Source organism: Carnobacterium sp., assembly GCF_040274945.1.
Lineage (GTDB): Bacteria > Bacillota > Bacilli > Lactobacillales > Carnobacteriaceae > Carnobacterium_B.
The window spans coordinates 57672-173014 of record NZ_JBEMAR010000003.1 but is presented as its reverse complement, the minus strand read 5'-3'; the positions used below and the strand labels follow the sequence as shown (position 1 = coordinate 173014).

Below are 115343 nucleotides of genomic sequence, written 5' to 3'. Positions count from 1 at the left end.
GATGTTGCTTTTGGGGTACCAGATGTAGATGCTGAAACACAAAAATCAATTGATGAGATCATCAAAGCTGGTCAAGAAAAAGAAAAAGCTCTCTTAGAAGCTGATACAGCAAAAACAAAAGCGGATAGCTTAGCCTATCAAAAAGTAAAAGCAGCAGAAGCTGAGGCTGAAGCCAACAAAAAATTATCAGAATCCATTTCAGAAGAATTGATCAAGTTAAAAGAAGTAGAAGCACGTTTAGAACATGGTTGGGTTGAAGTACAAACAGGTGAAGCAATTGTTGATACTAATAAGTAGGTGATAAAATGATTTTCTTCTTAGGTAAACTTATTTTTATAACGATATTAGTAACTTTAGTAGTTTGTTTAGCACGTTGGCTGTTTAAAGCAGAGAATAAAAATGAAGATGATGATTTCAATTTTTAAGCATCTTCTTTAAACTATATTATTGAACATTTTAAGAAAGAGATTCTTGTGGTTACAAGAGTCTCTTTTCTGTTGCTTATCTTAAATTCCATTCTAATATAAATTACTGACATTTATTGGACAAATTATCTGCTCAATAAACAAAAATTTGTTTGTTACTTCGCGGTTTATCCTGTATTATTTAATGAAGAATGTAAAACCAGATATTGTTATGGTGGGTAAAGGATATAGGGAAAATAATGGATTTAGAAAATAGTGTTGTCTTGAGAACGTATCAATCATTTCTAAGAACTCACTAGTATGGAGAAAGAATCATCCCATTAATGTAGTCATTATTCCTCTTATCTCACTGAAAGTATTTAGTGTTACACTAACAAGGTGGTGTGATAAGTGAATTCAAAAGAGAAAATGTTAGAGATAATTAAAAAGAAACAAGCAGGTGGCGGAAAGTCTAAACAAACAACTGATCCAAAGAATGATATGAAAAACATGCGCAAAGGTCCGAAGATTTTTAATAAGTAATCTTTGGCATAGCAAAAGAGCAGCAGCTGAAATCAGCTACTGCTCTTTTTTGATAAGTCGAATTTTAAATTAAAATAGTTAAGAGATCAAGTCAACACCCTTATGATTACCTTTATTCCCAATATCATTCTTGTCCAGCTTCCAAATAACGATATAAATTCACATCAATTGGTTCTGAAAACTTCAAAAACATTTCCACAACTTTTTTCTTTTCGCCATTTTGAAGTGGTTTTTCTAACTCTATAATAGATTCTTTGACTGGTTTTACTTCTCCTAGATAATAAAATTCAGTTCCTTCGTTATCCGATTTCTTAGCAAATACACGGACATGCCATTTCTCAGCCTCCATTAATTTCTGTACTTCAGGAGAGGACATTGTTCTTGGAGATTTCGTGAACCACTTCATTGTGGAGTAATCGATTAACTCATCTTCATAAGCCATTTATACTCCTAAGAAGTTTTCGCCCTTTTTTAGAGTTACGAAATTGATAAATTAGTCTTTGCTTGATGTATAGCTACTAACGTTCTGGTCTACCATTTGTTTGTCCTATCCTTTATTTTATCCTATCTCTTAAGTGATTCGCCATTTGACTCAATCAAATCCTTATACCAGTAAAAGGATTTTTTTCGAGTACGTTCGAGACTGCCGCTACCGTCTGGTTGACGATCTACATAAATCATACCATAACGTTTATCAATTTGTGCAGAAGCTGCACTTACTAAATCGATACATCCCCAAGCAGTGTATCCAAAGACATCCACTCCATCCTCGATGGCTTTTTCAATTTGTACAATGTGGTCATTGAAGAAATCAATTCTATAGTCATCATTAATCGTAAGCGTACCATCTTCATTAACTACAGGGTTATCGTAACTACCCAATCCATTCTCAGCTACAAACAATGGTAGCTGATAGCGCTCATAATAGAAGTTTAATATATAGCGTAAACCTTGAGGATCGATTGGATATTTCCAGTCACTATACTGCACATATGGATTTTCCAAACCTCTATAGATATTACCTGCTGCTGTGTTATAAGGTGACGGATCTTTCGCCATAGTACGGCTATTATAGTAACTGAAAGTGATGTAATCAACCGTGTGACTTAAATATTCTCTATCTTGATCCGTAATACTGAGTTCAATATTATTTTCTGCGAATAAACGTTTTGTATAGTAGGGATATTCACCTGTAGCATGAACGTGAACAAAGAACGTAGACTCCTGTTGTTTTTCCATTGCGTACAATACATCGTCCGGATTACATGTCATAGCGTAACTCGGATGTGAAGCAACCATACAACCAATTTTAAACTCTGGATTAATCTCTTTAGCAATTTTAGTAACTAATCCACTTGCGACCAATTGATGGTGAGCTGCTTGATATCTTTGACTCATTGACAGATTTTCTTTAGGCGTTAAAATTCCAGCGCCTAGTAATGGTGAAAAGACCGTTACATTAATTTCATTAAAAGTAATCCAATGTGTTACTTTATTCTTGTATCGATTTAATACGACTTCAGCATACTTTGCAAATAAAACAATCATTTTTCTGTCTAACCAAGATCCATATTTTTTAGATAAATGTAGTGGGGACTCGTAGTGAGATAATGTTACTAAAGGTTTGATATTATACTTTTTACAGGTATCGAATACTTTATCATAAAAAGCCAGACCTGCTTCGTTAGGTTCTGTTTCTTCACCTGTTGGAAAAATTCTTGTCCAAGCAATCGACATTCTGTAAACTTTGAACCCTATTTCTGCGAAAAGCTTGATATCCTCTTCATAACGATGATAGAAATCGATTCCTTTCAGCTTGAGGTTATTTTCTGTGGGTTCATCTGCTATAGAACCTAATACTCCGTTAGGCATGATATCCTGAACGGATAGTCCTTTACCATCCTCGTTGTATGCACCTTCTAATTGGTTAGCGGCAGTTGCGCCGCCCCAAAGAAAATCATTTGGAAATTGACTCATTTGTTTTCCTCCTTATTTAACTACTGTCATGATTGTATTTTGATTAGTAACATCACTTTCTTGAGATTCGATTACGTCTAGATACTCATTGGTATTTGTAACGATGATTGGTGTCGTTAGGTCGAAACCTGCACTCAAAATAGCGGCTCTATCGAACTTCATCAGAAGATCTCCCTTTACAAATGAATCCCCAGTTTTTACATTTGCAAGGAAATGTTTTCCTTCTAATTTTACTGTATCTATTCCAATATGAATTAGTAACTCTACACCAGAATTACTTACTAAACCGATAGCATGTTTTGTTTTAAATATCATGGCTACTAATCCATCAAATGGTGCATAAACATTTCCTGATTCAGGTACAACTGCTACTCCTTTACCCATAGCTTCTGTAGCAAAAGCATCATCCTCTACTTCTGTTAGAGAAATCATCTTGCCTTCTATAGGACTACTAACTTCATTTTTTTCACTTAGACCAGTACCTAAAGAGACTGAATCAGTAGTATAACTTCTTGTTCCTTCTTGTTTTTTATCATCTACTGAAACGGAATCAGATTTTGTCGTTTCTTTGTAAAGAATTAAAGATGCTATGAATCCGACAGCTGAACCAATAACGACTGTAATAATCGCGTGATAGAAGTTCCACATAGAGTCTCCACCCATATAAATTGGAGTAGAAAATATATTAGAAGTTCCTGCAGACCAAGCTTTCAATCCCACAATCCCAGCATATAAACCTGCACTTGCTCCACCTATAACCGTAGATGCTAACACACGTTTATTTTGTAATGTTACGCCATACAATGCTGGCTCAGTAACGCCCATAAAACATGAAATCCCTGTAGATGTTGCTAATGATTTCATTTTTTTATTTTTAGTTCTAAAAGCTACCGCCAATACTGCTCCACCTTGTGCCATGTTTGCAGCAAGCATCCCAGGAGTCAAAATACTTCCATATCCCGTAATTGACCTTTGAACCGTTTGTGCTGCTCCAAGACTGTAGTGCATTCCTGTCATAACTAAGAATGGAGCAAGTCCACCAACTAATACGGGAACAATAAAACTTGCCTCTGAATCTAAGAATGTAAAGAACATCGCTAGGTATTCACCAACGATTGCTCCTAAGGGGCCTAAGATAATTAGCCCTATTGGTGCAACAATTAATAGCGTAACCATAGGTACTACAAATACTTTAACTACATCGGGTGTATATTTCCTTGCATATTTTTCAATGTAAGACTGCAGTAATACAATTAAAATAATTGGAATAACAGATGAAGAATAGGTAGCCAATCTAATGGGTATTCCAAGAAAAGCTGCTTCAATACCTTCAGTTCTCATCAAAGTTAACTCGGGATGAAGTAAAATACCTGCGAATACCAAGGCTAAAAATGGGCTTGTTTTAAATTTCTTAGCAGCAGTAGTCGCAATTAAGAAGGGTAAGAAATAAAATACTGCATCTCCCATAATATTTAATATCGCATACGTTTGTGACTCCGGCGTTAACCAGCCCATCGCAGTTGATAAAGCCAATATTGCTTTAATCATACCTGAACCAGCAAGTGCTCCGACTATTGGCGTGAAAATACCAGCGATGGTATCAAAAAATACTGCAACACCTTTCGGTTTTTCTTCTGGTTCAGAGGGACCATCGGTCGATTCTCCTCCTACCAAACCTATAGCTTCATCATAAACATTTTGTACGTGAGGACCTATAATAACCTGATATTGTCCCCCTTTATAAACTGCTCCTACTACGCCATCCATTTCTTTAATAGCTTCTGTATCCGCCAAATCAACATTTCTAAGGTTAAATCTTAATCTTGTAATACAATGCGTTAAATTTGTGACGTTGTCTGCGCCACCTACTTTATTTACAATTTGTTCTGCTAATTGCTTGTTATCCATCTTGATTCCTCCAATGTTTAAGTACAAAAAAACACCTAAAACTCTACGCAAATAATACTTACTTATTTGTGTAGATCGTCTCAGGTGTTGCCTGCCTATACAGTTACAATCCTTAGTTTGATCTTATTTGATTTTCTCTATCTGTTAGACGATTGATGTGTAATATAAAATATAATTGCTCTTCTTTTGTCATTTTAATATCTATCTTTTTGATAAGATAATTGTTAATCTTTAATACACACTTGTACGCTTGTACGTATTTAGTACTCACTTGATCGAAAAGTTGATTCTCATCTGAATCATATCGTTCCTGACGCGTAATCCTTTGTAAAAAATACCTAAGATGTGTTACAAATCGGCTATAGTTCAAGGTATTCTCTTCTATATCTATCGAATAATGAAACTTGATAATATTAAAAGTATCCTGAATGATGATGGTTTCTTTGATACCATTCAAATTCAGATCATAATTTGAATTTTGACCATTTACGAAATGAAGAGCAATGAAACTTGCTTCATCATCTGAAAGTTTCACCTTTTCATAATAGAAAATTGTTTCAAGCATATCTAAGGCTACTTTAAATTCATTTGGATAAAATTTCTTGATTTCCCAAAGAAAAGCATTCTGGATTTGCTCACCGTTCTTGAAACGGAATAATGCATAATTAATGTGATCTGCAAGACCGATATAAATACTATCATTAAATTTAACGTGAAGCCGATTCTCAGCTTCTTTTACAATCTTATCGGTTAGCTCTAGATGATTTGTCGGTATCTCGCCAACAAGATGTACAAATTTATCTATCAGTTCCTGAGACTCCAAAATAAAAATCTTATCGATTTTTGTCTCATCTACTTTATCATTTTCTTTTTTTCCGAATGCAATACCTCTACCTAGTAATATACGTTCAACCATTTTCTCATCATGAGCAAGAATAATATTGTTGTTAAAAATTTTTTTAATCCACACAGAAAACCTCCTCACAACCAAAAAAATACACCTTAACAACTTTTCTATAACAGAAATAAAGCCATCCGTTAAAAAGTAGTTAGGTGTTGCCTGCCTATGCAGTTACAATCCCTTTGGTATTTAATTATCTATACAGTTACATTGTAAGCACTAACAATGTAACTGTCAATAGTTTTTAAAAGTAATTGAAAACGGTATTCTAAAAAATAGTCACTCTAACAAGTGTGAGGAGTTCATTCTTGAAATTTTTATTTTGTGGTAGGTTACTATACCTGCAGTTTTTAAATTGAAACTTAGAAGTACGACTATATCTTTTTATAGCAAAAATTAAAGACCCATAAAAATTAAAGCGAAGGTCATTAAAATTAATGAAAGAATGATACTGATAGAAGACAAAAAGCCAGAAAGGGAGGTTTTATTTCCATAAACAACCATGTTAATAGTGGAAACCGTACCAATAGGTGAAAGTGCCACTAAAACTAAAGACAACCGAACAATTTTTGGTAAAGGCAGTAGAAAATAAAAAATCACTGCAAGTGAAATGCCTAAAGTGTAACGAGTAAAAAGAATTTTGACCACTTTTGTTAAATCCACTTTAGAAATATTGAATTCTAAATAAAGGCCAATCATAAACATTGACAGAAAAGCGTTCCCGCTGGCAAAAATCTCCACTACTGAAAGAACACTTTCTGGAATTGTAATATTTACGAGTGCTAAAATAATCATAGCAATGTAAGTAGAAAAAGACGGAGAACGAAACAGAGTGAAAATGACATCTGTTACTCCTCGTGTGCCACGATTTTGACCCGTCATTTTATCCGCTAAAAGTGGAGTGCCACCAAACAACATTAATGCATTTCCTGTATCAAAGCTTCCAATAAAAGGAATGGCCTGAGGAAAGAAACCTTGCAAAAAAGGAATGGTGAAATTCCCAATATTGTACCCTGCTTGACTGAACATCATAAGAGCTTGATTCGCTGTGCTCTTTTTTCGCCATATGAATCCCCCGATAGTAATCAGTAAAAAATTTGCAAATAAACCTAGCAACACCAAGATGATTAAAGTACTATTAATTTCAACTGAATTAAATCCGATGATAATAGTGGCTGGTAAAGTTAAGTTGAGAACGATTTTTGAAACGGTATATCCATCTTTTGCTTCTAATAGCTTAAGGACTTTAAATAAATAGGCCACTAGAATGATTAATAAAAAGCTAGTGGCTTGTGTAAATACAGCACCCATTAATAATTCACTCCCTCTTTCAAATATAAATTTCCAATAGGGATAGCCATGTTTTTTCTCTCTTTTAGAAGTCTGATTGTAAAAATTATAGCATATAACTAATTGTATTAAAGAGATTATGTGGATTAATGGGTACTTTTTCCAAATAGACTTTATTTTATAATGGTGGTGTGATAAGTGAATTCAAAAGAGAAAATGTTAGAGATAATTAAAAAGAAACAAGTAGGAGGCGGAAAATCTAAACAAACGAGCACACCAAAAAAATGATTTTAAAAACATGCGAAAAGGACCAAAGATTTTTAATAAATAATTTTTGCTATATTGCATGCTAAATTAAAACAGCAAAGAGACCAAAGCAACAGCCAGTTCAATTGCGGAAGCAGTCAATCAAATAAGCCATACAACATCATAGGAGGACTTTTTTCATAATGTCACAAAACTTGACCTCAAGTCCTATTGCTCAGTCAAAGTAATAATTACCAATTGATTGTTAATGAAATTGGTACTGTGAATTAATAAGGAAGACAAAGGTAGAAAGTTTCTAAGCATGAATAGAATCAAAAACCCGTTAATAAACCAAGGAACAGCCATCATACTTGAATTTTGTTTAACTTCAGTTGTTAAACTACTAGTCATTTGAGAAAATAGTGTTTCATCATCTTGGGTGTCCAATTTGCTGAACTATAAAAATATTCCAGCGATGAAGTAAGATTTCATAAATTTGAAGACAATAGATGAATTAGTTACGCTTAGCTGAATAAACAACTTATTCTATAGATTGATCTGTTCATTCAATTAGAGGTGACAGTTGTATGTCTTCATAGTGATATAAAATAGAAGTGAGAACGGGTAAGAAGACCATCGTTCTTGTTGCAAAAGAGTTTTTATAAAATGGAGCAAAATCCCAATGAGTTATTATCTGCTAATGCGTGAAGAGGACTCTGACTCATGCTATATCTTTGAAACAACCTTAAAAAATAATTAAACCCTCTAAATAGCTTTTCAAAAAGTCTAATGATTGGGAGGATATATACGATAAAAAAACTGGTTGAAAAAATTTAGATATTAATTTTATTTGGAAATAATTCATTCAAGAGGAACCAGGACAAAGAAGAAATTTTTGAGGTTGATAATAGTAGTAATTATAGATTGCAGTTTTTGTGAGAACTAAAAACAGTAAAGAAATTATTTTAAGTTTAAAAGCGCTGTAAAGAAGTTTGAATATTTCTTAATATAAAGTGTGAAATACGGAAAATATCATTGGATTCTGAGTAAATTCTATTGAGAATTGGTATACTTAATATAAGGAAGATAACTTTGAGTTTGAATCAGTATAAAAGTAGTATCATTTATGATAGAAAATGAGAGTTATCTGAAGATTATTCAAAGATGTAAATGACAGACACTAGTATCCCAATTTCATTTGAATATAAGTATTATGGCTTATATGTCAAGAAATACTATGTTAGAAAAATAGAGTTTCCATATTTGATACATATCATAAAAATTCTACTGTTAACCTATATATTAATGTTTGTTGGAGTATCTTACAGATAGATATATTTTAAAACACATTTCTATATATTATTAATTTTAAAAAAATGGAGGGAAATATGGCGACGATTATATTTGAAATTCTTCAAGAAATAAGCAAAAAAATTGAAGAATTAGAAAAAAAATTCTCAAAATATCAATGTAATCAAATTACAGCATTTAGAGGTGAGTCGAGAGACTGGAAAGAAACTGCATTGACACCTAGCTTATTTAGGACAGATTTAAGCTCTGTACAAGAAAATGAATTATTTGAATTACTACAAGACTTTGATATTGCAAAAGGTAAAGATTTATCAAATTTAGAAAAAGCGATAGAAGCGCAACATTATATAGCTTATAGTAGATTACTTGATATTACGTTCAATGTATTACCGGCACTATATTTTGCGTGTGAAAATGATTTTGAATATGAAGCTAAGCTGTATATTCTTTCTTTTCCCGACCATTATTCTCCTAACTCTAAATATTTGCGTGAGTATTTTGATGCTGTTTTAAATGAAGAAAACTCAGTTTTTTATAAGAACTTCAAAGTAATATCTCATAGCTTTTCTAATGAACGAATAAGATCTCAAAGTGGTGGCTTTATTCTTTTTCCTTCAAGGGAATATTATACTATACCTGAAACTTATTATAAAACAGTGACTATACCAGGTAATAAAAAAAAACAAATCTTAAATGACTTGGAGAAATTTTTTAATATTTCAAACGCAACTATTTATCCAGAAAAAGATAAACGCAGAGAGTATATAACTAGTAGAATAAAGAAAAATACTTCTTTCAGCAAAAAAAATGATGTACCTTCAGAAGTGGGTTCTTTTATTCAAAGAGTGAGGTTAGAAGCACAAATAACAATAGCTGAATGTGATTTGTTAACTAAAGATAAAACAAGGCAAATAATCGATAATAAGTTAAGAGAACTTAGAAAAAATGAAGAAGATTTAATTGTTTTTATAAAGAATAGTAATTTAAGTGATAAAGATTCAGATGAACTGATTACGAACTGTAGAAAAAAGTATAGTTTAATAAAGTACAATCTTTTGGGGGTTATTTAATGGAAGGAATAGATTTATTTAGTATTTTAGACGAAATGAAGGAAAAATTTAATGTTGAATATGAAGATGAGATTCAGAGTTACCTCAGTAATCCAGGAAATAAGAACATTTATGTTGTAAAAGGAATAAAAAACGAAGAATTTGTTACTTTTATTATATACGATTGCTTTAGTGATACTAAATTTAATTATGAAAAATTTTTCTCAGTTTATGAGTCTATCGAAGAGGCCGCTATAGAAATTATTATGATTTTTGATGATTGGAAACATGAATACGATTTGTATGAAGAGTGTTATAAGCAAGAAGCTACTAATCGAGAAAAGAAAATTAAACTATCAGGAATATTTGAGCAAAAAAAAACATACTATGCTAAAGCCAAGGAGACAGTTAAGCTATTAATAAAAAATGAAGGAATAAATTATTTGGAATATAACTTTGAGGGATTGAGCACTCCTGTATCTAAAGATGAAGATTATTTAGAGGATAAGCATGATCGTATTAATGGACGTATTTACAATCTACAAATGAGTGAAATCAAAAAGTTATATTACGTTACAGGAAAAGATTTATTTATAAAAAACGTTAGATTAGGAATTGAATCAAAAAATATATTTGCAAAGGGAATAAAAGATTCTTTTAAAAAATATTTTCAAGTGTATTGCTATTTAAATTCAAAAACTAATATTCAACAGACTATAGCTAAAAATATTTGGAAATTAACGCATGAAATTGTTCAAGAGAATTTGCCTAGAAAATTTTGGTATTATCATAATGGAATAACTTTTTTAATCGAGAATGGTAAAGATATCACATCTAAAGATTTTGAAATAATAGGTTCAGTTATCAATATTAGTCCTGAAAAAGTTAGCGTTATCAATGGAGCCCAGACATTAACAAATATATTTTATGGGATACAAGAAGTTTTAGGAGAACTAAATGGGCTGATAGATAATATTGATGAATCAATTTCTGATAAAGAAAAAAATGCTACAAAGTTATTGTTTACTGGACTAATTGAAGAATCTTTAAAAGAAATATATGTAAAATCAATTTTTATCAAAGCAGATTCTACATTGTCTGAATCAATAACCAATGGGTTGAATACGCAAATTCCAATTTTAGAAGAGGATAGCTTAGCAGCTTCTAAAGATATACTCGAAATTAATGAAGCATTATACGAAAGAAATATTAAAGTTTTGAAAGTTGGAGAAAAACAAGGTACCAAGAGAGGAATAGATGTTTTAGATTTATGTAAATTGTATTTAACAACTATTGGGCAACCTGGTAAGAGTAAAAACTTTCTTAAAAGCGGTATGAAAAACGTTATTGATGATATTCTAGATTTAATAGACAAAGAAAAACAAGTGTTTTTAGATGATATCGAAACAAGTTTAAATATATCTGACTGGTGGCCTCTTAGGAAAAAAATTAATACTGACAAAAATGAACAAGAAGTAAATACAAAAAAGGGAATGGATAATGAAGAAAAAAAATATATTATCGAGCTATATGGAAAAAATTATTTTCAAAGTTATTTTTTATCAACAAGCACTGAAAGAGGAGTAGTAGATGAGGAAGTTATTATTCAATCCTATACGAAATTTTTAAATGAGTTTAGTAAGTTTGACGTTAATTTAGGAGAATTTAAAAAAGACGATTTATTTAAACTTTTTAAGAGTAATAAAGAAACAGCTATGACTGTAAATCAAGAAATTATTATAGATAGCTCAACTATAACGGCCCTGAAAAAATATTTAAATGAGATGATACCAAACAATTCAAATCAAAAAAGTTCAATAAATTATTTAATCACTAAATATTTTATTGATACAGAAGAAAAAAATGATTTAAAAGCTTTTAGAACAATACCAATGATTCAAAAAAAGAATGAAAAATATGTTGCTAAAGAAGCATTCCCTTTTTCTAGTAATACTTTCAAAGTACTGTACCAAGGTAAGGATTTTTTGTCTGTGGGAGAATCTAAACCATATAATAATTATGAGGATTCTGCCTTTAAAAAAGCAATAAATGAAACTTTTATTCTCTTTGTAATTTACTGGGATAGGGACAAAAAACAAATTAATAATATTGAATATTATCCAGAATTTTCTTTTAAAGATTTTGATAATGAAGCTGAAACTGTTTATAAGAAAACTATTGAAGCTTTTGAAAAAGGTGACTATGATTTATTTCCTAAAACTAGCGAAGATTTAAGTTTTCATATACGTACAAAAGCTATTGATGCCAATGATCAATTTATGTTTTCAAATGGAGAATTCATAACAAAAAGAACTTTTTGGGCCAATAAAGATACTATCCAGAAAATTTTATCCAAACAATCTGATATATTATTTGATTAGTTATATAGTGATGATTATATAACTAAAAATAAATATTTTAGTGTATAGAAAAACGTTTCTCCTGACATTCGATTATTTTACCGAATTTTTCAATGAATTTCAATCAAGTAAATTAATGGTTTATTTCAATGATTTTTCAAAAAGAAATCGAGTTATAAGAAATTCTTTAACTATCAACCCCCTTGGGAAGTAATTCTGAGCTATATTAATGAATAATATTTGTTTAGATTAAAATTAATTCTAAGCAATAGTTTGGTTTTATTTAGAATTTCTTTCTCCCAAAGATGTATAGGAATTCAATCTTAACCATGGCAAAATTCTCCATTTACAAATGTAATTACTTTTTATTGCTATATTCGGTGAATCAGGAATCTGTTTCTAATTTTCTATTCTCCACTCTGTTCATTCCTAAAATTATTATAAAGTTTATTTAAAAGTATATAAAATATAAAGGTTTCAATGTATGGTGAAAATAGAAAACTAAAACCACCTAGTACTGTCACTTAAAGAGATCAGTGCTAGGTGGTATTTCATATTTTTCTAGTTTATTTAATCGATACCGTTGATTATATTTTGTAACTCATCAGCAATTCTCTTAACAATACCTGTTACCAAAGCATTTCCCATAAAGAACATACGCATACGATCGGGTACTTCTACTATTTCACCAATAGAAGTTTTTTTATATTTTGTCCAATCATCAGGGAATTCTTGTAATCTTTCTGCTTCAATAGGTGTTATTAATCTATATTTACCATTTACATTTAAAAAATGAGTTGAGCGGTTAACTGTTCCTTCAGAAGTTAACATAGTTCTTCCAGGTAATGATAAATCATCTGTTGGGGCCATACTTCCTTCTGAATAAATATAAGAATGTCCATCTACAGAAATACGTTCAATTTTTTTAGAACCTCTTAAGTATTTAAACTTCTCTAATTTATTTTGGTCAGTAACATAATATTTTTCTGGAACATTCTCTTCATCTACCAAGATTTCTCCTAAAGTAATAGGTTGTTCTTCCTTTGTAGGTACTGTGTCAATAGTAAAATAACGTCCATGTCTCATGACTCCTGTGTTCCAAACAGTACCTATAAAATTGTCAGATATGTCTACAATATCATTTGATAATGTATAAGTGGCATGACGGTTTTTTACTGGTGTTGGTAAAACCGGAAATTGACGTGCAAATAGACCTTTATTAAAGATGTAATCATCATACAATTGGCTGTCAAAAAATAAATCTAATTCTTCATTCTCAAATTCTTTATCTATTTTTTTTGCAAAGTGAGTATCGTTCCGATATACGAAAAAGAAAACACGACGACGACGTTGACTGCCTCCATATTCTGCGGCGTTTATCACACGCCATTCTACAGAATAGTTTAGATCGTTAAACGCAGCTAGCATGATTGCGAAATCTCTTCCTCGTTGTTTAGAAGGAGCTTTTAACAAACGATCTACATTTTCTAAAACAAGATATTTTGGTTTTATTTGAGTAACTGCTCGAATGATTTCCCAAAATAATACGCCTTTTTTTCCTTGTATACCAAGTTCGTTCTTTTTGCTTCTAGCAACGGAGTAATCTTGGCAAGGAAAACCTCCAACTATTATATCTGCATTCATACTTTGAAAAGTTTCATCTGAAATTTCTTCTATATTTTCGTTTATATTCATACTCTCAGGATAATGGTAATCATATACTTCGAAGGCGTCTTGACTCTTTTTAGCAGGCTCCCATTGATTTGCCCATTTTGTTTTAAACATGCTTTCATTGGAATTTTCAAAACCAACGCGAAATCCACCAACTCCAGCAAATAGTTCTAAAATATTAAACTGTGTACTCATTATACGAACACCCTTTCGGTAAGCTAAGATTTATTATACAACAATTCACCGAAAAGATCCAGTGTTTTGTACAAAATAATGGTACTATTAGACCATGAAATAATTAATTTAATATTTGTATAAATTTTTTGGAGGGTAAAATATGAGGGAACATGGACATGTTTTTGCTAAAGATGAACTAGAAGATATTCTAGATAGTACTATTGGTAAAACTTTAGGTGATGTTGATAGGAATAATGTTTTTTATAAAACAGTTAAACACCCTAAAATCACTGGTATAGCAGGAAGTGTTGTAGAGGAATCTATATTGGGGTATCCAGCTGATTCTTATCAAAAACCAGATTTGTATGTCGATGGGAAAGATGTGGAAGTAAAAACAACTGGTTTAAGAAAAGTGAAAAAATCTGTAAGCGGAGAACTTGAAGCTAAAGAACCAATGTCTGTAACAGCAGTTTCTCCAGAAAGAATAGTGGATGAAAGTTTTGAGAATTCCAGTTTTTGGCATAAACTGGAAAGACTTCTTTTAGTTTACTATCTTTATGATTCGGAAGTTACTGTTCCTGCATCAGAGTACGCAAAATTCCCAATTGTTGGTTATGATTTCTTTGAATTTGATTCTTTAGATAGAGAAAAGTTGAAAAATGACTGGGAGATAGTCAGAAGTTTCATACATAACTTGCAGCTTGTTCATCAAGACCCTACAGATTATTATCCAAGAATATCATCTGAGTTACGACCACAATTGATGTTGATTGACACTGCACCTAAGTGGCCCAACCGCCCTAGATTTAGATTGAAAAGGTCTACTGTAACTACTATGGTCCAAAAGTACTTTGGGAAAAAATTCGAACAGTTAGAACAAGAATATAATACATATGAAGAACTAGATGAACAGTTGAACCGTTTCACTAAACAATACAAGAATAAGACTATTCAAGAACTTCTTCAGATTTTAAATATTCCTATAAAATTAAATCAAACTGGAGATGTATCAAAATCAGTGACTGAACAAATCGTTACTCGAATGTTTGGAGCAAAATCGAAAAAAATCGGTAAAATAGAGTTGTTCAGTGAGATTGGTTTGATTGCAAAAACAATCACTCAAACTAAGCAAGGAACGCGTACTGAAGACACTAAATTATTCAAAGTTGATTTTGATGAATGGTTGGATGAGAAGATAAATTTTGAAGATTCGTCACTTTATAGTGATTTTAGTGAAAGACAATTTCTATTCATTATTTTTGAAGAACAAGATAAGTCAGAAAAGCTCTTAACAAATAAGTTGTTAGGCTTTAAACGTGTAATCTTTAGTGAAGATTTCATAGAGAAACAAGTAAAGTTTATTTGGGATGATGTTAGAAATAAAGTCTTTAATAATAAACTTCGTGAGGAAGTTATGCTTAATAAAGACGGGGAACCTGTCATAAATAAGAATGGAACAATAAAAGCGTCTGTCAATTTTCCAAAATCTAAAGACTATGATGTTTTTTTCCGAGGTACTGGAAGAGATTCCAGTGATAAAACTATAACGATAAATGGAATCGACATGTACAGACAGAATGTTTGGATAAAAGGGAGCGTTATAAACCATATGCTCAATTCAGTTGATTTCATTTAGTGGAGCCTAACAATTGGGTTACCTCACTAGGAATTTAATTTCTTTGTTACTGTAGTTGATTTAGATGTAGTAGGGTTTGAGATAGTTTATGAAAATGAAATTCTAATACACAAAACATTTAGTAAAATTAGCCTAGTAAAAAGAGACAGGGGAATGTTCAATGGAAAATAAAGAGTTATCTAATGTTGTTGCTAATATGGAACTATTTAAGAAAGAAAACACACAGATTCTTAGAAAGAATATCAATAATGAAATCTCAAGTTATCGAAAAACTTTACCTTTTGAAAATTTATCTGATGATTTAGAGTTCCAAATTGAAAACGAGGTCAGCAATAAATTATTAGAATTCAATAACGGCATCGATTTAAAACCTGCAGCTTTGTATTATTCGTTAAAATCTGAAGTAGAACTTAATGAAAATATTTCCGAAAAAGAACTGACCTATTCAGCTTATGACTTTTTAGAAAAAACTACAAAAAGTAAATTCCTGAAGAAAATTCTGAAAGAGTTGAAAAGGGAGACTAAAAAATGAAAAAGGCAGTTTCAGAATTAGTAGTTAAAACTGGAAAAGCAATTATACTGATGATTACAACACAAATAGTTAATTATCTTTCCAGTGAAGAGTTTAGCAACAGAGTAAAAAAATTCATACAAGAAATGGTTAATAAAATAGTGAAATTAGTAATGTCAGAAAAGATATCTGATACACCTAAATAACAACAATATAAAAACTAAAAATGACCTCTATAAAGTAGACTCTTAATAAAAACTACTTTATAGGGGCCATTTATATAGTCAAAAATCAAAGGCTATGGCTGTTATTTACACTGCAAGTAATGATTCAATAGATAGTCAATAACTAATTGAATAGGATCTATTTGACTTTTCATGTTTTCTAAAGCTTATTGTATAACATTTCCATATGTGGAATACCATCTTCCAAATACACCTGCGAAACCTTCACAAACCCTAAACTCAAATAAAATTTTAGCAAATACTCCTGTGCAGATATTCTTATTACTTTTTCATTTAAATTGTCCTCAATAAATTCTAGTGCACGTGACATCATTTCTTTTGCAAGACCCTTGCTACGATATTTTTTAGTAACTAATACTCTTCCTATAGATATCTCATTAAATGAAATACCCTTCTCGAGTATCCGTAAATATGCAAGAATTTCTCCATCTTTTTCCCCAAATAAATGATAGGCTTTTTTGTCTTTGCCATCATATTCTTCATAAATACACTGTTGCTCTATTACAAACACTTCACTTCTAAGTTTTGTAATTTCATACAACTCGTCGTTACTCAATTCGTTAAATGTTTTTATTCTCCACTCCACAGTTTCTTTTCTCCTTTTTTAATCTTTTATTTCTTGATTCATATATTTTTAGTCAAAAAAGATAGAAACTTAAAGTATTTTTTTTATAAAGTAGTGTATTTTAATAGTTCTTCAAGAAATATTTTTAAGGTGTTTTTATTTTTAAATATCCTTTTAGGTATTATATAAGCTGAAATGGAGGAATTATAGATATATACATACTCACTTGTTTCGTCTACTTTATTTACTTCATTCCATTTTGTGTTTGTTTCACCAGTAGCGCTGCTTTCGGTTATTCCCTTATCTGTTACTACCATTTTTCTTTTTTTAAATAAATGTTCATTATTTCCTTCTTGAAGCATCTTTACTATTCTTCTTCTCATTTCCCAATCAAAGTATCTTGGGTAAAAAATAAGCCAAATTAAGCTAGTAATACTAAACACAGTCATCCAATACCCTATAGATATTGCTGAAAACCTTATAACTATAAATGGAGTTATTAAGAATACTATAGGTCCTACTAGTCTTTGGGCGATTAAACTTCTTTTTAGAGAAGGTGATTGTTTAGCATGATTAATATTAAAGTTTATGTAATCTTCTTCCAATAACTCAAATTCAATTTCCATTTGTTGTCCTCCTAAGGATATTTATTAAAATATATCTTCTGTATTTAGAACCTTTTTAATACAAGGTTCTTTTCATTGAAAAGTTCTTTATCTGTTTTTAAAATAAGGTAGTACCATAGCAATAGAGTAAAACGAAGTCTGATAATACTGGCTATCAAATAATTATAAATAGTTTTACCAGGATAAAAAAAGTAAAAAACAATAAACTATGATTTATTTTATCATTTTATGGGTTCTAAAAATATAACCTAATCATTTATTTAAATATATTTCCTATGTATTAATAAATACATGAAATTCGATAAAATCCTGTGTCCAAGATTCTGCTAAGTAAAGGTTTCTTTCTTGAAAATATGTAGCTATAAACGTAATAGTTTACTTTTTATTTAAAAAATTGATAAATACAATTTAAATAAAAGTATAGAAATGTAAAATTTAAAATGATACCATTAATATGTAATCGATTTCAAAAACACTAAAGAAACCTATTTTTAGTTTTCTTTAATAAGTACTACCTGTTAAACATGCTTAGAATTAAAAATGAAAAGAGGAATGCTAGTGAATGGATTTATTGATAAATTAGGTGAAAAATTACTTCCTATTGCCGGAATACTTGGTGAAAATCGTTACCTTAAAGTTTTACGTGATGCATTTATGCTTGCTTTTCCAATTACCATGTTTGGATCAATTGTAGTTGTATTAAATAACTTGCCATTTTTTAGCGATACACTACAAGATAACTTAGGAAACTTATTTGGAAATGGACAAAATGCGACAATGTCGATCTTGACCATTTTTGTAACGTTCGGTATCGGTTATTATTTAAGCAAGTCCTATGATGTTGAAGGCGTCTTTGGTGGTGCTGTATCATTAGCTTCTTACTTAATATTAACACCATTTACAATGGTAACAGAATCCGGAGAAGCAGTAACTGGAGTGTTGTCATTAGATCGTTTAGGTGCAAAAGGTATGTTCATCGGTATGATTGCAGCCTTTCTTGCTGCTGAAATATACACACGTATCGTTAAAAAAGGTATTGTCATCAAAATGCCTGATGGTGTGCCGCCAGCAGTTGCAAATTCATTTGCTGCTTTATTACCAGCTATTATTACTTTAACAACATTCTTATTACTTAATGCAGCCATTTCTGGGTTCTTTGACGCAAATTTGCATGATATTGTTTATACAGCGATACAACAACCGCTTACAGCTCTTGGTAGTGGATTACCAGCTACATTGATTGCCGTATTCTTTATTCAATTCCTATGGTTCTTCGGATTACATGGACAAATTATTGTGAACTCTGTAATGGACCCAATCTGGAACACTTTAGGTTTGGAAAATCTTGCTGCTTATCAAGCTGGAGAGCCTTTACCTCATATCGTAACGAACCCTTTTATGGATGTCTACAATGTTGGTTTGGGCGGATCTGGAGGCACATTAGTCGTTGTCTTATTACTAGCATTTGTTATGAAAAGCAGCCAAAACAAAGAAATTGGTCGTTTAGCTTTATTACCTGCAATTTTTAATGTAAATGAACCGTTGATTTTCGGTTTCCCTTTAGTATTAAATACTTCAATCTTTATTCCTTGGGTGATTGCTCCAATGGTAACAACAGCATTCAACTATGCGGTGATGGCTGCTGGAATATTCCCAATTCCAACAGGGGTTGCAGTACCTTGGACAATACCTGTTATTATTAGTGGATTTATGGCTACCAACTCATTTATGGGTGGATTACTACAAATCATAGATATGGCGATTATCGGATTGATCTGGTTCCCATTCCTTAAACTAGTTGATAAAGTAAATCTAAACACTGTTTCTATGGCTGATGAATAATAAATATGAAACCATAAAACATTAAATGTAAAATGAACTTGCCTCTTTTTAAAATGGACCCTATAGAGTGGACACTAAAAAATGTGCCTTCTATAGGGTTTATTTTTGTATACTTATATTGAAAAAAAGTCCTTTCTATTGACTTAAATCACTGATAATAAAAGTAAGTGGTAATAAGAAAAGTCTATACTTTTATGTGTAATCAAAACTCAAGAGTATTGACTATGAGTATTAGTTCCTTTAAAACTAAAAATATGAGGGTCTTATAAGTACTGGTTAAAGTAAATGAAAATTGATTGAAAAATATGAACTATAGTTATTTTAGAGTGGTTACTTTTTTGAAACTTTATTATATTTTTTAAAATGTGAATATTATCTTAAAAAACCAATCACTATAGCTTTTCTATTGATAATCTTGTGTTTCGAATATAAACAACTATTGTTTTAAATACAGCAAAAGCGGGAACACCAAAAATAATTCCAACAATTCCAAGCATCTTTCCTGCAACTAATAAAATGATAATAATTGTTAATGGGTGAATAGCTAATGATTTTCCAACAAATTTTGGTGTCAATAAATTAGCATCTAGTTGTTGAACAATTAGTATGACCAGGATGACCAATAAAGCTGCTGTCGGTGAAATAGTTAGTCCAACAATGACTGCGGGTACAGCGCCAATAAAGGGACCAATATAAGGAATAAGATTGGTGAACCCATTAACAATCGCTAATAATAAAGTGTAAGGAAGTCCAATCATTAAAAGTCCAAAATAAATTAAGACAGCGACTACAATACTTGCTAAGCCTTTTCCGCTGATATAAGCAGTAATAACTTCATTTGTTTGATGTAACAATTCAAATATATGTTTTTTATATTTATCAGGAAATAAATGTGTAATAGATAGTTGTAATTTTTCACCGTCATGGAACATATAGAACAGTATAATAGGTACCGTGAACAAAACAACTGTTAAGTTTGCAACTCCGGCAATTATTGAACTAAAGCTAGTTGTGAAGCTACTTAAAATTGTTTTTGCAAAAGTATCAAGAGAAATATTTAATTGCTTCAAAGTTTCTTCTAAATTAATATTATCTAATGCAGGAAATAAGGCAAAATCTTTAGTTTGAATATCAATATCCGAGAGAATATTAGGAATGTTAGCCACTAAATCGGATAGCTGATCCATTAGGAGTGGAAAAGTTTTAATAGCAAAAATAGTGGATACACCAAGAAAAAAAACCATGACTAAGATAATAGCGTAACTACGTTGGATTTTTAATTTTTGCATGACACTGATTAATGGATTTAGTAAGTAAAATAAAAATCCTGCACTTAGAATTGGAATGAAAAGTGTCGAAAATAAAACAATTATTGGCTGAAAAACAAAGCTGATTTGAGTTGAAAAGTAAATAATGAGGACTAAGGCTAAAAGCCAAATGGTCCATAAAAATAGTTTAGAATGTTTAAAATAATACATGGAAATCTCCTTCTTAAGTCAGTTTGTTTAATATATTTGTATAGCTGTATTCAAATAAAATTGAGTTTTATAAATAATTAGAAGCAACAAAGAATGAACATTAATAGCATAAATATTTCTTTGTTTACATATCTTATATAAGGCAACAGCTAACTTCATAATAACATAGATGCTAAAAGCTAAACCTACATTTAGCTATTAAGATAACTGAAATGGTACAAATTAGTTTGAATAATTCATAGTTCATTCACTATCATTGTAGGTGTCTTCAGTGAGATACTTCTTTATTTTTATTGCTTTTGATTCTTTTTTTATTCTGTATTTCTTGTGGGAATACTTGATTATTCAAATTACAGACACCGTAACTGACGCTGGTAACAATTTGCACCATATAAATGTTTTCAGGTATACTGCTAAAAGGACATAAATCTAACATTAGATTAGTTCAAAATATACAAGGGGTTATTTTTATTATGGGCAGTTTGCCAAACGAAAAATTAAAAGGTTTAAGTCGCCAAGAGGTAGAAATACGCGGTAGTCAGGGACAAACGAATCAATATACAACAAAAGTTACTAAGACAAATACTCAAATTATTAAGGATAACTTATTTACGTTGTTTAATATGCTCAATTTTAGTATTGCGATTTCTTTATCTTTAGTTGGTGCTTTCTCTAATATGTTCTTTATTCTTATTATTATTATGAACGTTCTTATTGGGATTACAATTGAGATACGGGCAAGAAATACGGTGGAACAGCTGTCAATTGTTACGAAAGCTCAAGTAACAGTAGTTAGAGATGGCGTAAACAAGCTGATTGATTCTGAAGACATTGTATTAGATGATATTTTAATACTGAGTGCCGGCGAACAGATTCCAGCTGATGCTATAGTTATAAAGGATAAGGTAGAGGCCAATGAGTCCCTTTTAACAGGGGAATCAGATTTAGTTGAGAAAGAAGTAGGTGATGAATTACTGTCAGGTAGTTTCATTTCAAGTGGGAAATGCTACGCACAAGTTCATCATGTTGGAAAAGATAATTATGGGAATCAATTGGTTAATGAAGTGAAAACACACAAACCAGTGAAATCTGAATTATTAGGTGCTATTCGAAAAATTGCTAAGTTTACAAGTTATATCATTATTCCTATCGGTATTATTCTATTTATTGAAGCCTATGCTGTACGTGGGGATAGCATGTCTATTGCGGTCATTTCATCTACTGCAGCTCTACTTGGAATGTTGCCTAAAGGTCTAGCATTGTTGATTGTATTATCGTTAGCTACAGCTGTAATTACCCTCGGTAAGAAAAAAATACTGGTCCAAGAAATGCATTCTGTAGAAATGCTGGCACATGTTGACGTGCTTTGCTTGGACAAAACTGGAACCATCACTGAAGGAAAAATGAAAGTTCAGCAAGTAAGTCCATTGAATGGAATGGACCTAACTGAATTAAATCATTTGATTGGTAATTATATTTCTGCAAGTGAAGATAACAACAACACCATGCAAGCACTCCGCAAGCATTTCAATAAGGGACAAATTTATGATATAAAAAAGGTTTTTCCTTTTTCATCTGAAAAAAAGTGGGGAGCTATCACATTTGAAAATCAAGGAACGTTTGTAATAGGAGCTCCCGAAAGAATTATTACAGTTGATGAAGATATGCCGGAGGCTGTTCTTCGTGCTCAAGAGAGAGGCAATCGTGTTTTAATGTTTGGTAAAACAGAAATGGAGTCAGACAAATACCCTGCCTTAAAAAATCCTTCTCCAATGGCTATTATTGAGCTAAGGGATCCAATTAGAAAAAATGCCAATCAAACACTCGACTATTTAAAAAAACAAGGTATTGATTTGAAAATTATTTCTGGTGATAATCCACTGACAGTTTCAACAGTTGCTAAGCAGGCTGGGCTTGAAAATTATGATAAATATATAGATTTGTCTAAACTAACTGAAGAAGCAGAAGTACGCAGAGCTGTTCACCAATATAGTGTATTTGGACGAGTGTCTCCTCAACAAAAGCGACTATTGGTTAAAGAATTAAAAGATAATGGACACACAGTAGCTATGACCGGTGATGGTGTGAACGATATCTTAGCTTTGAGAGAAGCAGACTGTAGCATTGCAATGGCTGAAGGAGACAGTGCAACAAGACAAATTGCTAATCTTGTACTACTAGAATCTGACTTTACCTCCTTGCCAGCTGTTTTATTTGAAGGCCGTCGAGTAGTGAATAATTTGACGAAGGTAGCTTCCATATTCTTTATTAAAACAATTTATTCTTTTATAATGGCTGTTATTTGTGCAATCAGTTTATTAGCATTTCCATTTATACCCATACAAATTACCTTAATCGATTTAGTGATTGAAGGGTATTCATCTTTCTTCTTATCTTTTGAAGCCAATAAAGAACGAGTCACGCACAACTTTTTATATACAGTATTAAACAATGCTTTACCCAATGCACTATTAGTCGTATTAAATACAATCGTAATTTATTTTATAAGCCAGTCTCAAGGGTGGTCTCAATTGGAAACTACTACATTGATGTACTATGTTCTTGCAGGAATCAGCATTTTTGCTGTAATCAAAGCGTGTATGCCGTTCAATTGGTATAGAGTATTTATCGCTGTTACAACTTCTGTAGGTTTCTATGTAGCAGCTTATTTATTTAAATCAATTTTAGAAATTGGGACGTTAACAGCGAACACCTTCTCACCATTTATATATTTGATCGTTATTTCATTAATTCTTCGTATCATTTATGAAAAAATGATTCTTAATCACCTCATTTCTCCTTCTGAAAAGATAAATGAGGTTACACCGTTTATAAAATCTTAAACAATATTAAGTACACTAAGAATGAGTCAGTACTCTCACTAGCTATTAAGGTCTAAATAAGGTGAAGTTTATAAAAAAGAATCTTTAGAATTAAGGGATGTGTTTGTTTGGTACGCTTATTGAGTTATGCTAAAAATTATCGGAAACAAATTATATTGGGGCCATTTTTTAAGTTTTTAGAAGCATTTTTTGAATTAATTTTGCCGTTAATGATGGCAAAATTGATTGATGAAGGAATTAAGGTTGGGAATAGTACACGCATATGGCAAATAGCAGGATGGATGGTATTGTTGACGGTAGCTGGGGGAGTTTGCGCTATAATCTGTCAATATTTTTCATCCATTGCATCACAAGGTTTTGGAACGGAGTTGCGGAATCGATTGATGAGAAAAATCAATCAGTTTTCCCATGAGGATTTAAATCTTTTTGGAACAGATACGTTAGTGACTAGAATGACTAACGATGTTAATCAATTACAACTGGCATTGGCTATGTTGATTCGCCTTGTTGTGCGTGCACCCTTTTTAAGTGTAGGATCAGTTGTAATGGCCTTTATTATTGATAAGCGTTTAGGGCTGATTTTTCTTTTATTGTTGCCCATTTTCTGCGTCATTCTATATTTAATCATTCGATATGCGGTTCCTTTGTATCAAAAGGTACAACAACGTTTAGATAGATTAAATAAACTAGTTGCTCAGAACTTGAGTGGAGTGCGTGTGATTCGTGCGTATGCGAGAAAAGAAACAGATACCAAAGTATTTTCTGAAACAACAGATGAATTAGCAACAATAAACGAAAAAGTATCTAATATTTCGGCATTAATGTCTCCAAGCACGACATTGATTATGAACATAGGCGTGATTACTTTATTATACTTAGGTGGTTTTTCAGTTAATGATGGGACACTACAACAAGGTCAAATATTGGCATTAATTAGCTATATGAATCAAATGTTGCTTGCTTTGATTGTCGTATCAAACCTCATAGTTGTTTTTACTCGTGCGTATGCTTCGGGGCAGCGAGTGAACGAGGTATTGGACACTGATCCAAGCTTAACTTCTCCACAAAACAGTAAAAATGTGAACCAAATCAATCAGCCATTAATTGAATTTAATCAGGTTGATTTTCGGTATAGTAGAGATGCTGGACTTTCGTTAACGGATATTAATTTCTCCGTAGCGGATAACACAGTTATTGGGATCACTGGGGGAACCGGAAGTGGAAAAACGACTTTGACACAGTTGATTCCGCGCTTTTATGATGCTAGTGCTGGTAATGTTAACTTTCTTGGATTAAATGTCAAAGAATGGGATTTAGAAGAATTGCGTAATCAGATTAAAATGGTGCCTCAAATAGCAGTGTTGTTTCACGGAACAATTCGAGAGAATTTACAGTGGGGTAAAGCAGATGCAACGGATGACGAGTGTTGGGAAGCATTAAAAATAGCACAGTGTTTAGATTTTGTTCAAAAACTACCCAATAAGTTGGATACTCTTATAATGGAAAATGGGAAGAATTTTTCTGGTGGTCAACGCCAAAGGTTAACGATTGCTCGTGCAATTGTTAATAAGCCAAAAGTATTGATATTGGATGATTCATTATCTGCTTTAGATTATCAAACTGATTTGGATTTGCGAGAAGCTTTGAAAAACAATTTAAACGGTACCGTCATCATTATTTCGCAACGAATCCGGTCATTACAACAAGCTAATCAAATTTTACTAATGGACAGTGGACGAATTGTCGCTAGCGGAACACATGACGAATTGATGAAACATTCTACAGCTTATCAAGAATTAGTTACTTCACAGGAGGAGGTCTAAAATGAAAAAAATATCTTCCAAAGGATTTAATTTATTTTGGCCATACCTTACTAAATATCGAAAAGAATTAATATTCGCCAGTATATTTGGCTTGTTTAGTGGTGCATCGGTTGTTTTGATGACTTACTATATAGGAGTCGGAGTAGACTTGCTGATTGGAGCAGGTGAAGTTAATTTTTATGTGTTGTATCGAATACTAATTTTATTAGCAGGTATTTTAGTTGTTACAGTAATCAGCCAATGGCTAATTCAAATTTTAGCCAATCGTATTGCTTACAAGTCGATTGCAGAACTACGTAAGGATGCGTTTATCCATTTAAATAAACTTCCGCTAAACTACTATGATCAAACAGCTCATGGTAATATTGTCAGTCGATTTACAAATGATATGGATAATGTATCGGTAGCTGTTGCTTCTTTATTGATGCAGTTATTTTCGGGTATACCGACATTGGTTGCGGCCTTTATTTTTATGATCGTGTTAAGTCCGATACTGACAATGGTTGTATTGGTTGCAGCACCGATTATCTTTTTTGTTATGTGGTTTGTAGCTAAAACTTCTCAGTATCGTTTTAAAAGCCAACAAAAGATAACGGGAGAATTGTCTGGGTTTATTAATGAACGGATTTTAAATCAAAAAATTGTCAAAGCTTTTCAACAAGAAAGCTCTACTCAAGAAAAATTTGAAGCTATCAATCAACAGTTATATACAGAAGGGCAAAAAGCTCAATTTGCGTCTTCTTTAACCAATCCTCTTTCAAGGGTTGTGGACCATTTAGCGTATATTGCAGTTGGTTTAGTAGGTGGACTGTTGATTTTATATGGCAATACTGATGTTACGATTGGAATTATTACTAGTTTTACGATTTACTCGACACAATTCACCAAACCATTCATTGAGATTTCTGGAATTACCACAGAAATTCAATTGGCAATAGCTGGACTTGATCGAACGTATGATATCATGAAACAAACTATTGAAAAACCGGATGAAACCGATGCGAAAGTTCTAACAAACGCTAAAGGAGTAGTAGAATTTAAGCAGGTTGATTTTGCCTACATGAAAGATGAACCTTTAATTACTGATTTTAGTTTAAAAGTTTATGCGGGAGAAACAGTTGCAATTGTAGGGAAAACGGGTGCTGGGAAATCCACGTTGATCAATTTGCTCATGCGTTTTTATGACGTTGACTCAGGAAGCATATCTATTGATGGAACTGATATTCGTACTATAACTAAAGATAGTTTACGGCAGAGTTTTGGTATGGTTTTACAGGATACTTGGCTTTTTGATGGATCTTTACGAGCAAATCTTCAATATGGAAATAAAGATGCAACAGATGAGATAATTTATGATGCATTGAAGAAAACATACATGTATGACTATGTAGTTCGATTACCTGAAAAACTAGATACAAATATTGGATCAAGTGGGATAAAGATTTCAGAAGGACAAAGACAATTATTGACAATTGCGCGTACCATGATTTCTAATCCAGACATGTTGATTTTAGACGAAGCAACGAGTTCTGTAGATACATTAACGGAACAAAAAATTCAATCTGCTTTCTTACAAATGATGGAAGGGCACACCAGTTTTGTCATTGCTCACCGATTGTCGACGATTAAGAATGCTGATCAAATTATTGTTTTAGATCAAGGACATATCCTAGAAGTTGGTACACACGAAGAGTTGTTAGAAAAAGGTGGAAGTTATGCTAGCCTTCACAAAGCTCAGTTTATGGTAGAAGAGTAGTAAATCGCTTATAAGTAAATGATTGTAATTATGAATTGCATACTAGTTACTTTTTGAATAGAACATAATAGTTAAGTATTCGAGTGCTAACAATTGAAGCAATGATAAGGAGATGTGTATAGAAGTTTTGGATATTATATTGATAATAAAAATGATAATTATTGGGTTGGTTCAAGGATTTACAGAACCAATTCCTGTGTCATCTAGTGGACATGTAATGATTGCTAGCGAAATATTAGGACTAGGTGAACAGGGATTTACATTTGCTATACTAACCAATACAGCTTCGTTAGTTGCTATTGTTTTTATTTATAGGAAGGACATTTTAAGACTTGCAACAAATTCAATTCATTATTTGAAAACGAAAAATGCTCGCTATAAGAGTGACTTTTTCTTTGTTTTATTTATTATTATTGGGAGCATTCCGGCAGGTGTTCTCGGATTATTATTAAAGGACTATATAGCAGACAATGTTAGTATGATAGTAATAGCTTTAATGCTATTTGCGACAGGTACTGCTTTATGGTTGATTCGAAATATAAAGGGTAATAAAAGCGAGAGTGATATTACTATAAAGGATGCTTTAATAGTAGGATTAGGACAAGCTGTAGCCTTGACTCCGGGAATTAGTCGTTCTGGAGCAACCATTATTTCAGCTATTGCTGTAGGAATGAAACAAGATACCGCACTTCGATTTTCATTTATGCTATATATTCCTGTAAGTCTCGGAGGAGTGATATTAGGTTTTTCTGATTTTTTAAATGAACCAAATAAAACCGACTTAGCCATTCCGTATTTAGCTGCATTTATTGCAGCTCTTGTAATGTCCTATTTTGCTATGAAGTGGTTTATGGGAATTATGAAAAAAGGGAAATTAGTTTATTTTTCCTATTATTGTTTTATTTTAGGTATCTTACTTCTAATTTTCTTTTAAGACAATAATGCTTTAAACGATATTGATATTTCCTATTAAATATTAAATAAGAGGAAATATAAGAATCAACGTTATCTGTAAAGAAGTACATTCAATAAGTCTATTGAATGTACTTCTTTACTTTATAAGATACGTAAAAATATTTTTTATGGAAAACCATAGGAAAATTTAAGGAAATTTTGATATTCTATTAAAGCAACAGAATATCATTAGATATCTACAATAAGTAGATTTTTATGAATGCCGTTTTTGACTTTAGTGAAGTATTTAAGAATTTGGATAGAGCTCGTTGAGAAAGTGTTCAAGGAATTGGAGGAGTAAGTTAAGATAATAAAAAATTTGTACCATTTGCTCAGTAAAAATTAGCTTTATAGATCTTTCTTTAGCCGAAAGTACATTTTAAGTAGAAACTATTATAAACAAAAGGGAGAAGTTCTATGCCAAATAAACGTTCTGAAAAACAAACAAACAAACGGAGTCATAAAGTAAGAGTGCTTCTAATTTTAGCACTTGTACTACTAGTTACAGGTGGATTATTTGGTTGGAAAGTGTACATAGATGTTCGTAATGCTTCGGATACTGTTTTTAAAAATATTGAAACAGAAAATAAACGTTCTAAACCTATTGACGTCAAAGTAGAGGATCACCCTTTTTCTATGCTGCTGTTAGGAACAGATAGTGGGGATTTAGGTCGAACTGAAAAGGGCCGTTCGGATACTGTCATGTTATTAACAGTTAATAAACGAAAAGAAAAAATGACTATTTTAAGTATCCCTCGTGATACATACACTGAAATTATTGGACATGGAACAAAAGATAAAATTAATCATGCCTATGCTTTTGGCGGAGTACAGATGTCAATCAATACAGTACAAAACTTATTAAATATTCCAATTGATTACTATGTTGAAATTAATATGAAAGGATTGCAGGAATTAGCAGACGCACTTGGAGGAGTTACTATCACCCCACCATTAACTTTTATACAAGATGGACATGAATTTAGTAATGGAGAACCAACTAAAATGAGTGGTGAAAAAACTTTAGCATATACACGTATGCGTTATGAAGATCCTCAAGGAGACTATGGTAGACAAGCTAGGCAGAGGCAAGTACTTGACGCATCCATTAAGAAAGCTAGTTCCTTTTCTTCTATCTTAAAGTACCGTGAGTTATTAAATACGTTAGAAAACAATATGAAGACAAATTTAACGTTTGAAAACATGGTAGATATCTTTAATGACTATAGTTCAGCTGCCGCAAATATTGAGCAAATACAATTAAGCGGTACAGGAGAAAAGATGAATGATATTTATTATGAAATGGTAACTGATGAAGAAGTAAATCGAGTTTCTAATTTGCTTCGTGAGCAATTGGAATTAGATAATAATGATGAAGAAAATAACTCAGAGGTTATAGAGAGTTCTATTAATTAGGTTTTGACTAAAATGTTTTCTTGAAAAGTATTAGGTTTGTGGAAACTTATTTACACTTTATAATAAGAAAGATACAATGTCATGTATTCAATTACAAATAATAAAAAAAGTCTTCAATACACTAAAACGCGTATTGAAGACTTTTTTCTATTAGAAAATATAGTCAACAAATAAATCAGAGAATTAAATTTATTCTTTTACTTTATTTGTTGTGATCCGTTAAACGATCGACGTACAAGTTTAGTAAACGAGTACCCTCAACCTTATGGGCAGTCAAACGATAATCACCATATTCAATAGTAGCTTGCTCATTAGGACGTGGAATATTACCATGTTGTGTAATAAAATACCCAGCAATTGAATCGACATCATTTGATTGAATCGTTGTATTAAAATATTCGTTAAATTTTGATAATTGAGTGGCTCCATCTACTAAATAACGGTTATCAGGTAACTCTTCTATTAAGTTATAGGTTTCATCATACTCATCGTCGATATCTCCAACGATTTCTTCAAGTAAGTCCTCTAAGGTGACGATACCTACAACACCTCCGTATTCATCACTCAGTATAGCTATTTGATTATGTGTTTTCTTTAAATTATACAACAAGTCATCCATGAAGATCGTTTCCGGAACATAAAGTGGTTCATTCAAGATTGTTTTTAAATCAATTTCATCTAAACTTGTTTCTCTAGAAGCTTTTAACAAACTTTTCACGTGTAAAATACCGATAATAGTATCTTTCTCAGCCTCATATAACGGGACACGTGAATGGTTACAATTTAATAATAAAGGAATGTTTAGTTCATTACCGTCTTCATAATCGATCATAAAAACATCTGTACGAGGAACCATGATCTCTCTGGCCATTTTAGTATCCATTGATAAAACACCGCGTAGCATTGAAAACTCCGTCAGGTCAATTGCACCTTCTTTTTGGCTATTCACTAAGTAGGCACGAAATTCATCGCGAGTCATTTTTTCTTCGCTTTCAGTGAAATCAATGGGTGTTATCTTTTTAAGTAAACTAGTTGAAAAAGATAATAAGGCTACAAAGGGTTTCGTCACCTTTTGAACAATAAGAATTGTACCAGCTGTGAAACCAGCTACGGCTTCTGATCGTTGCAAAGCAACTTGTTTCGGGTAAAGTTCACCAAATACTAGTGTGAAATACGATAGAATAATCGTTACTATTATTGTAGCAATCTGTTGCCCACCCGGAACGTTACTGAGAATTGGTTCCAAACGTGTAGCAAAACTAGTAGCAGCAGAGGCACTAGCAAAAAAACCTGCTAAAGTTATAGCTACTTGAATAGTGGCTAAGAAATTATCTGAGTGAGCTAATAACTTTAGAATATTTAATGCTTTTTTATCACCAGTTGCAGCTTTCTCTTTTACTTTGTTTTGATCTAAAGATACAAATGCGATTTCTGAAGCTGCAAAAAAAGCATTTATAGCAGTCAACACAACTATAATCATAATCTGTGCTAGTAATGACTGACTATCGGGGTCTGAATTCATTTTTATCATTATCTCCTTTATTTCTTTTTTTTATGAAACATAATATACCATATTCGAAGTAGGTAAACAACAGACTCTTTTGCACTTAATTTATTTAGTGAAATCTATCTAAATAAATAGCAGTCCACGTATATATGATATCGTCAAACTGAAAAACAGGTATTTTATATTTATAAATTTTGTAAAATCTTTTTATGAGTATATAAAAGTAAGAAATAAGTTAAGATAATAGATTATTTCATTAGACCAAAGGCGATTATTTAGAAGGTAACATGATTAAACAGAGTAAATAATTATTTGAAAAATTTTATAATATAATTAAACGGATGCTATTTACTGCTCTGTATGGAGTAATTGACAATGGAGAACTAGTGTGTTAGCTTTGGTATAATAAATAAAAAAAGGGGGTGTTTTTTTAATGTCAGATGATGACGAGGGTGATTTGTACAGTTTTTTTTTATACTTCTTATATTCAAATAGAGTAGCTAAGTACGTCATCAAAAGATGAGGTGCTATTTTTGCGTACACTTAATGAGAATAAGGGAGAGAATATAAAAAATGAAAACAGATATAAAAAATTATCAAAAAACAGTTGAAAATTTATCTAAAAATTATACACAAGAGGACTTTGAAAATGGACTAAGCCACACAGAAGCAAAGAATCGTTTTGAGTTAGATGGACCAAATCAATTGGCCACTGAAACAACACCTAAATGGAAACTTTTTGTTCGACAATTCAATAATATGATTATATATATTTTAATTTTTGCTGCTTTGTTAACGATATTAATGGGACACTTGTCAGATGCGTTTATAATTGGCCTGGTAGTCATCATTAACGCCTTGATTGGTTACTATCAAGAAGTAAATGCCTCAGATGCATTAGAAAAAATAAAAAGTATGCTATCGACCCAAGCGACCGTTTACCGTGAAGGGCAAAGATTAGACATTCCTGCAGAAGAGTTAGTAGTAGGCGATGTTGTCTTTTTAGAAGCAGGGGACAGCGTACCAGCAGATTTACGGATTGTAGATACAGATAACTTACGCATTCAAGAATCTGCTCTTACAGGAGAAGCAGATTCAGTAGAGAAGACAATCCAGGCACTAACAGCTACTGATGTTGCATTAGCAGAACAAACAAACACAGCCTTTGCTTCAACATCTGTGACAAACGGAAGTGGGTTAGGTGTTGTAGTCGCAACGGCTGAACAAACAGAAATTGGAAAAATATCAATAGAAGTTAAAGGAGTAAAAGAAAGAAAAACCCCTTTAATGCGAGAAATAGATGGGCTAGGAAAAGGGGTATCTTATGTTGTGATTGGTGCAGCAATCATCCTTTTTATCATTGGTATTCTTTTAGAAACCCATGCTTTGTCAGTTCTTTCTTTAGCAGTGGTAACAATGATTGTAGGTTCAATACCTGAAGGACTTCCAGCGACTACTTCTGTAATTTTAGCCATGGGTGTGAGTGACATGGCTAAAAAGAAACATACTATTGTAAAATCGCTACCTGCGGTAGAAACGTTAGGGTCGGTTGATATTATTGCAACAGACAAAACTGGAACTTTAACAAAAAATGAAATGACGGTTAAAGATATTTACATTGATACCCATCATTATGAAGTAACGGGTGATGGGTATAATCCTAAAGGAGAAATAACAGAATTTAGAAAACACGTTGAGCTAAATAAAAAATTAACACTTTTTTTAGATGCAGGATATGAAGCTAATGATACAACACTTATAAAAGAAGGGAATAATTGGTCATTGAATGGGGAGCCGACAGATGGGTCATTCTTGACGTTGTATCATAAAGTATATGAATATGAGAAGAAAAATAAGTATGAAGAACTAGATATGATTCCTTTTGACTCCGATTATCGTTATATGGCAAAGTTGGTTCTAGATACAGAGACTGCACAAAAGATACTTTTTATTAAAGGATCACCTGATAAGTTGTTTCCAATGGCAACTACCTATGATTCGCTATTCAATCAAGTTGAATGGAATTCAAGAGTTGAAGAACTTTCTCTTCAAGGAAAACGAGTAGTCGCTGTTGGGTACCGATTGATTCCAGATGGGGTAGATGAGATTACTCATGATTCGTTATCTTCGGGTATAACTTTCCTAGGCTTAGCTGGTATTATTGATCCGCCACGTGAAGAAGTTATTGGCTCTTTAAGAGAGATGCGAAAAGCAGGTGTTGAAGTCAAGATGATTACTGGAGACCATCCGCTTACTGCTAAAACAATTGGTGAAAAGTTAGGATTGGCCGATAACATTAGCGTCATTACGGGTCCAAAATGGGATAAGATGTCAGAAGAGGAACAAAAGAAAGCTGCTCTAAAATATCAAGTTTTTGCTAGAACTACTCCTAAAAATAAGTTAGAGATTATTTCTGCGCTTCAAGCAAATGATAAGATAACTGCCATGACAGGGGATGGTGTAAACGATGCTCCAGCCTTGAAAAAGGCTGATATTGGTGTTGCGATGGGAATCAAAGGTACTGACGTAGCCAAAGATTCTGCTGACATGATTTTAGCAGACGATAACTTTGCAACTATGTCTGTTGCTATTAAAGAAGGGCGTCGTATTTATGATAATATCAAAAAGAGTATACTCTTTTTGCTGCCAACTTCATTTGCTGAAGGGTTGATCATTGCGATTACGATTTTAATGCAACGAGATATGCCACTTCAAGCTACGCAACTACTTTGGATCAATATGGTATCTGCAATTACGATTCAATTTGCGTTTATTTTTGAACCTGCTGAAGAGGGTATTATGAATAGACCACCTAGAAAAACGGGTAGAGGACTTATGAACAAACAAGATATTTTCCAAATGACATATGTTTCTATTTTAATGGCGATCGTGAGTATTATTTCTTATGAATGGTTGATGTATATGGGAGCTGATCAAGTAACCGCCAGTACGATGATGGTTAACATTATCGTATTTAGTAAAATTTTCTATCTTTTTAGTATCCGAACTTCAAAACTTGCTTTTTCTCGTTCGTTTTTCACGAATCCTAAAGCATTCCTAATTATTGGAATCATGCTAGTCCTACAATTAATTTTAACTTACGTACCTTTTATGCAGGAAGCATTCCATACTTCAGCTATGACGAGTAAAGAGTGGGGATTATCATTATTATGTGGGATTACGGTATTGATTGTAGTGGAATTCAATAAATTTATTCGACTGTCCATTCAAAAGGGTTACAATCAAAAAGTAAGCATGCAAAAATAAATAAAGTTATAGTTAATAAGAATACTATTCTAAAATTATTGTTAATAATGTAAAAAAAACTTTGAGATACTATAGTATCTCAAAGTTTTTTTGATGTTTACTTACTGTATTTTGATAGTACAATATAGTTTTCCTGACATAAGAGATACAATTATGGAAGTTTTCCTAAAGCACAATTAACTTTTTTCTTCAGCATGATCTTAAGAGGCTATAATCGATATCTTTATTTGCTTGTATAGTTATACCTGATGTTTAACTCTTGCTAATTCAATATAATTCATAGGGTATTTTTCGGTTCCAAACTGTATATATATATATTCCAAATCAACTAGAATAAAATTAAGTCTATTTATTTTTGTTCAGTCTCTTCAATTATAGAAGTTAAAATTTGTTTGGAGTCTCTTTCTTTTAACTTTCGATATAATAATCCTTGAGAATATCAGTGATTCGTATAATGTTTTTAATCGAATAATGTCCCGAATCATATAAACGTAAAGCATCTTTCACCTTTTGTTTGTCCATTATCGGTCTGCCAAGCTTCACTCCACGTGCTTTAGCGGATACTAAGCCTTCATTCACTCACTGTACCACCTTTAAGTCACACTCCAACTGAGCAAATCACAGCCATCATCTGAAACATGGCCTGATTGGTTGGAGTAGAGGTATCTAAATTCTCTTTTAACGAAATGACTTCTATACCTGCTCTTTTAGTTCTTTAACTGTAGATAAAATATCTAGAATTTTTCTCCCCAGCCGATTAATGGATCCAATGATGACCGTATATCTTGATCGAAGGGTATTAAATAAGCTATCTAGACCCGCTCTTTTTTCTGTGTACATGTAAGTTTCTCTGGTATGAGTTTATCATATCTAACTTTTTCCAATGCGTCTAATTGACGATAGAGTTCTTGGTTATCTGTCGATACTCGAGCATAACCAATCCGCATAATTCAACCTCTTTAAAAAATTCTTTCTATTCTATCTTGATTGTAAATCAAGCATTTAACGAAAGGTTCTTCATTGAGATTGTTTTTGGAACCCCTTTGATCTAATTAAAATACACGAGGTGGAATCGAACCACCATAAGGCTCCAGCCGTGCATTGATGCAGGTGTTTAAATGATTTTTTGTGCATCGTCTGTGGTGATGGGTTCTTCAGCCACGACTGCTGTTTGAGCGAATGTTTCGTTCAAATTGCTGATTTGACGACCCACATTCTTTGTTCCCGCAAATGAACTGATTAAATTATTGATGTCTAATCCTGTTGCATCTTTAAATGCTTCTTGAGAAGCTGCCAGTGTGTTTAAGGCTGTTTTGGTAATGGCTGATGTGCCATTTCCGTTTCCGCTGTCTACAACCGTAATTTTGTCAATGTTACTCAATGGTTCAGCAGCAGCACGAACAATTGCAGGGTAAGCTTCGATCAGTAAGGTTGCAATAGCTTCATCACCGTATTCTTTCAAGGCTTCCGCCCATGCTGTCTTACTGTCTGCTTCAGCTTGACCGATTAAACGAATACTTTCGGCTTGAGCCATACCGTTTAATTCGATTTCTTTGGCTCTCGCTTCAGATTCAGCAATGGCTTTGTTTTTATCGGCTTCCGCACGTTGTTCAACAGAGTAACGTTCAGCATCAGCTTTCTTACGGACAGTTGCATCGTATTCGCGTTCTTGCTTAATGGTTTCTTTTTCTTGCAATTCGATTTGTTTTTCACGTTCAATAATTTGAGCGTTACCCTCTTCAATGATAACTTGTTTTCTTAATTCAGCTTTCTTTAAGTCATACGCACTTTCAGCTTCGGCTTTAGCGATATTTTGTTCTCTTCCGTATTCAGATACACGTAGACTTTTTACTTTTTCAGCTTGCGCAATCTCTGTTTGGCGTTGCAATTCCGCTTCTTGAGACAGTTGTTCAGCTAATGCTCGTTGAATGCGTGTTTCTTTATCTGCATTTGCTGTTTTAATATCCGCATCTCGTTTCACTTCAGCAATACGACCTTGGCCCAATGAGTCTAGGTAACCGTTTCTGTCCGTTACTTCTTTTACTGTAAAAGATAAAATAACCAATCCCATTTTAGCTAAATCGCCAGATGCTTCATCTTGAACGTTTTGGTTGAATTTATCACGATTTTGATAAATATCTTCAACAGTCATGCGACCTAAAATTGAACGCAAATGTCCTTCTAGAACTTCTTTCGCTTCGCTTTCTAATTGTTCCGTTGATTTACCAAGGTATTGTTCAGCGGCTGTTGCGATATCTTCTGATGTAGATCCAATTTTAATAATAACGGTTCCGTCAACTGCGACTGGAACACCTTCCTCGGTATACACTTCTGGTGTACGAACGTCTAGTTTAGATGACAGCAATGACAACTTATGAACGGATTGAATGATTGGCCAAACGAATGTCCCGCCTCCGCTAACGATTTTCATTTTATTGCCCGTATTTGGGTCTACATACACGTTCTTACTGCCTAATGCTGTACCACTGATAATTAACGCTTCTGCTGGAGAAGCTGTACGGTAACGACTAACTAATGCGACTAATAAAATGACTGCGATGACAACTGCGCCAACGGTTCCAAATAATGCTGAATCCATGTGTACATTCCTACTTTCTCGTATCTATTTTGATGGTGGGATTATTTTTTTGGTTTCTTATTCCATGTCGGCGTTGGTTTGCCAATGGCTTTAATGCTGTTTGTATAGGGAAGGACATAAAGAATGTTGTTGCTAACATCCATGATCAATACATTTTCATTTTTTGGAATTACGGTTATGTTGTCAGTATTGTCATAGATTTTAGCCATTTTATTCACTCGTGTAAAACCAGTAGAGACGATGACTTCGCCTGTTCCATTGAGTGTGATTGGAATAGATACTGTCGCTTCTTTGCCTTCTAACTCATGGATGGACGTAATAGTTGAATTTTCTGCACGGCTCTTAAAGGGCAGGATAACGAGAATATTCATGAGCATAATGACAACCATTACGGCAAGAAAGACACCCACAAACAACCAAATAGACACTGTTGCAAGGTTGGTCACTAGAACCCCATATGTAATGAAAAAAGCAATCATTCCTGTGACAAAGAAATCGCTGATGTCGTAAAAACCGACACTGATGATATCTTTTAGTGGTAATGTCAAAATAGCTAATGCGATGCAGCCTGCAAAAGCAAATTGTAAGTACAGTGGGTCTTCTAAGATTGTAGTGAGCACTTCATTTTCACCTCCTTTCAGTGATGAGTTATCGTATGATACCTATTGAAGAAAACTCGAAAATAGGAATCGATAGCCGTTTTTTAACTTTTACCGTAACCAGATAACCGACCTACTAATATAAATAATACCATACTGTATTTGGAGTGTACGGAATACTTTATAATAAAGACAAGCTTTTATCTGTTTTTAGTTATTAAATTAAGTTAGACAATTCCTACAAGTTGGTATACCTCAAAAAGACTTTGAGTCCCGCTCAAGAAACTGAACGGTTTAGTTTGATCTTTATCGCTTTTTAAAATAAAACAACATACGGTGTGATACCATGTGTCATGTGTACATCGTTGTCTTTTGTGATAACAAGAGCTTCTATGCCAGGGATGGTGTCGATATATTGGATGGCCAAAGTGGGACTGAACATAAATAAAAGGGTAGTCCATATTTCTCCGTCAATAGATTCATCCGAAATGATGGTTACGCTGGCCACGTCATTTTCAATTGGATAACCTGTTGTGGAATCAAGAACGTGGTGGTAGTCTTTTCCTTTTACCTTAAGCGACCGTTCATAAATGCCAGATGTTACCACTGACTTGTTTTTTACCAATACAGCGCCCACTAAATCTCCACGAACCAGTGAAGGCTTTTGAATCCCTACACGCCAATAGCCATCTTCGTATTTTGGATTTTCCCCAATCGTCAGCACATTTCCACCCAAATCCACTAAACCACTTTGTACGCCTTCATGTTGAAAAAACTTTTTGAGTTTATCGGCAAAATATCCCTTTGCTAAGGCGCCAAGATCGATTTCCATGCCTTTTTTTGTTAAGTATACCGTTCTTTTATCCGTATCCAATTCAATGTCAGTTGGGTCAATTAGCTTTAACCGTTCGTCAATTTCTTTTGGTTTAGGCAAACGCGCTTCTGTAAAACCAATTTTCCATAGTTTAACGAGTGGTCCTATTGTGATGTTTAGAGCAAGATTAGAGGACAAACTATAGTTCTTGCCGATTTGAATTAATTCATATAAATCTGAATCGACATGAACAGGCTGTAATCCTGCTTGTTGGTTCACGGTCATTAAATCACTGTTAAAATTGTTTGCGCTGAATCGTGCTTCGTAATCTGCCAGTATGTGGCTAGCTTTTTCTAATAGTTTTTCTGCTTCCGGATGCACAATGGAAAGGCTGATTTGTGTCCCCATTCGATTAATAATCTTCTGTTTCATTTTTTTCACCCACCTAACGATATAGTTGAGAAGTCCATACGATGTATATGTTTGCATTTTAACATACTCTAAAAATTATGTGAGATTTTTTCTAAAACAATTAAAAAAATTGATTTAAATCAATTTTTTTAATTATTTTTCTACTTATACTAACAATGTAAAAACAAATTGTGAAATGAATAACAATATTGAGGAGGTTCATTATGAATAATCTTAAACCAGGAACGTACAAAGGAAGAGCAACGGGGTACCATGATTATATTACGGTGGATGTAAAAGTAGATGAGGGAAAAATAGTAGAAATCGATTACTCTGAAAATGAGACACCTAATAAAGGCGGGATAGCCGTAGCGAAAATGGTAGAAGAAATCATTAAACGACAATCAGTAGAAGTTGATACAATTTCTGGCGCGACATATGCTTCAGAAGGAACTTTGCGGGCTGTGGACTATGCGTTAGGAGTTGCACGGGGCGAACGTGCTCCAATTGATGGTGAATTTAATGAAGAGACAGGAAAGATTGAACACCATTTCACATCTGGAACTTACAGTGGAAACGGAGATGGGTATAAAGGTGACATTAATCTGAATGTAACAGTAAGTGAAAATAAGATTGAAAAAATTGACTACCAAGGAAAAGAGACTCCTGATATCGGTGGTAAAGCGATGGAAGACATTATTGCAAAGATTTTACGCAGTCAATCTTCTCAAGTTGATACAATCTCGGGTGCAACTTTTTCTTCACGCGGAGCACAAGAAGCATTGGATTATGCTTTAGGTGTAGCTAGAGGTGAGATTGATCCGGAAGCTGAACCAAAGTTAGAAGACTTAGAACCGCGTATCCAGTTTAAAGGAGGATCCCTAACCATTGAACAAATTGAAGCTGTTTTGAATGCGCTACCAGTTGAAATTACGTTTGTTGGGCCGGATTTACGCTTTCAATATTTCAATGAAGATCATCATGAGTTTCACCGTTCCCAAGCGAGTTTAGGAAGCCACTTTATTGATTGTCATCCGCCTCATGTGCGCGAATTTGTTGGGAAATTAGCTGGAGAACTGGCAGATGGGACACGCAAGAGCGAAACGCATTGGTTCACACGAAAAGATGACGGTCGTAAAATTTTCATTTCTTATGTTCCTGTTTTTAATCGCAGAGGTGAAAGTATTGGGTTCATGGAATACGTCCAAAATGGAACGCCCTTTATTGAGACAATCGATGAACCGACCCGCCGTGGTGAATTTAGTAATCCAGCTGAACCGAATCCGTTTGCCCGCGAAAAATGGAATTGAAATAATCGGGATAAATTCACATATAGCTTAGTTGAAGAAAAGGAATGATGCAGATGAAACGCCATTTTTTAATTAGTGTTGGGATTCTTTCTTTTCTTTTGGGTTCAGCAGGTGCAATTTTACCCGTGCTGCCAACCACACCTTTTTTATTGTTATCTGGCTACTGTTTTGCACACAGTTCCAACAAGTTTAATGATTGGCTAAAAAAGACTAAATTGTATCATCTATACGTATCAGATTACGCTGAAACGAAATCTATTCCTAAAAATAAAAAATGGAAAATACTCGTTAATAGTTATATTCTGATGGGCATTTCAATATATTTTGCGCCGTTTCAACTAGTTAAAGTCATGCTAGTGTTTTTGACCATTGGTTTAACGATAGCACTAGTATTCGTTATTCCAAATCGTAAAGATCAACTTAAAAATGAATGAAGAAAAAATACATACATTAAATTGCTGGAAAGGACTACCAACATGTTAAAAAAACTATTTGAGGAAATGGAACTTAAATCGGGAGTACTATTAAAAAATCGTATCATGATGGCACCAATGACGATTCAAGCAGCCTATTTTGATGGAACGGTCACACAAGAAATGATTGATTATTATGCCCATCGTTCTGGAGAAGCTGGCGCAATTATTGTGGAGAGTTCATTTGTGGAAGATAAAGGTCGAGGATTTGCCGGGGCTTTAGGGAACAATAAAGATTCTCAAGTGAAAGAATTGCGTAAACTAGCTCGTGCGATTAAAGAAAAAGGATCTAAAGCTATTTTACAAATTTATCATGCCGGACGGATGGCTGCTCCAGAACTCAATGGTGGAGCTGCGCCAATCTCAGCTAGTCCTGTGGCAGCATTGAGACCGGAAGCTGTTACACCGCGACAAATGATGCCAGTGGATATTGATAGAATGATTCAAAGTTTTGCAGATGCTACCAGACGCGCGATTGAAGCTGGATTTGATGGAGTTGAAATTCATGGTGCCAATACATACTTGATTCAACAATTTTTCTCTCCTCATTCTAACCGCCGTGAAGACAAATGGGGCGGCAGCCGAGAAGCACGCGCTAAATTTCCGGAAGCCGTGATGAAAGCTGTGCAAGAAGAAGTCAAGAAACAGCAAGCAGAACATTTCATTGTAGGTTACCGATTCTCTCCGGAAGAAATTGAAGAACCAGGGATTCGATTTGAAGATACGATGTACTTATTGAACCGCTTAGCTAAATTAAAGCCGGATTACTTCCATGTTTCAATGGGCAGTTGGAACCGAACATCAATCATAGATAAAGAAGACAGTCAGCCACTACTAGAGAAGTATATCGAGCAACAATCGGAAGAGTTAGCTCAAATTGCTCTTATCGGTGTAGGGGGAATTGGTCAACGCAGCGATGCGGAAGCTGCACTTGAAGCGGGCTATGATCTAGTTGCGGTCGGGAAAGCCTTTTTGGTCGAACCGAATTGGGTTGAAAAAACAAAATCTGATGAAGAAATCAAAGACTTTGCAGACATCAACGAACAAGATCGGTTACAGATCCCTGAACCTTTATGGGACGTGATGGATTTCATGATTAAAGATGTGAAAGCAGAAGAAGAAAAATATGAATATTTGAAAGAATTGCAAAATACAAAAATTACTTTCAATCCTGGAACCTATGAAGCTTCTGTTGAAGGTCATGATGGGAGTGGTATCCTGATGAAAGTAACCTTCTCGGATACTAAAATTTTGGCAATAGAATTGGACGGCCAAGAGCAGCCAGATGCCGTTGCAACTTCCGTTTTCAAGCGGTTACCGGAGGAAATAATCAGCGGGCAAACGTTGCAAGTGGATGTTATCTCAGGAGCAACGATGACCTCAAAAAGCCTAATTGATGGAGTGGCAGATGCAGTGGAAAAAGCAAATGGGAATTCTGAAGCTTTACGTGTCCGTTCAAAAGATGCCGTTCAGTGGGAAAGCACAGTAGTGGGATAAAGATACTCATTGAGTTAACCAAAAAAGTTAAGGGATGCTGTAAGCAGACCTTAACTTTTTTCATATTCTGATAGAACTAAAAATGTGAACGCTAAAAAAATACGTATAATCTAGCAAAAGTAACTATAAAAGCCGTTTCAATGAACGTTAACAGCTTTAATAACGAACGAAAAACGATTATATTTATTAAATGTTTGTAAAATAATGGTGGGTTATGCTATATTGAACGTGAGAAAATAGAGTGGAGGAAAATGAATGAATGCCATTGTCTCCGTTGTTATGGGAAGCACTTCGGATTGGGAAACGATGAAAGACTGCTGTGCGATTTTGGATGAATTTGATGTAGCGTATGAAAAAAAGGTGGTATCAGCCCATCGGACACCCGATTTGATGTTTAGTTTTGCGGAACAAGCAAGGGAATTGGGAATAAAAATAATCATTGCAGGAGCTGGAGGTGCAGCTCATTTACCGGGCATGATTGCAGCGAAAACCACGTTGCCAGTCATAGGCGTACCGATACAAACTCGAGCACTTAATGGAATGGATTCATTATTGTCTATTGTACAAATGCCGGCGGGTGTACCTGTTGCTACTGTGGCGATTGGAAAAGCAGGAGCTGCGAATGCAGGACTGCTTGCGGTTCAGATTCTTTCTATTGAAGATGAAAAATTGGCAAAAAAATTGGAAGTAAGACGTGATCGGCTTAAAAAAAGTGTAATAGAAAGTAGTGAAAATCTTGTATAAAACACTTAAACCAAGAGATACTATTGGAATTATTGGAGGCGGACAATTAGGAAAGATGATGGCTCAATCAGCAAAAAAGATGGGGTTTACTGTTGGAATCTTGGATCCTAATCAAAATTGTCCAGCAGCTCAAGTGTCTGATTGGAACATCTGTGCCGATTATGCAGACAAAAAAGCTTTGCGTGAGTTTGCGAGAAGAGCAACTGTCTTAACGTTTGAATTTGAGAATATTGATGCAGAAGCATTACAAGAGATGGAAGAGTTGGTAGCTATCCCGCAAGGTAGCGAAGTAGTAGCTATTACGCAAGACCGAATCAAAGAAAAACGGTTTTTAGAGTCTAGTGGGGTTTCGATTGCACCCTTTGAGGTTGTGGAAACAATAGACCAACTGAATACTGCCGTTGAAAAAATTGGCTATCCTTGCGTCTTGAAAACCACACGTTTTGGATACGATGGCAAAGGGCAAGTTGTCTTGAAATCAGAAGCGGATAAAGGAGCAACAGAAGCGCTGATTGCTGCTAATAGCTGTATTCTCGAAGCTTGGGTACCTTTTTCGAAAGAATTATCGGTCATGATTGTTCGCAACCAAAAAGGAGAAACGACCATTTTTCCTGTTTCTGAGAATATCCATATCGCTAATATTTTACATGAATCCATTGTACCCGCTCGGATTTCTCCAGAAGTGAGCGAAAAAGCGGTAGAAGCCGCTCAACAGATTGCTGATGCGTTGCAATTGATTGGAACGTTAGGAATCGAATTGTTTTTGACAAAAGACGATGTCATCTTCGTCAATGAACTGGCACCTCGTCCGCATAATTCAGGACATTACACGATTGAAGCAATGTCTCTTTCGCAGTTTGATGCACATATCCGAGCGGTAGCTGGGCTGACGATGCCAAAAGCACGCTTGCTTTCGAGTGTCGTTATGGTCAATATTCTTGGGCAACATATGGAAGGGAGTTTAGCGTTCCGTGATAAAAAAGCGGAATGGTCGTTTCATTACTATGGGAAAGAAGACTTACATACAAACAGAAAAGTCGGACACGTCACGATCTTGACAAACGATGTAGAAGAAACCTTGATAGAAATAGAGAATACCGGGATTTGGAATGAATCATACAGAAAATTAAATCTGAATTAACCTAGAAAGACTGGAGCTATTGTTCCGGTCTTTTTTCGATGAAATAAGATAGGTTTCGTTCGTTTATCATTTGAAAAAATAGTGGATATTCCATTGACAATCAAAAGTTGAGTGCTACAATTAAAACGAATGATTAAACGGTATGGTAAATTAATGTTCGTAAATAGAAAGGAAGAGATAATGGAAAGGAAAGAATTGCTCTATACTGGGAAAGCTAAAAAGATGTATGCGACAAATCAAAAAAACGTTCTTTTAGCAGAGTATTTAAACCAAGTAACTTCGTTAAATGGTGCTAAAAAAGAAAATGTTGAAGGGAAAGGAGAACTGAACAACCAAATAACGGGCTTGATATTCACGTACTTAGCTGAAAAAGGCTTTTCAAGTCATTATATCCAAGAAGTGTCAAAAACCGAACAATTAATAAGTAAAGTTGAAATGATTCCTTTAGAAGTCGTTGTCCGTAACACGTCGGCCGGCAGTTTTACAAAACGATTTGGTATGGAGGAAGGAATCGATTTGCCTTTTCCGATTCTTGAGTTTTATTACAAAAATGATAAGCTGGATGATCCATTTATCAATGACTCGCACGTTAAAATGCTAAATGTTGCGAAAGACGAAGAACTGAGCGAAATAAAAAAACAAGCCTTAGAGATCAATGCTGCCTTAGTGGAAATGTTCAAAAAAATCGCTATTCGCTTAATTGATTTTAAAATTGAATTTGGAAAAACGGCGGATGGGAAAATCATCCTCGCTGATGAAATCTCTCCAGATACTTGTCGTTTGTGGGATATAAATACGAAAGAACATTTGGACAAAGATCTTTATCGCCGTGATATAGGAGATATCATTCCTGTTTACGCAGAAGTATTGAAGCGGCTGAACAACATCTGAATAAACGAATTATCCTTTCATCTAGATACAGACTAATGAAAAATCAACCACTATAAATCAAAAGAGAAAAGTGAGGCGTTTCAATCGTGTATAAGGTAACCGTTTATGTCACTTATAAAGACTCCGTTCTAGATCCGCAAGGGGAAGCAGTCAAGGGTGCGGTTCATCGCATGGGATATGAGTCAATCGAAAATATTCGTATTGGAAAATATTTTGAAATCCAAGTTTCTAAAGATGAAAAGGATATCGAGCACGTAATTGAAGAAATCTGTGACAAACTTTTAGCAAATGTAGTAATGGAAACATACCGGTATGATATTCAGGAGGTTGGAATGTAATGAAATTTGCCATCATTGTTTTTCCTGGATCCAATTGCGACTTAGACATGTATACAGCTGTAAAAGATAGTCTTGGGGAAGACGCGGAATATGTTCAGCACTATGAAAACAGCTTGCAAGGGTTCGATGCAGTATTACTCCCAGGAGGATTCTCTTACGGCGATTACTTACGTACGGGGTCTATTGCCCGATTTTCCACTATTATGGCTGAAGTGATTCGATTTGCTGAAGAGGGAAAACCTGTTTTTGGAGCGTGTAATGGATTTCAAATTTTGACAGAAGCGGGTTTATTACCGGGAGCATTACGGCGCAATGAATCACTGAAATTCATCTCTAAGCAGCAAAATCTAAAAGTAGAAAACGTACATACATCATTTACATCAGGCTACGGACATGGAGAAATCATTACTGTACCTGTCGCACACGGTGAGGGGAATTACTATTGTGATAAAGAAACGTTACAGCAATTGAAGGACAACAATCAAATTGTTTTTACGTATGCGAATGATAATCCAAACGGAAGCATCGAAAATATAGCGGGCATTATCAATAAGCAAGGAAATGTATTGGGTATGATGCCTCATCCTGAACGAGCTGTTGAAGCATTACTGGGTTCAGATGATGGATTAAAATTATTCCAGTCTATGTATAAAAATTATCAGAAGGAGCTGTGCCAATGATGGTTTTTTTGGAACCAACACCCGAACAAGTAAAAGAGTTGGAAGTCTATCGTGAATGGGGGTTGACTGACGAAGAGTACGCAATCATCAGTGAAGATATCTTGCACCGTTTACCAAACTACACCGAGACGGGTCTGTTCTCTGTTATGTGGAGTGAACATTGCTCTTATAAAAACTCAAAATCGATTCTGCGGAAATTTCCTACTTCAGGGACACAAGTGTTGCAAGGACCGGGTGAAGGTGCGGGTATTGTTGACATTGGTGATGGTCAAGCGGTGGTTTTTAAGGTGGAAAGCCATAATCACCCATCTGCGGTTGAGCCATACGAAGGAGCAGCGACTGGTGTTGGAGGTATTATTCGCGATATTTTTAGTATGGGAGCTCGTCCAATCGCGATTCTTGACTCTTTGCGTTTCGGTGAGCTAGACAACGAACGCACAAAATATATTTTCGAAGAAGTTGTAGCTGGAGTTAGTGGTTACGGTAATTGTATCGGTATTCCAACGGTTGGTGGGGAAACTGTTTTTGATCCTTGTTACAAAGGCAATCCTTTGGTGAATGTCATGTGTGTCGGCTTGATCGACCAAAAAGATATTCAAAAAGGGCAAGCTAAAGGGACAGGGAACACAATCATGTATGTAGGCGCAAAAACGGGGCGTGATGGTATTCATGGAGCGACGTTTGCTTCTGTTGAATTCAAAGAGGAAGAAGAAGCGCAACGTTCTGCTGTCCAAGTAGGAGATCCGTTTATGGAAAAACTATTGATGGAAGCTTGTCTAGAATGTATTTATGATTATTCTGATGCATTGATTGGAATCCAGGATATGGGAGCGGCAGGGCTTGTTTCATCAAGTGCTGAAATGGCTTCAAAAGCGGGTAGTGGATTGATTTTAAATTTGGATGATGTCCCACAACGCGAAACACATATGACCCCTTATGAAATCATGCTTTCTGAATCGCAAGAGCGGATGTTGTTGTGTATCAAGAAAGGTGAAGAACAACGGATTATTGAGTTATTTGAAAAATATGAATTAGAGGCTGTTACTATCGGGAAAGTCACAGATGATGGGTTGTATCGTCTCTTTCATGATGGAAAAGAAGTTGCTAATGTACCAGTTGATGCTTTAGCAGAGGATGCACCAGAATACCTTAAACCGATGCAAGAGCCTGAGCGCATCGCGCTATTTGCTGCAATGGCTGACTATCAGCCAACCTTTACGTCTGCTGCAGAAACACTGGTTAAGTTGTTGCAACAACCAACGCTTGCTTCAAAGAAAAACATTTACCAAACCTATGATTCGATGGTCCGTACGAGCACAGTTGTGGGACCAGGAAGTGATGCCGCCGTTATTCGCATACGTGGAACTGAAAAAGCAATCGCGATGACGACGGATTGTAATAGTCGTTACATCTATTTAAATCCTGAGATTGGTGGACAGATGGCAGTATCAGAGGCTGCTCGTAATATTGTGGCTAGTGGAGGAAGACCATTGGCGATCACAGATTGTCTGAACTACGGAAATCCTGACAAACCTGAAATTTTCTGGGAATTGAGCACTTCTGCAGATGGCATATCAGAAGCCTGTCGTTTATTGAATACCCCAGTGATCTCGGGTAATGTATCGCTCTACAATGAAATGGATGGCGAAGCTATTTATCCGACACCGTTGATTGGCATGGTCGGTCTGATCGAAGATAGCAAACACATCACAACCCAAGCATTCAAAAATGCCAATGATCGAATTTTCATCATTGGCGACACAAAAGCGGATTTTAATGGTTCCGAATTACAAAAATTAGAATTGGGAAAAATCGAAGGGAAACTAATGGACTTCGACTTGACGACCGAAAAAGAGAACCAAGACATTGTTTTGAAAGCCATCCAAGCTGGACTGATTGAAAGTGCACACGATTTATCAGAAGGTGGATTGGCTGTCGGTTTGATGGAGAGCGTATTCGATACGGCATTGGGATTCGATGTAACAGTTGCGATGGATAAAACATGGTTATTTAGTGAAACGCAATCGCGATTTATTTTAACAGTGAAACCTGAAAATGTCCTTGCATTCAAAGCGCTAGTCAAGTCGACTGCAACAGAGATTGGGACAGTGGAAAATAATGGATTCGCAAAAATAGCTACTGAAAACGAAACAATTGCTTTATCCATAAAAGAAGTAGAAATGAAATGGCAGGAGGCTATCCCATGTTTGCTGAAACAAAAAGCTTAAATGAAGAGTGTGGGGTGTTTGGCATTTGGGGTGATCCAAGTGCTAGCCAACTGACTTATTTTGGATTGCATAGTTTGCAGCATCGCGGACAAGAAGGTGCTGGAATCGTTTCTTGTGATAATGGGAAACTATTGGTTCATCGCAATCTGGGGTTGATTAGTGAAGTCTTCAAAAATGGAGACGATCTTAAACGATTGTCAGGAGATCGTGCTATCGGACACGTACGCTATTCCACATCTGGACAGAATAGCATCGAAAACGTACAGCCTTTCTTGTACCATTTCTACGATTTAGATATCGCTATCTGTCACAATGGAAACTTGGTGAATGCCAAGAGCTTGCGACGTAATCTGGAAGAAGATGGAGCGATCTTTCATTCGACATCAGATACGGAAGTGTTAATCCATCTCATTAGACGTAGTCAGAAAGACACGTTGATCAATAAAATAAAGGAAAGTCTGAACCTTGTTAAAGGTGGGTTTACTTATGTTCTTATGACGGAGGAAAAAATGTTCGGTGCTGTTGATGCGAACTCTTTACGCCCACTCGTGATTGGACGATTGCCAAATGGTGCCTATGTGATGGCAAGTGAAACATGTGCGATAGATACCATTGGTGCAGAGTTTGTCCGTAATGTTAACGCTGGAGAGTTGGCAATTATTGATCGCAATGGCCTAACGATTGAAAAATACACAGAGGATACCAGTATTTCCATTGCGGCAATGGAATATATCTATTTTGCTCGACCAGATTCAAACATAGCCGGTGTGAATGTACATACGGCTCGCAAAAGAATGGGAAAACGGTTGGCACTAGAATCCCCTATGGTGAATGCGGATATCGTTATTGGTGTTCCTAACTCGTCATTATCCGCAGCTAGCGGTTTTGCTGAAGAGAGTGGAATCCCCTATGAAATGGGTCTGATTAAGAATCAATATGTAGGTCGCACATTTATCCAACCGACACAAGAACTGCGCGAATTGGGTGCGAAAATGAAGTTATCTGCCGTAAAAGGAGTCGTGCAAGGGAAAATTGTTGTCATGGTAGATGACTCGATCGTCCGAGGTACAACAAGTAAACGAATTGTCACATTATTGAAAGAAGCCGGAGCGAAAGAGGTCCATGTTCGCATCGCTTCTCCTCCCTTGATGTATCCAAGTTTTTACGGAATCGACATTAGCAAATCTGCTGAACTGATTGCTGCAAGAATGACAGTTCCTGAAATGTGTGAGTCTATCGGAGCAGACAGTTTGTCATTTCTCAGCCAAGAAGGCTTAATTGATTCAATTGGATTGAAATTTGATAGTCCTTACTCAGGTTTATGCATGGACAGTTTTAATGGGGATTATCCAGCAGGACTGTATGACTACGAAGAGGACTACCTAAAGAATATGACCGAAATTCAAAAAGAAAATCTTAGGGGAGGGTAATAATGGGAAATGCCTATGCGAAAGCGGGTGTCGATGTCACAGCGGGTTATGAAGCAGTCGAACGCATCAAAAAACATGTCAAACGTACCAAACGGCCGGGTGTTTTTGGTGAAATCGGTGGATTCGGCGGTCATTTTGATCTTGGTGAACTCAACTATAAAAAGCCCATTCTTATATCTGGGACAGATGGCGTTGGTACAAAACTACTGTTGGCCATTGAATCTGGAAAATGGGACACAATTGGAATCGATTGTGTCGCGATGTGTGTCAATGATGTTGTGGCACAAGGAGCAGAACCCCTTTATTTCTTAGATTACATTGCGGTCGGGAAAAACCATCCTGAAGAAATCGAGCAAATTGTAGCTGGTGTGGCAGAAGGGTGTGTCCAATCAGGAGCGGCTTTAATTGGCGGTGAAACAGCTGAAATGCCGGATATGTATGATCCGGAAGATTTTGATTTGGCTGGATTTACGGTTGGTATTGCTGAAAAAGATGCTTTATTGTCTGCTACGTTAGTCAAAGAAGGGGACATGTTGATTGGGTTACCTTCAACGGGAATCCATTCAAATGGTTATTCGTTAGTACGAAAAATTTTCTTTAAAGATCATGCGTATACATTAATGGATAAAATACCAGAATTAGGTGATCAAGAGTTGGGCGATGTTTTATTGACGCCAACAAAAATTTACGTTAATGCTTTACTGCCACTGATAAAAAAACAGTTGCTTCATAGTGCTGCACATATCACAGGGGGCGGATTTGTTGAAAATATTCCACGGATGCTTCCTGAAAACGTACAAGCTCACATTCAGTTAGGGAGCTGGCCAGTGTTGCCAATTTTTCAAACGATGCAAACAATCGGTAAAATACCAGAAGGTGACATGTATGAAATATTCAACATGGGAATCGGCATGGTTCTTTCTGTTGCTCCTGAAAAAGTACCTGAAGTATTGGCCGTTCTTTTAGAGAACAACGAAAAAGGCTATGTGATTGGTTCGGTAATTTCAAAGGAATCAGAGGAAAAGGTCATTTTGAAAGAGAAGCAACTATGAGAATAGCTGTATTTGCTTCAGGAAATGGTTCTAATTTCCAAGCGATAGCAGAGGCAATCGCCTCCAAACAAGTCGATGCAACCCTTTGCTTCCTGTTTTGCGACAATCCGAAAGCCTCTGTCATAGAGCGTGCAAAAAAAATGGGTATCCCTTTTACAGTCTTCAGTCCGAAAAACTATGAGAATCGAGCAGCCTATGAGTCAGAACTATTGAAACAGCTTGAACTAAACGCGGTGGATTTAATTGTATTGGCAGGATACATGAGAATTATTGGGCCGACATTGCTAACGGCGTATGCAAATCGTATCTTGAATATCCATCCTTCTTTATTGCCATATTATCCTGGTAAAAGCAGCATTCAAGACGCATTTGAAGCAAACGAAAAGGAAACTGGTGTGACGGTGCACGTTGTTGATGCAGGGGTAGACACTGGACCCATTATCGCACAAGAGAAGGTGGCTATTTTACCTGAAGATACACTAGACTCTCTGGAGACCAGAATACATCAAGTAGAGCACCGTCTTTTTCCGCAGGTCATTCAAAAAGTGATTGAAAATAAAACCATTAAAAAGAGTGAATAAAAATTGAGGAGTGGCGTAGAGTGACAAGAGCATTGATTAGCGTTTCAGATAAGGCAGGTATTGTACCATTCGCACAAGCATTAGTGGCAAAAGGCATCGAAATTATTTCAACTGGTGGAACCAAAAAGGCATTAGAAGATGCAGGTGTCCCGACCGTTTCTGTCGAAGACGTGACTGGATTTCCAGAAATGATGGATGGTCGTGTCAAAACCTTGCATCCACTTATTCATGGTGGTTTATTGGGGAGACGTGATCTACCTGAACACATGTCGGCAATGGAAAAACACAACATCATACCGATTGATTTTGTGGTGGTAAACCTTTACCCATTTAAAGAAACGATCAGCAAAAAGGATGTTACTTTAGAAGAAGCCATTGAAAATATTGATATTGGCGGCCCTAGTATGTTGCGTAGTGCGGCTAAGAATTATGCAAGTGTGACCGTTTTAACGGATCCAGCTGATTATAGTAAAGTCCTCGATGAGCTGGAAGAAAAAGGAGCAACAACGATTAAAACACGTCAAGCTTTAGCTGCAAAAGTCTTTCGTCACACCGCAAGTTATGATGCCTTGATTGCGCAATATTTGACCACTAGTGTTGGTGAAGAAGAACCTGAAAAATTAACGTTGACCTATGATTTGAAACAAAAACTACGCTATGGTGAAAATGGACATCAAGTCGCTACTTTCTATCAAGAGTCGCTTGTTGTCCCATTCTCGATTGCAAATGCTCGTCAATTACATGGAAAAGAATTATCGTACAATAACATTAAAGACGCAGACGCTGCTATTCGTATCATACGTGAATTTGATGAACCGGCAGTGGTTGCTGTCAAACATATGAACCCATGTGGAGTGGGCATTGCTGAAACGATTGAAGAGGCTTTTGATCGCTGTTACGCAGCGGATCCAGTCTCAATCTTTGGAGGAATCGTAGTTGCCAACCGCCAATTGGATAATGTGACAGCAGAAAAACTGAACAGTATGTTCTTAGAAATCGTTCTTGCGCCAAGTTATACAAAAGAAGCGTTAGATACGCTATCGAAGAAAAAAAATATCCGTATCATGACTTTGGATTTCTCAACTGCAAAAGTAGGCGGCAAAGAAGTTGTTTCTGTATTGGGTGGTATATTGGAACAAACACAAGATATGAGTACTGAAGATACAGTGGTAAATTGGGAAGTACTGACGGACCGTAAACCGACCGAAGACGAAATGAAAGCTATGGATTTTGCATGGAGAATAGTTAAGCATGTAAAGAGCAATGCTATCGTGCTGGCAACTAGCAAACAGACCGTGGGAATTGGGGCCGGTCAAATGAACCGAATCGGAGCTGTTAAGATCGCAATTGAGCAGGCTAAAGCGAGTAACGCTATAGAAGGTGCTGTACTGGCTAGTGATGCTTTCTTTCCTATGAACGATAGTGTGGAATATGCCGCAAAACATGGCATCAAAGCAATCATTCAACCAGGAGGAAGCATTAAAGACAAAGAGTCTATTGAAATGGCAAATAAATACGGAATGACCATGCTGAAAACTGGTGTACGTCATTTTAGACATTAAGAAATAGACTAGAATGCAACACAGTACTGAACAAATCCAAAATACAGCAAAAACTAACTAGGGAGTGTTTTAAAACTATCTTATTAAGCAGCGAGTAGCTGCAACGAGCGCTAGTTCGATTAACTAAAAGTTGATATTCATTTGAGTAGCTACAACAAGCGCTAGTTTGATTAACTGAAAGTCAATATTTACTGTAGTTATCCTATCTTTCTCAGCTAGCCCAAAAATCAGAATAGTTATTAGCTTTCAAACATATCCTAATTCAATAAAAAAAATTGGAGGATTTCGTAGATGAAACTTCTTGTTATCGGCAGTGGTGGCCGTGAGCATGCCATCGCAAAAAAATTCAAAGAAAGCTCATTAGTAGAAGCTGTATATTGTGCTAAAGGAAATATTGGGATGGAAAATGATGGCATCCAATTGGTTGATATTGCAGAAAATGATCATCAAGCGTTGATTCATTTTGTGAAATCAGAAAAAATTACTTGGACGTTTATTGGACCGGAAATAGCTCTGTTTGAAGGATTAGTAGATGATTTCGATAGTGCTGGATTAAAGGTTTTTGGACCAAGCAAAAAAGCAGCAGACTTAGAATGTTCAAAACAATTTGCAAAAGAATTGATGGAAAAATATGCTATTCCAACCGCAACGTATGAAATATTTGAAGATCATAATGCCGCTTTAGCATATGTGGAAAACCAAGGCGTACCCATTGTCATTAAAGCAGATGGTTTAGCAGCTGGAAAAGGGGTAGTCGTTGCGATGACTCTGAAAGAAGCAACAAATGCTTTAAGTGATATGTTAGTGAAAGGGAAGTACGCAGCCGGCAAACCCAAAGTCGTTATTGAAGAATACCTCGAGGGTGAAGAATTTTCTTTATTTGCGCTTGTAAATGGATCGAACTATTATTATGCCGGCGTTGCCCAAGATCATAAACGGGCCTATGATGGGGATAAAGGACCGAATACAGGTGGTATGGGCGCTTATTCTCCAGTACCGCAAGTTTCTGAATCGGTGATTCAAGAAGTTTTGGAGACGGTCATAAAACCAACTGTGAATGCAATGGTTGCTGAATCACGTCCTTTCAAAGGGGTCATTTACGCTGGATTGATGATGACAAAAAATGGTCTGAGGGTCATCGAATTTAATGCTCGTTTTGGTGATCCCGAAACCCAAGTTATTTTGAACCAGCTAGATTCTGATTTGGCACAAGTGATTGATGATATCTTAAATGAAAAAGATCCAGTTATTAAAATGCACACGGACCGCTATACACTAGGTGTTGTTGTTGCAGCTGAAGGTTACCCAGAAAATACGATAAAAGATATTCCGTTACCACAGATGACTACCGCAGATTTAGGTTGTACCATTTATACTGCGGGTATGAAGAAAGAGAAAAGCAGTCTTATTTCTGATGGAGGGCGTATTTTATTTGTTGCAGCACAAGGTTCAACGTTACAAGAAGCCCAAGACAAGGCTTACCACTACTTAACGAATAATCCGATAGCGCATACGTTCTATCGTTTTGATATCGGAGAAAAAGCCATCCAGTTTACAAAATAAGAGTACTGAGGGGGAAAAGATGCAGTTTCTGAAGTAGTTGGAAGGAATAGTTTTATTGTGATTTTCTTTTATTTTTAATGCCTTTTGTTTTGGACAATGCCTTTTGTGTTATATGATGTCTATAGAGATATCTATACAACAGGTAGATGGCACAGTAGAGAAACAAAAATTGAAAGGAGCACGAATAAAATGAAAACATCAAAATTAATCAATATGGGTAAGGATCATGCACATGACGCATTTGATATGGCCAAAGATTATCTTCCTTCGACACATCAGTTAGCTAAATCGAAGATGAAGACAGATAAGATGCTTGCTAAGGGAGTCACTAAGGTAATGCCCAAAAAAGTAAAACGAATGGGATTAGCAAAATTAATTATTTTACCTCTAGCAGGAGCGTTAGTTGGATTATTGTTTGCACCTAAATCCGGGAAAGCCTTACGAACAGATATAAAAGATAAGTTCGCTGATGCAAAAGATACTGGCATGGAAAAAGGGAAAGAATGGAAAGAAAAGGGCTTAGAAAAAGCTCAAGACATGAAAGAGAACCACATGGAAAAAACGGATATAGAACATAAGACTGGCTCTTCCGATAAAACAGAGTCAGCTCATGGAAATGTTCATGGTACGCCGGCGGAACCAACTGAAGATCAAACTATTCCAGCTGATAAATTGGCTGAAACATTAGATGATTTAGGCTATGATTCTGAAGAAGAATTAACAGAAGAAGAAAAATAATTAAAATTAAAAAAAGCCACCTTGTTCTGTCATGTAAAGATGACAGAACAAGGTGGCTTTTTTTGGAAATCGATATAAAAAGTTTATTATTTTACTTTGACCACGAGTTTTGCTCTGGTATAAAAATAGATTAAGCAACTAGAAGATGATTCCATTGATACCGATAATGTTAAGTTATCTTGGAACATTATGCTTGTAGGACTCTTTAAGTGAAAATAAATTTTCAAGATGTTGTTTTCTTTCTTCAGGCATTTGTTTCGCCATTTCAACGATCAACGTATCAATCAGGGCTACGACCGACGTCATGGAATGGTAGTCATCGGGTATGCCTCGTGCTACAAAAAAAGTTGTAATGCCTTCTTCAGAAGTAGAGTTATAATGCCTGTCTGCAAAAGACAGAATAGGAACTTTGATTTTTTTTCCATAGTCTTCTACCAGTTTGATTTCTCTAGGGACAGAACCGAACCCAAAAAGAACAATGGCATCTTCTTGCGAAAGGTTATTTAATTTCTCAAAAAGTTCTGAACCACTTGCAGTAACGAACTGGATATCCAAGTCAAAGCGATTCAAACGGAAAACGAGTAAGTCAGCAGGACTTTTAGCAGCACCTTTGGCAAATACATAGATTTTTTTAGCTTTTAACAGTAAGTGAATCGCCTGATTCAATGTTTGCATATCCAGATGAGAGACGGTTTCTATCAAATGCTGAATTTCTTTGAAAATGAGTAAATTGTCTTTAGCATTCAAGTCACCTTCTTCAAAACTATTTTGGAGTTTTTTAGCAGGAGAGACTTGTATGTCAGATAAAATGGCCATTTTCATTTCTTTAAATGACGGATAACCAACTTTTTTTGAAAAACGAGTAATGGTTGCATCGCTGATTCCTAGTTCATTAGAGATCTCTGTTATGGTTAAAAAAGGAATCGTTTCAATATTCGAGTAGATATATTCCAATATTACAAGCTGACTTTTGGTCAGGGAATCCTTAGGAATGGTAAAGGTATGTGTAGCCATGTTTTCCTCCTTTAAGGGTTACTTATCATTTATTGTAGCATAATTTTTCTGGTTTAATGAGTTCGTTAATGAAAATTAATTTTCTTTTACTTATTTTAATGAAAAAAAATACTACATTTTTACTTTAAATTTGCGGGTAATTTACATTCGTTCGGTAAGATAACCGTGTACTAAATAAAACATAAACTATTGGAGGAATTACTTTGCATTTAAAAGGAAAACGAACGGAACTTACGCAAGCACAAAAGATGATGATTTTCGTCTTATCTATGTCTTTATACGGTCTGGCTACATTGTTCACAGAATTGATTCCATCTGTTCAATTGGGTATCGTTGAATTATCAGTTGAGTATTTTGCTTTTATTCCCTTAACGTTAGCAATTTTATTTGATCCACTATCAGCTGCATTAGGTGCAGCTACTGGAGAAGTGATTTTTAGTGAAATTATGTTAGGCCAATTCGGTGGTGTCGGAGAAGTTGAAAAATTTGTTCTTTTCTCTTTAGGCATCTATATCGCTGGAATGATGGTCAATGATCCTCTTAATAAAGTCCAAGTTGCCATCGCTTCGTTTACGGGCATCTTCATTCACCAATTTTTAGGGGGGTTAGTCGACATTTCAAAAGTGGTGTTTGCGGTTGAAGACTTTGAAGCTGTTCAAGGGTTACCTGAATCAGTGTTTTTCACTGAAGGATTTGCCATAGTCAATGATTTGCTATTCTCTGGAATCTTATTCTGTGTGCTCCCAACGTTATTTTTAGTCCCAAGACTATATAAAAAAATTGAACCGTTATTAGGGATGCGTCCAAGAACTCCTAAAAATAGACCATCCTTTGGAGCAGTACTAAACGTTAAAGCCATCTTGATGGCAGTAGGTTTATTCCTAATAGCCGTAATAACTGAATTCATGGCGGAAACAGGGATTAACTTTATTGACTGGGAAGCAAGTTGGGCAGAAAGTCCTGAAGCAGTCTTTGCAGGCATTGTCCTTACGTTAGTTTTGATCGTAGGCATCATACTTGTTATCAGAAAAAATAAAACGATTGGTGTAGGTGAGTAATTTGATTGAGATCAAAAATCTCTACTTTAATTATCCAAGTCAGGAAAACTATCAACTGGAAGAGATCAATTTAACGATTGAAGATGGAGAGTTCGTAGCTATCGTTGGAAACAATGGAACGGGTAAATCAACTCTATGCAAATTGTTGAATGGAGTGATTCCACATTTTATCGATGGCGATGTGAGCGGATCCCTTAAAATAAATGGAGTGGAAACTGTGGATTCAACCGTTTCAGACTTGGCACATACGATTGGCTATGTCTATCAAGATTTTGAAAACCAGTTGATTCGTCCAAAAGTGTTGGATGATGCTGCCTTTTCATGTCTGAACAATGGTTTGGAAGACTATGTTGAACGTGGGATGGAAGCCTTAGAGTTAACGGGGTTAGAAGAACAATCGGATGAGTATATCTGGCAGCTATCTGGTGGTCAGAAGCATTTACTGGCGTTAGCAGGAATGACAGCTTTAAGACCAGATATCTTGATTTTGGATGAACCGATAGCGCAACTGGATCCTTATCATGCACTCAAAACGTATGATGTACTGAAGCGATTTAATAAAGAATTAGGCAAGACGATTGTTGTGATTGAACACCATACAGACTTTATTGGTAAATATTGCGATTCGGTTATTTTCATGAAAGACAATCGAATTCAGTGGAAATTACCTGTAAAAGAAGCGCTCGTTAGAGTAGAAGAATTGATGGAAGGCTCGATCTTTCCACCACAAATTACTCAAGCAGCACATCAGTTAGCTCAAATTTCTGAAAGGAATGCTTTAACCCTGCCAATCAATCACGATCAAGGGAAAGATTATTTCAAAGAGTATGCACTACAGACTGTTGAAAAAACCATGCCTAGTGTTCGTTCAAAACAGGATGATGCCATGATTTATTTAAAAGACGTTTCGCTCAGCTACGATATGATCAAAGGAGATAAAAAACCCATCTTTGATTCATTGAATCTTACAATCAACAAGGGAGAGAGAGTAGCACTGATTGGAAATAACGGTGCAGGTAAATCAACGCTGCTTAAGTTACTGACAGGACTAATCAAACCAGACAGCGGAGAAATAGAGTTGGATGGTAAAGACATTATCCGGTTAAAACCGGAGCAGATCTCAGATACAATCAGTTATGTTTATCAGAATCCTGAGAATATGTTTATCGATGACAGCATCAAACGCGATATTGCTTTTTCAATGAAAGCAAGAAATATAAAAGACTATAAAGAACGAACAGAGGCTCTGTTACGCCAGTTTGATTTAGTAGAGCTAGCTGAAAGAGATGGACGGCTACTTAGTGGAGGACAGATGCGCAGAGCTTCTCTAGCGATCGGGGTAGCGTTGAATCCGCAAATCATGCTATTGGATGAACCCACAGCCAATCTGGATATTGCAACAAGAAAAAGTATTACGAAAACGCTTGATGATCTGAAAGATAGCTTGGAAACGACTATTATTGCCACACATGATATGCAGTTGGTAGCAGAGTGGGCGAATCGAATTGTTGTTCTTCATGAAGGGAAAGTTATTGGAAACGGTACAAGAGAAGAGATTTTTCATGATGAAACATTACTTCAGTTAGCTGGAATCGATCCGCCAGAAATCTTTAAATTGGCAAAATCGATGAATTCGGATGCTTCTATCTATACAGTTGATCAATTTGTGGATCAGTTACAGAAGAAAGAAGGGGTCTTGTCATGATGAAAGTGAATGAAAATTTCTTAGATAAATTTACGATCACGTCCTTGAAAAATCAAGTGTTGAAAAATGCTTACGGAAATGACGAAACTTTTGTTGCCTCACTAGATCCACGTACATTATTCATCTGGTATGTTCTCTTTGGGATCATTCCCTGGTTCATTACAAATTATTGGGTATTAGCCGGCTTATTTATTTTTGTAGCCATCACGACTAAGTTAGCACGAACAGTGCCCCTTATTTTATTCGTCTTTTGTATCGGACTTTTGTCAGAAACAGGTTTTCTGTTTCTATTCATCTTATTATTCGGTGGTGATTGGTCTGCACTGATTCCAGTGCTCCAGCTGACATTGAAAATCGGCGTTGTCTCATTAGCTTCGATTACGACCTTTGCGGGGATGGATCCTGATAAATTATCTAATGGACTCTTATCGATTGGTTTACCTGATCAGTTCGCATTCAGTATTTCTTATGGTTACCGAATCTTACCGATCATTATGGAAGAATTCCAGAGTGTCAATCTTTCCTATAGATTGAGAGGCGTACAACCCGATTCAAATGGCTTTATGGGTAAGATCCGTTTTATTATGTATCAGTTAAAAATCGTCATGCGTTCATTCTATCCCTTGATGCTGAATATGGCTAAACGAAGCCGAACAACAGTAGAAGCACTGGAAATAAAAGGCTATCGTAATTCAATGACCGATCCTAGGGTGAAAAAAATGAAATTGAAAACATTAAACTTCACTTCAAAAGATCTTGCATTTTTAGCAAGTTCAGTTTTGTATTTTGCTTTAGTCGTTACGGCAGCGCTTATCGCACCTAAATTAGTTTAAACGGAGGAACTTATTTTGAAAATAGATTTTCACACACATGGTAAATTAGCTAAAAACTTACCATTCTCAGAAGAATATACTGTACAGTTATTTAAAGAGGCAAAAGCAAGAGGTTTGGATGCACTCTGTCTGACGGAGCATTTCAACACTCAGGAATTCGAAAAAATTTATGGCTACATTACAGAGCACTACCCAAAAGATGGAGACACTTATTTAGTAGAAGGTGTACGTGTATTTCCTGGATTAGAAGTAGATATTCAAGAAGGTGGCCATAATTTAGTTATCGGACGATTTGAAGATATTTTGGAGATCCGTCGTCGCGTTTTACCAGAACCAGATGAAGCATTTCTACCCGCAGAAGACTTGTTTTCTATCATCAAAGAATACAATGTGCTTTTTGGAGCTGCGCATGTTTACCGAAGTGGATGCAACAATCTAGCATTATCGGATGATTTGATCGACTGTTATGACTTCTTTGACTTGAATGGAAAAGATACAGGATTGATGGGATTGAGTAATAGAAAAAATATTGAAGCCATAGCTGCTAAGTACAATAAGCCGGTTTTAGCGGGAAGTGATACACATCAGTATCTCCAATATGGTGTGTTGTATAATGACTTTGACAAAGACGTGAATACCATTGATGCACTGAAATATGAAATTGAAAAAAAAGCTTATACTGTCGAAATCGATAAGGGCATCAGTCAGAAAGTCGAAGCAGCAACGCTACTGAAAAAAGCGTTAAAAGAATTACAAAAAGTAGGCGGGCGTTACGATATCAACCTTGCTAAAGTTAAACTTTAATCTATAATTTATAAAACAGAAAGAAGATGATCTCGCTAATGAATCGAGATTATCTTCTTTCTATGTCACATTAGATATGTGGATATAAGCTAGTTCGCTTTGTTGCTCCGTCAACTAAACTACTTAATTAAATCTATAGTGACAAATATATCAGTATTAACTTTTATTACATTATGTATTACACTGAATTTGTTAAAAATGATCGACATCTAAGAAAGAAGGAAAAATATGAAGAGTAGAGCAGCAGTAGCATTTGGTCCAAATGAACCACTTAAAATTGTTGAGATCGATGTAGAAGAACCAAAAGAAAATGAGGTATTAGTTAAAATATTGTATACATCTGTTTGTCATACGGATGCATTTACGTTGTCTGGAGATGATCCAGAAGGAGTTTTTCCAGCTGTCTTAGGTCATGAAGGTGGAGGTGTGGTTGAATCTATAGGTAAAAATGTCACTTCCGTAAAACCAGGAGATCATGTTATACCACTTTATACAGCAGAATGTGGAAAGTGTGAATTTTGTCTTTCTGGCAAAACAAACTTATGTAGTGCAGTCCGTGAGACGCAAGGTAAAGGGTTAATGCCTGATGGAACAACTCGTTTTTCATATAAAGGAGAGCCAATTTATCATTATATGGGAACCAGCACTTTTAGTGAGTACACAGTTGTAAATGATATCAACTTAGTAAAAGTTGACGAAAATGCTCCTTTGGACAAAATTGCTTTACTTGGTTGTGGAGTTACTACAGGTCTGGGAGCAGTTAAAAACACTGCAAAAGTTGAAGAAGGCGCTGTAGCAGCTGTATTCGGTCTTGGTGCAATTGGTTTAGCCGCTATTCATGGATTAAAGAAAGCAAACGCCAAACGCATCATTGCAATTGATATTAATCCTAGCAAATGGGAATTAGCTAAAAAAATGGGTGCAACTGATTTTGTTAATTCAAAAGAATATGATCGCCCAATCCAAGAAGTTATTGTAGAAATGACAAATGGTGGTGTAGATTATAGCTTTGAATGTATTGGTAACGTTGATGTAATGAGATCTGCACTTGAATCTTGCCATAAAGGATGGGGTGAAAGTATTATCCTTGGTGTAGCAGGTGCTGGAAAAGAAATTCAAACACGTCCATTCCAATTAGTTACCGGACGCGTATGGCGCGGATCAGCATTTGGTGGAGTAAAAGGAAGAACTGAATTACCAGGAATGGTTCTGGATTTCATGAATGGTGAAATTGATTTAGATTCATTTATTACTCACAACTTAGAATTTAAAGATATCAATGAAGCATTCGATCTATTACACAAAGGTGAATCAATCCGCACTATCCTGTCTTATTAAGAATTGTTTTTTTTCGCAAATAATTTTTTAGAAAAACAATCAGCGATGCAAATCCATTCTAAAAAAAGGAATTGGAGACGATTAAGCTAACTGCAGTCGTGAAATAAAAGAATCATCTTTTGATTGTTTGGATATCAAGTGGACATGTTTAGAACTATTAGATGATTTCATCATTTATAAAAGAACAGTTAGAGTTTCATATCGCTGAATCAAAAACAATAAATCCAAGGAGTGAAGTATATGACAAACATTAAATTACACCCAAGATTAGATAACGGAATCCAAGATTACCCTGAAGTAGAAGGATTCGGTGGGGGCACATTAACGTGTCTTTGTGAATCGAATAAAGTAGAGGTCAAAGTAAGCTCACAAACGCTACACAACCACGCATGTGGCTGTTCTCAGTGTTGGAAACCAGAAGACGCTAGGTTTTCTTTAGTAGCTGTAGTTTCTCGTGAAACAGTTGAAGTCATTAACAATGAAGATAAGTTAGAAGTAGTTGATGAAACAGCGGCAATCCAAAGACATTATTGTAGAGATTGTGGTGCACATATGTATGGTCGTATAGAAAATAAAAATCATGCATTTTACGGATTAGACTTTATTCATACAGAATTATCAGAAGAAAAAGGATGGTCTGCACCAAAATTCGCAGCCTTTGTTTCATCTGTAATCGAAACAGGTACACCAGCTTCTAAAATGGCGGATGTTCGTAAAGAATTAAATAATCTGGGACTACCGACTTACGATACCTTGTCTCCTGAGTTAATGGATTTAATTGCTACTAAAGCTGCGGAACTAAAGGGTACGTTACAAGTATAAGGATTCTCTTTTTACAAAAATCAAATAATAAGTTAACACTATTTTTGTTGATACTTCAATTATTGTAAAGAATTGTTAGCATTTAAATAGTTCTCTTTAACAGCTAATTGACAATTAGGAGTCTGGTTTACTACCGGATTTATACTTGTCAGTTAGCTGTTTTTAAACTATAAAATATACTCAATAATACAAACAATCTAAGTCAGGATAACCTTCAAATAAGACCTTGAGCACTCTTTAATAGAGTTTTCAAGATCTTATTTAATACTAACTATTTAATTTTTACTAGTATATTTAAGGAACGTAAATGGAGCACAGTTCAATTATTTATAATTAATTGAAAAGTCCAAATCCACCATTCCAGCTAATTTTTTCAGAACCAGCTAGAGTCAATTGTAGGAATCCTAAAGCTTCCAATTCGCGTGCTCTCTTCAAAGAACCAGCATCAAGAGTCGCTAAACCACTACCATCTAAAGCATCAAAAACTTGATTCTTAGCATCTGTGTCGTCACCTGCAACTAAAACAGTTGTTGGATGTGAATCACCAATAGTTTTGCTTGTCAAAGTTCCAGCAAATGTTGTGTTGAAAGCTTTCAATACTTTAGAGTTTGGAAGTGCTTTTTGAACTTCAGCTGCTGCTGAACTGTCAGAAGGAACAACCAAAGAATCAAATGTAGCAAAATCAAGCGGGTTTGTAATATCAATAACAACTTTTCCGGCTAATTTTTCTGAATTTTCTTCCACGATAGAAGAAAGTGCTGAATAAGGAACAGCCAATACTACGATATCGCCTAATTGATCTGATGATTCACCGCTACCGATGTAAGACACAACGTTTCCTGCTGTTTCGAAGTTACCGCCAATTGCTGAACCCATATTTCCTTTACCAAAAATTGTAATGGTTGCCATGTTTATTTTCCCCCTATAATGTCTTTTTTGAAGTACAAGTTGAGTATAACACTTATATTTAGTAAGTAAAAAAGATTCAAATTCGCAAATATTTTTTTATTGAGGCAGGATCATTCTGCTGCAAATTCTGTTACAGGACGCTTTTCGTATTTTATCAATTAAACATATTATGAAAGAAAGTTTAGAGAAGTTGATACAATTATATATATAGATTTTCTCTGATCTAACTATAACAAGATTTTTCCGCAACGAGACTTAAATATTTAGCAACTTCTGAGGTTTCAGTCAGATTGATGATTACCTGACAGAATCTTTCTGCAGTTGGATGTGCTTCGAGCTAACTTAAAGAGATACCTTCTATCTATTTAATTGTATCTATTCGTGCTATAATGAATAGCTTAAGGTTTACTTAGAACGGATGCAAAGAAAGCCTCCGCCTATCAATAAACTATGGAGGTGTAAGAAAATGAATAAACAATGGACAATCGATTCAATCAAGGAATTTGTTGAAAAAAATTCGGATAGCAAGTTGTTAACAACAGAATACCGTGGTTTTTCTCAAAAACTACAATTTGAATGTGCATGCGGTAATACATTCGAGAAATCCTTTACAAAATTTAAAAATAAAAATCAACGCAAGTGCGAAGTTTGCCAACCATTAAAAGAAGCATTTTAACAAATAGCAATTAAAAAAACTCCTTGTCGAATACTATGTATAAAATAGGAGGAGTCAAAAATTTCAGTAAATTTAAAAAGCGTGAGCAGCTGGCTCACGCTTTTTTTTATAAAAATAGGTTTGAGTGATCTTCTTCATCTTAAATAAGACATTAACTTATTTTGTATCAACTAATTAAAAGGTTATTTTTATTCTTTTGACCATTTTTCAACAAATAGTTCAATGGGCAATTTTAACTCTTCATAGCGTTCTTCTAATTCTTGACGGGTCCAATTCCACCATGCAATTTGAGCAAGTTTTTCTTTGATAGCTTCTGGAAAACGATCTTTTATGTGTTTTGCAGGTACTCCCCCAACAATAGTATAGGGTGGTATATCTTTAGTCACGACAGCGCCGCTTCCAATGACCACTCCATCTCCCACAGTAACACCAGACTGAATGATCACGCCATGGCCGATCCAGACATCATTGCCAATAGTTGTATAGTTCTCCCGTCTTTTTCCCAAGAAATCTGTATCATTTTCAGGGAAACCATAGCCGCTACCATTGTAGGCAAATATATGTTGAGAAGGACGTTCATAAGGATGATTTGTGGGACCAATTCGAACCATATCGGCAATACTGTTAAAACGGCCTAATTTTGAATTTTGGATGAAGCAATAATCTCCAGTATACGTATAGCTGCCGAATTCTGAGTGATCAACCGCATTTTGTTTGCCAATTTCGTTATATTCACCAAAGAGGGTGTCTTTGATTTGACTGTCTTTTCCAATGACAGGACGATCTGGGTATAGTTTTGTTGGTTCAATATGCATAGCCTCAAACCTCTCCATCTTTTCTTTTAGTGTATCGAATGATAAAATAAAAAGCAACAGTTCAAAATATGATTCATTGCATGACTACGAGAACGAGACAGTAGAAGAAACGGGGCAGAGCTATATGTATAAGTTACGACTGATTGATTCAATTCCTGATGGACTTATCGCTAGATTGCAGCAACCAAACTTTGAAATTAGCCAAGAGAAAGAGACTGAAGGAATCTTAGTTCGAAGTTCCAACGTTCCTGATGAAGCGATCACAGAAGAACTATTGGTTATTTCTCGATCAGGTGTCGGTGTCAATACAATCAATCTAGAAGCTGCTACTGAAAATGGAACAGCTGTTTTGAACACGCCAGGGGTCAATGCAAATGCAGTTAAAGAATTGGTTTTGGCTTGCCTCTTTTTAACGGTACGTCCTGTTGCGACAGCAGCGGAAATGGTTCGCACACTTAAAGGTCCGGATATACTTGGACAAGCAGAATCCAAACGCTCAGACTACGTTGGGCAAGAACTTCAAGGAAAAACAATTGGCTTACTAGGAATGGGGGCTATCGGCACCCAAATTGCTAGAAGCTGTTATGATTTAGGAATGGAAGTATTGGGCTACGCTAGACGGGAACATGATATTGATTATGTAAATCAAGTCGATTTAGATGAATTGCTTCATCTTTCAGATTTTGTCGTCGTTGTTCTGCCGTTGACTAATGAAACCAGAGATTTACTAACGGAAGAAAAATTGAGTCAAATGAAAAAAGGAGCCTATTTGCTCAATTTTGGACGTGACCCGATCGTGAACAATACAGGAATATTGAAAGTCTTGCAGGATGAAATCATAGCCGGGTACATTACTGATTTTCCTCAAGAAGAATATATTGGACACCCGAATATCTTAATGCTTCCCCATATTGGTGGAACTACTCAGGAAGCTCTAAAGGGTGGAGACCGACTCGCTGTAAGAGCATTGCGTAATTTTTTATTATTTGGAACGGTTAGAGAATCTGTCAACTTTCCAGCTACTCGTCTTGTGTTTCAGTCCCCATACCGTCTTACCATTTTTTATCAAAAAACTAGAAAAGCATGGTCCAAAATCATGAACTATTTGGACCAAGAAAACCTTAAAATTGGAAACATGACCAGTAATGGAAAAGATGGATACGACTATATGCTGATTGATTTAGAAGAAAGTTTTGACCGAATAGAACCTGTTGCAAAAAAAATTCAGGATATTCCTTCTGTTAAACGAGTACGTATATTATCCAAACCAAGTTAACACTGTTTATCTGTTCGTTAAACATAAAAATGGCAATTATCTAAAAAACGCAGATGATTTTATTGTCTGCGTTTTTTATTTTATCAATAATTGAGCAGCCGACCATTGTCATGCCACTGTCCATAAAGTTTATTTGCTCTGGTACTTTCAATAAATTTATCCAATCGTCTATTAAAAAGTTCTGGATCATTTTTATAGCCTTGAATGTTGTCGATTCTGATTCTTCTGTAGAGTTCAGGGAAGCTAAGAAAATTCTGATAAACTTGGTCATCTTCTTTTAAACGAGTTTCAATTATTTGATCGATGATAAATGATTCAGGACGCATATCCGGAAGAACTTTCAAGCCTGCTTCTGTCATTAAACCCAGTTTTTCTAATCTTCTTACACGCTCTTTATTTAATTCTGTCCAGTTGCTTTTTTTCCTTCTTGGAGAAATTCGTTGAGCAGATTCCTTCTCGGAGATTTTTTTCTTGATGCCATCGATCCAACCAAAACATAAAGCTTCTTCAACGATGTCTAGATACTGAACAACTTCTGAGGTTTCAGTCTTATTGATAACTACCCAACAAAAGCTTTCTGTAGATGAGTGTACCGCAAGCCAATTTCTTAAGTCTTGTCTGTTCGTAATAGTAAGCGCATTTTCGATTTCCATTTTTGAATAGATCCTTTCTAATTAGGAATGGGTAATAGAATGACGATAGTATATTGGAAGGCTGCTACAAACGGATAGAAGTTTGAATCGTTTTTATGAATACAGCTGCTGCTTTTGAAAGAATAGCATTCTTTTTCCATATTATATTTAAGCTAGCCTCCAAATTGGGTTTTAGTGGAACAAATGTTAAATCTGTTCCTTGAGTGTTTATGATCCCATCAATACATAGTGCGCAACCTATACCTTCTTTTATCATGATCGAGGCATTATACAAAAGGTTATAGGTGCCGATGATTTGTTGACTGTCGAGATTTTTCCCTAGCCATTCACCGATTTGATCATCAACTAAAGATTGGCTTGAAACAAAGAGCGAAAGAGACTTTAGATCTTCAGGTAAGATAGCTTCTTTTTTTGCATAAGGATGGTCTTTGTAGAATAAAATACCCCATTGATCGGTTCTAGGCAGTCTTAAGTAATCGTATTTTTTCTTTTCTACTGGATCTATGACGATCCCAAAATCCAAGATCCCTTTGTCCAATTTCTCAGAAACATCGTCTGCATTTCCACTATATAAATGGATTTTTACATCAGGATATTCTTCAGTTAAGACACGTACACTTTCAGCTATAAATTGCATGGCTTTGGTTTCGCCACCGCCAACAACGATTTTCCCGCTGATCGTTTCTTTACTCGATAAGTTTGTCATTGTGGTGTCGACTAATGAAAGGATCTCTTTACCACGGTTCACCAAATAGTGTCCATCTTCAGTTAAGGTTATTTCGCGGTTTCCGCGAGTAAATAATCGAACGCCTAATTCTTCTTCCAGTTCTTTTAGTTGCTTAGATAAGGTCGGTTGAGACAAATGTAAGGATTCTGCTGCTTTACTAATTGTTTTTTCTTGAGCCACCGTCAAAAAATAATTTAATACACGAAAATCCAATATGTATCCCTCCTATGTATAGTTAAAAAGCATAGCTGCGTATGCTATATAAGTATTAGTCAGATTCAGTTTATCTTAGTATGATGGGTTTAACAAGAAATAACGATATAGGTGGTGAAGAGCTATGAAAGACTTATTAAGCCGAATTATTAGGAAAGAAATAGTGAAAGGATCCTCTTATTTTGAAGAAATACATGAGCAGAAGGCAGGAAACGAAAGGTTAGTCATGGAATTGAATACCGGTTACCATACTCCCGCAGAGGTTCGAACTTCTCTTGAAAAAATTACGGGGGAATCGATTGATTCTTCGGTTACTGTATCGTTGCCTTTTTACACAGACTTTGGAAAACACATTTCATTTGGGAAAAATATTTTTATCAATCAAAACGTCACGTTTGTCGATTTAGGCGGTATTTTTCTTGAAGATAACGTCTTGATTGGACCTGGCGCGCGTTTGCTCACAGTGAATCATTTGGTGGATCCAGCAAAAAGAAGAGGAATCATCGTAGATTCGATTCGAATTAAAGAGAATGCTTGGATCGGAGCAAACGCAACCGTTCTGGCTGGCGTAACGATTGGCAAAAATGCTATTGTTGCAGCAGATGCTACAGTCACTAAAGATGTACCAGACAATGTGATTGTTGCGGGTACACCTGCGAGAATCACTAAAGAAATCGTCTTTCATTAATCTGTTGAAAAATAAAAAGAGATAGAAAGAAGGAACTGAAAATGGTAGTAAACGAAACGTATACATTAGCAAATGGAGTTGAAATTCCTAAATTAGGTTTAGGAACTTGGATGATAGATAATGAAGCAGTCAAAGCAATCGAGAAATCACTTGAACGTTTAAATGTGGATTATATCGACTTAATGATTATTCATAGTCCGCAGCCTTGGGCAAATTTCCGTGATGGCAACCATTACTTCGAAGGAAACTTAGAAGCTTGGCGCGCCTTAGAAGAAGCGTATGAAGCAGGAAAATTACGTGCAATCGGTGTATCTAATTTCGAGCAAGTAGACTTGGAAAACTTGATCACTAACGGAAAAGTCACACCAATGGTAAACCAAGTTCTTGCACACATTACAAATGTTCCAACTGACGTCATTGAGTATTGTCAAAGTCAAGACATCATTGTCGAAGCATACTCACCAATTGCTCACGGAGCTATTCTTGATCATCCAGTTGTTAAAGCGATGGCTGAAAAGTATCAGGCTTCACCTGCTCAATTAAGTATTCGCTATGTCTTGCAATTAGGCACAGTTGCTTTACCTAAAACGACGAATAAGGATCATATGAAATCGAATGCTGATATCGACTTTACAATCTCTGAAGAGGATATGAATATGTTAAACGAGTTGCCGCTTATCGAAACTTATGGTGACGATCAGGTTATGCCAGTGTTTAGTTCACAATACAACAAAAAGTAAGTGATATGCGTTATACTAATTGTAAGTTGAATTATTTATTGAGAGGAGTTTTTTAATGAAAGTATTAGTTGTAGGTGCCAATGGGAAAGTAGCTCGTCATTTTGCAGATTTTGCTAAAGAGGATTCTGCTATTGAAGAAATCGCAATGATCCGTAAGGCTGAACAAGTTAGTTTCTTCGAAGAACGAGGAATTGAAACGGTTCTCTTAGATCTTGTTAAAAATTCAGTAGATGAATTGGCAGACGCTATGAAAAATGTCGATGCAGTTATCTTCAGTGCTGGAGCTGGTGGAAGTGGTTTGGACAAAACCATTTTGATTGACTTAGATGGAGCCATTAAAGCAATGACGGCTGCAGAACAAGCTGGCGTTAAACGTTTTGTTATGGTCAGCACATTCCGTACTGGACGTGAAGCCATGTCTCAAGAACAGGATTTACAAATTTACACCATCGCAAAAAACTATGCGGATGAATGGTTAAAAAATCGTACAGATCTAGATTGGACGATTGTGCATCCTGGTATACTAGTTGATGAACCTGGTACTAATCAAATAAAAGTTGGTATGGGACAAGACATTAATGAAGTTCCACGCCAAGATATAGCTAAAACGTTGATTTCGGTACTTCATAATGACAACACGATCAAACAAGAATTTGAAGTTCTATCTGGTAATACAGCTGTTGAAGAAGCTGTCCGTAATTTAAAATAATTAAGCCAAAGACCCCAAAAGCTTAGCTTTTGGGGTCTTTTTATGCAGTAAAGCACATCATATGATTGGTGAGATTGTTTGATTTTTCTAAATTTCGCCCCAGCTTTGTTTACTTTAATTCCAGCATCCATAAGCTGTAAGCATGAGAATCTTCCTGCATCTCTGTCACATATCGGTTTGTTACCGTATTTTCATGGATCAATGCAGCAACTACTTCTGCTTTGCGTTGTTTTACCTGTTTGAAAACCGGATAGGACATCGCCAATCCCAAACCCAGATGCTTAGAGTCTACACCTAAATACAGAATGATATAACGTTTAGCACGCCATTTTTTATAGATAATTTTCGCTAGATTTAGTAGATTCATTTTTTGATAAATCAAATTGCCATAATCCGGCAAAGTAATCAAAAAGCCAACGAGCTGCTGATCTTTATAGGCCAACTTCACCATAGAAAAATCGATCACTTGTTTTAAATCGGCAAAAATTTGACTGAATTGTTCAGCTGTAACCTCTTGATACAATGGAAAGTCTTTGTAGAGTACTCTTAAAAGTTTAAAGACTTCAAGCGAAACGGTTGGCCAATCTTCTGGTTTAGGAGAAACAAAACGATAACCTTTTTCCACAAATAAATGATAACGTTTGGCTAGTTTTTTTGATTCATATTGAGGTGGAATCGAACGATAAAAATTTGACGTGTAGTGTTCGACCTCTTTAAAACCGGCCGCTTGCCATAACTTCGGATAATACGATGGATTGTGCGGTTCACTCGTAAATGGTGCTCGTTCAAATCCTTTAACTTTCATTCGATAGCCTAGCCAGAAACTTCCTTGAACAGGACCAATGATGCGCTGCACATTTTTGTCTCGTACTTTTTCACTCAGTGTTTGGATAAACTGAATCATGACGGTTACATCATCTACTGCTTCAAAATACCCTAAGTAATAGTCTTCCAAGTGATGCGGTTTTATTAGAGCCCCGCGAATTACCATTTGACCCTCTTGGTAACCATTGAATGCTTGGAAAGTATAGGTTGGACTCAACGGATGCTGTCCACTGATCTGTGCTTGTTCCTCTGAGACGGATTGCATCAATTCCTCTTTTTTATAAATTCGTTGTGGGAATTGCAGGAAATCGGTTTCTGATTTTTCACCTGAAAACACTGGAATGATTTTTAAAGAATTATGAGTAATCATTTTCATCCTCCAAACGTTTGATCAGGCCGGTCTGTCCGTTTATTTCAATCCATTCTCCAGTCGTTAGTTGTTGTGTGGCTTGTTGGACATTGACGACAGAAGGAATACCTAATTCGCGAGAGATGATTGCTGTATGAGATAATAACGAGCCTTTTTCCGCAATGATCCCTTTTGCTTGGGTCAGTAAATACACCCATCCTGGATCCGTCATTTTTGTGACGATAATTTTATTATAGGATTGCTGAACATTAACGGCTTGAATATCTTCGACAACTAAAACTTGCCCTCGAACTATGCCTTTTGAACAACCGATTCCTTGGAAGTCCTGCTGGTTGGTCGAGACTGTCTGCTGCTGATTGATCGTTTGTGGATATTTTTCGAAAATACTTCCAGCATAGATCAACCGGCTGAATGCAGGTAATTGCTGATCTACTAATCGTTTATGCTTCCGTTTTTGTATCTCTGTTTGCATATTTGAAAGATCTCTATGGCTAGCCAAATCGAAAAGTTCAGTCATCGTTAAATAAAACACATCCTCTGATTGCTCAAGACGGTTTTCTTTTACCAACTGCTCGCCCATAGTGATAAAGATGAGTCGCATCATTCCGTAAATTCGCGTACGATTCAAGCGAGAACTTTCTCTGTATTTGATCCCTGTCATAGCGCGTTTCTTCAGCCCATTCACCAATGGATTCCGTGATTTGTTTGTTGCCGTTGCTTTAGATTCGGTACGCATCGCTGTTTGCGGCAATTCCAATTGCTGTTGGATCAGTTGAATTAATGAAAAAGGATGACTACGAAAGGTTGCCGTCTCTAATTTTAATTCTTCTGGAGCTCGATCTCCAAATTGTTGAATGAAACGTCGGATATCTTGTGTGATTGGATGCAAATCTGTCTCAATAAAATCAGCTGCAAGTTCCGAAGAAATGCTTTCAATTATTTTTCGATAGTCGCTATGTTGTTCTTCCTGAATGGTATAAATGATTTTATTAAGTTCAAACACTGGCTTCATACTTTCAATTTGTTCGATCCCGGCTATTTCCTCTTGAACTTCTTCAGGCGGACAGACTTTTTTTAACAGCCCAGTATAAACAAACGCATAGAGATCATTGATCAAAGTGACATCCCATTGTTCCAATACTTGTCGTTTGATCTGCTCAAATAATTGATGAAGTTCTTCAAATGAAGCCTCTCGCGTATACGTTTGATTGAAATGTTCAGAAATCGCTTCAAAATCCGAATCGAGTTGTTTCATTGAACGAGGCGCTTGGATGAAACTCTTAATGATGCGTCCCATGATTTTCAGTCGAGTTGAGCGACTGATTTTTACTGTAATTGCAGAGATATCGGTGGCTTGAACACCTAACATATCTTGCCAAATAGGGATGATCTGCTTAGAAAAGGGCAGAAGATGAAGTAATTTGTACCAATTAGTGATTTGATAATAGACCCGGCTATTGACTTGAGCGATCATATTTTGAAAAGTGGGCTCAAATGATTGAAGTGTCTGTGTATCATTTTTCAGCATGCGTTTGGCCAGACCTCTAAAAATACTCCCATAGGCTTCTTGAATAAAACTAAAAGTCAAAGGAGTCGTTGTTCCGGGATAACTCTCCACAATATTGCTGTTGTCTAAAATAATGACCGGTTCTGTAGGCATTTTTGTGATAGGTCTTGCTTGTAAAACATAGAGTTGGTCATCTAAAAATGTAAATTCGATATCCATTCGCGGACCAAAAATATCGGTGGCTTTTTTCGCCATGGCTTCTAAATCTACTTGTTGTTTCTCTGTTAAGGTTGGAGACGCACCAGATGTTTCAAAGTAAGACAATTGATCATCCGAATGGATCGTAACCATCGTTGTATCCACTTTATCTTCCACAATGCCGCTGCCAACGCCAAAGCCGACAACAATTAAGTGTTCGTTCAACAACCCTTGAGGATTTGCAGTAAAATAGACCCCAGATAGATCTCCCGCAATCATATCTTGGAGAATGACGTATAATTTAACAGCTTCTAACGAAATGCCCTGTTCCAAGTAGTAACTCAGTGCAGAGGGCTGATACAACGACAAAAGAGTTTCTTCTACAGCTTCAACTAAATCGTTCGCTTCAACAAACAAACGCGTAGAGAATTGTCCTGCGAATGAGGCAGAGGCCTCATCTTCAACGTTTGCTGAAGAGCGTACAGAGTAAGTATGGTTGTCAGAAGCGTTCCTGCTAAATTCATGGATAGCTGAAAAATCCTCTTGCAAAAATTTCGCCTTAAACTCCTGCTGCAATCGTTGACTCAATTTATTCAATGTATCGTTTCCTGTTTGATCTGCTGCTTGTTGTTCCTTCAAGAAGGTATGTACATCTGTTTGATCAAAGAGATCAAACGAAAAAACTGAAAAAGGAGGAACAACGAGACCCTGCTTTTTCATTAGATGTAAATTATACGCTTTTGAACCTACTAAATGACGACTTAAGTGAGTGAGTTGTTTCATCGGACAAACCCCTGGATAAATAGATGAGCTGCAACCGAAAGAACCATCGTTGTTTCTGTAATATAGGTATAGCGTTCCACTCGATCTTTGATACTGAAACGAGTCGGATCATGAATGAACTGTTGAAATTGAATCGTCATCCAGATGACATTTGCCAATAGAACAACAACACCGATTTTTGAAATATTCCAAAGAAGAATAAAATTCGTTAAAATATCAATGATTGTCAGCACTTGAACGAAACGTGTGGCTTTTTGATAAGTGAAGAGTTGAGAATAAGTCACATATTCTGTCTCGTCTTTGGGTGCTCTTATTTTACGGCTGATTTCCCATATCAAGCTTGGGAAATACATCGTAAATGCCAGCAGGACAGTAGGTAATGACAGCAATGGCAATTGATATTTGTAACAAACGAATGTGATGATATAGATATTCATGACCATCATCACAGGATTATGGGTAACCAGTGCTAAAGGCAATGATTTTTGAATTTTGACTTTGCTGAAAAACCACAGCGACATCAAGGTTCCATAAATGAATAAAAAGAGAAACCAGCCTATATTATTCATAAAGAAGACATTGAGCACAACAGTGATCGTGACCATGACAGCTAAAGCAATAGCTAAATCACGTTTCTTAACTCTCCCAGAAGGCAATGCCCGATCTGGAAATAGTCGTTGATCGTGTTCGTAGTCTTTAAAATCATCTGCGATCCTAAGTGCCATCAAAAAAGTAAATATTGTCCAAACTCCGGTCCATTCTTGTATTCCTATTGAAAAATCTGACTTTCCTACGTTGAGGAGTAAGATAAAGTAGATTTCAAAAAAGTAGATGATCGCTAATAGTAATCGCGGAATCAGTGGGTACATCTCTTTATAATAAGTTAATAATCTGGTTAACATGTTTTCAGACCAATTCCTTCCCCTATGTTGACTTGTGTTTCTATATTTAGACTAGAATAATGGTGAATATCTGGATCAACATTTATCTTGTCTTTTGGATAAGCTACTAGTATGGTTGAACCTCCCAGGCTAAACCAACCTTTTTCTTTCCCTCGCTGATAATTATTGAATGGTTGATTATAAATCTTGCCAACCAAAAGTGCTCCGACTTCCATCTGCATGATCGTTCCCAATTTCTTTGTTTCGATTAGACAATACTCTCTTTTATTTTCTTTGAATAATTGAAAGTGTTGTTGCGCGATTTCTCTGACCGTATGCAGTTTTCCGCGGATTTTACGTCGATGAATAACCGTGCCTGTTTCACTTGATAAATAACGATGATAATCATCGACCGCTAAGCGATAAATAAATAAGGTTCCGCCTTCGTAATAATCAGCTGAAGAACGGTCTTGAAGAATGTCTTCTAAACGATAATTCTGCCCTTTGATGGCAAAGGTCTGATCACTCTGAATGGGGACGACTAATAGTTTCGCTTGCGCAACAGCGCAAACGCGATAAGACGGACTTACTTGAATGTTTGCCGCTTTTAATTTGCGGATAAAGAATGCTGCAAAAGATCTATAGTTTGCAGATTCGTAATCGTTTATGTTGATACCGTACTCTTTGGTGAACCGAGCAACTTTATTTTTAGAAAATCGGGTATGGTCAATAGCCGTCCATACGATGGAAAAGAATGGGGAAGTGACTACGAAAAGCAAAATGTTTCCCCACTTTGTTAAATACAATCGTTTTAACCATGCTGCTTGATATTCCTTAGGTTCAGTAATCGATTTCGTTTCACGTTGATAGACTTTTGGCATACTACAATCTCCATAATCCGAACAACGTTACAAGCGCTAGTCCTAGGAAAAAGAGGTACATTACACGATTGGGTTTAGGAATCTTAATGTCCCAGATGAATAGAAAAGCCATTATAGGAGCAAGCAGTAGAAGAACAGATTGAAAACTGCCACTTGAAAATCCTTCACTTACCAAGTAACCGACCGGAAAAACAAGTGCACCATAGGTAACCGGAACTCCCCGGAAATAAGTAGCTCTTTCTGCTAAATTTTCTTTCGTTTCACGATTGAAATAAGCCAGTCTTGTAACCGCAGTGATGACATAAATAATAGCTAAAAAAATGTTCATTAAAGGAAACCGGCCTTGTGCGATCAATAAAACTGCGGGCAATGCCGCAAAACTGATCATATCGCAAAGGGTATCGATCTCCACACCAAATTGTTCTTGCGCTTTTGTTCTTTCAAAAGAACGCGCAACCATGCCATCAAATAAATCACAAAGTCCGCTCACAATAAAGCAGCTCATCGCCCAGATCATTTCACCTTGAATGATAAAATGCATCGCTACTAACGACAGGGCTGTCCCAAAGTAAGTTAAATAGATAAATTTTCCATATTCTCCAATAAACATTTTTAGCATCCACCTTTTTGAATTGTAATGTCACCCGTGGTTCCATTCATTGTAACGGTCATACCTGTTTTTAAGTTTTCAGTAGCGTGTGTTGCACAGACGATCGTTGGAATCCCGAATTCTCTGGCAACAATTGAGGCATGGCATAAAACACCGCCAGTTTCTGTAATCAGACCCTCAATGGAACCAAAAGCGTGACTCCAACCTGTATCTGTAAAACGAGTCACCAAGATTTCGCCAGCTTGCAACTGATGGATGTCTTTAGGGTCTAGCAGGATTCTTACTTTTCCAGAAACAATTCCATCGTTAGCACCGATTCCAGATAAACTGGATGGAGTATCTACCAAAAGATTTTCCATCTCTGGGGAAATACTTGTCTCCATTAAATCTCCTGGAGGAACAAAGTGGCGATAAGCCTGACAATACATACGATTGTCTTGTACGGATTTTTGAAGACTTTCTTGAGAAAGTTGGTTAGTAATAAAAGAGTGTATCGTTTCTTTTTCAAGATAGAAGAGGTCTTCTGTTTGATCAATATACCCTAGTTGGGAATACCTTTCGCCTAATTTCAAAGTGATTTGACGAATCAAATGATAAAAACGAGTTGATACATCTTTAAATTCTTCACGCCACCATAATAAGTCACGCAGCATCTTGATATCCTTCATTACTTTAGTACGTTGCCATTTAGAGACATAGGGTTCAATTAGTTTTCCCATTTGTTCTTCTGTCTGTATTTGTGAGAAGGAGTGTTGAGCTGCCTTGAGTTTCTCTGGATGATCCACATAGTCTTTCAACAGATCAACAACTAGCTGCTGGTCTTCGCTATAACTTGGCACCAATAAATTCAATTCACGATTTGAATGATAGCCAAATATTGCTTGAAAAGCTTTAATCCGCTGCGCATCTAGACGATGGGGTTGTTTGGTTAGCAGCGTATTGATGTCTACTGGACTGTTTGTCATCCATTCCTGCTTGAATTTATCGTTTGCCAAGATAATATCAACGATCTCATACAGATCACGTAGCGGTTGGATATGTGAGACTGCACCTAATTTTGAGATAAGCTGAAAAAAAGTATCTAAAGGCAATTTTTTCAATAAGGCGGTTTTTTTCATTGAAAGCTGCACCGTATTGACATAGACTTGCCAGAAATAAGTCTGTTCACTTTGCAAATAAGCATCGTTAATGATAGTTTCCCATAACGCTTCAATTTTATGCTGATCTGTCGCGGAAGATAGCGATTGGATTTTTTTATCGATTGATTGATACGTTTCTAATAGTTGTTTGTGTTGCTGTGCTGCTGTTTGACGCTGTTGCTGAGTCGTTTTAGTGATACGAGTCGCCACAGTTAGTAAATGGCTGAGCGTCTTAACTGTCAGCTTGCTTTTATAGCCATCTCCTTGATAATTTTTATACACGCCAAGCTCGTCATCAAATTCGCGTTCAATATAGCCAGGTATCCGTGACATGGCTTCTTTTACAACCCCAATATTCCAATAAGGTCTTGCAAAATGATTGATAGATAGCTGGTTGATGTTTGTTGAATCGTATAACTTGTTTTGAATCAAGAATTTTTCTAACGTAGTCTGCCATGATTCGCGGTATAAACTCCACATCAATCCTGGACAAGGCTGCGCAGCGACACCGCCATCACGAAAATTCGTTGTTGTCCAATTGCCTTCATTGATTTTTCGGCGAATCGTTGTGATCGGGCGAGCTTGTAAGAAGAATAAGGAATCTTTGCTGAAACAAAATTCCACATCGACAGGATAGCCATAAAAGGTCGCAATCAAAAGCAACTGTTCTTGAAGCTGCTTTAACTGACCTGAAGATAAAATTTTTGAGCAATTTGTTGGTCCGATTGTTGAAAACCAATCAATCGTTAATTGTTCAGGAGTAACCAATCCACTAACAAGCTGTTCACCTGCGCCCTTCACTACTTCAAGGGTTAATTGACGATCATTATTTGTCAAAGGATTGAGAGTAAACGAAATACCACTGGACACTGCTGAAACTTGTTCTTGAATAATGACAGACATTCTTAGATTTTGAACGTCCAACTGATGCGTCTGCCAATAAGTTATGGCAGCTGGCTTAAAAAGAGACGCGATACATTGTTTTAATGCAGCAATAATGTCGTCAGTCGTCGTGCAGTTTGCAATTGTGTCGTATTGTCCAGCAAAAGAAGTAGATGCTTGGTCTTCCATCAAGCCACTGCTTCGCACAATATAGGTTTTATTAAGAGATATCAGATCACTTATTTCTGCATTTAATTCCGCTGGGAAACTCAGCTGATCCAAGCGTTGAACAATCGTTTCATAAGTTGGCAGATTAGGATGAACGGTTGTTTCTAATCCTACTAGTTCTGGGATTGCTTCAGTCCATAGTGAAGTGAGTTTATCTTCTGAAATGAAATAGCCTTTAGGTACCTGAAGGCCTAACTGAGACAAATTGATCAACGCGTTTATTTTACCGCCATACCGCAGATTTGTTTCTGCAGTTTCTATTAAAGTCCAATAAATTTTCTATACACCTCTTTGTACATCTAAAATAATTAGAATGGATTTTTTCTTAATTTAAACCAATACAATAATTGATTGACTACGACATGAGTACCAGCTCCCAAAAGGATAAACTCGAAAAATTGAGCCAAACTTATTGGAACCAAAACGGCTACAACTAGAGCACAACCTAGCAATGAATCTGCTTGATCAATAAAAATAAAGAACCATTTCCATTGATTGTTTGCTGGTTTACCAGGTTTTATTTCTAGCCGTCGTTTCATAAAACTATTGGGCAATTCAAAAACGACATAAGCTAACCCTAATAAAAAACCAATCCAAAGATTGTTTAGGATAGAATTTGCATAGACGTCATAGAAGAGATTCAGCGATTCAAGAGAAGGGCTAGTTTTTAGAATGAGTCCCCAGATCATTTGAGAGAGTCCGCCAAAAAGAATCATGCCAATAAAGCCTTTCCAAGTTTTGTTTTGACCAAACAATCGCTTGCCGTCTGCTAATATCCTACCGGCATCCATTGGGATATTTAAACATTGATAAGTAGGGTATTTACAAAATACCATATTGGCAACACCTGCAAAAATCACTGACATTAATGTAACGTATAAACTTAAAATTGTTTCCAACACAGTTTTTTCCTCTTTCTCTTATAAAAATATAAAGGTTTCTCTTTATGGTAAACTATTTTTGTGAATTTTTAAACAAAATCAATTCAGTGAAAAGATAAATGACGTTTTAGTCATTCTTCATTGAAAAAGTAAAAATAGCTATTCAATATGGTAGAGAAGAGTAGCTATCATGGCACAGTCCATTAATGTTTTCGTGTAAAATGATTAAGCTCTGTCCGGATTTTACCTTGCAAATGTTGGAATGCTAAAAATTGTTGACGGGACCGCTCAATCCTTTTGTATCTTTTTCGATTTTTCTTATAAAATTGCTGGTGGAAGTTTTCTGCCGGCCAAAATACAGATGTTGGCTCAATTAATGTAACGATTGGACGCTTGTATTTGCCGGATTCTATTAATCGCTGTTTTGACTTTTCAGTAATTTTCCGTTGTTCTTCATTTCGAACAAAAATAATCGGGCGGTACTGACTGCCTCGGTCTTGAAATTGTCCAAACGCATCAGTGGGATCAGTCAGCTGCCAATAAAGCTCCACCAAGTCTTTATACTGTATGATCCGTGTATCAAAAATAATCTCAACCGCTTCGACATGCCCTGTATACTGGCCACTCACTTGGTCGTAAGTGGGATGGTTCATATGCCCTCCGGTGTAACCCGATAAGACTGAAATGATTCCATTTCGGGTTTCAAAAGGTTCTACCATACACCAGAAACAGCCGCCTGCAAATACCGCAGAATCTTGGTAAGTCAGATCATCAATGGAATGTTTCGCAAAATCAAATTGAGCGTTGGAGCTAGCATTTCCAGTTATACTGTTATAAAAATCCGTCACATCAGGCGTTAAGTTGTTTCTTAATGCGAGTGGACGTAATTTAGCTTCAAGCTTTGAAAATTGGTCGCCAATACTTCCACCTTCTTCTAAGGCGTTTTTGGTCGACAATAATGATGACCGTTCCCAGTCCCGAGTAGCAGGATTGAGGATCAAATTATATAAATCATTGAGCGTTTCTTCGTCATTTTGTCTCATATTAAAGACCCTCCGTAGGTATGTTTTTGAGGAACAATTCTTTAATTTATTATACCTCAACCATCAGTGCTAAAGAACTGTTGAAACTTTATTTTAAACATTAAAAGGTCAGAATGACATGATTCTAAGTAAAGCTATACTTAGATTCTGGCTTTATAGAAAATAAGATACTGATAAACTTGATTTTAGTGTTATTGAAAGTATGTTATATTAAAAAAAACTAAATAAAAGAAAGGAAAGCTTATGCTGACAAAAGAAGCCGCGCAACACGTTATCTATGAAATTATGAAGCTTTATCCCAATGCTGTCCCAACGATGCGATATCAAAATCCATTTCAATTGTTGATGGTCGTTATATTAAGTGCTCAGGCAACAGACGTATCAGTCGCTAAGGTGAAAGACAAGTTATTCGAACGCTATCCAAATCCTCAAGCTGTTATCGAATCTTCACCTGAAGAAATTGAATTATACATAAAAACAGTCGGACTCTACCGGAATAAAGCAAAGTATATTTATAAAAGCAGCTGTCAATTACTTGAAAAATTTGATGGGAAAGTACCAAATACACGCAAAGAATTGCAATCATTAACTGGAATTGGACCTAAATCAGCTAATATACTATTGAATGTTGCCTTTAACCAAGATGCTTTTGCAGTGGACACACATGTCGCACGAATCTGCAAACATCACAAAATAGTAGAAAAAAATGCCACGCCTAAACAAATTGAAGAACGCGTGACAGAAATTATCCCGGCAAAATATTGGGGAAGAGCACATCAATCCATGATCTCATTCGGAAAAGAAATATGTACACCTAGAAATATGAAGTGTCATGATTATCCACAGTTGTATGAGAATTTAGAAGAAGTAGATCCTACTGACACAACTGATGCTTCCATTTGTATGGATAATGGGAATACGAAAGTTCGTACTATTCAATAGTGGTTAAATAATCGTTGACATAAGCGAAAATCTTCCTTTGTACTGAGCATTGACAGGCTCATACAAAGGAAGATTTTTTAAAATAAGTTTTTAATTTTTTCAATGTTTTTAATCATAACAGAAGTCGTTCCATCTGGATTATTGATAAACTCGACAACATCTGGGTCTCTGTAAAGTTCAATAGGAATGCTGATCTCGATTCCGTTATCTAAACGGAATTTTTGTTTGGAATATTTTGGTCCAGCAACGGCTACTTCAGCAGGAGCACGATCTACGTAACCTAATTCTTTGATTTCTTCAAAAAACTTTTCTTTTTTCGCATGATTGTCCCCGTATAGAGTCTCAGCGATCACTTGGTTATCAATGACGTTTTCTTCTGTCATACTATGGACAAGTGCATCTTTCGTATCAGCCAATACTTGGAATTCTTCATCATCAAACGCTTCGCTTGTTTTTTGAACGGCTTTTTTAATGATTGAAATGTTCTCTTTAAGACTGGGTTGAGGTTTATCTTCTAAAAATAGTTCTGTAAAATAATAAATTTTCTCTGCTAATTCATCAATTAGGTGCTTTTTCTCAATCACATGGTATTCCATGGTGTTCGAATTCAACACCATTCCTTCTTGAATCGCTTGACGTGCACTCGGTAAGATGGAACGGTTAATGATCAACTGATTCGTCAACGTGTCTTCTTCATAAGAGACATAGTGAGTGATGCTGTCAGAATAATTTAATTTGAACAGCCCTAAATGCGGCACTTCGTCTAAAGTAAAATAAACAAATAATAAATCAGCTGGCGGTATTTCTGGATTGAGTTTTGTAATGGAAAAGAATTTTTCGGTCAGCTTTTTGGTCGTCTCAATAAAGTCTTCTTGAATAGAAGAAAAAGTTTTGTTTAAAGGATTACTTTCGGTTAATACCCCAGTCTTCATATTGTCTGAGTCTTCTACTTTTTCAATCATGGCATGAAGATAATCAAATGTGAATTTTTCTGTAAGATCTAAGCCGGCAAAAGAGAAAATAGGTTCGTTGCTGTTCAAATCAAATATGTGTAAAATGGCTTCTTTTATATAAATCATCTTGTTCCCTCCGTTTTCAGTCACGCTTATCAGTATCTCACAAATTAGACATTCGCAAAAGCAAATTTTAGGTGGAACGTTACTTTATAAGTTTGAATAAAATTGTTTAGGATATTGACTCTCACCATTTTTTAATGATACAGTTACTATGAAATTCGCTTATTTTTAAATCAAAAAGGAAATTTTAAGAAGGAGAAATGGCTTATGAGGTATCAATACACAGAACAGGAAAAAGAAAATGTAGTCACGAACTTTATGAAAAATGATAAAGTAACTAAAGTGCCTGCAAAAGAAAAAAAAAAAAATATTTTGTTAGCTGAATTTATAACCAGATTCGAACAAGGAAAGATATATACAGAGAAAGAAATTAATGCGGAATTACTTAATGTTTATCCAGCAGGTGAGTACGTTGAACAGAGGAGATATTTGATTACCTTTAATTTTTTCAAAAGGACCAGCGATGGTAGTCAGTATTGGCTAAGCATTCAAGATTAAGTAAGTATAAAAGAAAATTAATAGGGGCACGAAAGGAGATTTAAATGAAGCTTTTATTTAAAGGGTTAATTAGAGGAACTATTCCATTTAGTATTATGTTCATGATGTCTTTATGGAATTACTTTCAAGGATCAACAATGGATGCTAGAACATTCTTTTTTAACGGATTGATCATTTTATTTTTGGGAATAGCGAGTGTGATATACGAAATTAACCGTTGGAACTTTCCTAAACAAATTATGATTCACTACATAACAATGTTGCTTACCGTTTTCCCCATTCTTTTGTTGAGTGGTTATTACCCGTTGACTTCTTTTGGAAATTTGCTAAATGTATTTTTACTTTTTAACAAAGTAGGGATTATGCTTTTTGTCGCAACTTTTATCATTTCTAAGATACGTAGAGGGATTAGCAAACAAAGTTAAAAACTGCTCCTATCCATTAAACAGTTCGTTAGCGATTTGTAGATAATTGCTTTTCAGATTAAATAATTAAATAAGTAAGAAATGTAGACAAGGAAACTTTCCTTGTCTTTATTAATTTCAATTCCAATTATCTCAGAATAGTAGTAAAGAATAAATGACCACTGCAATGGTCATATTTAAGGGAAGCGTTTTCTTTAATGTGAGTTAATATAAATATAACAAGGAGGGGTGGCTTTGAGTTCAACCAATAGTCGTGAACAAAAGTTGTTACTGTTTCTTTCTAAAAATCAAGATTACGTTACTTCAGAAGATTTAACAGAAATATTAAGTGTTTCTAAAAAAACAGTCTATCGTTTGATCAAAAAAATCAACGATGAATATGTGGAAGGTCCTTTAGTTCTATCTGAAAAAGGAAGAGGGTATAAACTAGATCACGAAAAGTTTATAAACTATCAAAAAAGCAGCAAGAAATACAAGGAAAATCAATTTTCTACTAACGAGAGACGTAAACGAATCATGGAAGAACTATTGTTGTCTTCGCCAAAACCTTTAAATATCTACCAATTATTTAGCAACTATTATGTAGGAGATTCAGTTATTTTCAATGATGAACAAATTATGAGCGAAGAACTTAAAAATTATAACTTGGTTTTAGAAAGAAAAAACAGAACGTTAGCTATATTAGGGGAAGAAGTTAATATTAGAAAGGCCATCAAAGATAGTATTGAAATATTTAATATTATTGATATTGACGATTTGAAAAGTAATCAAGAACTTAATTTCAATAAGTACGATGTTTTGTTTATATTGGATCAATTAAGGATCATTGAAAAAGATCTAGAAATAACCATTCCCTATCCGTATAATGTAAACATTTTTTCGCATTTGTATATACTGCTCAGTCGCTCAAGAAAAATCCCAGCTTTACTATTTACGGATAAAATCACTAATGAAGAAATGGAAAATATGAAGAGAGATAGTATTTTGTACCAGGTTGCAAAAGTTACTGTTAACAATATTGTGAAATATTTGAACAGTAATTTACCGGATATTGAGATTTATTTTCTTTACCAATATCTGGTTTCATCAAGGATGCAGGGCTCGCTCGCTAAAACGGCTACTTTTTCACCAAAAGTTATCCAAGTGACTAAAGTATATATTGAAGAAATGAGTATCAAATTAGGTATTGATATCGAAAGTCAGTCTATTTTTATTGATTTAGCCAATCATATTAAACCAATGCTTAATCGGTTAGAACACAAAATTCGAGTTAAAAACAGCTTGTTGAATCAAATTAAGGTAACCTACGAAGAAATATTTTTGGAAGTTACTAACGTATCTAACTTTGTAAGTGAAAAATTCAGCTTGCCAGTAATAAATGATGATGAAAATGGCTTTATCACTCTTTATTTTGCAAAGATCATTGAGACAAGTCAATATCAACAACCTATAAAAACACTTATCATGTGCACCACAGGTATTGGAACCTCAGAACTTTTAAGAGCAAAAGTAGCGAAAAAATTTCCTGAAATAGAAATTGTAGATGTAATAGCCTCACGAAATATGCAACTGTTTAAAGAGAAATACGGAGATGTTGAATTGATTTTAAGTACCGTCCATATTGAAGATAACAGGCCTATTCCGTATTTATTAGTGAGTGCAATGTTTACGATTGATGATCAGAAGAGACTTCAGAAAAAAATAGAGGAGATTTACCATGGACGCTAATTTATTCTATGAAGTTTATTTTAATCGTGAGTTGAGGACAAAAGAAGAAGTCTATTCTTTTATCTCTGAAAAGGTCTGTCAGGATGAAGATTCTCAAAAAGACGAAATAATAAAGCAGCTGATCGAAAGAGAACAGGTAGGCAGCATATTAATTGCGGACCATGTACTGTTACCTCATATAGAAAGTGATCAAGTAAAAAAAAGTCGGATACTATTTATTCGATTAGTTAAACCTATAGCAATGTGGGATTGTCAGACAAAAGATATCCAGTTATTGATTGTCCTATTATTGAAGAAAAATGAAATAGACCAAATAAAGAAAAAAATTTCGTTATTTTCAAAAACCTTAGCAGATGAAGACTATTTAAATCGATTGTTAGAAATTACGGATAAATTCTTTTTTGAAAAAGAAATAATAAAAATTTAGGAGGAAGAATGATGAAAATAATTGGAGTAGCAGCATGTACAGTTGGAATCGCACATACGTATATTGCACAAGAAAAATTAGAAAATGCCGCAAAAAAATCCGGATATGAAATCGCCATTGAAACACAAGGAACAATTGGAATAGAAAATGAATTAACTGCAGAACAGATTGAAGAAGCAGATGTGGTTATTTTAGCAGTAGATGTAAAAATCTCTGGTCGAGAAAGATTCGACGGAAAAAGAATCATTCAAGTTCCGACAGAAATTGCAATCAAGTCACCAAATAAATTAATTGAAAAAGCGGCAGAAGTTGTTCTGCAGAAAAACTAATCTTAAAATGAGAGGAGAGAGATAACGAATGGAAGTAAAAAATATTGTCGATTTAAAAACAATCAAAACCAATATGCAGGCTAAGACTAAAGATGAGGCATTGAAAGAATTAACTGAATTATTAGTACAAAATGGATACATTACAGATGTTGATGGCTTTATGAAAGATATTTATGCTAGGGAAGCAGAAGGCCAAACAGGGATTGGGAATTATATTGCTATTCCTCATGGGAAAAGTGATTTTGTGAAGAAAATAGGAGTGGCGATTGGAATTATTGAAGAAGAAATTCCATGGGAAACATTAGATGGTAAAGGAGTAAAAGGAATCATTCTTTTTGCTGTTGGAGACGACAATGATGGGGCACAAAATCATTTGAAATTATTATCGTTATTTGCCAGAAAATTAGGAAATGATGAAGTAGTTAAAAATATACTACAATCAAAAAAAGCTGAAGATGTAAAAGCAGCTTTTAGTAACTAAAAAAGGGGAGGAATAATTATGAAAATAGTAGGAGTAGCAGCATGTACAGTTGGAATCGCACATACGTATATTGCGCAAGAAAAATTAGAAAATGCCGCAAAAAAAGCAGATTACGATATTACCATTGAAACACAGGGAACAATAGGAATAGAAAATGAATTAACTGCAGAACAGATTGCTGAAGCAGATGTAGTTATTTTAGCAGTGGATGTGAAGATTTCTGGACGCGAGAGATTTGATGGGAAAAGAATGATTCAAGTTCCAACAGAAATCGCGATTAAATCGCCAAATAAATTAATTGAAAAAGCGGCAGAAATTGTTGAACAAAGTAATCAAGAAGCTGTATAGGAGGAAGGAAAATGAAAAAAATTAAAGAATTGAATCTTAAAGGTCATTTATTGACAGCGATTTCATATTTGATTCCAATTGTTTGTGGAGCAGGTTTCTTAATCGCAATTGGTATGGCTTTTGGTGGAACTAGCCAAGCTCAATTGATCCAAGGCGAATTTTCAATTTGGGATGCTTTAGCAACAATGGGTGGAGCAGGTTTAGGTTTGCTACCAGTAGTTATTGCTACAGGAATTTCTTACTCAATTTCAGGAAAACCAGGTATAGCACCAGGTTTTATTATTGGGTTAACGGCTAATGCAATTGGTGCTGGGTTTATTGGTGGACTTTTAGGAGGATATTTAGCCGGCTACCTTGTAGTAGGAACTTTAAAATACATTAAAGTTCCTAAGTGGGCTAAGGGATTAATGCCAACTTTGATTATTCCATTTCTAACTTCAGTTGTTGGTGGCTTGATGATGGTTTATGTTATTGGGTTACCAATCGCTGCTTTTACTTCGTTATTAACAAATGCTTTAGATAGTTTGGGATCATCTTCATTGCTAGTATTTGGTGGAGTGATCGGTTTACTGAGTGGAGTTGACTACGGTGGTCCAATTAATAAAACGGTGTTTGCTTTTGTGTTGACAATGCAAGCAGAAGGTCTAAATGGTCCAATTACAGCATTACAATTAGTAAATACAGCGACACCAATCGGTTTTGGATTGGCTTATTTCATAGCAAAAGTGTTTAGAAAAAACATTTATACACCAGTAGAAGTTGAAACGTTGAAATCAGCAGTTCCAATGGGTGTTATCAATATTGTTGAAGGTGTAATTCCAATTGTTATGAATGATATCGTTCGTGGTGTAATTGCAACAGCTATCGGTGGAGCAGCTGGTGGAGCAGTGTCTATGGCTTTAGGAGCAGATGCAACTGTCCCATTTGGTGGGGTATTAATGATTCCAACGATGTCTAGACCATGGGCAGGAGTGGCGGCATTGGTAGTAAATATTCTTGTAACAGGAGTAACTCTAGCTTTAATTAAGAAAAATGTGACAGAAGATGAAATGAGCAAGCAAACGGAGATTGAAGAAGCAGATATTAATTTAGATGATGTTCAAATCTTTTAATGCATATGTGAGAGTAATTAAGAAATTTACTCAGAAATACCTGGATAATTTTAAAAAATTAATAGTAAATAAATGGAGGAATGATAAGATATGAAAAAAGTAGCATTTTCACCATCGCTGATGACAATGGATTTAGATAAATTTAAAGAACAAATTACCTTTTTAAATCATCATGTAGACTCTTATCATATTGATATTATGGATGGACATTATGTTCCTAACATTACATTGTCACCATGGTTTATCGAAGAAGTGCGTAAAATAAGTGACTTGCCTATGTCTGTTCATCTTATGGTTACAGATCCAAGTTTCTGGGTTCAACAACTGGTGGACATGAAGTGTGAATGGATTTGCATGCATGCAGAAGTACTAGATGGTTTGGCATTTCGATTGATTGATCAAATACAAGATGCGGGATTAAAAGCAGGAGTGGTATTAAACCCTGAAACTCCTATTGAAACAATTTTTCCTTACATTGAATTAGTCGATAAAATTACGATTATGACAGTTGATCCCGGTTTTGCTGGACAACGTTTTATTGACAGTACGCTAGATAAAATCGTTGCTTTGAGAGAATTACGAGAAGAAAATGGATATCAATATGTTATTGAAATGGATGGCTCATCTAATCGAAAATCTTTTAAGCGAATTGATGCAGCTGATCCTGATATTTATATTATAGGTCGTAGTGGTTTATTTGGATTAGATGAAGATATTGAAAAATCGTGGGAAATTATGAATAGAGATTATGAGGAAATGACTGGAAAAGTAATATTGTAAGAAAATTAAAGAAATAGACTTTATAATAATTTTCTTGTAAACGTATTGGTTAATTTTAATTATTGAATTACAGTAATAATAATGAAATAAAAAATGAAAAGGCTGTAGATATACATTCCTATGTAAATCTACAGCCTTTTTTAGTTTGAGTGGGAAGACTTTTATCTCAGTCCCATAGTGTGGTTATAAAAAGTTACTCTTTCCACACTTAAGGGTTATATAGTAAATGATAACTAAATGATATAGAATTATTCTATAAAGGAGTTGTTAAATTTGGTGCAAGTAGTAAGTAAGCTAAAAGATCAGACGAGCTTTACAAATACGGAAATGAGAATTGCCGATTATATCATCCAAAACATCACTAAGATTCCTACGATATATATTGAGGATCTAGCAAAATTAACATATACTTCTCACTCAACCATTATCCGTCTCTGTAAAAAAATGGGATACGATGGATTTAGAAGTTTTAAGGTAGCTATTTCAAGTGTAGTTTATAACCAACTGCATCTGCCTAGTGAAGTAGATGTAAATTTTCCCTTTAAACAAGAAGATTTAACCATGGATATAGCTAAGAATATGGCAAATTTAACGATTGATACAATAAAAAAAACGTTAAACCAATTAGATGAAGATTTATTACAATCCGTTGCAGAAATCCTTTTCAAGTCTGAGCGTATTTTTCTGTTTTCTCGTGGTGATTCACAAGTTCGAGCTAGAAGTTTTCAAAATAAATTAGTAAAGATTAATAGATTCGCTATTATCTCTGAAGAATATGCAGATGAGGCATGGAATGCTTCTAACCTTACTCCAAAAGATTGTGCTCTATTTTTATCTTATAGTGGAACTAGTCCTCAATATAATCGCATTTTACAACATTTTTCTAACAAAAAAATCCCAACCATTTTGATAACAGGAAATATAGAATCTGTTTTAACTAAGGTAGCTACCAAAACGATAGCGGTAGTCCAAGAAGAATATGATTTTGTAAAAGTAGGAACTTTTGCATCACAAATTGCCTTTCAATATGTATTAGACACATTATATTCTATTTTATATGCAAAAGAATACAGAAGTAATTTGGAAAATCTAAAAGAAAAACAGGCACTAATTCAAAATGGAATTTTGTCTGAAGAGCTATGACCTATTCCTACAATGAAAAAGCACCTGTTTTTTCTTTTGAAAATTTATCCTAATATTATACCTGCAGATTCTAATCCTTTATCTACAATGGACATAACCATTTCGCTATGATCAAGGTGTTTTGCCATAGCTTCAACGTCAGATTCTCTAATGATTCTTTCAAATTCAAGGAACTCCTCATACATCCGGTGGGTATGAACTTTACAATCGACTAGTTTGCTGTCATTCTGACGATTGATTACCGTAAAGTTGTCAAGAGTGCCGGTAGCACCATCAATAATAATAGCCCCTTTATTGCCTTGAATAATGGTTCGTATTGGAGCTGTAGAATCTTTAGCACCGATACAGACGACTTTTTTATCTCCATAATCAAGACTTAGGATACCGGAAGTATCAATTCCATTTTCAACATTCGCCAAATAGTTTACTTTTTGAGGTTCCCCAAAAAGGCCGGTCACAAAATGAATGTTGTAAATATTAATATCCATTAAAGCCCCGCCACCCATTTTGGGATTGAAAGCTGGCAATATCTCGCCTCTCTTAAAAGCATCATACCGTGAAGAGTATTGGGAATAATTACATTCAATAATTTTAATATCTCCAATCGTTCCTACCGCTTCTTTTATTTTTTTATAATTGGTTAAGTATTGATTTGTTATCGCTTCTAGTAATATGACGTGGTTTGCTAAAGCTAGCTCTTTCAGTTCTTGCATTTCGGATAATTTTAAAGTAAAGGGTTTTTCACAGATTACATTTTTTTTATTCAGTAAGGCTTGTTTGGCATAAGAAAAATGCAAATGATTTGGCAACGCAATATAAACGGTATCGACACGCTCATTTTTCAAACATTCTTCATAATTAGTTGAAACTTCATGAATGCCATAAGTCTTTTTCAAATCATTCATCTTAGCGATACTTCTATCCGTTCCCACAATTGTTTCTAACTCAATCCCCGGAATATCAGAGACCATGGGTAAAAAATCATTTACTATCATTCCAGAACCTATAATTGCAAGTTTCATTATAAACCTTCTTTCTTAGTTGAGTAATCCTTTTTTTTTGGTTGTTTAGCAAATGGTGTTGATACAACAAAATAAAATTTCTTCTGGAATGGACGGGTTTGCTTGTGGAGAGCCATGTGACCGTCTGAAGCCTTTTGTCTTCAGACTTACAAGCCTTAAACAGAGCGTAATCGCTAAAGCGCTAACGCTTTGTCATTCGCATTGAATCATTAGACATGGCTACAAGCAACCCTTATTCCTTCAGAAATATCCTATAATCAATTTAACTAATCTATCAACACTAAAAATGATAGAGCCGATTTTTTAAACGAATTGATAAGTTAGTATTTAATACTTTGAATACCTTCTTCAAGTATTTCTAGTTGACGAATGGTTTCTTCATCTTTTACTAGTTTATCTTTTCCGTTTATGATGGTTTCATATAACCCTTCGTAAATACGGCTATAATCCCCAATTTCTGAAATGACTTTCTCTTCATGATAAAGGCCATTAGCATCTACATAGGTAACAGTACCGTAATGTTCGGGCGTATCTATTCCAAAATCAGGATTAGTTGGCAGATAGAATAATTTTAAGTGTTCTTCTTGTCTATCTTTTTCGTGCTTAATAAACATCCCTTTTTTACCATAAAGCACAAAACTTGGCCGTGATTTTATTCTAAAGTAACTTGATTTAACCGATACTTTTATTTTTGAATAGTAAAAATCCAAGTCAAAATAATCATTCATTCGATTCGGACCTAATAATTGTCTCACATCATAATGAATAGAATCTGGATCTCCAAAATAAGAAAGAACTTGATCAATTGTATGACAGCCATGTCCATATAAATAACTACCAGCGGCTGATAATTCTGTACTGTTTTCTGGAACTTCTGGTCTGAAATAATCATAGTGCATTTCAACTTCTAATAATTCACCAATAACGCCACTTTCAATAACTTTTTGAGCAGTTAGAAAATCTGAATCGTAGCGTCTGTTTTGGTAACACTGCACGATTAAATTTTTTGATTTTGCTAACTCAAATAGTTCTTTTGCTTCTTGAGCTGTTTCGGTAAAAGGTTTTTCAACGAGTGTGTTTTTCCCGTTTTCTAGAGATAATTTTGCAAACTTGAAATGCAATGAATTTGGAAGGCAAATAGCCACCAACTGAATTTCTGGATCATTCCAAATATCCTCTAAATTCGTTGTGTAGTTGACTCCAGGAATTTTATCCCAAGTGCTATCCTCATGACGCGAATAAATTGTTTTCACTTTAACGTGCTCTGCTTTTACTGCGAAAGGTAAATGATAGCGGTTCGTACTTTTTCCGTTTCCGATATAAGCCATGGTTAACATTTAAAAACCTCCTATAGTATCTGTTAATTAGAGTATATATGAAAATGATTGAAATAAGCTGTTATTCATCCATTAAGGTTCTCATGTTCTTTTTTCTTCTAAATAAAGTGATATAAATTGAACATTATGTTCATAAATGACCTCAGATAAATTTTTAGGAACTTTTTATTTGAAATTAGGCAAAATTGAATCTTATATCTGCATGTTATACGTAGCGACATTAATTGTGATAAAATGAAACCGAATTCAACAAGAGGAGGAAGAAAAAATGACATTTCAATTGAGCGTAACCGAGCTAGCAAATATGGTTGATCATACTTTATTAAAAGCAGACGCAAAGAGATCTGGATTTGAAAAATTGTGTCAAGAAGCTGAGGATTATGGTTTTAAAATGGTGGCTATCAATTCAGCGCCTGTTTCTCTATGTAGAGAGTTGTTAAAAGAAAGTTCAGTTCATGTAGGAGCAGCGATTGGTTTTCCGCTAGGCCAGACCACAATTGCTACGAAAGTTTTTGAAGTTACAGATGCCATTAAAAATGGAGCCGGTGAAATCGATTATGTGATCAATATTGGCGAATTAAAAGAAGGTAACTTAGCTTATATTGAACAAGAAATGAAAGGAATTGTAGCAGTATGCCAAAAAAATAATGTTTTAAGTAAAGTAATTTTGGAAAATTGTTATTTGACAGATAAAGAAAAAATTGCTGTTTGTGAAATTGCCAAAAGAGTGAAACCGAATTTTGTAAAGACTTCAACTGGTTTTGGTACTGGTGGAGCCACAGTTGAAGATGTAAAACTAATGAAAGAAGTAGTTGGAGCAGATGTCAAGGTTAAAGCAGCAGGAGGAATACGTGATTTTCTAACTGCTAAAGCTATGGTAGAAGCTGGTGCTGAACGGTTAGGAACGAGTTCAGGGATTAAAATTGTTAACGAATATAGAGCACTCGTTAAGTAGAAAAACCACGAAAGAACAAGTAATGAAAGAGTTAGACTGCCTTTATCGAAAGTAAAACAAGTAAAAATAAACCTTATTAAGGCTTATTCTTACTTGTTTTTTTGTTGATTGAAGAACAGAATCAGTTATAAATAGTTATTGTTGTAAGAATTCTTTTAGAGCATCAACTAGTGGTGTAAGTGGTTTACCTAACGTCTTTTCAAAATCGTTCGAAATAACATCTAATTCACCGTTACGAATATCATTTTGGATCATTAAGATAAACCCAACAACTGGCTCAGGAATACCGTTGCTGGTTAATGATGACTGGTAGTCTGCATCACTTAGCTCGATGACCTCGAAGGTTTTGTCGCTAGCAATTTTAAGAGCTTCTGCTAATTTTACATACGTAATAGGATTGCCTGATAATTCAAGTATTTCTGGTGTGGCTGCTTTTCCAGTTAAGACATTGATGGCAGCTTCGGCATATTCACGTTTTAACGCCCAACCCGTTTTTCCTTCCCCAGCAGAGTACATAAAAGTGTGGCCAGCTACTGCAGCATTTAGCGTGTCCTTTTCGTTTTCTATATACCAGTTGTTGCGTAAAAAAGTGTGGGAAATGTTGGATTCAGAAATTAATTGTTCCGTTAAAATATGGTCTTGAGCTAAAGGACTTTTTGATCCAGCACCTTTAGGGAAACTTGTATAAGCAATAAAGGAAACGCCTGTCTCTTTAGCTGCATTTACAACATTTTTGTGCTGCTCACCACGTGAAACTTTTGCACCAGGTTGTGAGGAAACAAATAATAGACGATCAATGCCACTGAATGTCTCAAGCAAACTTTCATAGTCGCCAAAGTCACCAATACGAACCTCAACTCCTTGTTCACGCAGTTTAGCAGCTTTTTCTTCTGTTCGTGCTAATACCACAATTTCATTTAACTCAACTTGTTCTTTTAAATAATGTAAGGCATAAGTGCCTAGTTCTCCTGTTGCGCCTGTTAATAAGTACTTCATGTGCAATCAACCTTTCTACTATTTAGCTTGTTTCATTCAAGTTCTACTATTATAATAGGACTCTAAGTAACTTATGTAAAGTAAGTACTTTGAAGTTATCTAGTAACTAATAAGTAACTAATGTGAAGGGATAAGGGTTTCTATGCGTAATAAAGTTGTGGATTGTCCAGTAGAGACGACGCTATTGTTGATAAATGATCGTTGGAAAGTAATGATATTAAGAGAGTTGTTAGATGGGACCAAACGATTTGGCGAACTAAGGAAAGCGATTGGAACGGTTTCAGCAAAAGTTTTGACGTCACATTTACGGTCTATGGAAGAAGATGGATTGGTAGACCGTGAAATTTTTGCAGAAGTCCCTCCACGTGTGGAGTATACATTGACGGAATTAGGTAATAGTTTAAAACCAATTTTAGATGCGATGAAGGATTGGGGCACAAATTATCAAGAAATAGTTACGGTTGAAGTTGAAAAGCCAAAAGTGTAACCGAAGCGTCATTCATTAAAAGGAGATAATAAATATGAGTTTAAACAAACAAGAGATTGAAAAAGCTGTCTATGCTGAAAAAAATGCAGGTGGATTTGCTCAATTAATGCAGGAATTCAAAACGTTAGGCATAAAACGCTATGATTATTTAGTTGCAGAAGGACTGTACCGTTATTTTGATGAAAACAGTTCCATCGACTTGCCTTTGAATGGGAAACCGAAAAAAGTTGCTGAACAAAGTAATTCCGAAGCTATCAAAATAGCTGTACAAAGAGCACAATCTGGGGAGTTTGATTTTGAAACTTTTTGTGAGTTAGCTGGTAAAGCTGGTGTTCCTTTTTGGACGAGTGATTTAGTGTTGAAGCAAGTGATTTATTACGCCACGAATCATAAAGCTTTGTTAGTTGAACCGATTCCTGGATTATAAATTAAGCTCTACCTATAATAAAAGAGAAGACAAATAATATAAGCGATAAAGATCAGTAGTTGAAAGGGGAATAACAATGGGATTATTAGTAGATGGTAAATGGCATGATCAATGGTACGACACAGAAGGCAATGGAGGGAGATTCATTCGTCAGGAATCACAATTCCGCAATTGGATCACGCCGGATGGAAGTGCTGGACCAACTGGTGAAGCCGGCTTTAAAGCAGAACCTGGACGTTATCATTTGTACATAGCGTTGGCGTGTCCTTGGGCAAACCGTGCATTAATCATGCGTAACCTAAAAGGGTTAGAAGAGATGATATCGGTATCTATTGTGAATCCTTTGATGGCCGAAAATGGCTGGACATTTGATTCAGAAGAAGGTGTGATTCCAGATCCAGTCATTGATGCAAATTATCTTTATGAAGTCTATACGCATGTGGAATCAGGTTATAGTGGACGAGTGACTGTGCCTGTTTTATATGACTTGAAACAAAATAAAATTGTAAATAATGAGTCTTCTGAAATCATGCGTATCTTAAACTCCGCATTTGATGACGTCGGTGCAAAGGAAGGCGATTATTATCCTGAAGCATTGCGTCCAGAAATTGATGAGATCAATGAGAAAGTGTATCATGCAGTTAATAATGGAGTGTACAAAGCTGGATTTGCGTCGAAGCAAGAAGTTTATCAAGAAGAAGTGTTGAATTTATTTGCTGCGCTAGATGAACTTGAAGAACGCCTAGAAGAGAATCGTTACTTAGTAGGGGAGCAAATTACGGAAGCAGACTGGCGTTTATTCACTACATTGATTCGTTTTGACAGTGTTTATCACGGTCATTTCAAATGCAATATCAAACGCATTACAGAGTACAAAAACCTATGGCGCTACACACGAGAATTATACAACTGGCCAGGAATAGCGGAAACAGTGAACTTTAAGCACATCAAAGACCATTATTACCGCAGTCATAAAAATATCAATCCGACCGGCATCGTTCCAGCAGGACCGGAATTGGATTTTAGTTTAGATTAAAATAGATAGCGAGAGAGATAAAGGAGCCATTAAATGAAAACTACTGCGATACGCTTTTTGATAGGAGCAATGGTTATTTTAGGAGTAACAGGTTGTGCAAACTTAGAAGGAAAAAGCAACAGTAAACTCGAAAATACAGGTGAGTATGGTGTATTTTTGAGTTTAGATGGAAGTGAAGCAATCGAAGCTAGTGAAGGTTACGAAACGGTCATTATTGATGCACAAAATCTCTCCGAAGCAGAAATTACTGAGATGCAAGATCGAGGACAAAAAGTTTATAGTTATTTAAATGTAGGATCATTGGAAACTTACAGGCCTTACTATGAAGAATTTCAGTATCTTACTTTGAGGCCTTATGAAAATTGGGAAGAAGAATATTGGGTCGATGTAACCAATGAAGACTGGCAAAAATTTAGTGCCGTTACTTTAGCTAACGAACTACTTGATAAGGGAATTGATGGCTTTTGGATCGATAATGTAGATGTATACTGGCAATTTCAAACAAAAGAAACGTATATTGGAGTGGAAAAAATCTTAAAGACACTCATGAGCTATGGCAAACCGGTCCTTATTAATGGAGGAAATGAATTTGTTAGTGCATATTTACAGCAAAATCAGCAACTAGATGATATTTTGACTGGTGTAAACCAAGAAACCGTCTTTTCAGCTATTGATTTTGAGGAAGATAAGCTGAGTACTCAAACAAAAGAAAATCAAACCTACTACTTAAATTATTTAGATACAGTTGATAAAGCTGGGAAAGAGATCTATTTGCTTGAATACTCTACAAAAAAAGAGCTGGCTAAAGATGTCCATGACTATGCGACTAAAAGAGGCTGGCAGTATTATATATCCGATTCAGTTGAGTTGGATAATTGAATCGAATTGGCTGGAACAAAAGATGATAAGAAAGGAAATCGGGAGACAGGCGCTTTCTAAACAGTTGACATATAAAGTTTAATGATAATAGTAAGAAATATTAGAGTTTCTATCGAAAAATAATAAGTTTTATTTATATAAGAATCCCACGTGTCTTTTTATCCAAAAGAATATGTGGGGTTCTTATCTTCTTTTTTATAAACAAAGGTCAAAAATCAATGGTTTTGCTGATTAGAGTCTACTACGGATAACATGTGCTTCTAATTCTTTTTAATCCTTTAATTATTTCTTAATGGGCCAAGTAACTAGCAATCATAGATATTGTTTCAGTGAGACACGGAGTAGATTAGAATTTTTTTATTTTCTTTATAGATATAAAAAAAAGTCTGTAGTAGTCATTGACTCCTGCAGACTTTTTTGAATTGACTGGTATATATCTAAAGGTTGTTGTCTTGGATAGCAATAGGACTACGCAAAGATAAATCAGAATTTTACTCTGTTTCTCCATTCTCTTCAATGTCTTCGATTAGTTTTTTCATTTCTGCAATTTCCTCTTTTTGAGTTTTAATAATGGTATCCCTTAGTTCCTGTACACGAGGATCAGATACATCTGCTCGTTCACTGGTTAGGATAGCAATTGAGTGATGAGGGATCATTGCTTTCATCCAAGAAGAATCATCAATAGTTGCTTGACTTCTTACCAACCAAAGCGAAGTACCAAACGTAAGAATAGAAACGCCTAAAATAATGTAATTCAATTTTTTCTTTTGATACATTTTCCACATAAACAGCAGCATGATAATGGCCATTACAGATCCCATCATAATAGACATATAGACTCGAGTCTCACTAAACGTAAAATGAGACAGTTCAAAAATATTGAAGAACATTAAAAAATACATCACAACAGTAGAGGTCAAAATCATTAAACCAAAACGAATGTAACTTTTCATACTATCTCCTCCTTAAAGTATATAACTAACTAGCCTAAAAATTTAGAGCACCGAAACTATATAAGTTAAATTTATAGTAACATTTAATTTTACTTTGTTAAAACACCTTGCTTATAATCGTAGACTGTTTCTATGAATGTATAGAAATTTGGACCGTTTTCAAAAATACATAAGCTGATTTCGAAAGAAATTAATTTTTTTAAATTAGAGAATCATCCTAAATTCTCTATTATTAGCACTAAAAACAGACGAATGGAATCAAACCAAAATGAATAATGCAAACAATTGGAAATTTCATTGTAAAAGCGGTACCATAAAATTAGATTCAACTAAAGAAGGAGGAACTATTCATGTCAATAAAAGTAGCAATTAATGGGTTTGGTCGGATTGGACGTTTAGCACTGCGCCGGATGTTGGAAAAAGACACAGATTTAGAGGTTGTCGCAATCAATGATTTGACGGATAATGACGACTTGGTTTATTTGTTAAAATATGACACCGCACAAGGACGCTTTCCATATGAAGTATCAATTGGGGATGACGCAATTGTGGTAGATGGAAAAGAAATCAAAGCTTATGCAGAAAAAGATGCAAGTCAATTACCATGGGGCGATCTAGGAATCGACATCGTTCTGGAATGTACGGGCTTCTATACTTCAGCGAAAAAATCACAGGCTCACTTAGATGCAGGAGCAAAACGAGTATTGATTTCCGCGCCAGTGAAAGCTTCAGGTGCAGAAGTAGACAACACTAAAACAATTGTTTATGGAGTAAATCATGATTCGCTGGATGGAAATGATGAAATTATTTCTGCAGCATCTTGTACAACGAACTGTTTAGCACCAATGGCAAACGTTTTGAACAAAAAATATGGAATCAATAGTGCGTTGATGTCAACGATCCATGCGTACACAGCATCGCAAGCATTGCAAGATTCACCAGGTGGACGCAAAAATCGTGCAGGAGCACAAAACGCCATTCCATCTTCAACAGGTGCTGCCAAAGCGGTAGGAAAAGTTATTCCTGAATTGGAAGGGAAAATTGACGGAACAGCCATCAGAATTCCTACCATTACAGGTTCAATGACAGAACTGTATTCTGTTTTGAATAAAGAAGTAACAGTGGAAGAAGTCAACGCGGCAATGAAAGAAGCTGCATCTGAGGCATTCTTATACAATGAAGACGAAATCGTATCTTCAGATGTTATCGGGGTACCAGCAGGTTCGATTTTTGATGCCACTCAAACAAAAGTCATCGAGGGAACGAACGGACAATTAGTCAAAACGGTTGCTTGGTATGATAACGAGTACGGTTTTGTGGCTAATATGGTAGGAACGTTAGAACATTTTGCGAATATTAAATAAATTAATTTTAATTAGCGGGAGGCAATGAGCTTCCCGTTTTTTTGTGTTTATAAATGAGGAAGAAGTATTTAGATATCCCTTCTCCTTCCTTAAATTTACTTATCCAATTAAGACTGTTCTTTAATGATGTCGATGTTTGTTTTTCGGGTATCTGTTGAACGACCGATTTGAATGAGGTGGTTCAAGTTCATTTCATAATCTGCAGTAAAGACGATAGAATACAAAAGGTTCAATAGATAAATGACAGATGTGGTTGAGGTAAAGTTTCCGATTTTAGAATAGAGTTTTTCTCGAGTAGTGATTTTTAATGAACAATCGCTATGTGTTGCAATAGGATTATCTCCTATACTTGTTAAGCTAATAGTGGAAGCTCCTTGTTTTTTCAAAATGTCCATGCATTTTATGAAGGAATCATCTTCACCTGTGTATGAAATAATAAGGGCACAAGTTCGGTTACCACTGTTAAAAGCTTCATACGTACTGTAATCATAAGTGGAAGAAATAGTAATTTTTTTATTGATCCTACGCATCTTAGTTATGAAATCTTGAGCAATGAGTGCATTAGTTTGGCTCGCAAATACTTTGATTTCGTCAGCATTTAGTAAGAGTTTTTGTGCGTATTCCAAATCTTTAGAATCTATTAATGATAAAGTATCCTGAATAGTATTTTGTTGTAATGTGCTTATTTTATGGGCAATAGAAACCAAATGATCCGCTTGATCATACGGTAAGTTGGCGTCAATAGCTGTAAAGTGGCTATTGAGGTACTGCCATTCTTCAAGGTAAGCTTCTTTCAAATCTAGCCATCCTGTAAATCCCATTTTTTTCGCTACACGAATAAGGCTCGTAGGATTAGTATGAGTTAAATTCGCAATTTTTTGAGTTGTCATATCTTGTAAGTCTTCAGGATGATTGATGAGATAATTTACTAATGATTGTTCAGCATCTGAAAATGAAGTATGTTTTAATCGTTCAATGAGTAGCATAAAAAGACTCCTTCTTTACACAAATAGTATATATTTTTGTGTAGGGGTTTTACAAGAGCAATCGTAAAATTTAGAAAGTATGTGTAGGAACCTACTAATTGTATCTAGACGATTGAAATAATGAAACCGTTTAGATAAGATGAGAGTAAGATAAAACTGAATTACTAGGAGGAAAAAATATGGGATTTAATAAAGATTTTCTTTGGGGCGGGGCTACTGCTGCTAATCAAAGTGAAGGTGGTTATAACGCGTATGGCCGAGGTTTAGCGAATGTAGATGTCGTTCCAATTGGAGAAGACCGTTACCCAATCATAACAGGAAAAATGAAACATCTGGACTTCGATGAGGAGCATTTTTATCCAGCTAAAGAAGCCATTGATATGTATCATCATTATAAGGAAGATATCGCTTTATTTGGAGAAATGGGATTTAAATCTTATCGCTTTAGTCTAGCTTGGACACGTATTTTTCCAAAAGGTGATGAGGCTGAACCAAATGAAGCAGGGTTACAATTTTACGATAACCTTATTGATGAATGTCTTAAGTACGGCATCGAACCTATTGTTACAATCACACATTTTGATATGCCAATCCATTTGATTAAAGAATATGGGGGTTGGCGCAGTCGTAAAGTAGTCGATTTTTATGAAAATCTTGTCACTGTATTATTTAATCGTTATAAAGGAAAAGTAAAGTATTGGATCACTTTCAATGAGATCAATATGCTATTGCATGCACCGTTTATGGGAGCTGGATTAGTATTTGAAGAAGGAGAAAACGAAGAACAAGTAAAATATACAGCAGCCCATCATGAATTAGTAGCCAGTGCGTTAGCGACCAAAATCGCGCATGAAGTAGATCCAGAAAATAAAGTCGGCTGTATGATCGCAGCTGGACAGTATTATCCGAATACACCAAATCCTGCAGATGTTCGTCAAGCTCAAGTAGACAATCAAGAAAATTATTTTTTTATTGACGTACAGTCTCGTGGCGAATACCCTAATTATGCTTTGAAACGCTTGGCTAATGAAGGAATCGAAATTCCTTTTGAAAAAGGCGATAAGGAACTATTGAAGGACCATACGGTTGATTATATTACGTTCTCTTATTATTCTTCACGAGTTTCTGCCGCCCAAGATGGCCAAGAAAAAGCAGGCGGGAATATATTTGATTCCATTAAAAATCCTTATTTAGAAGAAAGCGAATGGGGCTGGCAAATTGATCCAATCGGTTTCCGCATTACAATCAATGAATTATATGACCGCTATCAAAAACCATTATTTGTAGTTGAAAATGGATTAGGAGCAGTCGATACACCTAATGCAGATGGATCTATAGTGGATGATTACCGTATCGATTATCTAAAACAACACATCGAAGCAATGAAAGACGCTGTGGATAAAGATGGTGTAGAAATTTTAGGGTATACGAGTTGGGGATGTATCGATCTGGTTTCCGCATCAACTGGTGAGATGAAAAAACGTTATGGCTTTATTTATGTAGACCGCGATAATGAAGGCAATGGAACATTGAAGCGTTCGAAGAAGAAATCCTTTGATTGGTACAAACAAGTCATTGCGTCTAATGGTGAAAACGTAGAATACACAAAAGGATAATTTTGTTTAATGGTCATGCTTGTTGTCCAGCATGACCTTTTTTAAGGAGGTTACTATGGAATTAAACTATATTTTTTTAGATGTGGATGGTACATTAGTAAACTATTCTAATGAATTACCGAATTCAGCAGTCAAAGCCATTAAAGCTGCACAAGCCAACGGTCATAAAGTGTACCCGGTGACTGGACGCAGCAAGGCTGAAATGTATGATGAACTATTAGAAATCGGTTTTGATGGGTATATTGGTGGAAATGGCAACTATGTTGAAAGTGCCGATAAAGTTGTGTTACATCAATTAATAACGATAGAACAAGAAAAATCAATTGTAGATTGGTTGAACAATCGTGGATTAGCTTTTTATTTAGAGTCTAATAACGGATTATTTGCAAGTGAACAGTTTGAGACACGTGGAGAGCAAACGGTTAAAGAGTATGTTGCTTATAAGGAAAAACCCGGAGCAGAAGCTATGACGGTACGACAAGCATTTCCAGAAATGATTTTTGATGGTCAATTGTATCGAGCTGACGTGAACAAGATCAGTTTCATTTTAGAAGAGTATGAAGATTACCTAGCTGCAGCCGATTTTTTTTCTGACTTTCAATTAGGTACTTGGGGAGGTATAGGTGAACAAGCTTTGTTTGGAGATATTGCCTTAGCAAACATTACAAAACAGACAGCTATCAAAAACTTGTTAGAACATCATGGAGTTGAACGGAAGAACACGATAGCCTTTGGCGATGCAAAAGTAGACATTCCTATGCTTGAGTATTGTGAAATAGGTGTAGCAATGGGAAATGACGGTAAAGAAATAAAAGCTATGGCTGATCACATAACCGATAGTGTTGATAATGACGGACTAGAGAAAGCCTTTCTCCATCTTGGATTGATAGAGTAAACTCGATTGAATTCAGTAAAAGTGGAGTAACAATTGATACTTCAATTAGTAAATGGTATTATAAGTGTATATAAATCTAATTTAACTTGCTCTTCTTTCTTATAGCTAATGTAAGAATGAGAGCCAATTAAATCTGAACAGGCGGTGAACTCTTAGAGGTTCATGCGGCCGGATCACACATGTGTGATAGCAGAGTAGTGCCAAAAAGGCACACCTGTGGGACAGTACTACTGTCCTATAGGTGTGCCTTTTTTATTTTTACTTTTTATTAAGGAGGGGTAATTTAACCACTAACTTAAAAATAATTACAGAAAGGAAGAGGGAAATGTTGAAGTTTTTAAGCAATACGCGTTCAGGACAGTTTTTAGTCATTGGAGTCTTTTTTACGATTATTGGATTTATTTTAAATACGATGGGAGGTTTTTATAGTTCAATTTCTTTTTATGGGGCAATTTTCTTTTTAGGGTTCTTTTCAGCTAAAAAAGCGGTGACAGAAACAATCCATTCTAAAGCTCCCAATGTTGATTTGCTAATGGTTTTAGCAGCATTAGGTGCATGTTTGATTCATTATGAATCAGAAGGAGCTGTATTACTGCTCATTTTTGCTGGCTCAGAAGCTCTAGAATCCTATGCAACCAATAAATCAAAAAGTGCTATTTCTGAGTTGCTATCTCATGTGCCTTCTACAGCGCAACTGCTAAAAGATAATGATGAAGTGAGTGAAGTACCTACTGAATTGTTAAAAGTTGGTGACATTGTAGTCGTTTCAAAAGGAGCACAGATACCTATTGATGGGTATTCCGACCGAAAAACGCAAATTAATGAATCCAGCCTTACTGGGGAATCAATGCCTGTTGAAAAAGAAAAAGGAGCCGAAGTATTTTCTGGAACTTTCAATGAAGGGAATGCCTTTCATCTTGAAGTGAATAAAACGAGTGATCAAACCGTTTTCTCAAATATTATACGGATGGTAGAAGAAGCGCAGAAAAGCCCTTCGAAAATTTCGAAAATTATTGATCGTTTTGAAACGAAATACGTACTAGTAGTTTTAATTATGGTCCCATTATTCATTGCGAGTCTTTATTATTTTAACAGGTATAGCTTTGAGGAAGCTTTTTATAGAGGAATGGTTTTATTAACCGTTGCTAGTCCATGTGCTTTGGTCGCTTCTGCTACACCAGCAACATTAAGTGCTATCAGTAATGGAGCAAAAAATGGGGTGTTAGTTAAAGGAGGAGCAGCAATGGAGTCTTTGAATACGATGGATATTTTATATAGCGATAAAACAGGTACACTGACATTTGGTGATTTCAGAGTATTAAATTATGAAATTCCAGAAGATATTCTGAATGAAGTGGTTTATATGGAACAACAATCTAACCATCCAATAGCTAATGCTATTGTGGCAGCTTTTGAAAACAGAAACTTTAAAGACATTGATACTTCAGAACCTGTGGAGGAAATAGCTGGACAAGGGGTTAGAAAAGGAGCAATTGAAATAGGAAAACCAAGTACGTTTATTGGGTATCCTGATAAAAATTATTATCTTGATAAAGTAGTTGAAGAAAATACGACTATTTTTGTAGCGAAAAGTAATGAAATTGTGGGGTACATTTCTCTTTCTGATGAAATTCGGTATGAAGCAATCGAAGCAGTAGCTGGTTTTCAAAAAGAAGGTATTCAAGTTGTACTTTTGACTGGAGACAATGAAATGGTTGCTTCGAAAGTTGCTAAGGAAGTCAAAGTAAATGATTATGTAGCAAATTGTCTTCCAGAAGATAAGATTAAACATATCCTAAAAAGTCAGCGAAATAAAAAGGTGGTAGGCATGGTTGGAGATGGAATCAATGATGCACCCGCATTAGCGAATGCGGATATCGGCATTGCTATGGGGAGTGGATCATCGGTGGCGATAGAGTCAGCTGATGTGGTGATTGTAAAAAATGATTTAGCTAAATTGCTTTATAGTTATCACCTGAGCAAACGATTGAACCGAATTATTAAACAAAATATTTTCTTCTCGGTCAGTGTGATCATCCTGCTGATGATTTTAAACCTTTTAGGTTATTTAGATTTGCCGATAGGAGTTGTCTTCCATGAAGGATCAACGATTTTAGTTATTTTGAATGGATTACGTTTGTTGCGTTAAAAAAATATAAAAGCGTGTGAGCCTATTGGAATTTCCGATAGGCTCACACGCTTTTTATTGGTTTTAATCTTTTAGTTGTTTCCTTGCTGTATAAAATTCTTTATAAGCCAGGTAACTAGCAATCACAGATGCAATACTTGTAGTGGATAGCAACATAAAGGTAACCATGATTTGGTACTTTATCGCATGCGTAGGGTTTACGCCAGCAAACATTAATCCTGACATCATACCGGGTAAACTAACAATTCCGATTGTCTTTGCAGATTCTATTGTTGGGAGCATTCCTGCACGAATACTATCACGTACTATAGAGATAGAAGCTTGTTTTAAATTTGCCCCTAGGGCCAATTTTTCTAATACTTGTTGACGTTGGTCTTTAAATTTCGAGTTCAAATTACGGTAACAAATTCCAATCGCAATCATTGAGTTACTGGCAATCATTCCTGATATTGGAATAACCTGAGAAGGGATGAATAAAATAGATCCTGATAATAGTAAAACAATCAAAGTTAAACTAGTAGCTGTTAAGATTGCAATAAAAGATATTTTAAATGCATTTGATATACCATTGCTTTTCTTCCCCGCATTAAAAGAGGCATTAAAAATAATAACTAAAACAAGTGCTAATGTCACAATAATATTATTTAATTTAAAGACATAGCCCAATAAATAACCAACAGCAAATAGTTGAATAACGGCTCGAATAACACCGATTAAAATATCTTTACCTAAGCCTAACTTTTCTTTATAAACAACAATAAGTGCTATACCAACTAAGGCAGTTGCAAAGAATAAGGATGAATTATTAATAGCTAAGTTCATTTCGGTTCCTCCATTTCGCCATTAACTAATTGAATAATACGATTTGAAGCTTGAATCTCTACTGCATTATGGGTGACCCACAAGATTGTAACACCCTGTTCGTGATTGAGATTACGAATTAAATTACGAATAATTTCTTGGTTTTCATGATCTAACGCGCTGGTTACTTCATCTAGTAAGAGGACTTTAGGCATAAATAAAACATTACGAATCAATGCTACCCTTTGCTTTTCCCCACCAGACAATGCGTTGACTGATTTAGTTAAATACTCTGCTCCTAAACCAACTTTTTTTAAAGCATCTAAGGCTTTTTTTTCATTAAAAGGCTGATCTCTGATAACGAATGGGAACATTAGATTATCTTTTACAGTTTCTCCAAAAAGCGTTGCTGTTTGGAAACAGTAGGATACTTCTTTGCGATAATCAGTAGGTTCGTAGTCATCAATTGGTTTACTTTGATAAGAAACGGTTCCTTCAGTTGGAGACAAGAGTGAAGCAATAATTTTTAATAAGGTACTTTTTCCACTTCCTGAGGGTCCTGTAATCGTTAAGAATTCTCCCTCTTCAACAGACAGCGTTATTCCTTTTAAAATAGCTTTTCCATCTAATTCGTAGCCTAGTTGGGTTGTGTTTAATAGTGGTGTCTCCATATATTCTCCTCCTTAGTCTATATTTAATAAATTACAAAAATGAGAGTCCAATATTTAGAGCTGTTGCTCAAATATTTGGACTCAAAACAGTCTTTTTTTATAAAGCGAGGCTTTTTTTAGTGTTCATTAGGATCGTTTTCTGCGTCTTCATGAGTTGGGTGTATAGTACCTTCAACATGATCAGGACCAGCATAAATGGTATATAATTTTAGTGGTTTGTCACTAGTATTTTTAATATTGTGCCACATATCTGCTGGAACCAATACTGCTTCATCTTCAGAAACAACTTGTTCAAAATTTAAGTTATCTTCAGAAGGTCCCATTTGGCATAGCCCTTGGCCTTCTTCGATGCGAATAAATTGATCAATTCCATGATGAACTTCTAGGCCAATATCATCGTTTGGTTGAATAGTCATGACGGTTACTTGTAATTTAGCGCCTGTCCATATCGTTGTACGGTAGTTATCATTTTGCACTGTAGCATCTTCAATATTTACAACATAAGGTTTTTTGCCATGATCTTTAAAATCAATACTCATTATCCTAATCACTCCATTTCGTAATAGTTATTTAATTATAATAATTACAATCTAAATATAGCAAATTATCATTTGCAAAACAAGTATTAATCCCTTGAATGTAGCTACTAGCTTTTATTATATTTAAAAAAAATAAGCTTTACATACAATACCTCGTGGTGTATTAAATTAGAAAAACTATTTAGAAACGAAAATAGAAAATCGAACAAACGATTGATTGTTCGTGATGCACAAGGATTACGTGGGAAGAAAATCGAGATTTATTCTTTACCTTATAGTTCAATCAACATGTAGTCCACCGAAAATGCAGGAAATTTTGATATCAATGCGAAAGTTGAATTATGGACGAGAGCAGGCAATATCAAAATTGGCTTAGGAAAAGATATCGATAGTAGAAAATTTGATGATTTGATTGTGTCGATTTTACTTTAATTACCTAACAATCTGTGTGATGGTGTTACTTCATAAAAAGCCAAAGAAATAAAATGTAAGCTTTACAATAGTTTGTTTCTTTGACTTTTTTTGATTTTGTCAAGATTTCAAAACTTGATGTGGGTCAATTTTCCATTGTGACATATGGACTATACTGCTGTTATAAAGCAAAATAACCTACACAAGAAAGAAGGAATTCACTAATGGCAACATTTAATGAAGTAGCAGAGCACTATTTTGAAAAATTGGATATATTTACACTAGCAATCACGCGTGCACACGGTAAGAACCATCCTGAAGCGTTTGAAGTACGAAGTTTATTTAATACAATGAAGGAAAAGACAACAGAAGCAGGTACCACCGGTAAGCCACATTTAGAGGAAGAATTTGTGAAATTACGTAAAATAACATCCAACTATACTATTCCTGGAGATGTGTGTGGAACCTATGCAGGGGTATACAACACGCTATCTGAAACAGATCACGCTTATCACGCATAATTTGCGGATTCGAAAAATAGTAAATCCCAGAAGGAAAAAGAATTATTTCTGGGGTTTTTTTGCTCGTTATAAGATATACTAAAATTGTGCCAATCGAATTAAAAATTTTATAACTGAAGACAGGGTATACATAGAGGGGATTGAAAGAAGGAAAAGAATATCTATGCTAACAAAAGAAGCTGCTCAACACGTTGTTTATGAAATTATGAAACTCTATAGCAGAAAATGCCACGCCCAAACAAATTGAAGAACGCGTGACAGAAATTATCCCAGCAAAATACTGGGGAATAGCACACCAATCCATGATTTCTTTCGGAAGATAAATATGCGTGCCCAGAAATATGAAATGCCATGAGTATCTCCAGTTGTATGAGAATTTAGAAGGAATAAATTTAATGGAGTAAGTTATCTTTGGGAGAAAAAAAGGGCAACATCAGCTATAAAAAAATAGGTTATTCAATGAACGCAACCGTTCATGAATAACCCGATTTTGTGCAATAAATCGATAAATTACGGTTCTGATTTTAAGAGAGCCGTTTGAGTTTCTTTCGTGATATCCATCATAGATTGAAAAAGCTTCGTTACTTGCGGTTCAAATGTTTTATCTGTTAAGCGGCTAATATTTTTTTCGATAACAGCTTGCTCGCGGCTGGCATCCAATACAGGTAAGTTGCGTTGCTTTTTGTAGCGACCGACTTTTAAAACTGTGTTTAGCCGTAACTCAAACAAGCGAGTAAGTTCCTGATCAATCTCATCAATCTCTTTGCGGTACTGTTCCAATTCATTCATTCGATTGTCCTCCAAGCATCAAATCCATTAATCCGATAGCGGTAACCGCCTCTAAGACCGGCAGAACTCGTGGGACAATACAAGGATCATGACGTCCTTCAACTTCTAATTCAGTTTCTGTTCCTTCTTGGATGTTGATCGTCTGTTGCTTCTTTTTGATGGAAGCAGGTGGTTTAACAGCAGCTCTGAAAACGATTGGCATGCCATAAGTAATCCCGCCAATGATTCCACCATTATTGTTGGAGCGTGTTTTGATGCGCCCTTGTTCATCATAGTAGTATTCATCATTCGCTTCTGAACCGCGCATTTTGGTAATGTCGAATCCTGTTCCAAATTCAATGCCCTTAATGGCTGGAACGGCAAATACGAGGTGAGCCAGTTGAGATTCAACTGAGTCAAAAAATGGATTCCCATACCCAGCATCTAATCCTAAGACAAATGTTTCAACGATGCCGCCTACAGAATCCCCATCTTCTTTTGCTGCCAAAATCAAGTCGGTCATTTCTTCCTTTTTTTCAGTATTAAACAAAGGAAGTTGTTCTTCTTTGAACTGTTCGATTTGCTCTAACGTGATCGTTTCTTGATCCTCGAAAGTTTCATCTTCGATTGTTCCAATCGATTGAATATGAGATCCTACTGTTACGCCTTTTTGTTTCAGCCATTGCTGACAAATAGCACCTGCAAATACGAGAGGAGCAGTGATCCTCCCGGAAAAATGGCCGCTGCCACGATGGTCATTGTGGCCATTGTAACGCACTCGTCCGGGGTAATCAGCTTGTCCTGGGCGCATAACATCTTTCAGCACACTGTAGTCTTTGGAGCGCGTATTTGTGTTCCAAATGATTGCAGTCAGTGGTGCACCAGTTGTTTTCCCGTCTAAAAAGCCACTTAAAATTTCTGGGTGATCTTTTTCTTTTCTTGGTGTCGTCAATTCATTTTTCCCCGGCGCTCTGCGTGCCATTTCAACTAAAACCTGGTCCATATCTATTTCTAAACCTGGAGGCAGACCATTGATCGTAACGCCAATCGCCACGCCATGTGACTCTCCAAATAGTGAGAGTTGTAAATTTTTACCCCATATTCCACTCATGTATTTTTCCTCCTAGTTGTTGGAATGTTTCCCAAAAGTTGGGATAGGACTTTTTGACACAATCTGTGTCTTTAATGTGTATCGGTTCTTTACATACCGTTGAAGCAATGGCCAACATCATAGCCATGCGATGATCCTTATGGCTCCAAACTTGTTGACCGCCGGATAATTCAGAAACCCCTTCGATCAAAAGTGAATCATCTATAATTTTGATTCGTGCGCCTAAAGCTGACAACTCTTTTTGTGTGGCAATTAAGCGATCACTTTCTTTGATTCTTAACCGTTCCAAATGGATAATTTTTGTTTTTCCTTTACTTAATGCAGCGACTAAAGCCACTACTGGAATAATATCGGGTACTTGGGCTCCATCTATAACGCGTTCATTATCAGTAGAACCGCCACTTAATGTATCTAAGATCGAAACGATAGCTTGATCACCTTGTAGAGAATCTGAAGCTAGACCGTTTACTAAAAGCTCATTCCCTAATGCAATTGCACTCAACCAGAAGGCTGCTTGCGAGTAATCGCCTTCGACTGTATAATCACGGGCGGTATAAGCTTGCTGGCCTTTAATGCGGTATTCTTGTCCAGTCTCATCTTGTTCAATTACAATACCAAAGGATTGTAAGACAGACAGGGTCAAATCAATGTAGCCTTTCGATTCTAAATGAGTCGTAATTTTTAAGACAGAGTCTCCGGCAAGTAAAGGCAAAGTTAGTAACATACCAGTGATAAACTGGGAACTGATATCGCCACGCATTTCATAGATACCTTGTGTCAAAGGTCCTGCGACACTCAACTGTAGGTTTTCAGTTGCGGCTTGATTATAGTGGAGTGACTGAGCGTCGAATAATTCTTGATAAGGTTCAAGCGGGCGTTTGCCTAAATGTCCTTGACCGATAAAGTGCGTTTCTCCTGTAAACAAGGTCGCTAGAGGAATCAGAAAACGCAAGGTAGAGCCGGACTCATTGCAATTGATTGTGCGGCTTTCCTTAGCAGCTCCATTACGGATGCCATCGATTGTCAATGTCTGATCATCGTAAGAAATAATCGCTCCAAACGAACGCATACCTTCGATAGTTGCAAGGATATCATCAGATAGTTGAATATTCTTGATCGTACTACGACCTGCTGCTAAACTGGCGCAAATCACTGCACGATGCGCCATACTTTTAGATGGCGGGACAATAACAGTTCCATTTAACGCATTAGGAGTAAGGGTTAGATTAGTCATGCTGTTCCTCCAGTGTCTAAAGAATCGAAAAATGATAAAGACGTTTGATGTACGGTAGCGTTTCCGATGTTAGATAAAACAATCACGGATAAACTACCTGCAATATTTTTTTTATCTTTTTTGATATAAGATAGTAGTTTAGGATAATCTTCAAAATCCTCTAGTTCAATAGGCAAACGATGCTGTTTTAAAAGAGTGATTAATCGATCAGTGGTTCCAATTGGTGTCAGCTGTTTTGATTCTGCAATTCTTGAGATCGCAACCATGCCAATGGCCACACCTTGACCATGGGTATATGTTTTATACTGGTAGTATGCTTCAATAGCGTGTCCCAACGTATGCCCAAAGTTCAACACCATTCGTTCACCCAAATCTTTTTCATCTGCTTGCACAATCACTTGTTTAATCGTACAACAGGTTTCGATGAGCCAATCAATGTGCTGCATGACTTCTTTTCTAGAAGACAAGTTCATCAGATGATGAAATAAATTAAGGTCTTTTATACAGCCATACTTGATTACTTCTGCCATTCCATCAGCAAAGGCAGAATCCGTCAACGTCTCTAGAACCAATGGATCAATCAAGACGAGTAGGGGGTGATAAAAAGCACCGACTAAGTTTTTTCCCTCAGGTAAATCGACGCCCACTTTTCCTCCTACACTACTGTCAACTTGCGCTAGCAGAGTGGTGGGGATTTGGACATAGGAGATACCTCTCAAGTAAGAAGAAGCGGAAAAACCAGTGATGTCGCCGATCACGCCACCGCCTAGAGCGATGATCAAGTCGCTACGTGTTAAGCCAAACTCAGCAAATGCACTGTAGAGATTGGGCAGCGAGTCAAATGTTTTAGTTTGTTCTCCAGGAGGCAAAACAATGCACTGCACTTCATAATCCGCTGCTTCCAAATCTTTTATAATGGATTTAGCGTAAAGGTCATAGACGGTTTCATCGGTGACAATGGCAATTTTGGCTCCAGTAAAGACTTTTGAGACTTCATTACTGACGCGGTTGAGCAATCCTTTTTCAATTTTTAACTCATAACTCACTTCATGTGATGGAAGTTTAACGGTTAAGACAGACATCGATTTTATCCTCCTCAGTTTATTTTGTTAGAATAGTAGCTGCTTCATTAATTGAACGACCTTCGAAATCAGCTAGCTTACGAGCTTTTTCCATCAATCTAGCAAATTCATCTGGTGTCAAACATTGTTCGCCATCGCTCCAAGCGTTAGCTGGATCGTTATGAACCTCAATCATTAAGCCGTCTGCTCCAGCAACGATACCTGATTTAGCGCCTGCTTCAACCAAGTAAGACATTCCACCAGCATGGCTCGGATCGATAATGATCGGCAAGTGAGAAAGCTCTTTGATGACAGGAACAGCTTGGATATCTAGTGTATTGCGGGTTTCTGTTTCAAATGTCCGAATGCCGCGTTCGCATAAAATAACATTTTCATTTCCTCCAGCCATGATGTACTCAGCTGACATCAACCATTCTTTGTAGGTTGCAGATAAGCCACGTTTTAAAAGGACTGGTGTATTCGTACGTCCAACTTCTTTTAGTAAATCAAAGTTTTGCATGTTGCGTGCACCAATTTGAATGATGTCTACCGAATCAACAAATTGATCGACCCATTTTGTCGACATCAATTCAGTCACGATGGGCATACCTGTTTCAGCTTTAGCAACTTGGAGCATTTTTAATCCTTCTAATTCAAGACCTTGGAAACTGTATGGAGAAGTTCTTGGCTTGAATGCACCGCCGCGTAAGAAGTTCGCACCAGCTTGTTTAAGTTGTTTTGCAATAGTCACAATTTGTTCTTCACTTTCTACAGAACATGGTCCCGCGATGATTCCTAATTTAGTACCACCGATTGTTTCGTCACCAATTTTGATGATAGAATTCTCAGGATGAAATTTTCTATTCGCTCTTTTGTAAGGATCTTCTACACGAATAACTTGTTCTACTTCCGAAAAAGCATGCAATTGGTGAGCATCGATTCCACTAGTATCGCCAATCAGACCTAGAAAATCGCGCTTGATATCGGTGAAATGACTCACGGTAACTCCTTGAGATTCTAATTTAGCAGCTAATTCTTTAACCTCATTTGCTTTAATTCCTTGTTTTAATACGATTATCATAGTCATTCTCCTCTGTATTGTTTAGTTTATTTTGTACAAACACCACACCATTACTGGCTCATAACGTTCTTCGATCGTGTACCCTACCTTTTTTTCTTTTTCAAACACATCCTCACTAATAATCGTATATTTCAGATTCTTTTTACAAAAGGCTGACCAAGCTTTGAATTTACTGTCTGAAAATTCAATTACTGTATCTTCGTTTTTTTTGATTAAATATTTTTTCAAAAAAATAGTGGTGGCTGGATGAATCATCGCTCGGTTTTCTGCATAAAAGCTATTTTTAATGAGAACCATGGGCTTGGTTTTTTGTTGGAAGACATCTACTAATTCAACTTTATCCCAGTAATCATAATTAAATTCTTTCCACCCGTAATCTTTTCGGGCGCTTTTAAAAGCTACAGGGAACAATACATATTGTTCGGTTAACTGATGAATATTGTGTAATAAGCTGTCAAAAGATGGATAGCCTACGATACCATCGTCTTCTGAATGGAGTAAAGATTCTGCGACTGTATAACTATCTGTGCTGCTTGGTCCTAACGTATGAATGATCATCTATTTTCCTCCACTAAAATTATTGAAAAACGAAAAAACGCCACACCCGATAGTCTATTGAAAGATTATCGAATGTAGCGTTAGGTAAGTTCACTAATAGTATAAATAAAATCAGATTAGTTCGTTGCCCCTTCGATTTCTTTCAAAATCTATAGGGCAACTGTTGTTAGCAGCTTAAAAAACTTTAGCCTCTATAGATTTTCTCATAAAGAAGCTAAAATAATAATTATTCAATTGTGAGTCCATTGCAGTTTTAAGTTGTGCTTGTAAGTTCATGGTGGTCTCTCCTCAATTGATCATTATCAGCTGTTTCCCAACTGTGAGTCCAATACTAGCAATTAAAAAATTCGTTGTCAACAAAAAACTAAAAACTAATTTCTGAAAATAATAATAAAAGTAGTCTGAACAACTGGTACCAAACGATTTAGATCCAATTGAAATAATTGTTCGTTAATTTTTTTATTGAACTTTAGGTTTCTTTTGTCTATACTTCAACACATTATCAAAGGATGGGAAGAGGTGCCTTATGAACTTTTACGGATTATTAGGAGAATCGCTTATACATAGCCATTCTCCAAGCCTCCATAAGTTAATTTATCAAAAAGTAGGACTAGACGCTGCTTACAAGCTCTTTGCGTTTCCACCAGCACAATTAAAACAAGCGATGGATGGTATTCGAACGTTATCCATCAATGGGGTAAACATCACAATTCCTTATAAAGAAGCTGTTATCCCTTATCTAGACGAAGTCGGTCCGTTAGCCAAAAAAATGGGAGCAGTGAATACGATTGAAAATGCAAATGGAAAGTTAATTGGGCACAATACAGATTACGCTGGCTTTGGCTTGATTTTAAGCCGTAGACAATGGGAGGTAAACGGGAAAATAGCAGTTATTTTAGGCTCAGGAGGCGCCTCGAAAACAGTTGAAGCGTATTTAATGGATTACGGGATTAAGATGATCTATATTGTGTCACGGAGGCCAGAACGGTTTAAAAATACCGAAAATAAAAGGTATACCAATTATGAGGAAGCCCAATCTTTAATGGGAGATTTTTTAATTAATACTTCGCCTGTTGGCATGTACCCTAATATCAATCAGTCTCCATTAAGTGAGAAGACTATTCAGCAATTTGATTATTTGATTGACCTGGTTTATAACCCTAGTGAAACTACTTTTTTAAGATTGGGACGTGAAAACAACAAGCAAACGGCTAATGGTTTAGATATGTTAGTGGGTCAAGCTGTTCGAGCAATAGAAATCTGGGAAAAGTGTTCAATTGGTGAACAAGTTACGGAAGAGTTGATTTCTGAATGGAAAACAAAAAATGGTGAAAATTTATGAAGACGAATATTGTGTTGATTGGTATGACAGGTAGCGGGAAAAGTACTATTGGAGAAAAACTTAGTCAACAACTAGGCATGCCGTTTAAAGATATCGATCTTTTTATTGAACATACAACAAAACAGTCAATTCCGGAACTATTTGAAGTAAGCGAAGCTCATTTTAGAGCGATTGAAACAAAAGCCTGTAAAAAAATAGCAGCAACTGAAAAACACACAGTTATTTCGTGTGGTGGCGGAGTAGTTTTGAATCCCGAAAATATTCAGGCACTAAGAAAAACAGGGTGGATTGTGTTCATCGATCGTCCTATCGAACACATCATTAAAGATATCGAAATTGCACATCGGCCTTTATTAAAAGAAGGTAAGAATAAGCTATACCAATTACATGAAGAGCGGTTTAGTTTGTATCAAAAAGCAGCTGATTTTCGAGTGGAAAATCAATCTACTTTGGAAGATGTATTAAATGACATTAAGACCCATCTTCCAGAAACCATTACGCATAAAAGGAGAAGATAATATGAAAATCGTTATTATTAATGGCCCAAATTTAAACTTCTTAGGGACTCGTGAACCCGAAATTTATGGAACACAAACGCTGGAAGAGATTGAAAGTAAGATTCAAAAATATGCTGAAACACAAGAAGTAGACTGTTCTTTTTTTCAAAGCAATTCTGAAGGGGAATTGAT

General features: G+C 35.6%; 107 protein-coding genes, 2 pseudogenes and 1 riboswitch (2 of these 110 cut by a window edge). Of the genes and pseudogenes, 65 read left to right on the top strand and 44 right to left on the bottom strand.

Annotated elements, in window-relative coordinates; genetic code table 11:
- On the top strand, window positions 1-297 hold the 3' portion of the coding sequence (locus ABS916_RS04695) for an SPFH domain-containing protein (RefSeq protein ID WP_226776535.1). The gene continues 534 nt to the left of window position 1, outside the view; the window shows 297 of its 831 coding nt (coding positions 535-831); its start codon lies beyond the left edge, outside the window; it ends in the stop codon at window positions 295-297.
- 518 nt (window positions 298-815) lie between these two features.
- Window positions 816-947 (top strand): hypothetical protein, encoded by a 132-nt coding sequence (locus ABS916_RS04690; RefSeq protein WP_013712002.1) that lies wholly within the window; start codon window positions 816-818, stop codon window positions 945-947.
- Between the two features lie 124 nt (window positions 948-1071).
- Here the strand turns inward: ABS916_RS04690 and ABS916_RS04685 are convergent, their stop codons facing one another.
- The 5 genes from ABS916_RS04685 to ABS916_RS04665 all read right to left on the bottom strand — a co-directional run bounded on the left by ABS916_RS04685 (window position 1072) and on the right by ABS916_RS04665 (window position 7044).
- Window positions 1072-1389 (bottom strand): DUF3427 domain-containing protein, encoded by a 318-nt coding sequence (locus ABS916_RS04685; protein WP_350450802.1) that lies wholly within the window; start codon window positions 1387-1389, stop codon window positions 1072-1074.
- A 122-nt stretch (window positions 1390-1511) separates the two neighbouring features.
- A complete protein-coding gene (locus tag ABS916_RS04680; protein WP_350450801.1) occupies window positions 1512-2924 on the bottom strand; it encodes a glycoside hydrolase family 1 protein in 1413 nt (470 codons plus the stop codon).
- A gap of 12 nt (window positions 2925-2936) precedes the next feature.
- Window positions 2937-4832, bottom strand: coding sequence for a beta-glucoside-specific PTS transporter subunit IIABC (locus tag ABS916_RS04675; protein WP_350450800.1), 1896 nt, complete (start codon window positions 4830-4832; stop codon window positions 2937-2939).
- Window positions 4833-4944: 112 nt separating this feature from the next.
- A complete protein-coding gene (gene licT / locus ABS916_RS04670; RefSeq protein ID WP_350450799.1) occupies window positions 4945-5802 on the bottom strand; it encodes a BglG family transcription antiterminator LicT in 858 nt (285 codons plus the stop codon).
- Between the two features lie 327 nt (window positions 5803-6129).
- Window positions 6130-7044, bottom strand: coding sequence for an AEC family transporter (locus tag ABS916_RS04665; protein ID WP_350450798.1), 915 nt, complete (start codon window positions 7042-7044; stop codon window positions 6130-6132).
- Between the two features lie 1613 nt (window positions 7045-8657).
- Between ABS916_RS04665 and ABS916_RS04660 the strand changes: the two genes are divergently transcribed.
- Entirely contained in the window at window positions 8658-9650 is a 993-nt protein-coding gene (locus tag ABS916_RS04660) for an FRG domain-containing protein (protein ID WP_350450797.1), read from the top strand.
- On the top strand, window positions 9650-12010 hold the full coding sequence (locus tag ABS916_RS04655; RefSeq protein ID WP_350450796.1) for a PDDEXK family nuclease: 2361 nt from the start codon (window positions 9650-9652) through the stop codon (window positions 12008-12010). Before ABS916_RS04660 ends, ABS916_RS04655 begins: the two co-directional genes overlap by 1 nt.
- Before the next feature lie 549 nt (window positions 12011-12559).
- Here ABS916_RS04655 and ABS916_RS04650 read toward each other — a convergent pair.
- Window positions 12560-13855 (bottom strand): DNA cytosine methyltransferase, encoded by a 1296-nt coding sequence (locus tag ABS916_RS04650; protein ID WP_350450795.1) that lies wholly within the window; start codon window positions 13853-13855, stop codon window positions 12560-12562.
- Between the two features lie 142 nt (window positions 13856-13997).
- On the opposite strand from ABS916_RS04650, the gene ABS916_RS04645 reads away from it, so the two are divergent.
- The 3 genes from ABS916_RS04645 to ABS916_RS04635 all read left to right on the top strand — a co-directional run bounded on the left by ABS916_RS04645 (window position 13998) and on the right by ABS916_RS04635 (window position 16190).
- Window positions 13998-15473: a MutH/Sau3AI family endonuclease gene (locus ABS916_RS04645; protein ID WP_350450794.1), complete on the top strand. Its 1476-nt coding sequence runs from the start codon at window positions 13998-14000 to the stop codon at window positions 15471-15473.
- Between the two features lie 160 nt (window positions 15474-15633).
- Window positions 15634-16005, top strand: coding sequence for a hypothetical protein (locus tag ABS916_RS04640; RefSeq protein ID WP_350450793.1), 372 nt, complete (start codon window positions 15634-15636; stop codon window positions 16003-16005).
- Window positions 16002-16190: a hypothetical protein gene (locus tag ABS916_RS04635; RefSeq protein ID WP_013711994.1), complete on the top strand. Its 189-nt coding sequence runs from the start codon at window positions 16002-16004 to the stop codon at window positions 16188-16190. The genes ABS916_RS04640 and ABS916_RS04635 overlap by 4 nt, the downstream gene beginning before the upstream one ends.
- Before the next feature lie 178 nt (window positions 16191-16368).
- Here ABS916_RS04635 and ABS916_RS04630 read toward each other — a convergent pair whose 3' ends face one another.
- Together ABS916_RS04630 and ABS916_RS04625 are read right to left on the bottom strand one after the other, a co-directional pair.
- Window positions 16369-16815 carry a GNAT family N-acetyltransferase gene (locus ABS916_RS04630; protein ID WP_350450792.1) on the bottom strand — a complete coding sequence of 149 codons (447 nt, stop codon included), beginning with the start codon at window positions 16813-16815 and terminating at the stop codon, window positions 16369-16371.
- Window positions 16816-16898: 83 nt separating this feature from the next.
- Window positions 16899-17420, bottom strand: a complete 522-nt coding sequence (locus ABS916_RS04625) for a YcxB family protein (protein ID WP_350450791.1) — start codon at window positions 17418-17420, stop codon at window positions 16899-16901.
- A gap of 558 nt (window positions 17421-17978) precedes the next feature.
- Here ABS916_RS04625 and celB point away from each other — a divergent pair.
- A complete protein-coding gene (celB, locus tag ABS916_RS04620) occupies window positions 17979-19262 on the top strand; it encodes a PTS cellobiose transporter subunit IIC (RefSeq protein ID WP_350450790.1) in 1284 nt (427 codons plus the stop codon).
- Between the two features lie 392 nt (window positions 19263-19654).
- On the opposite strand, the gene ABS916_RS04615 is transcribed toward celB, so the two are convergent.
- On the bottom strand, window positions 19655-20740 hold the full coding sequence (locus ABS916_RS04615) for an AI-2E family transporter (protein WP_350450789.1): 1086 nt from the start codon (window positions 20738-20740) through the stop codon (window positions 19655-19657).
- A 473-nt stretch (window positions 20741-21213) separates the two neighbouring features.
- Between ABS916_RS04615 and ABS916_RS04610 the strand changes: the two genes are divergently transcribed.
- From ABS916_RS04610 to ABS916_RS04590, 5 genes are all read left to right on the top strand, one after another.
- Entirely contained in the window at window positions 21214-23583 is a 2370-nt protein-coding gene (locus ABS916_RS04610) for a cation-translocating P-type ATPase (protein ID WP_350450788.1), read from the top strand.
- A 107-nt stretch (window positions 23584-23690) separates the two neighbouring features.
- Complete coding sequence (locus ABS916_RS04605; protein WP_350450787.1) at window positions 23691-25406, top strand: ABC transporter ATP-binding protein; 1716 nt, start codon at window positions 23691-23693, stop codon at window positions 25404-25406.
- 1 nt (window position 25407) lies between these two features.
- On the top strand, window positions 25408-27162 hold the full coding sequence (locus tag ABS916_RS04600; protein ID WP_350450786.1) for an ABC transporter ATP-binding protein: 1755 nt from the start codon (window positions 25408-25410) through the stop codon (window positions 27160-27162).
- Window positions 27163-27313: 151 nt separating this feature from the next.
- Entirely contained in the window at window positions 27314-28096 is a 783-nt protein-coding gene (locus ABS916_RS04595; protein ID WP_350450785.1) for an undecaprenyl-diphosphate phosphatase, read from the top strand.
- A gap of 437 nt (window positions 28097-28533) precedes the next feature.
- Entirely contained in the window at window positions 28534-29532 is a 999-nt protein-coding gene (locus ABS916_RS04590) for an LCP family glycopolymer transferase (RefSeq protein WP_350450784.1), read from the top strand.
- Between the two features lie 202 nt (window positions 29533-29734).
- Here the strand turns inward: ABS916_RS04590 and ABS916_RS04585 are convergent, their stop codons facing one another.
- Window positions 29735-31054 carry a hemolysin family protein gene (locus ABS916_RS04585; RefSeq protein ID WP_350450783.1) on the bottom strand — a complete coding sequence of 440 codons (1320 nt, stop codon included), beginning with the start codon at window positions 31052-31054 and terminating at the stop codon, window positions 29735-29737.
- Window positions 31055-31612: 558 nt separating this feature from the next.
- Between ABS916_RS04585 and ABS916_RS04580 the strand changes: the two genes are divergently transcribed.
- Entirely contained in the window at window positions 31613-34306 is a 2694-nt protein-coding gene (locus ABS916_RS04580) for an HAD-IC family P-type ATPase (RefSeq protein ID WP_350450782.1), read from the top strand.
- A 408-nt stretch (window positions 34307-34714) separates the two neighbouring features.
- Here ABS916_RS04580 and ABS916_RS04575 read toward each other — a convergent pair whose 3' ends face one another.
- The 6 genes and pseudogenes from ABS916_RS04575 to ABS916_RS04550 all read right to left on the bottom strand — a co-directional run bounded on the left by ABS916_RS04575 (window position 34715) and on the right by ABS916_RS04550 (window position 38750).
- Window positions 34715-34885, bottom strand: a complete 171-nt coding sequence (locus ABS916_RS04575; protein WP_350450781.1) for a hypothetical protein — start codon at window positions 34883-34885, stop codon at window positions 34715-34717.
- Window positions 34886-34904: 19 nt separating this feature from the next.
- Window positions 34905-35146, bottom strand: a pseudogene (locus ABS916_RS04570) (recombinase family protein).
- On the bottom strand, window positions 35119-35253 hold the full coding sequence (locus ABS916_RS04565; RefSeq protein ID WP_350450780.1) for a recombinase family protein: 135 nt from the start codon (window positions 35251-35253) through the stop codon (window positions 35119-35121). The pseudogene ABS916_RS04570 and the gene ABS916_RS04565 overlap by 28 nt, the downstream one beginning before the upstream one ends.
- A 167-nt stretch (window positions 35254-35420) precedes the next feature.
- On the bottom strand, window positions 35421-36905 hold the full coding sequence (locus ABS916_RS04560; protein ID WP_350450779.1) for a flotillin family protein: 1485 nt from the start codon (window positions 36903-36905) through the stop codon (window positions 35421-35423).
- 41 nt (window positions 36906-36946) lie between these two features.
- Window positions 36947-37525, bottom strand: a complete 579-nt coding sequence (locus ABS916_RS04555; RefSeq protein WP_350450778.1) for a hypothetical protein — start codon at window positions 37523-37525, stop codon at window positions 36947-36949.
- Between the two features lie 295 nt (window positions 37526-37820).
- Window positions 37821-38750, bottom strand: a complete 930-nt coding sequence (locus ABS916_RS04550) for an FAD:protein FMN transferase (RefSeq protein ID WP_350450777.1) — start codon at window positions 38748-38750, stop codon at window positions 37821-37823.
- Window positions 38751-38953: 203 nt separating this feature from the next.
- On the opposite strand from ABS916_RS04550, the gene ABS916_RS04545 reads away from it, so the two are divergent.
- The 15 genes from ABS916_RS04545 (at window position 38954) to ABS916_RS04475 (ending at window position 54957) form a co-directional block, all read left to right on the top strand.
- Window positions 38954-40039 carry an FMN-binding protein gene (locus ABS916_RS04545; RefSeq protein ID WP_350450776.1) on the top strand — a complete coding sequence of 362 codons (1086 nt, stop codon included), beginning with the start codon at window positions 38954-38956 and terminating at the stop codon, window positions 40037-40039.
- A 53-nt stretch (window positions 40040-40092) separates the two neighbouring features.
- Window positions 40093-40473, top strand: coding sequence for a YbaN family protein (locus tag ABS916_RS04540; RefSeq protein WP_350450775.1), 381 nt, complete (start codon window positions 40093-40095; stop codon window positions 40471-40473).
- A gap of 42 nt (window positions 40474-40515) precedes the next feature.
- Complete coding sequence (locus ABS916_RS04535) at window positions 40516-42009, top strand: oxidoreductase (protein WP_350450774.1); 1494 nt, start codon at window positions 40516-40518, stop codon at window positions 42007-42009.
- A gap of 255 nt (window positions 42010-42264) precedes the next feature.
- Window positions 42265-42753, top strand: a complete 489-nt coding sequence (gene purE, locus ABS916_RS04530) for a 5-(carboxyamino)imidazole ribonucleotide mutase (RefSeq protein WP_034537879.1) — start codon at window positions 42265-42267, stop codon at window positions 42751-42753.
- Entirely contained in the window at window positions 42746-43894 is a 1149-nt protein-coding gene (purK, locus tag ABS916_RS04525) for a 5-(carboxyamino)imidazole ribonucleotide synthase (RefSeq protein ID WP_350450773.1), read from the top strand. Before purE ends, purK begins: the two co-directional genes overlap by 8 nt.
- 180 nt (window positions 43895-44074) lie before the next feature.
- Window positions 44075-44785, top strand: coding sequence for a phosphoribosylaminoimidazolesuccinocarboxamide synthase (gene purC, locus ABS916_RS04520; RefSeq protein ID WP_350450772.1), 711 nt, complete (start codon window positions 44075-44077; stop codon window positions 44783-44785).
- An 86-nt stretch (window positions 44786-44871) separates the two neighbouring features.
- Entirely contained in the window at window positions 44872-45123 is a 252-nt protein-coding gene (gene purS / locus ABS916_RS04515) for a phosphoribosylformylglycinamidine synthase subunit PurS (protein ID WP_034537873.1), read from the top strand.
- On the top strand, window positions 45123-45803 hold the full coding sequence (gene purQ / locus ABS916_RS04510) for a phosphoribosylformylglycinamidine synthase subunit PurQ (RefSeq protein ID WP_023179482.1): 681 nt from the start codon (window positions 45123-45125) through the stop codon (window positions 45801-45803). Before purS ends, purQ begins: the two co-directional genes overlap by 1 nt.
- A complete protein-coding gene (gene purL / locus ABS916_RS04505) occupies window positions 45800-48031 on the top strand; it encodes a phosphoribosylformylglycinamidine synthase subunit PurL (RefSeq protein WP_350450771.1) in 2232 nt (743 codons plus the stop codon). Before purQ ends, purL begins: the two co-directional genes overlap by 4 nt.
- Window positions 48007-49461 (top strand): amidophosphoribosyltransferase, encoded by a 1455-nt coding sequence (purF, locus tag ABS916_RS04500; RefSeq protein ID WP_350450770.1) that lies wholly within the window; start codon window positions 48007-48009, stop codon window positions 49459-49461. Before purL ends, purF begins: the two co-directional genes overlap by 25 nt.
- A 2-nt stretch (window positions 49462-49463) precedes the next feature.
- Entirely contained in the window at window positions 49464-50513 is a 1050-nt protein-coding gene (purM, locus tag ABS916_RS04495; RefSeq protein ID WP_350450769.1) for a phosphoribosylformylglycinamidine cyclo-ligase, read from the top strand.
- On the top strand, window positions 50510-51094 hold the full coding sequence (gene purN, locus ABS916_RS04490; RefSeq protein WP_350450768.1) for a phosphoribosylglycinamide formyltransferase: 585 nt from the start codon (window positions 50510-50512) through the stop codon (window positions 51092-51094). The genes purM and purN overlap by 4 nt, the downstream gene beginning before the upstream one ends.
- 20 nt (window positions 51095-51114) lie before the next feature.
- Complete coding sequence (gene purH, locus ABS916_RS04485) at window positions 51115-52656, top strand: bifunctional phosphoribosylaminoimidazolecarboxamide formyltransferase/IMP cyclohydrolase (RefSeq protein ID WP_187948733.1); 1542 nt, start codon at window positions 51115-51117, stop codon at window positions 52654-52656.
- A 291-nt stretch (window positions 52657-52947) separates the two neighbouring features.
- The gene (gene purD, locus ABS916_RS04480) at window positions 52948-54219 is read left to right on the top strand and encodes a phosphoribosylamine--glycine ligase (protein WP_187948734.1); all 1272 of its coding nucleotides are present in this window, start codon (window positions 52948-52950) and stop codon (window positions 54217-54219) included.
- Window positions 54220-54408: 189 nt separating this feature from the next.
- A complete protein-coding gene (locus ABS916_RS04475; protein WP_350450767.1) occupies window positions 54409-54957 on the top strand; it encodes a YtxH domain-containing protein in 549 nt (182 codons plus the stop codon).
- A 174-nt stretch (window positions 54958-55131) separates the two neighbouring features.
- Here ABS916_RS04475 and ABS916_RS04470 read toward each other — a convergent pair whose 3' ends face one another.
- Window positions 55132-55971 carry a MurR/RpiR family transcriptional regulator gene (locus ABS916_RS04470; protein WP_350450766.1) on the bottom strand — a complete coding sequence of 280 codons (840 nt, stop codon included), beginning with the start codon at window positions 55969-55971 and terminating at the stop codon, window positions 55132-55134.
- A gap of 203 nt (window positions 55972-56174) precedes the next feature.
- Between ABS916_RS04470 and ABS916_RS04465 the strand changes: the two genes are divergently transcribed.
- From ABS916_RS04465 to gfa, 6 genes are all read left to right on the top strand, one after another.
- Entirely contained in the window at window positions 56175-57029 is an 855-nt protein-coding gene (locus tag ABS916_RS04465) for a DUF8171 family membrane protein (RefSeq protein WP_251165877.1), read from the top strand.
- 1 nt (window position 57030) lies between these two features.
- Entirely contained in the window at window positions 57031-58734 is a 1704-nt protein-coding gene (locus ABS916_RS04460; protein ID WP_350450765.1) for an ABC transporter ATP-binding protein, read from the top strand.
- Complete coding sequence (locus ABS916_RS04455; RefSeq protein ID WP_350450764.1) at window positions 58731-59567, top strand: energy-coupling factor transporter transmembrane component T family protein; 837 nt, start codon at window positions 58731-58733, stop codon at window positions 59565-59567. The genes ABS916_RS04460 and ABS916_RS04455 overlap by 4 nt, the downstream gene beginning before the upstream one ends.
- 15 nt (window positions 59568-59582) lie before the next feature.
- Window positions 59583-60371: a PHP domain-containing protein gene (locus ABS916_RS04450; protein WP_034537851.1), complete on the top strand. Its 789-nt coding sequence runs from the start codon at window positions 59583-59585 to the stop codon at window positions 60369-60371.
- A gap of 228 nt (window positions 60372-60599) precedes the next feature.
- Window positions 60600-61709: an S-(hydroxymethyl)glutathione dehydrogenase/class III alcohol dehydrogenase gene (locus tag ABS916_RS04445; protein ID WP_350450763.1), complete on the top strand. Its 1110-nt coding sequence runs from the start codon at window positions 60600-60602 to the stop codon at window positions 61707-61709.
- 240 nt (window positions 61710-61949) lie between these two features.
- Window positions 61950-62531 (top strand): S-(hydroxymethyl)glutathione synthase, encoded by a 582-nt coding sequence (gfa, locus tag ABS916_RS04440; protein WP_023179460.1) that lies wholly within the window; start codon window positions 61950-61952, stop codon window positions 62529-62531.
- 333 nt (window positions 62532-62864) lie between these two features.
- Here the strand turns inward: gfa and ABS916_RS04435 are convergent, their stop codons facing one another.
- Entirely contained in the window at window positions 62865-63440 is a 576-nt protein-coding gene (locus ABS916_RS04435; RefSeq protein WP_350450762.1) for an NADPH-dependent F420 reductase, read from the bottom strand.
- A gap of 466 nt (window positions 63441-63906) precedes the next feature.
- Here ABS916_RS04435 and ABS916_RS04430 point away from each other — a divergent pair, with 466 nt between their 5' ends.
- The gene (locus tag ABS916_RS04430; protein WP_034537848.1) at window positions 63907-64116 is read left to right on the top strand and encodes a hypothetical protein; all 210 of its coding nucleotides are present in this window, start codon (window positions 63907-63909) and stop codon (window positions 64114-64116) included.
- A 188-nt stretch (window positions 64117-64304) separates the two neighbouring features.
- On the opposite strand, the gene ABS916_RS04425 is transcribed toward ABS916_RS04430, so the two are convergent.
- Window positions 64305-64931, bottom strand: a complete 627-nt coding sequence (locus tag ABS916_RS04425; RefSeq protein ID WP_023179457.1) for a DapH/DapD/GlmU-related protein — start codon at window positions 64929-64931, stop codon at window positions 64305-64307.
- Between the two features lie 124 nt (window positions 64932-65055).
- Between ABS916_RS04425 and ABS916_RS04420 the strand changes: the two genes are divergently transcribed.
- Window positions 65056-66207: an NAD(P)-dependent oxidoreductase gene (locus ABS916_RS04420; RefSeq protein ID WP_350450761.1), complete on the top strand. Its 1152-nt coding sequence runs from the start codon at window positions 65056-65058 to the stop codon at window positions 66205-66207.
- Window positions 66208-66290: 83 nt separating this feature from the next.
- On the opposite strand, the gene ABS916_RS04415 is transcribed toward ABS916_RS04420, so the two are convergent.
- Window positions 66291-66860: a YdeI/OmpD-associated family protein gene (locus tag ABS916_RS04415; RefSeq protein WP_350450760.1), complete on the bottom strand. Its 570-nt coding sequence runs from the start codon at window positions 66858-66860 to the stop codon at window positions 66291-66293.
- A 64-nt stretch (window positions 66861-66924) separates the two neighbouring features.
- Window positions 66925-67800 (bottom strand): LysR family transcriptional regulator, encoded by an 876-nt coding sequence (locus ABS916_RS04410; protein ID WP_350450759.1) that lies wholly within the window; start codon window positions 67798-67800, stop codon window positions 66925-66927.
- A gap of 124 nt (window positions 67801-67924) precedes the next feature.
- On the opposite strand from ABS916_RS04410, the gene ABS916_RS04405 reads away from it, so the two are divergent.
- The 3 genes from ABS916_RS04405 to ABS916_RS04395 are packed head-to-tail and all read left to right on the top strand — an operon-like array spanning window position 67925 to window position 69937.
- Window positions 67925-68488, top strand: a complete 564-nt coding sequence (locus tag ABS916_RS04405) for a DapH/DapD/GlmU-related protein (RefSeq protein WP_350450758.1) — start codon at window positions 67925-67927, stop codon at window positions 68486-68488.
- 41 nt (window positions 68489-68529) lie between these two features.
- Window positions 68530-69228, top strand: a complete 699-nt coding sequence (locus tag ABS916_RS04400; RefSeq protein ID WP_350450757.1) for an aldo/keto reductase — start codon at window positions 68530-68532, stop codon at window positions 69226-69228.
- Window positions 69229-69283: 55 nt separating this feature from the next.
- Window positions 69284-69937, top strand: a complete 654-nt coding sequence (locus tag ABS916_RS04395; RefSeq protein WP_350450756.1) for an SDR family oxidoreductase — start codon at window positions 69284-69286, stop codon at window positions 69935-69937.
- Between the two features lie 109 nt (window positions 69938-70046).
- Here the strand turns inward: ABS916_RS04395 and ABS916_RS04390 are convergent, their stop codons facing one another.
- The 8 genes from ABS916_RS04390 to msrA form a co-directional block, all read right to left on the bottom strand.
- On the bottom strand, window positions 70047-71132 hold the full coding sequence (locus ABS916_RS04390; protein WP_350450755.1) for a hypothetical protein: 1086 nt from the start codon (window positions 71130-71132) through the stop codon (window positions 70047-70049).
- Window positions 71119-73620 carry a phosphoenolpyruvate synthase gene (locus ABS916_RS04385; RefSeq protein ID WP_350450754.1) on the bottom strand — a complete coding sequence of 834 codons (2502 nt, stop codon included), beginning with the start codon at window positions 73618-73620 and terminating at the stop codon, window positions 71119-71121. Before ABS916_RS04385 ends, ABS916_RS04390 begins: the two co-directional genes overlap by 14 nt.
- Complete coding sequence (locus tag ABS916_RS04380) at window positions 73617-74522, bottom strand: UbiA prenyltransferase family protein (RefSeq protein WP_350450753.1); 906 nt, start codon at window positions 74520-74522, stop codon at window positions 73617-73619. Before ABS916_RS04380 ends, ABS916_RS04385 begins: the two co-directional genes overlap by 4 nt.
- Window positions 74516-75382 carry a phosphatidylserine decarboxylase gene (locus tag ABS916_RS04375; RefSeq protein WP_350450752.1) on the bottom strand — a complete coding sequence of 289 codons (867 nt, stop codon included), beginning with the start codon at window positions 75380-75382 and terminating at the stop codon, window positions 74516-74518. The genes ABS916_RS04380 and ABS916_RS04375 overlap by 7 nt, the downstream gene beginning before the upstream one ends.
- 1 nt (window position 75383) lies before the next feature.
- Window positions 75384-75992, bottom strand: a complete 609-nt coding sequence (locus ABS916_RS04370) for a CDP-alcohol phosphatidyltransferase family protein (RefSeq protein ID WP_502880580.1) — start codon at window positions 75990-75992, stop codon at window positions 75384-75386.
- A gap of 2 nt (window positions 75993-75994) precedes the next feature.
- Complete coding sequence (locus ABS916_RS04365; RefSeq protein WP_350450856.1) at window positions 75995-78463, bottom strand: PEP/pyruvate-binding domain-containing protein; 2469 nt, start codon at window positions 78461-78463, stop codon at window positions 75995-75997.
- Between the two features lie 86 nt (window positions 78464-78549).
- Window positions 78550-79140 carry a CDP-archaeol synthase gene (locus ABS916_RS04360; RefSeq protein WP_350450855.1) on the bottom strand — a complete coding sequence of 197 codons (591 nt, stop codon included), beginning with the start codon at window positions 79138-79140 and terminating at the stop codon, window positions 78550-78552.
- Window positions 79141-79325: 185 nt separating this feature from the next.
- Complete coding sequence (msrA, locus tag ABS916_RS04355; RefSeq protein WP_350450750.1) at window positions 79326-80165, bottom strand: peptide-methionine (S)-S-oxide reductase MsrA; 840 nt, start codon at window positions 80163-80165, stop codon at window positions 79326-79328.
- 243 nt (window positions 80166-80408) lie between these two features.
- Between msrA and nth the strand changes: the two genes are divergently transcribed.
- The gene (gene nth / locus ABS916_RS04350) at window positions 80409-81107 is read left to right on the top strand and encodes an endonuclease III (protein ID WP_350450749.1); all 699 of its coding nucleotides are present in this window, start codon (window positions 80409-80411) and stop codon (window positions 81105-81107) included.
- Window positions 81108-81184: 77 nt separating this feature from the next.
- Here nth and ABS916_RS04345 read toward each other — a convergent pair whose 3' ends face one another.
- A complete protein-coding gene (locus ABS916_RS04345) occupies window positions 81185-82186 on the bottom strand; it encodes a nucleoid-associated protein (RefSeq protein ID WP_350450748.1) in 1002 nt (333 codons plus the stop codon).
- Between the two features lie 204 nt (window positions 82187-82390).
- Here ABS916_RS04345 and ABS916_RS04340 point away from each other — a divergent pair, with 204 nt between their 5' ends.
- The 10 genes from ABS916_RS04340 (at window position 82391) to ABS916_RS04295 (ending at window position 89454) form a co-directional block, all read left to right on the top strand.
- Window positions 82391-82681, top strand: coding sequence for a DUF2087 domain-containing protein (locus tag ABS916_RS04340; RefSeq protein WP_350450747.1), 291 nt, complete (start codon window positions 82391-82393; stop codon window positions 82679-82681).
- 44 nt (window positions 82682-82725) lie between these two features.
- Window positions 82726-83106: a DUF3021 family protein gene (locus ABS916_RS04335; RefSeq protein ID WP_350450746.1), complete on the top strand. Its 381-nt coding sequence runs from the start codon at window positions 82726-82728 to the stop codon at window positions 83104-83106.
- Between the two features lie 234 nt (window positions 83107-83340).
- Window positions 83341-84834, top strand: coding sequence for a BglG family transcription antiterminator (locus ABS916_RS04330; protein ID WP_350450745.1), 1494 nt, complete (start codon window positions 83341-83343; stop codon window positions 84832-84834).
- Window positions 84824-85261 carry a PTS sugar transporter subunit IIA gene (locus tag ABS916_RS04325; RefSeq protein WP_350450744.1) on the top strand — a complete coding sequence of 146 codons (438 nt, stop codon included), beginning with the start codon at window positions 84824-84826 and terminating at the stop codon, window positions 85259-85261. The genes ABS916_RS04330 and ABS916_RS04325 overlap by 11 nt, the downstream gene beginning before the upstream one ends.
- A gap of 11 nt (window positions 85262-85272) precedes the next feature.
- Entirely contained in the window at window positions 85273-85590 is a 318-nt protein-coding gene (locus tag ABS916_RS04320) for a PTS fructose transporter subunit IIB (RefSeq protein WP_350450743.1), read from the top strand.
- 28 nt (window positions 85591-85618) lie between these two features.
- The gene (locus ABS916_RS04315; RefSeq protein ID WP_350450742.1) at window positions 85619-86071 is read left to right on the top strand and encodes a PTS sugar transporter subunit IIA; all 453 of its coding nucleotides are present in this window, start codon (window positions 85619-85621) and stop codon (window positions 86069-86071) included.
- 18 nt (window positions 86072-86089) lie between these two features.
- Entirely contained in the window at window positions 86090-86419 is a 330-nt protein-coding gene (locus ABS916_RS04310; protein WP_350450741.1) for a PTS fructose transporter subunit IIB, read from the top strand.
- 11 nt (window positions 86420-86430) lie between these two features.
- Window positions 86431-87531, top strand: coding sequence for a PTS fructose transporter subunit IIC (locus tag ABS916_RS04305; RefSeq protein WP_350450740.1), 1101 nt, complete (start codon window positions 86431-86433; stop codon window positions 87529-87531).
- A gap of 90 nt (window positions 87532-87621) precedes the next feature.
- Complete coding sequence (gene alsE, locus ABS916_RS04300; protein ID WP_350450739.1) at window positions 87622-88311, top strand: D-allulose 6-phosphate 3-epimerase; 690 nt, start codon at window positions 87622-87624, stop codon at window positions 88309-88311.
- Between the two features lie 276 nt (window positions 88312-88587).
- On the top strand, window positions 88588-89454 hold the full coding sequence (locus ABS916_RS04295; protein WP_350450854.1) for a MurR/RpiR family transcriptional regulator: 867 nt from the start codon (window positions 88588-88590) through the stop codon (window positions 89452-89454).
- A 44-nt stretch (window positions 89455-89498) separates the two neighbouring features.
- Here the strand turns inward: ABS916_RS04295 and ABS916_RS04290 are convergent, their stop codons facing one another.
- Together ABS916_RS04290 and ABS916_RS04285 are read right to left on the bottom strand one after the other, a co-directional pair.
- Window positions 89499-90476 carry a Gfo/Idh/MocA family protein gene (locus ABS916_RS04290; RefSeq protein ID WP_350450738.1) on the bottom strand — a complete coding sequence of 326 codons (978 nt, stop codon included), beginning with the start codon at window positions 90474-90476 and terminating at the stop codon, window positions 89499-89501.
- A gap of 320 nt (window positions 90477-90796) precedes the next feature.
- Window positions 90797-91813 (bottom strand): Gfo/Idh/MocA family oxidoreductase, encoded by a 1017-nt coding sequence (locus tag ABS916_RS04285; protein WP_350450737.1) that lies wholly within the window; start codon window positions 91811-91813, stop codon window positions 90797-90799.
- Window positions 91814-92081: 268 nt separating this feature from the next.
- Between ABS916_RS04285 and deoC the strand changes: the two genes are divergently transcribed.
- A complete protein-coding gene (gene deoC, locus ABS916_RS04280) occupies window positions 92082-92768 on the top strand; it encodes a deoxyribose-phosphate aldolase (RefSeq protein ID WP_350450736.1) in 687 nt (228 codons plus the stop codon).
- A 135-nt stretch (window positions 92769-92903) separates the two neighbouring features.
- On the opposite strand, the gene ABS916_RS04275 is transcribed toward deoC, so the two are convergent.
- Entirely contained in the window at window positions 92904-93764 is an 861-nt protein-coding gene (locus ABS916_RS04275; RefSeq protein WP_350450735.1) for an SDR family oxidoreductase, read from the bottom strand.
- A gap of 142 nt (window positions 93765-93906) precedes the next feature.
- Here ABS916_RS04275 and ABS916_RS04270 point away from each other — a divergent pair, with 142 nt between their 5' ends.
- The 4 genes from ABS916_RS04270 (at window position 93907) to ABS916_RS04255 (ending at window position 96593) form a co-directional block, all read left to right on the top strand.
- A complete protein-coding gene (locus tag ABS916_RS04270) occupies window positions 93907-94251 on the top strand; it encodes a winged helix-turn-helix transcriptional regulator (protein WP_350450734.1) in 345 nt (114 codons plus the stop codon).
- Window positions 94252-94285: 34 nt separating this feature from the next.
- On the top strand, window positions 94286-94678 hold the full coding sequence (locus ABS916_RS04265) for a DUF1398 family protein (RefSeq protein WP_350450733.1): 393 nt from the start codon (window positions 94286-94288) through the stop codon (window positions 94676-94678).
- A 76-nt stretch (window positions 94679-94754) separates the two neighbouring features.
- On the top strand, window positions 94755-95714 hold the full coding sequence (locus tag ABS916_RS04260) for a glutathione S-transferase family protein (RefSeq protein WP_350450732.1): 960 nt from the start codon (window positions 94755-94757) through the stop codon (window positions 95712-95714).
- Window positions 95715-95747: 33 nt separating this feature from the next.
- Complete coding sequence (locus tag ABS916_RS04255; RefSeq protein ID WP_034537817.1) at window positions 95748-96593, top strand: endo alpha-1,4 polygalactosaminidase; 846 nt, start codon at window positions 95748-95750, stop codon at window positions 96591-96593.
- A gap of 491 nt (window positions 96594-97084) precedes the next feature.
- On the opposite strand, the gene ABS916_RS04250 is transcribed toward ABS916_RS04255, so the two are convergent.
- Window positions 97085-97546, bottom strand: a complete 462-nt coding sequence (locus ABS916_RS04250; RefSeq protein WP_034537816.1) for a DUF305 domain-containing protein — start codon at window positions 97544-97546, stop codon at window positions 97085-97087.
- 350 nt (window positions 97547-97896) lie between these two features.
- Here ABS916_RS04250 and gap point away from each other — a divergent pair, with 350 nt between their 5' ends.
- Window positions 97897-98910: a type I glyceraldehyde-3-phosphate dehydrogenase gene (gap, locus tag ABS916_RS04245; protein ID WP_350450731.1), complete on the top strand. Its 1014-nt coding sequence runs from the start codon at window positions 97897-97899 to the stop codon at window positions 98908-98910.
- Window positions 98911-99017: 107 nt separating this feature from the next.
- Here the strand turns inward: gap and ABS916_RS04240 are convergent, their stop codons facing one another.
- Window positions 99018-99896, bottom strand: a complete 879-nt coding sequence (locus tag ABS916_RS04240) for a MurR/RpiR family transcriptional regulator (RefSeq protein WP_350450730.1) — start codon at window positions 99894-99896, stop codon at window positions 99018-99020.
- A gap of 179 nt (window positions 99897-100075) precedes the next feature.
- Between ABS916_RS04240 and ABS916_RS04235 the strand changes: the two genes are divergently transcribed.
- The 3 genes from ABS916_RS04235 to ABS916_RS04225 all read left to right on the top strand — a co-directional run bounded on the left by ABS916_RS04235 (window position 100076) and on the right by ABS916_RS04225 (window position 104556).
- Entirely contained in the window at window positions 100076-101512 is a 1437-nt protein-coding gene (locus ABS916_RS04235) for a 6-phospho-beta-glucosidase (RefSeq protein WP_350450729.1), read from the top strand.
- A 55-nt stretch (window positions 101513-101567) separates the two neighbouring features.
- Window positions 101568-102407 carry a Cof-type HAD-IIB family hydrolase gene (locus tag ABS916_RS04230; RefSeq protein WP_350450728.1) on the top strand — a complete coding sequence of 280 codons (840 nt, stop codon included), beginning with the start codon at window positions 101568-101570 and terminating at the stop codon, window positions 102405-102407.
- 123 nt (window positions 102408-102530) lie between these two features.
- A riboswitch (NiCo riboswitch) is annotated at window positions 102531-102634 on the top strand.
- A 98-nt stretch (window positions 102635-102732) separates the two neighbouring features.
- On the top strand, window positions 102733-104556 hold the full coding sequence (locus ABS916_RS04225) for a heavy metal translocating P-type ATPase (RefSeq protein WP_350450727.1): 1824 nt from the start codon (window positions 102733-102735) through the stop codon (window positions 104554-104556).
- Between the two features lie 63 nt (window positions 104557-104619).
- Here ABS916_RS04225 and ABS916_RS04220 read toward each other — a convergent pair whose 3' ends face one another.
- The 3 genes from ABS916_RS04220 to ABS916_RS04210 all read right to left on the bottom strand — a co-directional run bounded on the left by ABS916_RS04220 (window position 104620) and on the right by ABS916_RS04210 (window position 106567).
- Complete coding sequence (locus ABS916_RS04220) at window positions 104620-105378, bottom strand: ABC transporter permease (RefSeq protein WP_350450726.1); 759 nt, start codon at window positions 105376-105378, stop codon at window positions 104620-104622.
- Window positions 105375-106028 carry an ABC transporter ATP-binding protein gene (locus ABS916_RS04215; RefSeq protein ID WP_023179411.1) on the bottom strand — a complete coding sequence of 218 codons (654 nt, stop codon included), beginning with the start codon at window positions 106026-106028 and terminating at the stop codon, window positions 105375-105377. The genes ABS916_RS04220 and ABS916_RS04215 overlap by 4 nt, the downstream gene beginning before the upstream one ends.
- 116 nt (window positions 106029-106144) lie before the next feature.
- Window positions 106145-106567: a cupin domain-containing protein gene (locus tag ABS916_RS04210; protein WP_023179409.1), complete on the bottom strand. Its 423-nt coding sequence runs from the start codon at window positions 106565-106567 to the stop codon at window positions 106145-106147.
- Between the two features lie 162 nt (window positions 106568-106729).
- Between ABS916_RS04210 and ABS916_RS04205 the strand changes: the two are divergent.
- Window positions 106730-106999 (top strand): annotated as a pseudogene (locus tag ABS916_RS04205) (PH domain-containing protein).
- A 203-nt stretch (window positions 107000-107202) separates the two neighbouring features.
- A complete protein-coding gene (locus ABS916_RS04200) occupies window positions 107203-107499 on the top strand; it encodes an iron-sulfur cluster repair di-iron protein, ric (protein ID WP_350450725.1) in 297 nt (98 codons plus the stop codon).
- Between the two features lie 510 nt (window positions 107500-108009).
- Here the strand turns inward: ABS916_RS04200 and ABS916_RS04195 are convergent.
- From ABS916_RS04195 to ABS916_RS04170, 6 genes are read right to left on the bottom strand one after another with little or no spacing between them, the layout of a single operon-like run.
- On the bottom strand, window positions 108010-108303 hold the full coding sequence (locus tag ABS916_RS04195; RefSeq protein WP_350450724.1) for a chorismate mutase: 294 nt from the start codon (window positions 108301-108303) through the stop codon (window positions 108010-108012).
- Window positions 108281-109378: a chorismate synthase gene (gene aroC / locus ABS916_RS04190; protein WP_350450723.1), complete on the bottom strand. Its 1098-nt coding sequence runs from the start codon at window positions 109376-109378 to the stop codon at window positions 108281-108283. The genes ABS916_RS04195 and aroC overlap by 23 nt, the downstream gene beginning before the upstream one ends.
- The gene (aroA, locus tag ABS916_RS04185; protein WP_350450722.1) at window positions 109359-110612 is read right to left on the bottom strand and encodes a 3-phosphoshikimate 1-carboxyvinyltransferase; all 1254 of its coding nucleotides are present in this window, start codon (window positions 110610-110612) and stop codon (window positions 109359-109361) included. The genes aroC and aroA overlap by 20 nt, the downstream gene beginning before the upstream one ends.
- Window positions 110609-111694: a 3-dehydroquinate synthase gene (aroB, locus tag ABS916_RS04180; RefSeq protein ID WP_350450721.1), complete on the bottom strand. Its 1086-nt coding sequence runs from the start codon at window positions 111692-111694 to the stop codon at window positions 110609-110611. The genes aroA and aroB overlap by 4 nt, the downstream gene beginning before the upstream one ends.
- A gap of 19 nt (window positions 111695-111713) precedes the next feature.
- Window positions 111714-112754, bottom strand: a complete 1041-nt coding sequence (gene aroF, locus ABS916_RS04175; protein ID WP_350450720.1) for a 3-deoxy-7-phosphoheptulonate synthase — start codon at window positions 112752-112754, stop codon at window positions 111714-111716.
- 21 nt (window positions 112755-112775) lie between these two features.
- Complete coding sequence (locus ABS916_RS04170; RefSeq protein ID WP_251165841.1) at window positions 112776-113312, bottom strand: hypothetical protein; 537 nt, start codon at window positions 113310-113312, stop codon at window positions 112776-112778.
- Between the two features lie 526 nt (window positions 113313-113838).
- Between ABS916_RS04170 and aroE the strand changes: the two genes are divergently transcribed.
- The 3 genes in view from aroE to aroQ are tightly spaced (at most 1 nt apart) and all read left to right on the top strand, a layout consistent with a single transcriptional unit that may run on beyond the window.
- Window positions 113839-114654, top strand: coding sequence for a shikimate dehydrogenase (aroE, locus tag ABS916_RS04165; RefSeq protein WP_350450719.1), 816 nt, complete (start codon window positions 113839-113841; stop codon window positions 114652-114654).
- On the top strand, window positions 114651-115172 hold the full coding sequence (locus ABS916_RS04160; protein ID WP_350450718.1) for a shikimate kinase: 522 nt from the start codon (window positions 114651-114653) through the stop codon (window positions 115170-115172). Before aroE ends, ABS916_RS04160 begins: the two co-directional genes overlap by 4 nt.
- Before the next feature lies 1 nt (window position 115173).
- Window positions 115174-115343 carry the start of a type II 3-dehydroquinate dehydratase gene (gene aroQ, locus ABS916_RS04155; RefSeq protein WP_350450717.1) on the top strand. 280 nt of this gene lie beyond the right edge of the window, so the window shows 170 of its 450 coding nt (coding positions 1-170); its start codon is at window positions 115174-115176; its stop codon lies beyond the right edge, outside the window.

Excerpts from the sequence above, each read along its gene's own strand:
- ABS916_RS04660 (WP_350450797.1), top strand. The coding sequence starts at position 8,658 with ATGGCGACGATTATATTTGAAATTCTTCAAGAAATAAGCAAAAAAATT.
- purD (WP_187948734.1), top strand. The coding sequence starts at position 52,948 with ATGAAACTTCTTGTTATCGGCAGTGGTGGCCGTGAGCATGCCATCGCA.
- ABS916_RS04415 (WP_350450760.1), bottom strand. The coding sequence starts at position 66,860 with ATGGAAATCGAAAATGCGCTTACTATTACGAACAGACAAGACTTAAGA.
- ABS916_RS04425 (WP_023179457.1), bottom strand. The coding sequence starts at position 64,931 with ATGCATATTGAACCAACAAAACTATACCCAGATCGTCCTGTCATTGGA.
- ABS916_RS04645 (WP_350450794.1), top strand. The coding sequence starts at position 13,998 with ATGAGGGAACATGGACATGTTTTTGCTAAAGATGAACTAGAAGATATT.
- ABS916_RS04475 (WP_350450767.1), top strand. The coding sequence starts at position 54,409 with ATGAAAACATCAAAATTAATCAATATGGGTAAGGATCATGCACATGAC.
- ABS916_RS04640 (WP_350450793.1), top strand. The coding sequence starts at position 15,634 with ATGGAAAATAAAGAGTTATCTAATGTTGTTGCTAATATGGAACTATTT.
- ABS916_RS04170 (WP_251165841.1), bottom strand. The coding sequence starts at position 113,312 with ATGATCATTCATACGTTAGGACCAAGCAGCACAGATAGTTATACAGTC.
- aroB (WP_350450721.1), bottom strand. The coding sequence starts at position 111,694 with ATGTCTGTCTTAACCGTTAAACTTCCATCACATGAAGTGAGTTATGAG.
- deoC (WP_350450736.1), top strand. The coding sequence starts at position 92,082 with ATGACATTTCAATTGAGCGTAACCGAGCTAGCAAATATGGTTGATCAT.
- ABS916_RS04470 (WP_350450766.1), bottom strand. The coding sequence starts at position 55,971 with ATGGCTACACATACCTTTACCATTCCTAAGGATTCCCTGACCAAAAGT.
- ABS916_RS04580 (WP_350450782.1), top strand. The coding sequence starts at position 31,613 with ATGAAAACAGATATAAAAAATTATCAAAAAACAGTTGAAAATTTATCT.
- ABS916_RS04290 (WP_350450738.1), bottom strand. The coding sequence starts at position 90,476 with ATGAAACTTGCAATTATAGGTTCTGGAATGATAGTAAATGATTTTTTA.
- ABS916_RS04255 (WP_034537817.1), top strand. The coding sequence starts at position 95,748 with ATGAAAACTACTGCGATACGCTTTTTGATAGGAGCAATGGTTATTTTA.
- ABS916_RS04680 (WP_350450801.1), bottom strand. The coding sequence starts at position 2,924 with ATGAGTCAATTTCCAAATGATTTTCTTTGGGGCGGCGCAACTGCCGCT.
- ABS916_RS04240 (WP_350450730.1), bottom strand. The coding sequence starts at position 99,896 with ATGCTACTCATTGAACGATTAAAACATACTTCATTTTCAGATGCTGAA.
- ABS916_RS04595 (WP_350450785.1), top strand. The coding sequence starts at position 27,314 with ATGATAATTATTGGGTTGGTTCAAGGATTTACAGAACCAATTCCTGTG.
- purM (WP_350450769.1), top strand. The coding sequence starts at position 49,464 with ATGGGAAATGCCTATGCGAAAGCGGGTGTCGATGTCACAGCGGGTTAT.
- gap (WP_350450731.1), top strand. The coding sequence starts at position 97,897 with ATGTCAATAAAAGTAGCAATTAATGGGTTTGGTCGGATTGGACGTTTA.
- ABS916_RS04665 (WP_350450798.1), bottom strand. The coding sequence starts at position 7,044 with ATGGGTGCTGTATTTACACAAGCCACTAGCTTTTTATTAATCATTCTA.
- ABS916_RS04345 (WP_350450748.1), bottom strand. The coding sequence starts at position 82,186 with ATGATTTATATAAAAGAAGCCATTTTACACATATTTGATTTGAACAGC.
- ABS916_RS04540 (WP_350450775.1), top strand. The coding sequence starts at position 40,093 with ATGAAACGCCATTTTTTAATTAGTGTTGGGATTCTTTCTTTTCTTTTG.
- ABS916_RS04435 (WP_350450762.1), bottom strand. The coding sequence starts at position 63,440 with ATGGCAACCATTACAATTTTTGGTAAAGGAAATATGGGTTCAGCAATT.
- aroE (WP_350450719.1), top strand. The coding sequence starts at position 113,839 with ATGAACTTTTACGGATTATTAGGAGAATCGCTTATACATAGCCATTCT.
- ABS916_RS04265 (WP_350450733.1), top strand. The coding sequence starts at position 94,286 with ATGAGTTTAAACAAACAAGAGATTGAAAAAGCTGTCTATGCTGAAAAA.
- alsE (WP_350450739.1), top strand. The coding sequence starts at position 87,622 with ATGAAAAAAGTAGCATTTTCACCATCGCTGATGACAATGGATTTAGAT.
- ABS916_RS04585 (WP_350450783.1), bottom strand. The coding sequence starts at position 31,054 with ATGAATTCAGACCCCGATAGTCAGTCATTACTAGCACAGATTATGATT.
- ABS916_RS04340 (WP_350450747.1), top strand. The coding sequence starts at position 82,391 with ATGAGGTATCAATACACAGAACAGGAAAAAGAAAATGTAGTCACGAAC.
- ABS916_RS04210 (WP_023179409.1), bottom strand. The coding sequence starts at position 106,567 with ATGAGTATTGATTTTAAAGATCATGGCAAAAAACCTTATGTTGTAAAT.
- aroC (WP_350450723.1), bottom strand. The coding sequence starts at position 109,378 with ATGAGTGGAATATGGGGTAAAAATTTACAACTCTCACTATTTGGAGAG.
- ABS916_RS04320 (WP_350450743.1), top strand. The coding sequence starts at position 85,273 with ATGAAAATAATTGGAGTAGCAGCATGTACAGTTGGAATCGCACATACG.
- msrA (WP_350450750.1), bottom strand. The coding sequence starts at position 80,165 with ATGAGACAAAATGACGAAGAAACGCTCAATGATTTATATAATTTGATC.
- purL (WP_350450771.1), top strand. The coding sequence starts at position 45,800 with ATGATGGTTTTTTTGGAACCAACACCCGAACAAGTAAAAGAGTTGGAA.
- ABS916_RS04370 (WP_502880580.1), bottom strand. The coding sequence starts at position 75,992 with ATGTTTATTGGAGAATATGGAAAATTTATCTATTTAACTTACTTTGGG.
- ABS916_RS04610 (WP_350450788.1), top strand. The coding sequence starts at position 21,214 with ATGGGCAGTTTGCCAAACGAAAAATTAAAAGGTTTAAGTCGCCAAGAG.
- ABS916_RS04625 (WP_350450791.1), bottom strand. The coding sequence starts at position 17,420 with ATGGAAATTGAATTTGAGTTATTGGAAGAAGATTACATAAACTTTAAT.
- purQ (WP_023179482.1), top strand. The coding sequence starts at position 45,123 with ATGAAATTTGCCATCATTGTTTTTCCTGGATCCAATTGCGACTTAGAC.
- ABS916_RS04385 (WP_350450754.1), bottom strand. The coding sequence starts at position 73,620 with ATGAAACAACTCACTCACTTAAGTCGTCATTTAGTAGGTTCAAAAGCG.
- ABS916_RS04230 (WP_350450728.1), top strand. The coding sequence starts at position 101,568 with ATGGAATTAAACTATATTTTTTTAGATGTGGATGGTACATTAGTAAAC.
- ABS916_RS04395 (WP_350450756.1), top strand. The coding sequence starts at position 69,284 with ATGAAAGTATTAGTTGTAGGTGCCAATGGGAAAGTAGCTCGTCATTTT.
- ABS916_RS04285 (WP_350450737.1), bottom strand. The coding sequence starts at position 91,813 with ATGTTAACCATGGCTTATATCGGAAACGGAAAAAGTACGAACCGCTAT.
- ABS916_RS04275 (WP_350450735.1), bottom strand. The coding sequence starts at position 93,764 with ATGAAGTACTTATTAACAGGCGCAACAGGAGAACTAGGCACTTATGCC.
- ABS916_RS04545 (WP_350450776.1), top strand. The coding sequence starts at position 38,954 with ATGAATAATCTTAAACCAGGAACGTACAAAGGAAGAGCAACGGGGTAC.
- gfa (WP_023179460.1), top strand. The coding sequence starts at position 61,950 with ATGACAAACATTAAATTACACCCAAGATTAGATAACGGAATCCAAGAT.
- ABS916_RS04390 (WP_350450755.1), bottom strand. The coding sequence starts at position 71,132 with ATGATTACTCATAATTCTTTAAAAATCATTCCAGTGTTTTCAGGTGAA.
- ABS916_RS04310 (WP_350450741.1), top strand. The coding sequence starts at position 86,090 with ATGAAAATAGTAGGAGTAGCAGCATGTACAGTTGGAATCGCACATACG.
- ABS916_RS04250 (WP_034537816.1), bottom strand. The coding sequence starts at position 97,546 with ATGAAAAGTTACATTCGTTTTGGTTTAATGATTTTGACCTCTACTGTT.
- ABS916_RS04335 (WP_350450746.1), top strand. The coding sequence starts at position 82,726 with ATGAAGCTTTTATTTAAAGGGTTAATTAGAGGAACTATTCCATTTAGT.
- ABS916_RS04400 (WP_350450757.1), top strand. The coding sequence starts at position 68,530 with ATGGTAGTAAACGAAACGTATACATTAGCAAATGGAGTTGAAATTCCT.
- ABS916_RS04225 (WP_350450727.1), top strand. The coding sequence starts at position 102,733 with ATGTTGAAGTTTTTAAGCAATACGCGTTCAGGACAGTTTTTAGTCATT.
- ABS916_RS04685 (WP_350450802.1), bottom strand. The coding sequence starts at position 1,389 with ATGGCTTATGAAGATGAGTTAATCGATTACTCCACAATGAAGTGGTTC.
- ABS916_RS04260 (WP_350450732.1), top strand. The coding sequence starts at position 94,755 with ATGGGATTATTAGTAGATGGTAAATGGCATGATCAATGGTACGACACA.
- ABS916_RS04590 (WP_350450784.1), top strand. The coding sequence starts at position 28,534 with ATGCCAAATAAACGTTCTGAAAAACAAACAAACAAACGGAGTCATAAA.
- ABS916_RS04420 (WP_350450761.1), top strand. The coding sequence starts at position 65,056 with ATGTATAAGTTACGACTGATTGATTCAATTCCTGATGGACTTATCGCT.
- ABS916_RS04445 (WP_350450763.1), top strand. The coding sequence starts at position 60,600 with ATGAAGAGTAGAGCAGCAGTAGCATTTGGTCCAAATGAACCACTTAAA.
- ABS916_RS04380 (WP_350450753.1), bottom strand. The coding sequence starts at position 74,522 with ATGTTAACCAGATTATTAACTTATTATAAAGAGATGTACCCACTGATT.
- aroA (WP_350450722.1), bottom strand. The coding sequence starts at position 110,612 with ATGACTAATCTAACCCTTACTCCTAATGCGTTAAATGGAACTGTTATT.
- ABS916_RS04535 (WP_350450774.1), top strand. The coding sequence starts at position 40,516 with ATGTTAAAAAAACTATTTGAGGAAATGGAACTTAAATCGGGAGTACTA.
- ABS916_RS04200 (WP_350450725.1), top strand. The coding sequence starts at position 107,203 with ATGGCAACATTTAATGAAGTAGCAGAGCACTATTTTGAAAAATTGGAT.
- ABS916_RS04405 (WP_350450758.1), top strand. The coding sequence starts at position 67,925 with ATGAAAGACTTATTAAGCCGAATTATTAGGAAAGAAATAGTGAAAGGA.
- ABS916_RS04650 (WP_350450795.1), bottom strand. The coding sequence starts at position 13,855 with ATGAGTACACAGTTTAATATTTTAGAACTATTTGCTGGAGTTGGTGGA.
- ABS916_RS04235 (WP_350450729.1), top strand. The coding sequence starts at position 100,076 with ATGGGATTTAATAAAGATTTTCTTTGGGGCGGGGCTACTGCTGCTAAT.
- ABS916_RS04315 (WP_350450742.1), top strand. The coding sequence starts at position 85,619 with ATGGAAGTAAAAAATATTGTCGATTTAAAAACAATCAAAACCAATATG.
- ABS916_RS04550 (WP_350450777.1), bottom strand. The coding sequence starts at position 38,750 with ATGAAACAGAAGATTATTAATCGAATGGGGACACAAATCAGCCTTTCC.
- ABS916_RS04615 (WP_350450789.1), bottom strand. The coding sequence starts at position 20,740 with ATGTATTATTTTAAACATTCTAAACTATTTTTATGGACCATTTGGCTT.
- ABS916_RS04270 (WP_350450734.1), top strand. The coding sequence starts at position 93,907 with ATGCGTAATAAAGTTGTGGATTGTCCAGTAGAGACGACGCTATTGTTG.
- ABS916_RS04220 (WP_350450726.1), bottom strand. The coding sequence starts at position 105,378 with ATGAACTTAGCTATTAATAATTCATCCTTATTCTTTGCAACTGCCTTA.
- ABS916_RS04375 (WP_350450752.1), bottom strand. The coding sequence starts at position 75,382 with ATGCCAAAAGTCTATCAACGTGAAACGAAATCGATTACTGAACCTAAG.
- ABS916_RS04430 (WP_034537848.1), top strand. The coding sequence starts at position 63,907 with ATGAATAAACAATGGACAATCGATTCAATCAAGGAATTTGTTGAAAAA.
- ABS916_RS04305 (WP_350450740.1), top strand. The coding sequence starts at position 86,431 with ATGAAAAAAATTAAAGAATTGAATCTTAAAGGTCATTTATTGACAGCG.
- ABS916_RS04675 (WP_350450800.1), bottom strand. The coding sequence starts at position 4,832 with ATGGATAACAAGCAATTAGCAGAACAAATTGTAAATAAAGTAGGTGGC.
- purC (WP_350450772.1), top strand. The coding sequence starts at position 44,075 with ATGGAAAGGAAAGAATTGCTCTATACTGGGAAAGCTAAAAAGATGTAT.
- aroF (WP_350450720.1), bottom strand. The coding sequence starts at position 112,754 with ATGATAATCGTATTAAAACAAGGAATTAAAGCAAATGAGGTTAAAGAA.
- ABS916_RS04215 (WP_023179411.1), bottom strand. The coding sequence starts at position 106,028 with ATGGAGACACCACTATTAAACACAACCCAACTAGGCTACGAATTAGAT.
- ABS916_RS04655 (WP_350450796.1), top strand. The coding sequence starts at position 9,650 with ATGGAAGGAATAGATTTATTTAGTATTTTAGACGAAATGAAGGAAAAA.
- ABS916_RS04560 (WP_350450779.1), bottom strand. The coding sequence starts at position 36,905 with ATGGATTCAGCATTATTTGGAACCGTTGGCGCAGTTGTCATCGCAGTC.
- purF (WP_350450770.1), top strand. The coding sequence starts at position 48,007 with ATGTTTGCTGAAACAAAAAGCTTAAATGAAGAGTGTGGGGTGTTTGGC.
- ABS916_RS04455 (WP_350450764.1), top strand. The coding sequence starts at position 58,731 with ATGATGAAAGTGAATGAAAATTTCTTAGATAAATTTACGATCACGTCC.
- ABS916_RS04565 (WP_350450780.1), bottom strand. The coding sequence starts at position 35,253 with ATGCGGATTGGTTATGCTCGAGTATCGACAGATAACCAAGAACTCTAT.
- nth (WP_350450749.1), top strand. The coding sequence starts at position 80,409 with ATGCTGACAAAAGAAGCCGCGCAACACGTTATCTATGAAATTATGAAG.
- ABS916_RS04635 (WP_013711994.1), top strand. The coding sequence starts at position 16,002 with ATGAAAAAGGCAGTTTCAGAATTAGTAGTTAAAACTGGAAAAGCAATT.
- ABS916_RS04160 (WP_350450718.1), top strand. The coding sequence starts at position 114,651 with ATGAAGACGAATATTGTGTTGATTGGTATGACAGGTAGCGGGAAAAGT.
- purN (WP_350450768.1), top strand. The coding sequence starts at position 50,510 with ATGAGAATAGCTGTATTTGCTTCAGGAAATGGTTCTAATTTCCAAGCG.
- ABS916_RS04325 (WP_350450744.1), top strand. The coding sequence starts at position 84,824 with ATGGACGCTAATTTATTCTATGAAGTTTATTTTAATCGTGAGTTGAGG.
- purE (WP_034537879.1), top strand. The coding sequence starts at position 42,265 with ATGAATGCCATTGTCTCCGTTGTTATGGGAAGCACTTCGGATTGGGAA.
- ABS916_RS04600 (WP_350450786.1), top strand. The coding sequence starts at position 25,408 with ATGAAAAAAATATCTTCCAAAGGATTTAATTTATTTTGGCCATACCTT.